89 protein-coding genes and 1 tRNA gene (1 of these 90 only partly in view) are annotated in these 91151 nt (G+C 59.6%); 31 read left to right on the top strand and 59 right to left on the bottom strand.

Going from position 1 to position 91151, the window contains the following annotated elements:
• Positions 1 to 593: 593 nt before the first annotated feature.
• Positions 594 to 782 (top strand): hypothetical protein, encoded by a 189-nt coding sequence (locus tag FHT77_RS23760; protein WP_183757288.1) that lies wholly within the window; start codon positions 594 to 596, stop codon positions 780 to 782.
• Between the two features lie 164 nt (positions 783 to 946).
• Complete coding sequence (locus tag FHT77_RS23755; protein ID WP_183757287.1) at positions 947 to 1375, top strand: DUF4864 domain-containing protein; 429 nt, start codon at positions 947 to 949, stop codon at positions 1373 to 1375.
• 52 nt (positions 1376 to 1427) lie between these two features.
• Here FHT77_RS23755 and tgt read toward each other — a convergent pair whose 3' ends face one another.
• From tgt to coaD, 5 genes are all read right to left on the bottom strand, one after another.
• Positions 1428 to 2558, bottom strand: coding sequence for a tRNA guanosine(34) transglycosylase Tgt (tgt, locus tag FHT77_RS23750; RefSeq protein WP_183757286.1), 1131 nt, complete (start codon positions 2556 to 2558; stop codon positions 1428 to 1430).
• The gene (gene queA, locus FHT77_RS23745; RefSeq protein ID WP_183757285.1) at positions 2559 to 3641 is read right to left on the bottom strand and encodes a tRNA preQ1(34) S-adenosylmethionine ribosyltransferase-isomerase QueA; all 1083 of its coding nucleotides are present in this window, start codon (positions 3639 to 3641) and stop codon (positions 2559 to 2561) included.
• A 72-nt stretch (positions 3642 to 3713) separates the two neighbouring features.
• Positions 3714 to 4223, bottom strand: coding sequence for a peptidylprolyl isomerase (locus FHT77_RS23740; protein ID WP_183757284.1), 510 nt, complete (start codon positions 4221 to 4223; stop codon positions 3714 to 3716).
• Between the two features lie 26 nt (positions 4224 to 4249).
• A complete protein-coding gene (locus FHT77_RS23735) occupies positions 4250 to 4819 on the bottom strand; it encodes a peptidylprolyl isomerase (RefSeq protein ID WP_183757283.1) in 570 nt (189 codons plus the stop codon).
• 28 nt (positions 4820 to 4847) lie between these two features.
• A complete protein-coding gene (coaD, locus tag FHT77_RS23730) occupies positions 4848 to 5342 on the bottom strand; it encodes a pantetheine-phosphate adenylyltransferase (RefSeq protein ID WP_183757282.1) in 495 nt (164 codons plus the stop codon).
• Between the two features lie 178 nt (positions 5343 to 5520).
• Here coaD and FHT77_RS23725 point away from each other — a divergent pair, with 178 nt between their 5' ends.
• The 3 genes from FHT77_RS23725 to FHT77_RS31965 all read left to right on the top strand — a co-directional run bounded on the left by FHT77_RS23725 (position 5521) and on the right by FHT77_RS31965 (position 6155).
• Positions 5521 to 5742, top strand: coding sequence for a hypothetical protein (locus FHT77_RS23725; RefSeq protein ID WP_183757281.1), 222 nt, complete (start codon positions 5521 to 5523; stop codon positions 5740 to 5742).
• A gap of 89 nt (positions 5743 to 5831) precedes the next feature.
• Entirely contained in the window at positions 5832 to 5987 is a 156-nt protein-coding gene (locus tag FHT77_RS23720) for a hypothetical protein (protein WP_183757280.1), read from the top strand.
• 33 nt (positions 5988 to 6020) lie between these two features.
• Complete coding sequence (locus FHT77_RS31965) at positions 6021 to 6155, top strand: hypothetical protein (protein WP_259130528.1); 135 nt, start codon at positions 6021 to 6023, stop codon at positions 6153 to 6155.
• Positions 6156 to 6378: 223 nt separating this feature from the next.
• On the opposite strand, the gene gyrA is transcribed toward FHT77_RS31965, so the two are convergent.
• Positions 6379 to 9165 (bottom strand): DNA gyrase subunit A, encoded by a 2787-nt coding sequence (gene gyrA / locus FHT77_RS23715; protein WP_183757279.1) that lies wholly within the window; start codon positions 9163 to 9165, stop codon positions 6379 to 6381.
• Between the two features lie 225 nt (positions 9166 to 9390).
• Here gyrA and FHT77_RS23710 point away from each other — a divergent pair, with 225 nt between their 5' ends.
• Positions 9391 to 10032, top strand: a complete 642-nt coding sequence (locus FHT77_RS23710) for a MarC family protein (protein WP_183757278.1) — start codon at positions 9391 to 9393, stop codon at positions 10030 to 10032.
• On the opposite strand, the gene FHT77_RS23705 is transcribed toward FHT77_RS23710, so the two are convergent.
• Both FHT77_RS23705 and FHT77_RS23700 read right to left on the bottom strand, forming a co-directional pair.
• A complete protein-coding gene (locus FHT77_RS23705; protein ID WP_183757277.1) occupies positions 10029 to 10424 on the bottom strand; it encodes a hypothetical protein in 396 nt (131 codons plus the stop codon). The genes FHT77_RS23710 and FHT77_RS23705 overlap by 4 nt on opposite strands.
• A gap of 317 nt (positions 10425 to 10741) precedes the next feature.
• Positions 10742 to 11278 (bottom strand): single-stranded DNA-binding protein, encoded by a 537-nt coding sequence (locus FHT77_RS23700; RefSeq protein ID WP_183757276.1) that lies wholly within the window; start codon positions 11276 to 11278, stop codon positions 10742 to 10744.
• A gap of 249 nt (positions 11279 to 11527) precedes the next feature.
• On the opposite strand from FHT77_RS23700, the gene uvrA reads away from it, so the two are divergent.
• Genes uvrA through FHT77_RS23685 form a run of 3 tightly spaced genes read left to right on the top strand, consistent with a single transcriptional unit; the run spans position 11528 to position 15735 of the window.
• Positions 11528 to 14452 carry an excinuclease ABC subunit UvrA gene (uvrA, locus tag FHT77_RS23695; protein ID WP_183757275.1) on the top strand — a complete coding sequence of 975 codons (2925 nt, stop codon included), beginning with the start codon at positions 11528 to 11530 and terminating at the stop codon, positions 14450 to 14452.
• Positions 14449 to 14913 (top strand): GNAT family N-acetyltransferase, encoded by a 465-nt coding sequence (locus FHT77_RS23690; RefSeq protein WP_183757274.1) that lies wholly within the window; start codon positions 14449 to 14451, stop codon positions 14911 to 14913. The genes uvrA and FHT77_RS23690 overlap by 4 nt, the downstream gene beginning before the upstream one ends.
• A gap of 15 nt (positions 14914 to 14928) precedes the next feature.
• Positions 14929 to 15735 (top strand): DUF72 domain-containing protein, encoded by an 807-nt coding sequence (locus tag FHT77_RS23685; RefSeq protein WP_183757273.1) that lies wholly within the window; start codon positions 14929 to 14931, stop codon positions 15733 to 15735.
• 8 nt (positions 15736 to 15743) lie between these two features.
• Here the strand turns inward: FHT77_RS23685 and FHT77_RS23680 are convergent, their stop codons facing one another.
• Positions 15744 to 17216, bottom strand: a complete 1473-nt coding sequence (locus FHT77_RS23680; protein WP_183757272.1) for an NAD(P)H-hydrate dehydratase — start codon at positions 17214 to 17216, stop codon at positions 15744 to 15746.
• 341 nt (positions 17217 to 17557) lie between these two features.
• On the opposite strand from FHT77_RS23680, the gene FHT77_RS23675 reads away from it, so the two are divergent.
• From FHT77_RS23675 to hspQ, 3 genes are all read left to right on the top strand, one after another.
• On the top strand, positions 17558 to 17896 hold the full coding sequence (locus FHT77_RS23675) for a P-II family nitrogen regulator (RefSeq protein ID WP_003539626.1): 339 nt from the start codon (positions 17558 to 17560) through the stop codon (positions 17894 to 17896).
• Positions 17897 to 17954: 58 nt separating this feature from the next.
• The gene (gene glnA, locus FHT77_RS23670) at positions 17955 to 19364 is read left to right on the top strand and encodes a type I glutamate--ammonia ligase (RefSeq protein WP_016553963.1); all 1410 of its coding nucleotides are present in this window, start codon (positions 17955 to 17957) and stop codon (positions 19362 to 19364) included.
• Between the two features lie 154 nt (positions 19365 to 19518).
• Positions 19519 to 19848, top strand: coding sequence for a heat shock protein HspQ (hspQ, locus tag FHT77_RS23665; protein WP_016553964.1), 330 nt, complete (start codon positions 19519 to 19521; stop codon positions 19846 to 19848).
• Positions 19849 to 19961: 113 nt separating this feature from the next.
• On the opposite strand, the gene FHT77_RS23660 is transcribed toward hspQ, so the two are convergent.
• Positions 19962 to 20621 carry an invasion associated locus B family protein gene (locus FHT77_RS23660; protein ID WP_183757271.1) on the bottom strand — a complete coding sequence of 220 codons (660 nt, stop codon included), beginning with the start codon at positions 20619 to 20621 and terminating at the stop codon, positions 19962 to 19964.
• A 266-nt stretch (positions 20622 to 20887) separates the two neighbouring features.
• Here FHT77_RS23660 and FHT77_RS23655 point away from each other — a divergent pair, with 266 nt between their 5' ends.
• Together FHT77_RS23655 and FHT77_RS23650 are read left to right on the top strand one after the other, a co-directional pair.
• Entirely contained in the window at positions 20888 to 22693 is a 1806-nt protein-coding gene (locus FHT77_RS23655) for an extracellular solute-binding protein (RefSeq protein WP_183757270.1), read from the top strand.
• A 91-nt stretch (positions 22694 to 22784) separates the two neighbouring features.
• Entirely contained in the window at positions 22785 to 23456 is a 672-nt protein-coding gene (locus FHT77_RS23650; RefSeq protein ID WP_183757269.1) for a DsbA family oxidoreductase, read from the top strand.
• 4 nt (positions 23457 to 23460) lie between these two features.
• Here the strand turns inward: FHT77_RS23650 and mfd are convergent, their stop codons facing one another.
• Together mfd and FHT77_RS23640 are read right to left on the bottom strand one after the other, a co-directional pair.
• Entirely contained in the window at positions 23461 to 26967 is a 3507-nt protein-coding gene (mfd, locus tag FHT77_RS23645) for a transcription-repair coupling factor (RefSeq protein ID WP_183757268.1), read from the bottom strand.
• Positions 26967 to 27281: a succinate dehydrogenase assembly factor 2 gene (locus tag FHT77_RS23640; RefSeq protein ID WP_183757267.1), complete on the bottom strand. Its 315-nt coding sequence runs from the start codon at positions 27279 to 27281 to the stop codon at positions 26967 to 26969. Before FHT77_RS23640 ends, mfd begins: the two co-directional genes overlap by 1 nt.
• Before the next feature lie 92 nt (positions 27282 to 27373).
• Between FHT77_RS23640 and recG the strand changes: the two genes are divergently transcribed.
• Positions 27374 to 29479 (top strand): ATP-dependent DNA helicase RecG, encoded by a 2106-nt coding sequence (gene recG / locus FHT77_RS23635; RefSeq protein ID WP_183757266.1) that lies wholly within the window; start codon positions 27374 to 27376, stop codon positions 29477 to 29479.
• Between the two features lie 33 nt (positions 29480 to 29512).
• Here recG and FHT77_RS23630 read toward each other — a convergent pair whose 3' ends face one another.
• From FHT77_RS23630 to pcsA, 15 genes are all read right to left on the bottom strand, one after another.
• Positions 29513 to 29998, bottom strand: a complete 486-nt coding sequence (locus FHT77_RS23630; RefSeq protein ID WP_183757265.1) for a GNAT family N-acetyltransferase — start codon at positions 29996 to 29998, stop codon at positions 29513 to 29515.
• 87 nt (positions 29999 to 30085) lie between these two features.
• Entirely contained in the window at positions 30086 to 30790 is a 705-nt protein-coding gene (locus FHT77_RS23625) for a DUF502 domain-containing protein (RefSeq protein ID WP_183757264.1), read from the bottom strand.
• Between the two features lie 122 nt (positions 30791 to 30912).
• A complete protein-coding gene (gene glmS / locus FHT77_RS23620; RefSeq protein WP_183757263.1) occupies positions 30913 to 32739 on the bottom strand; it encodes a glutamine--fructose-6-phosphate transaminase (isomerizing) in 1827 nt (608 codons plus the stop codon).
• Between the two features lie 104 nt (positions 32740 to 32843).
• The gene (glmU, locus tag FHT77_RS23615) at positions 32844 to 34205 is read right to left on the bottom strand and encodes a bifunctional UDP-N-acetylglucosamine diphosphorylase/glucosamine-1-phosphate N-acetyltransferase GlmU (protein ID WP_183757262.1); all 1362 of its coding nucleotides are present in this window, start codon (positions 34203 to 34205) and stop codon (positions 32844 to 32846) included.
• 81 nt (positions 34206 to 34286) lie between these two features.
• A complete protein-coding gene (locus FHT77_RS23610) occupies positions 34287 to 35039 on the bottom strand; it encodes a FadR/GntR family transcriptional regulator (RefSeq protein WP_183757261.1) in 753 nt (250 codons plus the stop codon).
• Positions 35040 to 35054: 15 nt separating this feature from the next.
• Complete coding sequence (gene yjfF / locus FHT77_RS23605; protein ID WP_183757260.1) at positions 35055 to 36023, bottom strand: galactofuranose ABC transporter, permease protein YjfF; 969 nt, start codon at positions 36021 to 36023, stop codon at positions 35055 to 35057.
• Positions 36020 to 37039, bottom strand: coding sequence for an ABC transporter permease (locus tag FHT77_RS23600; protein WP_183757259.1), 1020 nt, complete (start codon positions 37037 to 37039; stop codon positions 36020 to 36022). The genes yjfF and FHT77_RS23600 overlap by 4 nt, the downstream gene beginning before the upstream one ends.
• Complete coding sequence (gene ytfR / locus FHT77_RS23595; protein WP_183757258.1) at positions 37036 to 38559, bottom strand: galactofuranose ABC transporter, ATP-binding protein YtfR; 1524 nt, start codon at positions 38557 to 38559, stop codon at positions 37036 to 37038. Before ytfR ends, FHT77_RS23600 begins: the two co-directional genes overlap by 4 nt.
• A gap of 121 nt (positions 38560 to 38680) precedes the next feature.
• The gene (gene ytfQ / locus FHT77_RS23590) at positions 38681 to 39643 is read right to left on the bottom strand and encodes a galactofuranose ABC transporter, galactofuranose-binding protein YtfQ (protein ID WP_016553979.1); all 963 of its coding nucleotides are present in this window, start codon (positions 39641 to 39643) and stop codon (positions 38681 to 38683) included.
• A gap of 146 nt (positions 39644 to 39789) precedes the next feature.
• Positions 39790 to 40863 carry a BMP family ABC transporter substrate-binding protein gene (locus tag FHT77_RS23585; protein WP_016553980.1) on the bottom strand — a complete coding sequence of 358 codons (1074 nt, stop codon included), beginning with the start codon at positions 40861 to 40863 and terminating at the stop codon, positions 39790 to 39792.
• A 50-nt stretch (positions 40864 to 40913) separates the two neighbouring features.
• The gene (locus tag FHT77_RS23580; protein ID WP_016553981.1) at positions 40914 to 41834 is read right to left on the bottom strand and encodes an ABC transporter permease; all 921 of its coding nucleotides are present in this window, start codon (positions 41832 to 41834) and stop codon (positions 40914 to 40916) included.
• Positions 41831 to 42916: an ABC transporter permease gene (locus tag FHT77_RS23575; RefSeq protein ID WP_183757257.1), complete on the bottom strand. Its 1086-nt coding sequence runs from the start codon at positions 42914 to 42916 to the stop codon at positions 41831 to 41833. Before FHT77_RS23575 ends, FHT77_RS23580 begins: the two co-directional genes overlap by 4 nt.
• Positions 42906 to 44480: an ABC transporter ATP-binding protein gene (locus tag FHT77_RS23570; RefSeq protein WP_183757256.1), complete on the bottom strand. Its 1575-nt coding sequence runs from the start codon at positions 44478 to 44480 to the stop codon at positions 42906 to 42908. Before FHT77_RS23570 ends, FHT77_RS23575 begins: the two co-directional genes overlap by 11 nt.
• A gap of 42 nt (positions 44481 to 44522) precedes the next feature.
• Positions 44523 to 45503, bottom strand: coding sequence for a quinone oxidoreductase family protein (locus FHT77_RS23565; RefSeq protein WP_183757255.1), 981 nt, complete (start codon positions 45501 to 45503; stop codon positions 44523 to 44525).
• A gap of 9 nt (positions 45504 to 45512) precedes the next feature.
• Entirely contained in the window at positions 45513 to 46241 is a 729-nt protein-coding gene (gene pcsA / locus FHT77_RS23560) for a phosphatidylcholine synthase (RefSeq protein ID WP_016553985.1), read from the bottom strand.
• A 246-nt stretch (positions 46242 to 46487) separates the two neighbouring features.
• Between pcsA and FHT77_RS23555 the strand changes: the two genes are divergently transcribed.
• Entirely contained in the window at positions 46488 to 47300 is an 813-nt protein-coding gene (locus tag FHT77_RS23555) for a ferredoxin--NADP reductase (protein ID WP_016553986.1), read from the top strand.
• Between the two features lie 46 nt (positions 47301 to 47346).
• Here FHT77_RS23555 and FHT77_RS23550 read toward each other — a convergent pair whose 3' ends face one another.
• From FHT77_RS23550 to FHT77_RS23525, 6 genes are all read right to left on the bottom strand, one after another.
• Positions 47347 to 47964: a GntR family transcriptional regulator gene (locus FHT77_RS23550; RefSeq protein ID WP_183757254.1), complete on the bottom strand. Its 618-nt coding sequence runs from the start codon at positions 47962 to 47964 to the stop codon at positions 47347 to 47349.
• Between the two features lie 204 nt (positions 47965 to 48168).
• A complete protein-coding gene (locus FHT77_RS23545) occupies positions 48169 to 49377 on the bottom strand; it encodes an ABC transporter permease (protein WP_183757253.1) in 1209 nt (402 codons plus the stop codon).
• Complete coding sequence (locus FHT77_RS23540; RefSeq protein ID WP_183757252.1) at positions 49367 to 50083, bottom strand: ABC transporter ATP-binding protein; 717 nt, start codon at positions 50081 to 50083, stop codon at positions 49367 to 49369. The genes FHT77_RS23545 and FHT77_RS23540 overlap by 11 nt, the downstream gene beginning before the upstream one ends.
• A 12-nt stretch (positions 50084 to 50095) precedes the next feature.
• Positions 50096 to 51394, bottom strand: a complete 1299-nt coding sequence (locus FHT77_RS23535) for an efflux RND transporter periplasmic adaptor subunit (RefSeq protein ID WP_183757251.1) — start codon at positions 51392 to 51394, stop codon at positions 50096 to 50098.
• A gap of 133 nt (positions 51395 to 51527) precedes the next feature.
• Positions 51528 to 51938: a GFA family protein gene (locus FHT77_RS23530; RefSeq protein WP_183757250.1), complete on the bottom strand. Its 411-nt coding sequence runs from the start codon at positions 51936 to 51938 to the stop codon at positions 51528 to 51530.
• The gene (locus FHT77_RS23525) at positions 51938 to 52129 is read right to left on the bottom strand and encodes a hypothetical protein (RefSeq protein ID WP_183757249.1); all 192 of its coding nucleotides are present in this window, start codon (positions 52127 to 52129) and stop codon (positions 51938 to 51940) included. The genes FHT77_RS23530 and FHT77_RS23525 overlap by 1 nt, the downstream gene beginning before the upstream one ends.
• A 447-nt stretch (positions 52130 to 52576) precedes the next feature.
• On the opposite strand from FHT77_RS23525, the gene FHT77_RS23520 reads away from it, so the two are divergent.
• A tRNA-Lys gene (locus FHT77_RS23520) sits at positions 52577 to 52652 on the top strand.
• A 766-nt stretch (positions 52653 to 53418) separates the two neighbouring features.
• Here FHT77_RS23520 and FHT77_RS23515 read toward each other — a convergent pair.
• A complete protein-coding gene (locus FHT77_RS23515; RefSeq protein ID WP_183757248.1) occupies positions 53419 to 53655 on the bottom strand; it encodes a hypothetical protein in 237 nt (78 codons plus the stop codon).
• Positions 53656 to 53660: 5 nt separating this feature from the next.
• The gene (locus tag FHT77_RS23510; RefSeq protein ID WP_183757247.1) at positions 53661 to 54923 is read right to left on the bottom strand and encodes a phage major capsid protein; all 1263 of its coding nucleotides are present in this window, start codon (positions 54921 to 54923) and stop codon (positions 53661 to 53663) included.
• A 502-nt stretch (positions 54924 to 55425) separates the two neighbouring features.
• On the opposite strand from FHT77_RS23510, the gene FHT77_RS23505 reads away from it, so the two are divergent.
• The 3 genes from FHT77_RS23505 (at position 55426) to FHT77_RS23495 (ending at position 57902) form a co-directional block, all read left to right on the top strand.
• Positions 55426 to 55848 (top strand): very short patch repair endonuclease, encoded by a 423-nt coding sequence (locus FHT77_RS23505; RefSeq protein ID WP_312859771.1) that lies wholly within the window; start codon positions 55426 to 55428, stop codon positions 55846 to 55848.
• Between the two features lie 127 nt (positions 55849 to 55975).
• Entirely contained in the window at positions 55976 to 57136 is a 1161-nt protein-coding gene (locus tag FHT77_RS23500; protein ID WP_183757245.1) for a DNA cytosine methyltransferase, read from the top strand.
• A 64-nt stretch (positions 57137 to 57200) separates the two neighbouring features.
• A complete protein-coding gene (locus FHT77_RS23495; protein WP_183757244.1) occupies positions 57201 to 57902 on the top strand; it encodes an Eco29kI family restriction endonuclease in 702 nt (233 codons plus the stop codon).
• Positions 57903 to 57960: 58 nt separating this feature from the next.
• Here the strand turns inward: FHT77_RS23495 and FHT77_RS23490 are convergent, their stop codons facing one another.
• From FHT77_RS23490 to FHT77_RS23445, 10 genes are all read right to left on the bottom strand, one after another.
• Positions 57961 to 58554 (bottom strand): hypothetical protein, encoded by a 594-nt coding sequence (locus FHT77_RS23490; protein WP_183757243.1) that lies wholly within the window; start codon positions 58552 to 58554, stop codon positions 57961 to 57963.
• 10 nt (positions 58555 to 58564) lie between these two features.
• Positions 58565 to 59257 carry a hypothetical protein gene (locus tag FHT77_RS23485; protein ID WP_183757242.1) on the bottom strand — a complete coding sequence of 231 codons (693 nt, stop codon included), beginning with the start codon at positions 59255 to 59257 and terminating at the stop codon, positions 58565 to 58567.
• Positions 59258 to 59307: 50 nt separating this feature from the next.
• Positions 59308 to 60282: an MT-A70 family methyltransferase gene (locus tag FHT77_RS23480; RefSeq protein WP_183757241.1), complete on the bottom strand. Its 975-nt coding sequence runs from the start codon at positions 60280 to 60282 to the stop codon at positions 59308 to 59310.
• Positions 60279 to 60548 carry a hypothetical protein gene (locus FHT77_RS23475; RefSeq protein ID WP_183757240.1) on the bottom strand — a complete coding sequence of 90 codons (270 nt, stop codon included), beginning with the start codon at positions 60546 to 60548 and terminating at the stop codon, positions 60279 to 60281. Before FHT77_RS23475 ends, FHT77_RS23480 begins: the two co-directional genes overlap by 4 nt.
• Positions 60545 to 61774, bottom strand: a complete 1230-nt coding sequence (locus FHT77_RS23470) for a DUF3631 domain-containing protein (protein ID WP_183757239.1) — start codon at positions 61772 to 61774, stop codon at positions 60545 to 60547. Before FHT77_RS23470 ends, FHT77_RS23475 begins: the two co-directional genes overlap by 4 nt.
• A complete protein-coding gene (locus FHT77_RS23465; RefSeq protein WP_183757238.1) occupies positions 61767 to 62189 on the bottom strand; it encodes a hypothetical protein in 423 nt (140 codons plus the stop codon). Before FHT77_RS23465 ends, FHT77_RS23470 begins: the two co-directional genes overlap by 8 nt.
• A 305-nt stretch (positions 62190 to 62494) precedes the next feature.
• Positions 62495 to 62758 carry a hypothetical protein gene (locus FHT77_RS23460; protein WP_183757237.1) on the bottom strand — a complete coding sequence of 88 codons (264 nt, stop codon included), beginning with the start codon at positions 62756 to 62758 and terminating at the stop codon, positions 62495 to 62497.
• A 120-nt stretch (positions 62759 to 62878) separates the two neighbouring features.
• Positions 62879 to 64075 (bottom strand): tyrosine-type recombinase/integrase, encoded by a 1197-nt coding sequence (locus tag FHT77_RS23455; protein WP_183757236.1) that lies wholly within the window; start codon positions 64073 to 64075, stop codon positions 62879 to 62881.
• A gap of 268 nt (positions 64076 to 64343) precedes the next feature.
• Complete coding sequence (locus tag FHT77_RS23450) at positions 64344 to 64535, bottom strand: hypothetical protein (RefSeq protein WP_114712708.1); 192 nt, start codon at positions 64533 to 64535, stop codon at positions 64344 to 64346.
• A 166-nt stretch (positions 64536 to 64701) separates the two neighbouring features.
• A complete protein-coding gene (locus tag FHT77_RS23445; protein WP_016553993.1) occupies positions 64702 to 64908 on the bottom strand; it encodes a hypothetical protein in 207 nt (68 codons plus the stop codon).
• A gap of 781 nt (positions 64909 to 65689) precedes the next feature.
• Here FHT77_RS23445 and FHT77_RS23440 point away from each other — a divergent pair.
• On the top strand, positions 65690 to 65941 hold the full coding sequence (locus FHT77_RS23440) for a GlsB/YeaQ/YmgE family stress response membrane protein (RefSeq protein WP_016553994.1): 252 nt from the start codon (positions 65690 to 65692) through the stop codon (positions 65939 to 65941).
• Between the two features lie 69 nt (positions 65942 to 66010).
• On the opposite strand, the gene FHT77_RS23435 is transcribed toward FHT77_RS23440, so the two are convergent.
• Complete coding sequence (locus tag FHT77_RS23435) at positions 66011 to 66292, bottom strand: hypothetical protein (RefSeq protein WP_016553995.1); 282 nt, start codon at positions 66290 to 66292, stop codon at positions 66011 to 66013.
• Between the two features lie 217 nt (positions 66293 to 66509).
• Here FHT77_RS23435 and FHT77_RS23430 point away from each other — a divergent pair, with 217 nt between their 5' ends.
• From FHT77_RS23430 to FHT77_RS23405, 6 genes are read left to right on the top strand one after another with little or no spacing between them, the layout of a single operon-like run.
• Positions 66510 to 68402: a peptidylprolyl isomerase gene (locus FHT77_RS23430; protein ID WP_183757235.1), complete on the top strand. Its 1893-nt coding sequence runs from the start codon at positions 66510 to 66512 to the stop codon at positions 68400 to 68402.
• A 16-nt stretch (positions 68403 to 68418) separates the two neighbouring features.
• Positions 68419 to 69435, top strand: coding sequence for an anthranilate phosphoribosyltransferase (gene trpD / locus FHT77_RS23425; RefSeq protein ID WP_183757234.1), 1017 nt, complete (start codon positions 68419 to 68421; stop codon positions 69433 to 69435).
• Between the two features lie 9 nt (positions 69436 to 69444).
• On the top strand, positions 69445 to 70257 hold the full coding sequence (gene trpC / locus FHT77_RS23420) for an indole-3-glycerol phosphate synthase TrpC (protein ID WP_183757233.1): 813 nt from the start codon (positions 69445 to 69447) through the stop codon (positions 70255 to 70257).
• A 1-nt stretch (position 70258) separates the two neighbouring features.
• Positions 70259 to 70759 (top strand): cyclic pyranopterin monophosphate synthase MoaC, encoded by a 501-nt coding sequence (gene moaC, locus FHT77_RS23415; RefSeq protein ID WP_183757232.1) that lies wholly within the window; start codon positions 70259 to 70261, stop codon positions 70757 to 70759.
• On the top strand, positions 70756 to 71979 hold the full coding sequence (glp, locus tag FHT77_RS23410; RefSeq protein WP_183757231.1) for a gephyrin-like molybdotransferase Glp: 1224 nt from the start codon (positions 70756 to 70758) through the stop codon (positions 71977 to 71979). The genes moaC and glp overlap by 4 nt, the downstream gene beginning before the upstream one ends.
• A 53-nt stretch (positions 71980 to 72032) precedes the next feature.
• Positions 72033 to 72449, top strand: a complete 417-nt coding sequence (locus FHT77_RS23405) for an ACT domain-containing protein (RefSeq protein WP_183757230.1) — start codon at positions 72033 to 72035, stop codon at positions 72447 to 72449.
• Between the two features lie 16 nt (positions 72450 to 72465).
• Here FHT77_RS23405 and FHT77_RS23400 read toward each other — a convergent pair whose 3' ends face one another.
• The 5 genes from FHT77_RS23400 to FHT77_RS23380 form a co-directional block, all read right to left on the bottom strand.
• Positions 72466 to 73158, bottom strand: coding sequence for a methyltransferase (locus tag FHT77_RS23400; protein ID WP_183757229.1), 693 nt, complete (start codon positions 73156 to 73158; stop codon positions 72466 to 72468).
• A 156-nt stretch (positions 73159 to 73314) separates the two neighbouring features.
• A complete protein-coding gene (locus FHT77_RS23395) occupies positions 73315 to 75228 on the bottom strand; it encodes a DEAD/DEAH box helicase (RefSeq protein ID WP_183757228.1) in 1914 nt (637 codons plus the stop codon).
• Between the two features lie 97 nt (positions 75229 to 75325).
• Positions 75326 to 77185, bottom strand: a complete 1860-nt coding sequence (locus FHT77_RS23390; RefSeq protein ID WP_183757227.1) for a CHASE2 domain-containing protein — start codon at positions 77183 to 77185, stop codon at positions 75326 to 75328.
• Between the two features lie 5 nt (positions 77186 to 77190).
• Complete coding sequence (locus FHT77_RS23385; protein ID WP_405049312.1) at positions 77191 to 77724, bottom strand: FecR domain-containing protein; 534 nt, start codon at positions 77722 to 77724, stop codon at positions 77191 to 77193.
• Positions 77725 to 77829: 105 nt separating this feature from the next.
• On the bottom strand, positions 77830 to 78972 hold the full coding sequence (locus FHT77_RS23380; protein WP_183757226.1) for a citrate synthase: 1143 nt from the start codon (positions 78970 to 78972) through the stop codon (positions 77830 to 77832).
• Between the two features lie 85 nt (positions 78973 to 79057).
• Between FHT77_RS23380 and FHT77_RS23375 the strand changes: the two genes are divergently transcribed.
• Positions 79058 to 80146, top strand: coding sequence for a citrate synthase/methylcitrate synthase (locus tag FHT77_RS23375; protein ID WP_183757225.1), 1089 nt, complete (start codon positions 79058 to 79060; stop codon positions 80144 to 80146).
• A gap of 94 nt (positions 80147 to 80240) precedes the next feature.
• Here the strand turns inward: FHT77_RS23375 and FHT77_RS23370 are convergent, their stop codons facing one another.
• The 4 genes from FHT77_RS23370 to FHT77_RS23355 form a co-directional block, all read right to left on the bottom strand.
• The gene (locus tag FHT77_RS23370; RefSeq protein WP_183757224.1) at positions 80241 to 81869 is read right to left on the bottom strand and encodes a CTP synthase; all 1629 of its coding nucleotides are present in this window, start codon (positions 81867 to 81869) and stop codon (positions 80241 to 80243) included.
• Between the two features lie 140 nt (positions 81870 to 82009).
• The gene (gene secG / locus FHT77_RS23365; protein WP_183757222.1) at positions 82010 to 82531 is read right to left on the bottom strand and encodes a preprotein translocase subunit SecG; all 522 of its coding nucleotides are present in this window, start codon (positions 82529 to 82531) and stop codon (positions 82010 to 82012) included.
• Positions 82532 to 82638: 107 nt separating this feature from the next.
• On the bottom strand, positions 82639 to 83409 hold the full coding sequence (gene tpiA, locus FHT77_RS23360) for a triose-phosphate isomerase (RefSeq protein ID WP_183757221.1): 771 nt from the start codon (positions 83407 to 83409) through the stop codon (positions 82639 to 82641).
• 192 nt (positions 83410 to 83601) lie between these two features.
• Positions 83602 to 84486, bottom strand: coding sequence for an alpha/beta hydrolase (locus FHT77_RS23355; RefSeq protein ID WP_183757292.1), 885 nt, complete (start codon positions 84484 to 84486; stop codon positions 83602 to 83604).
• Between the two features lie 217 nt (positions 84487 to 84703).
• On the opposite strand from FHT77_RS23355, the gene parE reads away from it, so the two are divergent.
• A complete protein-coding gene (gene parE / locus FHT77_RS23350) occupies positions 84704 to 86785 on the top strand; it encodes a DNA topoisomerase IV subunit B (protein ID WP_183757220.1) in 2082 nt (693 codons plus the stop codon).
• A gap of 6 nt (positions 86786 to 86791) precedes the next feature.
• On the opposite strand, the gene FHT77_RS23345 is transcribed toward parE, so the two are convergent.
• Both FHT77_RS23345 and FHT77_RS23340 read right to left on the bottom strand, forming a co-directional pair.
• Positions 86792 to 87247, bottom strand: coding sequence for an OsmC family protein (locus tag FHT77_RS23345; protein WP_183757219.1), 456 nt, complete (start codon positions 87245 to 87247; stop codon positions 86792 to 86794).
• A gap of 2 nt (positions 87248 to 87249) precedes the next feature.
• Positions 87250 to 87867: a GntR family transcriptional regulator gene (locus tag FHT77_RS23340; RefSeq protein WP_183757291.1), complete on the bottom strand. Its 618-nt coding sequence runs from the start codon at positions 87865 to 87867 to the stop codon at positions 87250 to 87252.
• 203 nt (positions 87868 to 88070) lie between these two features.
• Here FHT77_RS23340 and FHT77_RS23335 point away from each other — a divergent pair, with 203 nt between their 5' ends.
• Entirely contained in the window at positions 88071 to 89249 is a 1179-nt protein-coding gene (locus FHT77_RS23335; protein WP_016554015.1) for an AI-2E family transporter, read from the top strand.
• On the opposite strand, the gene FHT77_RS23330 is transcribed toward FHT77_RS23335, so the two are convergent.
• Positions 89250 to 89708: a GNAT family N-acetyltransferase gene (locus FHT77_RS23330; RefSeq protein ID WP_183757218.1), complete on the bottom strand. Its 459-nt coding sequence runs from the start codon at positions 89706 to 89708 to the stop codon at positions 89250 to 89252. It abuts the gene before it with no gap.
• A 116-nt stretch (positions 89709 to 89824) separates the two neighbouring features.
• Here FHT77_RS23330 and FHT77_RS23325 point away from each other — a divergent pair, with 116 nt between their 5' ends.
• Positions 89825 to 90235, top strand: coding sequence for a hypothetical protein (locus FHT77_RS23325; protein ID WP_183757217.1), 411 nt, complete (start codon positions 89825 to 89827; stop codon positions 90233 to 90235).
• Here FHT77_RS23325 and FHT77_RS23320 read toward each other — a convergent pair.
• Positions 90232 to 91151, bottom strand: the 3' portion of a protein-coding gene (locus FHT77_RS23320) for a DUF2336 domain-containing protein (protein WP_183757216.1). 217 nt of this gene lie beyond the right edge of the window; the window shows 920 of its 1137 coding nt (coding positions 218-1137); the start codon falls outside the window, past its right edge; the stop codon is at positions 90232 to 90234. The two genes, FHT77_RS23325 and FHT77_RS23320, sit on opposite strands and share 4 nt — an antisense overlap.

Below are 91151 nucleotides of genomic sequence, written 5' to 3'. Positions count from 1 at the left end.
CCGGCCGAAGTCTTCCGCAAGAAACTGCTCGCGCAGATCAGACATGCCGGCTAGCTTGATGAGCCACAAAAGTCGCGGTTCAGCATGAACTCACACCGAAGCGGTTTGGGTGGATGGAGCTCCCCTAGTTTGTCCTACAGTTGAATATGCGAATGGCGCGAGTTGATCGCGCGGATGCATGAGAAACAATCAGCAGACAGAAGTTGCACCTTTGCTCCGCCGCTACGGCCCAGCGATCAGTCGCGAACTGGTTCGGGATTTTTGCCATGATCGCGACACTCCGATAACGGCGCCGCCGCCGGCGGTATGTATAGTTGTTGAGCGCAACAGCCCGGATGCATCGCCCTTGTGTAAATATTAGCAATGATGTATATGGGGAGCGCCTGAACTTAATCAGGTGGATGACTCGGCTTTCTCCATCGCCAGCTATCCGCTTCTACTCGTTTCTTTGGTTCCCTCAGCCATCCTTGCCCGCGTGAGTGGGCAGTCGATGGAGAATGGCGAGGAACTTCGTTCTCGATCCACTCGATCGGGGGAAGTTCCTTGCTTGGATAGCGGGTTTTCTCTCGATCTTAACAGACAAGAGGAATCCTATGAATCTCCTCAAAGCAACTGCCATTATTCTTACGGCATTCTGCGGCCTTGCCGCCTTCGCGATTGCTACGCTGCCCATTATTTTTCCGACGGTGCACAGCACCGCGATGCTTGACGAACTTTTCAAGGTGATGACCTTCCTGTTTTCAACAGGTGCGGGCGCACTGCTCTTCAAGGCCCTCGGCTAGGCCGTAGACGCAGGCGGGGTCGCGAGGCGTCGCGACCCCGCAACCAAAGCGAAAGCGCCATGCAGTGACACTTCGCCAGGCGACCTGAGCGTGGCCGCGCTTCCTGCCCCTTCCCTTGTCCGTAGACTGCTTTAGAATGCGCTGACACAGCCGGAGCCGTTGCCATGCGCGCCATTCTTGCAATTTTCATTCTGTGTGCTGCGTCTTTCGTTTTTCTTGGTACCACTCGGGCCGAGGATCCGATCGACACGACGCGTACGATGATCGAGGCGCAGATCAAGGCATTCTTGAACGACGATGTTGATACGGCCTATTCCTATGCTGCGCCCGGTATCAAGGCGATCTATCCCGACAAGAATGTTTTCTTCGCGATGGTCAAGAAGAGCTATGAGCCGGTTTATCATCCCGGCAACTATGCCTTCGGCCGCAGCCGATCGATCGACAACGGCGCGATGATCTATCACGAGGTACTGATATCAGGACGCGACGGCAAGGACTGGACCGCGATTTATCAGGTGGCCCGCCAACCCGACGGAAACTACAAGATCAATGGCGTCCAGATCGTGCCGAACACCGAAAGCAAGGGCATCTGAGTGGCGGGCAGGCGGGCTTCCACCGGATGTAGTGGAGGTGCCCTTCCCGCCCTTACACCGGCTCCAGGTCGCCCCTCGCCCATTCTTCCTGGGTCTCTGCCATAAAGTCGGCAAACCGGCCTTCAGCGATCGCCTTGCGAATGCCCTGCATCAGTTCCTGATAGTATGCGAGGTTGTGCCAGGAGAGCAGCATGCCGCCGAGCGCCTCATTGGCACGTACGAGGTGATGCAGGTAGGCGCGCGAGTAGTCGCGCGAAGCCGGGCAATTCGACTGGTCGTCGAGCGGACGCATATCCTCGGCGTGGCGGGCGTTGCGGATGTTGACCTTGCCGCGGCGCGTAAAGGCAAGCCCGTGGCGGCCGGAACGGGTCGGCATGACGCAGTCGAACATATCGATGCCGCGAGCGACGGACTTCAGGATGTCGTCAGGCGTGCCGACGCCCATAAGGTAGCGTGGTTTCTCCGTGGGAAGAACCGGCAGCGTTTCCTCGAGCATCTTCAGCATGACGTCCTGCGGCTCGCCGACAGCGAGACCGCCGACCGCATAGCCCTTGAGATCGAGATCGGTCAGGGCCGCGGCCGAGCGGACGCGAAGTGCCGGCACATCCCCACCCTGCACGATGCCGAACATCGCCTTCCCCGGTTGGTTGCCGAAGGCGATCTTGCATCGTTCGGCCCAGCGTAGAGACAGCTCCATGGCGCGCTCGATTTCGCGCGGTTCCGCAGGAAGTGCCACGCATTCATCGAGCTGCATCTGAATATCAGAATCCAGCAATCCCTGGATCTCGATCGAGCGCTCCGGCGACATGTGATGCAAGCTGCCGTCGACATGCGACTTGAAGGTTACGCCCTGCTCGTCGAGCTTGCGCAGGCCCGAGAGCGACATCACCTGGAACCCGCCGCTGTCGGTCAGGATCGGATGCTCCCAGCGGACCAGCTTGTGCAGGCCGCCGAGGCGTGCCACGCGCTCGGCCGTCGGGCGCAGCATGAGATGGTAGGTATTGCCGAGGATGATATCGGCGCCGGTGTCGCGAACCTGGTCAAGATACATCGCCTTGACGGTGCCGACGGTGCCGACAGGCATGAAGGCCGGCGTGCGGATCGTGCCGCGCGGCATAGAGACCTCGCCCAGGCGGGCACCAGCGTCGGTCTTCTTGAGGGTGAACTGGAAGTTCTCGGTCATTTAGGTTTTCCGAAAAAGGAGGCTGGAATCGCCATAGGAATAGAAGCGGTAGCCCGTCGAAATCGCGTGGCTGTAGGCTGCGTGCATCGTCTCGAAGCCGGCAAAGGCCGAAACGAGCATGAACAGCGTCGAGCGAGGCAAATGAAAGTTTGTCATCAGCATGTCAACCGCCCTGAAGCGGTAGCCGGGCGTGATGAAGATGCCGGTGGCGCCGGCCCAGGCACGGATCTCGCCGTTTTCCTGCGCCGCACTTTCGATCAGTCGCAGCGACGTCGTGCCGACGCAGATGATGCGCCCGCCCCTCGCCTTAACCGCATTGAGGCTAGCAGCCGTCTCGGCGCTGACATAGCCGCTTTCAAGATGCATCTTGTGATCGTCGGTGTCGTCGGCCTTCACAGGCAGGAAAGTGCCGGCGCCAACATGCAGTGTCACGAAATGCCGTTCGACGCCTGCCTTGTCGATGGCTTCGAAAAGATCAGGCGTGAAGTGAAGCCCGGCCGTAGGAGCCGCGACGGCACCCTCCTCGCGGGCATAGATGGTCTGGTAGTCGGCGCGGTCGCGCTCATCCTCGGCGCGTTTCGCGGCGATATAGGGCGGCAGAGGAATATGCCCGACCGAATGGATCGCCTCGTCGAGCATCGGTCCGGAAAGATCGAACGCCAGCGTGACTTCTCCGCCCTCTCCCTTCTCTTCGACGGTGCATTCGAGCTTGCCGAGAAGGCAGCTGCTGCCGTCGTGGCCGAACGAGATACGGTCGCCGATCTTGATGCGCTTGCCGGGCTTGGCGAAGGCTTTCCAGCGGTTGGCGCCGATGCGCATGTGCAGCGTCGCCGAGACCTGCTGACCGCCGGCGCCCTCGCGATGACGGATGCCCTCGAGTTGCGCCGGGATAACCTTGGTGTCGTTGAAGACGAGTGCGTCCCCTGCCCTCAGAAAGCTGGGCAGATCCCTCACCCGATGGTCCGACAGCTGCGTCTCCCTGGCTGGGTCGACGACGAGCAGACGCGCGCTGTCGCGCGGCTCGGCTGGCCGCAGGGCGATCCGTTCATCCGGCAGGTCGAAATCGAAGAGGTCTACACGCATCACTTAAAATCCAGGCAAAGCGAAACCCGCCCCACGCTTTCGCGCAAGGGCGGGTTTCAGCAGAAATCACAATCAGACGTCAGCGGCAACCCGCATCGAGACGATCGAGTCCGGATCGGTGACCGGCTCGCCCTTCTTGATCTTGTCGATGTTGTCCATGCCTTCGATGACCTGACCCCAGACGGAGTACTGCTTGTTCAGCCAGGGAGCATCGGTGAAGCAGATGAAGAACTGCGAGTTGGCCGAGTTCGGGTTCTGCGAGCGAGCCATCGAGCAAGTACCCCTGATGTGGCTGACGGCAGAGAACTCAGCCTTCAGGTCCGGCTTCTCGGAGCCACCCATGCCGGCGCGACCCGGGTTGAAGCTTTCGCTGCCCTTCTTGCCGAACTTAACGTCGCCGGTCTGCGCCATGAAATCGTTGATGACGCGATGGAAGACAACGCCGTCGTAGGCCTTCTCGCGAGCGAGTTCCTTGATGCGGGCGACGTGCCCCGGCGCCACTTCCGGCAGCAACTGGATGACAACCTTGCCCTTGGTGGTTTCCAGGATGATGGTGTTTTCGGGATCTTTGATCTCGGCCATTCTTCTTCTCCTACTTGTCTTGAAACTTACTTCTTGCCGACGGTGACTTTGATCATCCGGTCGGGATTGCTGACTTCGCCGTTCTGGCCTTCGCCGCGCTTGATCTTGTCGACGTTCTCCATGCCGGAAACGACCTTGCCGACGACGGTATACTGGCCGTTGAGGAAGGATCCATCAGCGAACATGATGAAAAACTGCGAGTTGGCCGAGTTCGGATCCTGCGAGCGGGCCATGCCGACCGTGCCGCGAACGAAAGGCGTCTTCGAAAACTCTGCAGGCAGATCGGGCAGGTCGGAGCCGCCGGTGCCGGCAAGGCTTGCATCAAAGCCCTTTTCCATGTTGCCGAACTTCACGTCGCCAGTCTGCGCCATGAAGCCTTCGATGACGCGATGGAAGGCCACGTTGTCATATGCGCCCTTCTTGGCAAGCGCTTCGATCTGCGCGACGTGCTTCGGCGCAACGTCGGGCATAAGCTGGACTACGACCGGGCCGTCCTTCAGCTGGATCGTCAGCGTGTCACTGGACTGCGCGAACGCGTCGCCGGCGAACGAAGCAAGGTAAAGCACGCCTGCAAATGCGAGATAGAAGAGTTTCATGTTGGCTCCGTTGCGGCGAAAATGTCGCCTAGGATTTGCGCTTGGATTGAAGGGCTTTCAATACGGCAGCCGGTACAAAGGCGCTGACATCGCCTCCCATGGCAGCGATTTGCCGGACCAATGTGGCGGTTATGGGCCGCGAGGCCGTCCCAGCCGGCAGAAAGATCGTTTGAATGTCAGGCGCCATCTGGCGGTTCATGCCGGCCATCTGCATTTCGTAGTCGAGATCGGTACCGTCACGCAGGCCGCGGATCAGCAGCGCAGCGCCATGAGCGCGCGCCGCATCGACCACGAGATTGTCGAAGGAAACGACCGAGATATTCCTGGCCTTCTCAGGCAGCGCATCCGCCAGAGACTGGCGAATGAGATCCGCCCGCTCATCGAAGGAAAAGAGCGGCGTCTTGCCGGGATGGATGCCGATCGCGACAATAACCTCGGACGCAACATTCAGCGACTGGATGAGCACATCCAGATGTCCGTTGGTCAGTGGGTCGAACGACCCCGGATAGAAAGCTGTCGTCATTGGCCTAGCCGTTTGTTTCGACGCCTTTTGTCACGGATAAAGGTCGCCCGCAAGTCGTTTGCCCGTCGCTGAACGGTGGATGAATGCGGCATTCAAGGCGGCTTCAGGCGAGATCTCTATAACAGAGAGCGTCAACAGCCGATGTCATTCCGGCATCGGTCCCTCCCCGGAAGCGCTCATGCTGATCATCATTGTTGCACTTGCTGTCATCGTCTCGCTGCTTGCCGAATTTTTCTACGGCTACGTGCAAGATAAGATGGATGCAGGTTGGGTTCGGCCAAGCGTGCGGGAACATTACGCAATCGTGCGTGCGACCGGAAATTTGGCGTTTAAACCGATTAAGAATTCTGAACGCCAGATGAACGACGCATTCAAAGTCGCTTCAGATCGGCCTTGGTAAATGACCGGCCAATACCCCTGGAACCATTTTCGCACGCATGCGTTCACTCAACCGAAGCGTAACGCGATACGCTGCACAAGGAAGAAAATATGCCCAATAAGATTACCATGATTAATGCCGTCTGGATGGTAATGATGACCGGTATGCTTGCAGCGACTATCGCGCTCTACGATCACAAAGTGGATGCGTCCAAGGTATATGGCCCCTATGCGTCGGCACGCGCGGCGATAACGAGCCAGTACTAAGGAACGTGAACGCAAAGCCCAGGAGGATTGCTCATGTTCACGATATTGACTGTGCTTACTGCCCTAATCAGCATCATGTTTGTCGTGTCCGTGGCCTCCACCATCGCCGCTCTTCGCCATGAAAGCGAAGAGTTGAAGAAGGTCGATGGAAAGCAGAGTTGGTTCTAGCGCTGCCGCTGACCTAGGAACGCCCCGATTTCAAGGCCGGATGACTCTGTCATTCGGCCTTTTGCATGCTTGGGACGGCAATGGTGATCTCGCGTGTGGTGTCGACGAGAGACGCTCTTGGTCCGCTCGACGCCGAACCATGATGACGTCATCGATTTCCCTGCCGTCGCGCAAAAGAAAACCGGGCAGCTTGCCCGGTTTTCAAAGTCGCCATTTCAGTGCATCAAGCGTCCGCGTCAGGCGCGCTCTCGGCGGCGGGCCCAATGTCGTCGCCATTCTCGGTAACGTCTTCTGACTCTTCTTCCTCGGGCTCGCTGATGCGCTCGACGGATACCACCTTTTCGTCCTTAGCCGTCGAGAAGATAGTCACGCCCTTCGTCGCGCGGCTGGCGATGCGGATGCCGCCCACGGGGACGCGGATGAGCTGCCCGCCATCGGAAACCAGCATAATCTGGTCGCCCTCGTTAACCGGGAAGGCCGCCACCAACTCGCCGATCTCCGCGGTCTTCGACGTATCGGTAGCCCGAATACCCTTGCCACCGCGGCCAGAAATCCGGAAGTCGTAAGAAGAGGAGCGCTTGCCGAAGCCCTTTTCGGAAACCGTGAGCACGAATTGTTCGCGTGCCTTCAGTTCCTCGTAGCGTTCGTCGCTCAGTTGTCCCTCTTCGGTCACCTCCTCGCCGACGAGCGAGATTTCCTCAGCGTCACCTGTCGTCAGGCGCCGCTCGCTTGCTGCACGCTTGAGATAGGCCGCGCGTTCCCAGGGCTCTGCATCGACATGGCCGACAATCGTCATCGAGATGATCCGATCGCTGTCGCCAAGGTTGATACCGCGGACACCGATGGAGTTGCGGCCGGCGAAGACGCGGACGTCATCGACCGGGAAGCGGATGCACTGGCCAAGCGCCGTGGTCAGAAGCACGTCATCATGCTCGGTGCAGGTCTCGACCGAGAGGATTTCGTCGCCCTCTTCTTCCAGCTTCATCGCGATCTTACCGTTGCGATTGACCTGGACGAAGTCGGAAAGCTTGTTGCGGCGAACCGTGCCGCGCGTCGTCGAGAACATCACGTCGAGCGTGTCCCAGCTCTCCTCGTCCTCCGGCAACGGCAGGATGGTGGTGATGCGTTCGCCGGGCTCTAGTGGCAACATATTGATGAGCGCCTTGCCACGGGATGTCGGCGTGCCGATCGGCAGGCGATAGACCTTCTCCTTGTAGACGATACCGCGCGATGAGAAGAACAGAACCGGCGTATGTGTGTTGAGAACGAATAGCTGGCTAACGAAATCCTCGTCTCGCGTGGTCATGCCGGAGCGACCCTTGCCGCCGCGGCGCTGAGCGCGATAGGTCGTCAGCGGCACGCGCTTGATATAGCCGAGATGCGAGACGGTCACGACCATGTCTTCGCGGGCGATGAGATCCTCATCGTCCATCTCAAGCCCGCCGTCCATGATTTCGGTGCGGCGCGGCGTGCCGAATTCGTCGCGAACCGCAGCAAGCTCTTCCTTGACGATTGTCTGGATCCGGACGCGCGACGAAAGGATCTCAAGATAATCCTTAATTTCTTCGCCTATCTTATTGAGTTCGTCTCCAATTTCGTCGCGGCCAAGAGCTGTCAGGCGCGCCAGGCGCAATTCGAGGATGGCACGCGCCTGCTCTTCTGAGAGGTTGTACGTCATATCCTCGTTGATACGGTGACGCGGATCATCGATCAGTCGGATCAGGCTCTCGACGTCGGATGCCGGCCAACGGCGGGTCATCAGTTCTTCGCGTGCGGTCTGCGGATCCGGCGCCTGCCTGATCGTGCGGATGATTTCATCGATATTGGCGACGGCAATTGCGAGGCCGACCAAGACGTGCGCCCGCTCGCGCGCTTTGCGCAAGAGAAATTTCGTTCTCCGGCTAACGACTTCCTCGCGGAAGAAAACGAAGGCGCGCAGCATGTCGAGCAGCTGCAACTGTTCCGGCTTGCCGCCGTTTAGCGCCACCATGTTGCAGCCGAAGGATGTCTGCAGCGGGGTATAGCGGTAAAGCTGGTTCAGGATCACGTCGGCATTCGCGTCGCGCTTCAGCTCGACGACGACGCGGTAGCCCTGGCGGTCGGACTCGTCGCGAAGGTCGGAGATACCCTCGATGCGCTTGTCGCGCACCAGTTCGGCCATCTTCTCGATCATCGTCGACTTGTTCACCTGATACGGGATCTCGGTGATGATGATCTGCTCGCGATCGCCGCGCATCGGCTCGATCGTTGCAACGCCGCGCATGATCACCGAACCGCGGCCGGTCTCGTAAGCCGAACGAATGCCGGCGCGGCCAAGGATCTTGGCGCCTGTCGGAAAATCCGGGCCAGGAATGATCTGCATGATATCCGGAAGTTCGATGGCCGGATTGTCGATCAGTGCGATACAGCCGTCGATGACTTCGCCAAGATTGTGTGGCGGAATGTTGGTCGCCATGCCAACGGCGATACCACCCGCCCCATTGACCAAGAGGTTCGGGAATTTCGCGGGAACGACGACGGGCTCCGACAGCGTGCCGTCATAGTTGTCGCGGAAATCGACTGTCTCCTTGTCGAGATCGTCGAGCAACGAATGCGCGGCCTTCTCCAGACGGCATTCGGTGTAACGCTCTGCCGCTGGCGGATCGCCGTCGACGGAGCCGAAGTTGCCCTGGCCGTCGATCAACGGCAGGCGAAGAGACCAGTCCTGGGCCATTCGCGCCAGCGCGTCGTAAATCGCCGAGTTGCCATGGGGATGGTATTTACCCATCACATCCCCGGTCACGCGGGCGCACTTGACGTATTTCTTGTTCCAGTCGATGCCGAGCTCGGACATGCCGTAGAGGATGCGGCGGTGCACAGGCTTGAGGCCGTCGCGCACATCAGGCAAGGCGCGGCTGACGATAACGCTCATCGCGTAATCGAGATACGACCGCTGCATTTCCTCCATGATGGAGATGGGCTCGATGCCTGGCGGGAGCTTCCCGCCGCCGGGGGGTGTTTGCTCAGTCAAAACGGATCACGATCTCTTCTAGAATCACTTGAAGATTTATAGCGGAAAGGCTGTTCCTGCGCCAATTTTGGCAAGGGTTTTGAACAGTCTTTTGCGGTCTTATGAGGGCAATTTTGGCCTCAATGGCAACTATTTACGCCATTCGAAGAGCGCCATTTGCCAAATTGATTTCTCCGCATCACAATCGTCCAAAACCGAGCGTTTATATGGGCTCATGGAGGGACAATGGCAAGCGCCGACCAACTGATCAACGCCTTCACGACGCTGCTTGTCACCATCGATCCGCCTGGCCTCGCGCCAATCTTCCTCGGCCTAACCACCGGTATGAGCCGTAGCCAGCGAAAGCAGGTGGCGCTGCGCGGCTCGATCATCGCCCTTGTCATCCTTGCCATCTTCGCGCTGTTCGGCGCGAGTGTACTCGGGGTCCTCGGCATCTCGATCGGCGCCTTTCGCATCGCCGGTGGCCTTCTCTTGTTCTGGATTGCGTTTGAAATGGTTTTCGAGAAGCGGCAGGACCGCAAGGAGAAGACGAGCACGGCCGCAATCACCATCGATCATATCCATAATATTTCGGTTTTTCCGTTGGCGATTCCGCTAATCGCCGGTCCCGGCGCGATTTCCGCGACCATCCTGATTGCCGGGTCAATGCACAGCTCCATCGAGCGCGCGCAATTGATCATCGTCCTTGCATCGAACCTGCTACTGCTCTTTTTCTCCTTGCTTGTCGCTGAAAGAGTCGATCGTTTCCTGGGTGTTACGGGGCGCGCAATTCTGACGCGCCTTCTCGGCGTCATCCTGGCCGCGCTGGCAACGCAATTCGTGGTTGATGGCCTGAAGTCCACCTTGGTCACAATGCCCGCGGGCTAGGCCTGGAGTAGGCGCTTTTGTGCTTCCAGGATCGTTTGCCGAGGCGCATCGGCCCGTTCGAATATTTGATAAAGGAATAACTTTACTGCCTCGGCTTCGCGAAGCACGACCGAGGTCAGTGCCGGATCGGTTTCGGCCCATGCCCTCATCGTGGCGATTGATCTGCCGATGGCGCCAGACCTGCGCATCGCGGCGGAGTTGAACAGTTTGCTCTCAACCACGTACCAGACGAAAATCCGGATTGCGACAGATCTGATGTGCGGCTCCTCTGCGCGGAGAGACTTGAATTCGCCCCACAGCGTCCGCAAGTGGTTTTCGCTCAGGCGGTCGAGATCCAACCCCAATTCAAGAAGGTCGTCCGCGACCATCGTTCTCGCAGCACTGGCCGTCATTGACCGAAATTGGGAGTTCGCTTCTCTCATCCTACGAATATCGCGCGGGTCTGGAGATTTGAGAACCCAGCCGTGCCTATCCTTTCGGAGAGTGAGGCGCCGTCACTTTGACTAGAATGATCGACTGAAATGCATCGCGTCCGCCTATTCGACTGAGGTATCGCGATGGAATGGTGACCGGGCGCTGCCGAGATGGGCCCGGTCCGGCTGAAGTCTTGGGCCTGTGAGAAAGAGCCGGCTGCGCCAAGCCTCGAGCCAAAACGCGTTCGGCGCACCTCTCGGCGCGCCGTCATAGATGCCGTCGATGACGGCTTCGATCAGAACGGGATATCGTCGTCGAGATCGCGCGAGAAGTTTCCGCCGCTACCGCCGCTGCTGCGACCGGACGATTGCGAGGGCGCGCCGTAATCGTCGCCGTAGCCACCGCCGCCACCGAAATCGCCACCGCCGGCATTGCTGCCGCGACCGCCGCCAAAGCCGGAGCTTGCGCCTCCGCCCTCGCCGCGACCGTCGAGCATCGTCAGCGTCGAGCCGAAGCCCTGTAAAACGACTTCCGTAGAATAGCGGTCCTGGCCATTCTGGTCCTGCCACTTGCGGGTCTGCAGCGCACCCTCGATATAGAGCTTGGCGCCTTTCTTTACATACTGCTCGACGACCTTGCAGAGGCCCTCGTTGAAGACCACGACAGTATGCCATTCCGTCTTCTCGCGGCGTTCGCCAGAGTTGCGGTCGCGCCAGGTCTCGGACGTCGCGATGCGAAGATTGGCGATCGGCCGGCCATCCTGGGTCCGCCGGATTTCGGGGTCAGCGCCCACGTTCCCGATCAGAATTACCTTGTTTACGCTGCCAGCCATACTTTCACCTTACCTGCCGCCCTGCCCGGCGGCGCTTGAAACAATCGGTGCACCTTAAACCATAGGGCGCCGGCGATGGGCGCCCATAGCCGGTTCATCCACAGAGAATTTTGTTCTTTATTTGTTCTAGTTTATCCCTATGATCCTGTCAACCGAATCGAAAACCTTGCAGCAGACGGACATTGAGCCTCGACTCGCCAGCCGGCATCACTAAATAAGGGGCTGGTTCCAGCACAGAAGCAGAAGACGATGAGCGAACTGAAGACGATTTCCATCCGCGGCGCGCGCGAGCACAATTTGAAGGGCATCGATCTCGATCTGCCGCGAAACAAACTGATCGTCATGACCGGTCTTTCGGGATCCGGAAAGTCGTCGCTTGCCTTCGATACGATCTATGCGGAAGGCCAGAGGCGCTATGTCGAAAGCCTGTCGGCCTATGCGCGCCAGTTCCTCGAAATGATGCAGAAGCCCGACGTCGATCAAATCGACGGCCTGTCGCCGGCGATTTCGATCGAGCAGAAGACGACCTCGCGCAATCCGCGCTCGACGGTCGGTACGGTAACCGAGATCTACGACTACATGCGTCTGCTCTTTGCGCGCGTCGGCATACCGTATTCGCCTGCAACCGGGCTACCGATCGAGAGCCAGACGGTCAGCCAGATGGTCGACCGCGTGCTGGAGTTCGGGGAAGGCACGCGTCTCTACATCCTCGCGCCGCTCGTGCGCGGGCGTAAGGGCGAGTACAAGAAAGAGCTGGCGGACCTGATGAAGAAGGGCTTCCAGCGCGTGAAGGTCGATGGCCAGTTCTACGAGATCGCGGACGTCCCAGCCCTGGATAAGAAGTACAAGCACGATATCGATATCGTGGTCGACCGCATTGTCGTCCGCCCCGATATGGCATCGCGCCTCGCAGACAGCTTCGAGACCTCGCTAAGGCTTGCCGACGGCTTGGCCGTTGCGGAGTTCGCCGACAAGCCGTTGCCGCTGGAAGAAACCGCCGCCGGCGGGTCTGCCAACAAGTCGCTCAACGAAACGCACGAGCGAGTCCTCTTCTCGGAAAAATTCGCCTGTCCGGTGTCGGGCTTCACCATTCCCGAGATCGAGCCGCGGCTTTTTTCCTTCAACAATCCAGCCGGCGCCTGCCCGACCTGCGACGGTCTTGGCGCACAGCAGAAGATCGACGCCAATCTGATTGTGCCCGAGCCTGAGCGCACGCTACGCGATGGCGCCATTGCGCCGTGGGCGAAGTCGACATCGCCCTATTACAACCAGACGCTGGAGGCCCTCGGTAAACACTACGGCTTCAAGCTCGGTGCGCGGTGGAACGATCTGTCCGATATGGTCAAGGACGTCATCCTGAATGGCACCGACGAGAAGATCGAGTTCCACTATGCCGATGGTGCGCGGTCTTATACCACGCATAAGAATTTCGAGGGCATCATCACCAATCTCGAGCGCCGCTGGAAGGAGACGGATTCCGCCTGGGCGCGCGAGGAAATCGAGCGTTATATGTCGGCCGCCCCCTGCCCGTCTTGCGGCGGCTATCGCCTGAAGCCGGAGGCACTTGCTGTCAAGATCAACGCGCTGCATATCGGCCAGGTGACCGACATGTCGATCCGCGTCGCCCGAGACTGGTTCGAAGTTCTGCCGCAGTCGCTGAGCGCCAAGCAGAATGAGATTGCCGTTCGCATCCTGAAGGAGATCCGCGACCGCCTGCGCTTCCTCAATGACGTCGGCCTGGACTATCTCAGCCTGTCGCGAAACTCCGGAACCTTGTCCGGTGGCGAGAGCCAGCGCATCCGGCTGGCGTCGCAGATCGGTTCCGGCCTGACCGGCGTCTTGTATGTCCTCGACGAGCCGTCGATCGGCCTGCATCAGCGCGACAACGCTCGATTGCTCGATACGCTGAAGCACCTTCGTGATATCGGCAATACCGTGATCGTGGTCGAGCATGACGAGGACGCGATCTTGACCGCCGACGATGTCGTCGACATCGGTCCGGCGGCCGGCATCCATGGTGGCCAGGTGATCGCCCACGGTACGCCGCAAGAGATCATGGCGAACCCGAAGTCGCTGACCGGCAAATATCTGTCCGGTGAACTCGGCGTTCCGGTTCCAGACGAACGGCGCAAGCCCAAGAAGGGCAAGGAGATCAAGGTCGTCGGTGCCCGCGGCAACAATCTGAAGAATGTCACCGCCTCCATCCCTCTCGGCGTCTTTACGGCCGTTACCGGCGTATCGGGGGGCGGCAAGTCCACGTTCCTGATCGAGACGCTGTATAAATCTGCCGCGCGGCGCGTCATGGGCGCGCGTGAAATTCCCGCCGATCATGACCGCATCGACGGTTTCGAGCACATCGACAAGGTCATCGACATCGATCAGTCGCCGATCGGCCGCACGCCGCGCTCCAACCCCGCGACCTATACGGGCGCGTTCACCCCGATCCGCGACTGGTTTGCCGGTCTGCCGGAAGCGAAGGCGCGCGGCTATCAGCCGGGACGCTTCTCGTTCAACGTCAAGGGCGGACGCTGCGAAGCCTGCCAGGGCGACGGCGTCATCAAGATCGAGATGCACTTCCTGCCTGATGTCTACGTCACCTGCGATGTCTGTCATGGCAAGCGCTACAACAGGGAAACGCTCGACGTCACGTTCAAGCACAAGTCGATTGCCGACGTGCTGGATATGACTGTCGAGGAAGGCGTCGACTTCTTCGCGGCTGTTCCAGCCGTGCGTGACAAGCTGCAGGCGTTGAAGGATGTTGGCCTTGGGTACATCAAGGTCGGGCAGCAGGCCAATACGCTGTCCGGCGGCGAGGCGCAGCGTGTCAAGCTGGCCAAGGAGCTGTCGAAGCGGTCGACCGGCCGTACCCTCTATATCTTGGACGAGCCGACGACTGGCCTGCATTTCCACGATGTCGCCAAGCTCCTGGAGATGCTGCAGGAGCTGGTCAATCAGGGTAATTCGGTCGTTGTGATCGAGCACAATCTCGAGGTGATCAAGACCGCGGACTGGATTCTCGATTTCGGTCCGGAAGGCGGCGATGGTGGCGGCGAAATCGTCGCCGTCGGCACGCCTGAAGCGATCGTCAAGGAGAAGCGGTCCTATACCGGGCAATTCCTGAAGGAGTTGCTTGAACGGCGACCTGCTCGAAAAGCCGTAGTGGCAGCTGAGTGATGCTGAGAGCGGCGTCGCTCGATGATCTGCAGGCGGTCGAAGCGCTGACCGCCGAAGCCTATGCTCCATATACGCGTCTTCTTGGGCGCCCGCCGATCCCCGTCACCGAGGACTACGCGCCGCGCATTGAACGCGGTGAGGTCTGGCTGCGGGAGGTACTCGGCGGGCTTGCCGGTCTGGCCGTCATTGAGCGGCACCCGGACCATGTGATGCTCTTCAGCGTCGCCGTCTCGCCGAAATTTCAGGGCGGCGGTCACGGTCTTGCCATTCTGAGATGGGTGGAAGCGATCGCGCGGGAATGGCAGCTTCCGGAAGTGCGTCTCTACACGAATGCGCGCATGGAACGGAATATTGCGCTCTATCGAGCATTTGGCTTTCAGGAAACGGGTCGCCGCGAAAATCCGCATAGGCCAGGATGGGTGATCGTCGACATGGCAAAGCATGTCGACGCACAGATATAATCAGAGGAGGAAGGAATGACGAAATCCGGCAATGTTCGCGTCGGCATCGGCGGCTGGACCTTCGAGGCATGGCGGGACCACTTCTACCCTGGGGATCTGAAGCAGAAGGACGAGCTGCACTACGCAAGCCGCCAGCTGAGGGTCATCGAGATCAACGGCACCTATTACAGCTCGCAGAAGCCGGAAACCTTCGCCAAATGGGCTGCGGATGTGCCTGACGGCTTTATCTTTTCGCTCAAGGCCAGCCGTTTTGTCACCAATCGTCGCGTGCTGGCGGAGGCTGGCGAGTCGATGGAGCGTTTTCTGACGCAAGGTTTAACGGAGCTTGGTCCGCACCTTGGACCAATCCTCTGGCAGTTCGCACCGACGAAGAAGTTCGATCCGGATGATTTCGAAGGCTTTCTCAAGCTGCTGCCGGCAGAGCAGGACGGGCTTCCCCTGAGGCACGTCGTCGAGGTCCGGCACGATTCCTTCAAGGTTCCCGAGTTCGTGGCGCTGCTGGAGAAATATGCCGTCGCACCAGTTATCGCCGAGCATTTCGACTACCCGATGATAGCGGATGTTACGGCCGACTTTGTCTATGCGCGCCTGCAGCAGGGTTCCGATGAGATCAAAACCTGCTACGCGCCGAGTGATTTGAAAGCTTGGGCCACGCGCCTCGAAACCTGGGCGGATGGCAAGGTACCGGGCGATCTGCCTCTGATTGATGGCGAGCGCAAGGTTGCGACCGAGCCGCGGGATGTCTTCGCCTTCATGATCCACGAAGGCAAAGTCAATGCGCCCTTTGGAGCAATGGCATTACAGGAAGCGGTGTCGCGATAGGCCTGTCGTCAGAGCGGACGAACCTGCGTCGCCAGGTCTTCCGCCGTCAGCCCTTTGCCCGCCCGCATGCCGGCCTCTCCATGCATGTAGACGCCCGCAGCGGCGGCCTCGAAAGCGGGAACGCCTTGAGCCATGAGCGCTCCGATGATCCCGGCCAGAACATCACCGGAGCCGGCGGTCGCGAGCCAAACGGGTGCGTTGGTGTTGATGTATGCTCTGCCGTCGGGTGAGGCGATGACGGTGTCAGCGCCTTTGTAGACGATTGCGGCGTTTGCCCGTGTCGCTGCTGCTCGCGCCTTTTCGACTTTTCCCATGGCGGTGTCGGCGGCGATATCGGGAAACAGTCTACCGAACTCGCCCTCGTGTGGCGTAAGCACTAGACGCGGCTTGCCGGAAAACTTTGAAAACAGCTCGTCAGGGGCACTTTTGAACGAGGAGAGCCCGTCGGCATCCAGCACCAGATGCCTCTCGGACAACGCGGCGACGAACCGACGTGCCTTCTCGCCTACGCCGAAACCCGGCCCGAGAACGAAGGTCTGCAGCCGCGCGTCATGCAGCCAATCGCGGAGTGCCGCCTCGTCCTCGATCGGATGCAGCATGATCGCGGTCAGATGTGCTGCATTCTCGTCGATCGCATCGTCCGGCGCGGCGATTGTCACCAGCCCTGCCCCCGCCTTCAGCCCTGCCATAGCAGACATCCGCGCGGCGCCTGTCTTGCTCGCTTCGCCGGAGAAGACGACTAAGTGACCTCGCTTGTATTTGTGTGTCTCCAGTCCGGCAGAAGGCAAAACCTCATGCCAACGTTCGGGTCGATTCTCGGCGATCTGCTGTTTCTTCTCTGCGCGGATGATGCGACCGGGTATGCCGATATCAAAGACTTCGAGTTCACCGCAGAGTTTGCGCCCCGGCATCAGGAGATGCCCGGGCTTTCGCGTCATGAAGGTGACGGTTCTGCTGGCGGCAAATGCAGCGCGCCGGACCGATCCGCTGCGACCATCAACGCCAGATGGCAGATCGACGGCAATGACCGGCACACCTGCTCCACTCACCCGTTCGATTGCGTCTCTAACGTCGGCCGGAACATCACGTGCAAGGCCAGCGCCAAAGATGGCGTCGACCACCACATCGCCGCTCCGCGGCTGATAGGATTCAAGTGGCCAAACCACGGTCGGGACGCTATCCCTTGCCCGAGCGGCATCTCCTTTGAGCCTCGCTGGCTCCCCCAACTGGAAAATCTCAACGGCAACGCCGCTCTCTGCCAGGTGGCGCGCTGCGACATAGCCATCGCCGCCGTTATTGCCAGGCCCGCAAAGGACGACGGCGCGAAGGGCGGTGGGAAAATGACGCAACAAAGTGGCGGCAATTGCTGCTCCTGCGCGCTCCATGAGCGCATAGCTGTCGATCCCGGATCCGGTTGCCGCCGCATCGACTGCCGTCATTTCTTCTGGAGTAAGGAGTAACTCGGAGATTTCATCGATCATCGCCGCATTCAAACAGAAATCGCCTAAATAACAACCGGCTGATTGATTGGCGGTGAGCTCATAAAATAATCAAATGCATAAAATATATACAATTGCCGCGCATTTGTGCGGACCACTAGTGCGGGCGAATGTTACGAAAAACGGCCCGAAATTGCGTCTGGTGGATCGATTCTGGAAAATTCTTGGCCGAAAATCGATGAAAATCCCCGAGATTGCGGACTTTTACGAGCAACGAGGCTCGTTTTTCGAAAAATCAGCTTCCCAACTGGCACGATAACTGCATCATCACGGCAGCAGGTCTGAGCCTGCCATTAACGGGAGAAGCGGAGAGTCATTTTCTCATGAAAAAGATCGAAGCGATCATCAAGCCCTTCAAGCTCGACGAAGTGAAGGAAGCCCTTCAGGAAGTTGGCCTGCAGGGCATCACAGTCACGGAAGCGAAGGGCTTCGGTCGCCAGAAAGGCCATACGGAACTCTACCGTGGTGCAGAATATGTCGTCGACTTTCTGCCGAAGGTGAAGGTGGAAGTCGTTCTCGCGGACGAGAATGCGGAAGCCGTCATTGACGCCATCCGCAAGGCCGCACAAACCGGACGCATCGGCGACGGCAAGATTTTCGTGTCAAATGTGGAAGAAGTCATCCGCATTCGCACCGGCGAGACCGGTATCGACGCAATCTAATCTTTATCGCCTTTCCGGCGAGCCAAAGTATCGTCATCTCAAATAAAGGAACTATTTAATGGCGACCGCAAGCGAAATTCTTAAGCAAATCAAGGAAAACGACGTCAAGTTCGTCGATCTGCGCTTCACCGATCCCAAGGGCAAGCTGCAGCACGTCACGATGGACGTCGTCTGTGTCGACGAAGACATGTTTGCCGATGGCGTCATGTTCGACGGTTCCTCGATCGCTGGCTGGAAGGCCATTAACGAATCCGACATGGTGCTGATGCCCGACCCGGAAACGGTCCACATGGACCCGTTCTTCGCGCAGTCCACCATGGTCATCCTCTGCGATATCCTCGATCCCGTCTCCGGCGAGGCCTATAACCGCGATCCGCGCGGCACCGCCAAGAAGGCTGAAGCTTACCTGAAGGCATCGGGTATCGGCGACACGGTCTTCGTCGGCCCGGAAGCTGAATTCTTCGTCTTCGACGACGTTCGCTACAAGGCCGACCCTTACAATACTGGCTTCAAGCTGGACTCCACGGAACTGCCGTCCAACGACGACACCGAATACGAGACCGGCAACCTCGGTCACCGTCCACGCGTCAAGGGCGGCTACTTCCCGGTTCCGCCGATCGACAGCTGCCAGGACATGCGTTCCGAAATGCTGACGGTTCTGTCGGAAATGGGCGTTGTCGTCGAGAAGCACCACCACGAAGTGGCTGCTGCTCAGCACGAGCTCGGCATCAAGTTCGACACGCTCGTTCGCAACGCCGACAAGATGCAGATCTACAAGTACGTCGTGCACCAAGTCGCCAATGCGTACGGCAAGACGGCAACCTTCATGCCGAAGCCGATCTTCGGCGACAACGGTTCGGGCATGCACGTACACCTTTCGATCTGGAAGGGCGGCAAGCCAGGCTTCGCCGGCGACGAGTATGCAGGTCTTTCCGAATCCTGCCTCTACTTCATCGGCGGCATCATCAAGCATGCCAAGGCGCTGAATGCCTTCACCAACCCGTCGACGAACTCCTACAAGCGTCTCGTCCCGGGCTATGAAGCACCGGTTCTGCTCGCCTATTCGGCGCGCAACCGATCGGCTTCATGCCGCATTCCGTTCGGCAGCAACCCGAAGGCAAAGCGCGTCGAAGTCCGGTTCCCGGATCCGATGGCGAACCCGTACCTCGCCTTTGCAGCGATGCTGATGGCTGGCCTCGATGGCATCAAGAACAAGATCCATCCTGGCAAGGCCATGGACAAGGATCTCTACGATCTGCCGCCGAAGGAACTGAAGAAGATCCCGACTGTCTGCGGCTCGCTGCGCGAAGCGCTGGAAAGCCTAGACAAGGACCGCAAGTTCCTGACCGCTGGCGGCGTCTTCGACGACGACCAGATCGACAGCTTCATCGAGCTGAAGATGACGGAAGTCATGCGCTACGACATGACCCCGCACCCAGTCGAATACGACATGTACTATTCGGCTTGATCTGAAAACCGAGGCCCCGGCTCCCGCCGGGGCTTCACCGACCGATGTCATGGTCGTCAAATGGCGTATGTGACACTCATGTGACGAGATCCCGCACAAATCTTGATTTGAGTGGGGCCAATCACCAAATCAGGTGATGAAAGGAAGTCGTACCATGAAAGAAAGAGTAGCTAAGTTCAGTATCGGCGAAGTGGTTCGGCACAAGGTATTTCCGTTTCGCGGCGTCATCTTCGATGTCGATCCGGAATTCGCGAACACGGAAGAATGGTGGAACTCCATTCCCGCCGAAGTGCGCCCCAGCAAGGATCAACCCTTCTATCACCTGCTGGCAGAGAATGATGAAAACGAATACGTTGCCTACGTATCCGAGCAGAACCTGGTGAACGACGAGAGCGGCGTCCCGCTCCGCAACGAACAGGTCTATCAGATTTTCGATATGGCACCGACGGGGCAGTTCAAACCCAAGATGAGCTTCGCCCACTAACGTTCACTGCCATAATTCAAAACCCCGCTCGCCGCGGGGTTTTTCTTTGTCTGGATTGGGCAACAAAAACCCGGCGCGAGGCCGGGTTCTTCGACAATTCCGATGGGCCCAGATTACTGAGCCTTGGCAGCCTTCTGGGCTTCTTCGAGCTTCTTGCGCGCTTCGTCAGCCTTCTTCTGCATGCTGTCCTGCAGGCTCTTCTGGCTTTCGGCGAGCTTGGAGGCGGAAACCGCTTCGCCATCGAATGCGCCGGTGAAGCCTTCGAGCGAGATCTTGATCGGGTTCGGCGCACGACGGAAGTTGATCGAGGTCAGAACCAGATCGGTGCCCTTCTTCAGGCTGGCGACCATGGCGTCGGTCAGCGGGATCTGGGCGACGCAACGGTCGGGCATGCACATCAGGTAGTCGATCTTCTGTGCCTTGCCGCCGTCGATCTGCATCGCCACACCTGGCGGGATCAGACGTGCCGGGGGAACCGAAACCTGAAGGCTCTTGTTGTTGATCTTGCCGGAGACGCTGATGAGGCCGACGCCCGTAACGAGCTGGCCGCCGCCTGCGAGAACGACGTTCTGGACGACGCAGACATCATTGTCTTCCTGCTTGCTGCAGGTTTTGTACCAGCCGAGACGCGGAGCGCCGGCAGCCGTGGCAGGCGCATCGGCGGGTGCTGCTGCTTCCTGCGCGTAGGACGATACCGGAGCCGCTGCAGCACCAAGCATCACTGCCAGAACGGACAGGGCTGCCCGCGTTTTGTTTTCAGCCTTGAACATCATAACGAATTCCGTCTCCTGAAATCCCTTAGGGACGACAACGTGCCATCCTCACCAACAGGGTTGTTCGCACTCCACCTCTTAAAACAATGAGGCAAATGCATGACCCCCGACTTCGGGTTCCCCTGTTACATCGCGTCGGGCTAGATATCCAGTATTTCTTTGGCCTTTTCGGAGTGATCCGAAAGAATTCGGCGCGCATGGTGAATTGCCGCGGCCGCGTGATAGTCTTGCGCCGAATCGTGCCGTTCCCGGAAAGGACCTCAACGATGCTCCGGATCGTTCTCCCCGTCATTTTCACCTTGGTTGGCAGCGCAGCTCTCGCAGAGCCCGTGCATGGCATCGCGATGCATGGCGAGCCGGCCCTACCCGCCGATTTCAAGAATCTTCCTTGCGTTAATCCCGATGTGAAGAAGGGCGGGAAGATCAGTTATGGCGTCGTCGGCACCTTCGATAGCCTCAATCCGTTCATCCTGAAAAGCATGCGCACGACGGCGCGCGGCATCTGGGATCCGGAATACGGAAACCTTGTCTTCGAAACGCTGATGCTGCGCTCGCGCGATGAGCCCTTCACGCTCTACGGGCTGCTGGCGGAATCCGTTGAATGGGATGAAGACCGGACCTTCATCCAGTTCAATCTCAACCCGGCCGCCAAATGGTCTGACGGTCAGCCGGTGACACCCGATGATGTGATTTTCACGCTCAATCTGCTCAAGGACAAGGGCCGCGTCCCCTTCAGCACGCGGTTGAATGCCGTCGAGAAGATGGAGAAGGTCGGCGATCACAGTGTTCGCTTCACCTTTAATGATAAGGCCGATCGCGAATTCCCGCTGATCCTGGCCGGGTCAACGCCGATCCTGCCGAAGCATGCCATCGATCCAGAGACATTTGATCGTTCGTCGCTCACGCCGCCTATCGGGTCCGGCCCCTACAGGATCAAGGCGCTGAAGCCCGGCGAAAGCATCACCTTCGAGCGCGATCCCAATTATTGGGGCAAGGATATTCCGGCTAAGGTCGGCCTCGACAATTACGATCAGATTTCGGTCCAGTATTTCCTGCAGGACACGACGCTCTTTGAGTCCTTCAAGAAGGGTGACGTCGACATCTATCCCGACGGCAGTCCCGGCCATTGGGCAAGCGCGTATAATTTCCCCGCGGTCACCTCGGGCAACGTCGTCAAGGACACGTTCGAACCGAAGCTGCCGAGCGGCATGTTCGGCTTCGTCTTCAATACGCGGCGGCCGGTGTTTGCCAACGCGAAGCTTCGCGAGGGGCTGTCGCTGATCTTCGATTTCGAATGGGCGAACAAGAACCTCTTCTCGAACGCCTATATCCGCACCCAGAGCTTCTGGCAGAACTCCGAGTTGTCGAGCTTCGGCGTGCCGGCTGATGAACGCGAACTGAAGCTTCTCGGCCCGATCAAGGATCGAATCGATCCAGCGATTCTTGACGGCACCTATAAGCTTCCGGTTACGGATGGTTCGGGGCGCGATCGCAATGTCCTGAAGCAGGCAGCCGCGCTCCTCAAGGAAGCAGGTTACACGATCAAGAATGGCAAGATGAGTGATGCCGACGGACGTCCGCTTGCCTTCGAGATCATGACGCAGAACACCGACCAAGAGAAGCTCGCGGTTTCCTATCAGCGTTCGCTGCAACTGCTCGGTATTGCTGCGACGATCCGCACGGTGGACGATTCGCAGTATCAGAGCCGCACCAGCAGTTTCGACTACGACGTGATCGTGAAGTCGTACACCTCATCCCTGTCTCCCGGCATCGAACAGCTGGGACGTTGGTCTTCCGCTGCCAAGGAACGGGATGGCACTGACAACTTTGCTGGCGTTGCCGACCCTGACGTTGATACGCTGATCCAGCATATCCTCACCGCCCGTTCGGCGGAGGACTTTACAGCTGCAGTGCGCTCGCACGATCGAATGCTGTTGTCGGGGCACTATGTCCTGCCGCTCTATCATGTTGATAAGCAATGGGTTGCGCGTAGCAAACGGATCGGCCACCCCGATACCGTGCCGCTCTATGGCTATCAGTTGCCGGCGTGGTGGGATCAGAGCGTCCAATAGCAGGTTCCTTTTTCCTGCCTGGTTGAAGTCGCCCGTCACAGGGCCTAGATGGCGGGAAGGTTTCGATTTCAGGAAGGAAAAGGAAAAGCCCATGGAACGCATTACCATCGACGTTGTCTCCGACGTCGTCTGCCCGTGGTGCTATCTCGGCAAGGCGCGGCTCGAGCTTGCCATCGCCGAAGTTCAGGACGAGATCGGCGTGGACATCAACTGGCGCCCCTACCGCCTAAACCCCGACTATCCCAAGGAAGGCGTCGACCAGAAGAAGGCATTGGAGCAGAAGCTTGGTGGCGCCAAGCGTGTCGCTGAGGGGCACAAGATGCTTAGCGAACTTGGTCGCGACGTCGGCATCAACTTCGATTTCGAGGCGATCAAGATCGGCCCGAATACGCTGGATGCCCATCGCCTGATCCATTGGGCAATGGTTGAGGACCGCGACAAGGCGGACAAGGTCGTCAACGGCCTGTTCAAGGCGAACTTCGAGGAAGGCCGCAATGTCGGCGATCATGCCGTGCTGCTCGACGTTGCCGAGAAGGCGGGCCTCGACCGCACGGTCACTGCGTCGCTGCTCGCCTCCGATGCCGATACGGTCCTGGTGGTCGAAGAGATCGAGGCGGCGCAGAAGATGGGCGTGAACGGTGTGCCGTTCTTTATCTTCGACCAGCAATATGCCGTCAGCGGGGCTCAGACGCCGGACGTTCTGGCAGGCGCGCTCCGCGACATCGCCAAGGCGAAGGCGGAAGCGCGCGCCGGCATGAACTGAGCCCTTACCCCTTCGCCATTTCCGCAAGCTGCGTCATGATAACGGCTGCGCCCTGCAGCCGCTTTTCCGGCGTCGGCAGGTCGCGCGTAAGGAAGACGCTCTGGTCCGGCCGAATCTTTGCCATGGTCCCCTGCTTGGCGATGTAGCCAACCAGGTTCGCTGGATTCGGAAACTCCTTATTGCGGAACTGGATGACCACCCCCTTGGGACCTGCATCCAGCTTCTCCACGTTGGCGACCCGGCAGAGCGATTTCACATACACGATCTTTAGAAGGTGCTGGACCTCGATTGGCATGGGGCCGAAGCGATCGATCATTTCTGCGCCGAAGGCATCGATTTCCTTCAGTTCCGTGATCTCGCCGAGGCGGCGATAGAGTGCCATGCGCAGATGCAGATCTGGCACGTAACCGTCGGGGATCATGACTGAGGTACCGACCGAGATCTGCGGCGACCAGCCGGTGTCCTGGATCTCATCGACGCCCTTTACTTCCGCGACGGCCTCTTCCAGCATCTGCTGGTAGAGTTCGAAACCGACTTCCTTGATATGGCCGGACTGCTCTTCGCCGAGCAGGTTTCCTGCGCCGCGAATGTCGAGATCGTGGCTGGCAAGCTGGAAGCCGGCGCCGAGCGTGTCGAGCGACTGCAGCACCTTGAGGCGCCGTTCCGCCGTCGCCGTCAGCACCTTGTTGACCGGCAGCGTGAAGAGCGCAAAAGCGCGCACCTTCGAACGTCCGACGCGACCACGCAGCTGGTAGAGCTGCGCCAGGCCGAACATGTCGGCGCGGTGCACGATCAGCGTATTGGCCGTTGGCACGTCGAGACCCGATTCCACGATCGTCGTCGACAACAGCACGTCATAGCGGCCCTCGTAGAAGGCGTTCATGATGTCCTCAAGCTCGCCCGCCGGCATCTGGCCGTGCGCAACGGCGACCTTCAATTCCGGCACATCCGAGCGCAGGAAGGCATGTACGTCCTCCAAATCTGCGAGACGCGGGCAGACATAGAAGCTCTGGCCGCCACGATAATGCTCGCGCATCAACGTTTCGCGGATGACAAGCGAATCGAAGGGCGAAATGAAGGTGCGAACCGCCATGCGGTCGACCGGCGGCGTCGTGATCAGCGACAGCTCGCGCACCCCGGTCATCGCGAGCTGCAGCGTGCGCGGGATCGGTGTCGCCGAGAGCGTCAGCACATGGACATCGCTTTTCAGTTCCTTCAAGCGTTCCTTGTGCTTGACGCCGAAATGCTGCTCTTCGTCGATGATCAGCAGCCCGAGATTGGCAAACTTGATCCCGGCACCAAGAAGCGCATGGGTGCCGACGACGATATCCGTCTTGCCCTCTGCTACTTCCTTCTTCGTCAACGCCAGCTCCTTCGAGCCGACGAGGCGCGAGGCTTGCTGGATGCGAACCGGCAGGCCTCGGAACCGCTCGGCGAAGGTCTTGAAGTGCTGGCGCGCTAGCAATGTGGTCGGCACGACGACGGCAACCTGTATGCCGTTCATCGCCGCAACGAAGGCAGCACGAAGCGCCACCTCAGTCTTGCCGAAACCGACGTCGCCGCAAACGAGGCGATCCATCGGCCGACCGGCTCCAAGGTCGGAGCGCACAGCCTCGATGGCATTATCCTGATCCTCCGTCTCGTCGTAAGGGAAGCGAGCGGCAAACTCGTCGTAAAGCCCTTCCGGCGTCGTTAGCACGGGCGCATGGCGGGTCAGGCGCTCGGCAGCAATGCGGATGAGTGCATCCGCCATATCAAGCAGCCGCTTCTTGAGTTTGGCCTTGCGCATCTGCCATGCGCCGCCGCCGAGCTTGTCGAGCTGGGCTTCCGTCCCCTCGCCCCCATAGCGCGACAGGAGATCGATGTTCTCGACCGGCAGGAACAGCTTCGCCTCGTCTGCATATTGTAGCTCGAGGCAGGCGTGCGGAGCTCCCGCAGCTTCGATGGTTCGCAGGCCGACAAATCGGCCGATACCATGCTGCGCGTGGACGACGACCGAGCCCTCGTCAAGACCGGCAACCTCGGAGATGAAATCGGCGGCACGCTTGCGTCGCTTCGAGCGTCGCACCATGCGGTCGCCGAGAATGTCCTGTTCGCCGATGACGACCAGATTGCCGACTTCAAATCCGGATTCGAGACTGAGCACGCCAGCCGCCGCCTCGCCCTTGGCAAGGCCGTCGATCTCCTTCAGCGCGCCGACCGGCTTCACGCGCTCGAGCCCGTGTTCGTTCAGAACCTGCAGCAGACGTTCCAGCGAGCCTTCCGTCCAGGCGGTGATCAGCACCTTCGCACCGGAGGAGCGCTTGTCGGCAATGTGCTTCACAACCGCGTCGAACACATTGATGCGCTCAGCATTCCCCCCACCCTCGGCGTTCGAACGCGCCCAGCGCTCGCCTTGGCGAGCGTCGAGATTGATCACGCGACGCGCCTCTCCCTCATGCTCGTTAAAGGGTGAAATGCGCATCGCGTTGTACGCGTCGAGCGTGTTGGCGAAAGTCTTTCCGTCTAAATAGAGCTGGCCGGGCGTCACCGGCTTATAGGGCGTTCCTTGCGCCATCTGCCCCTTGGCGGGCTGTCCGGAATTCAGGCGCGCGTCATAGTAGTCGAAGACGAGTTTGGAGCGTTCTTCAGCGGCTTGGCGCACAGTATGATCGGTGACCATCCGGAAGCCTCTGAGATAGTCGAACACCGTCTCCAGCTTCTCGTAGAAAAGCGGCAGCCAATGCTCCATGCCGGGGTAGCGTCTCCCCTCCGATATGGCGAGATACAGCGCATCGTCGCGCGTCGCCGCGCCGAACGAAGAAAGGTAGTTTTTCCGGAAACGGCTGATCGTATCGGGCGTCAGCGTGACTTCGCTCATCGGGTTGAGGTCGAGCGAGCGGATCTGCCCAGTTGTGCGCTGGCTTGCCGGATCGAAGCTGCGGATGCTTTCGAGCGTATCGCCGAAGAAATCGAGGCGAACAGGTTCCTCGGAACCCGGCACGAAGACGTCAAGAATGCCGCCGCGCACCGCATATTCGCCGACCTCGCGAACGGTTGCGACGCGATCGAAGCCGTTGCGTTCTAGGCGCCCGGCAATATCGTCCATCCGCACGGTGTTTCCGGGACGGGCCGAGAAGGCAAGGCTTTCGATAATCTCTTGAGGAGCAACTTTCTGCAGCATCGCATTGACGGTCACCAGCACGATCGCCGCATGCGGTTTCCTGTGATGGGCGATCAAACCGCCCAGCGCCGCGAGACGGCGTGCAGATGTGTCGGCGCTCGGTGAAACGCGGTCATAGGGAAGACAGTCCCAGGCCGGCAGAGTTAGCACCGGGATCTCGGGGGCAACGAAGCCGAGCATCTGCTCAAGGTCTATCATCCGCTGGCCGTCGGAGAGCACGTAGGCGACCGGTTCGCCGGCGCGTGCCAGATCGGCCAGCAACAGAGCTTCCATACCTGTCGGCACATTGCCGATTGTCAGCGGCTCGGCGATCGCTGACAGCTTCCTTGCGTCAAAACCTGAGGTCATTAGGCATTCCTGGCGAAGGCGTCGGCTGGATATTCGAAATCGGGCTTGTAGGCGGCAAGGCGCGCAAACATCGGCGTCTGGAAACGCTCAGGCACTGGCCAGGTTCCCATAATCCAGCGCACGAGATCGTTGTCCTCTTCGGCCATGATGGTTTCGAACTCGTCGAGCTCGGCTTCCGACAGGGTGGAGATCTCCTTCTCGGCGAACTGCCCGAACACCAGATCCATTTCGCGGATGCCGCGATGCCAGCAGCGAAAGAGGATTCGGCGGCGACGCGGATCAAGATCGGCGCTCGAGAGTGACACACCCGTCATGGCTTTACCTTCCTGTTGATGCGCCTCTATAGACCCTCGAAAGCGGCTTGTCAGCCTTGCCAAGGCCGCATTGTTCATCGCATTTTGCCGCCATGCGCCCAGCCATTCTCGATCCGCTGTTTTCGCCTGTTTCCGCCTTGCCCGGCGTCGGCCCCAAGATCGCCGAGTTGCTGGTCAAGCTGCTTGGGCGCGAGACGCCTGATGAGACACGCGTCGTCGATCTGCTGTTTCATGCGCCGCACTCCCTGATCGACCGTAGAAACCAGCCAGGGATCGCCCGCGCACCGCAAGGCGCGATCGTCACCGTCACGGCGCGCGTCGATCGTCATCAGGCACCGCCGCGCGGCAAGAGCAACGTTCCCTATCGCGTCGTCCTGCACGACGAGACGGGTGAGCTCACGCTTGTCTTCTTTCGCGGGCAGGCCGCATGGCTTGAAAAGCAATTGCCGCTCGACGAGGAGGTGATCGTCAGCGGCAAGATCGACTGGTTCAATGGGCGCGCCTCCATGGTTCACCCGGATTATGTCGTGAAAGCCAGCGAAGCCGAAAACCTGCCCCTGGTCGAGCCGATCTATCCCCTCACGGCGGGTCTTTCGCCAAAGACGCTGCGCAAGATCATTGAAGCTGCGCTACCACGCACACCGGAGCTGCCGGAATGGATCGATTTGGCTCTCGCCCAGAAGCAGGGTCTGCCGTCGATAGCAGATGCCTTTCACGGGCTGCATGAACCGCGCGATCCCTCGGATATGGACCCGCAGGCACCTGCCCGCCGTCGCCTAGCCTACGACGAGTTCCTGGCCGGTCAGTTGTCCCTGAGCCTGGTGCGCCAGCGGCTGCGCAAGGTGGCTGGCCAGCCTGTTCATCCGACAGGCCATATCGGCGCCCAGATCCTGCAGGCTCTCCCGTTCTCGCCGACATCAAGCCAGAACGCCGCGATTGCCGACATCCTGAAGGACATGGTCGGCGAGGATCGCATGTTGCGCCTGCTCCAAGGCGACGTCGGTTCCGGCAAGACGCTGGTCGCTCTCATGTCGATGGCCGCAGTGATCGAAAGCGGCGGCCAAGCCGTCCTCATGGCGCCGACAGAAATTCTCGCCCGCCAACACCACGCGACAATCTCGAAGTTTGCCGCTTCCGCAGGCCTCGGGATAGAGGTTCTCACCGGCCGCACCAAGGGTCGCGAACGGGAAGACATCCTGGAGAGGATCGCATCGGGCGAGGCGCAGATCATCATCGGCACCCACGCCCTCTTTCAGGACAGCGTCAACTACCGCAACCTCATGCTGGCGGTGGTTGACGAGCAGCACCGCTTTGGCGTCCACCAGCGCCTCAGACTGACAGCGAAGGGGATCACGCCGCACATGCTCGTCATGACGGCCACCCCTATTCCGCGTACGCTAGTACTCGCTGCCTTCGGCGACATGGACGTCTCCAAGCTGACAGAGAAGCCCGCCGGTCGGAAACCGATACAGACGATCACAATCCCGACCGAGCGCACTGGCGAGATCGTCGGACGTCTGAAAAGCGCCCTGGCGGAAGGCAAGAAGGCGTACTGGATTTGCCCGCTCGTGGAGGAGTCCGAGGAGAGCGATCTCATGTCGGTCGAGGAGCGTCACGCAACGCTCGTCTCGTCGCTCGGTCCGGGTATCGGCCTGATCCATGGCCGCATGAGCGGCCCGGAAAAGGATAACGCGATGATGGCGTTCAAGAACGGCGAAATCCGCCTCTTGGTCGCAACAACCGTCGTGGAAGTCGGCGTCGATGTCCCCGATGCGACCATCATGGTGATCGAGCATGCGGAGCGCTTCGGCTTGGCGCAACTGCATCAGCTGCGCGGTCGTGTGGGTCGCGGCGACGAGGCTTCGACCTGTATTCTGCTCTATAAGGGCCCGCTTGGCGAGACAGGTCATGCGCGCTTGTCCATCATGCGTGAAACCGAAGACGGCTTCCGCATCGCGGAGGAAGACCTGAAGCTGCGCGGGGAAGGCGAGTTGCTCGGTACGCGCCAGTCGGGAACCCCGGGCTTTCGCGTCGCGAGCCTTGAGGCACATGCCGACCTGCTGGAAATCGCCCGTCGGGATGCCGCCTACTTGATCGAGCGCGATCCGGAACTTACCAGCAAGCGCGGCAAGGCCGTACGTACCCTGCTCTACCTATTCCGTCGCGACGAGGCGATCCGCTTCCTGCATGCAGGATGAGGCCGAGCCACCGCCCCCAGCGCTCAAGCCGCCCTACAGCGTCCGGAACATTACCAGAGCGTCAACGTAGCCTTTTGTCGGGTGCTCGAAGGCGCCGGGCAAGCGGCCGACCGTCTCAAAGCCCAGCGATTGCCAGAGGCGAACGGCGCGTTCGTTGGCGCTGACGACAAAATTGAACTGCATCGCTCGGAAACCACGCTCGCGGGCTCGGACGAGTGAGTGCTCGTGCATCTGCCGCGCCACGCCCTTGCCGGTCGCAGCCGCGGCGGTCATGTAGCCGCAATTGCAGACATGTGCACCACCGCCCGCCTGGTTGGCGCGGAGATAATAGGTGCCGAGAATGTCGCCCGTTTCGTCTTCGGCGACGAAGGTCTCTTTGTCCGGCCCCAGCCAATAGGCAAGCGCATCGGTCTCGCTCATGCCGCGGTCGAGTGTGTAGGTCTGCCCAGCGCGAATTGTCGGTTCGATGACAGTCCAAATGGAGGAGCGGTCTTCGGTGGTGGCGGGTCTGATCAGCATTGCGTATGTCATCCTTCAACCGCCATGCACGGCGATACGGCGAACGAACTGACGTGATCCCGGATGCCGGCCGGCCAGGTGCAGAAGTTACATCTCGATCGGCGCCGGCAGTGGCTTGCGCGTTCGCTCTTGTTTCGCCATGCGCGCGGCAAGTTCTTCCGGCGTGACGAGGCCACCAGAGATCAAGAGCTTTGCAGCGTCCTCTGGCGACATGTCGAGTGGAACGATCTTCTCTCGTGGGATGAAGATCAGAAATCCTGCCGTGGGAACCGGAGTCGGCGGAAGAAAGACGCAAACCATGTCCTGACCCATGGCTTTGAATTTTGAGGCAATTTCGCCTTTGGCATCTGTCGCGACGAATACGAGCGCCCACAGGCCGGGGCTCGGATATTCGATGAGGCCGACCTTTTTGAACGAGTTCGTCTTGTCCTTCAGCACCGTCTCAAAAATTTGCTTCACGCTCTGATAGATGCTGCGTACCAGTGGCACGCGCACCACCAGCGATTCGCTGAACTGAACGATACTTTGGCCGATCAGGTTTTTGCCGAGGAAGCCAATCAGGGTTATAGCGACGAGCGCGATCAACAGCCCGGAGCCGGGAACGGCGAAGTTCAGGTAGTTATCCGGATCATAGCGCGCAGGCAGATAGGGCTTCACCCAACTGTCGGCCCATCGTACGATCGACCACGTCAGCCACAGCGTGATTGCGATTGGCGCACAAATGATGAGCCCCGCCAGGAAGTTGTTCCTGATACGGGTAGCTATTGGCAATCGGGGCAGTTTTTCCGTCATCGCGTGCTGATGAACTCCGTTGAGCAGACCGGCTATCGGAAATCAGCTCCCCCATGCTTTCCTAGTTGAAAAGCTGCCAGAAATTGGGGTGCCACACAAGTATCAGAAGATCCGGCGACCGGTCACTCCACCGTTACCGACTTTGCCAGATTGCGCGGCTGATCGACGTCCGTGCCCATGAAGACGGCGGTGTGGTAGGCGAGCAGCTGGATCGGCAGCGAGAAGATCATCGGCGCGATGATTTCGTCGACATTGGGCAGTACGATCGTTGCCATCGTCGGTAGCTTCGACGCAGCAGCACCGGCCTCGTCGGTGATGAAGATGATGCGACCGCCCCGCGCAGCCACCTCCTGCATGTTCGATACGGTTTTGTCGAAGAAACGGTCGAACGGCGCGATCACGATCACCGGCATATTTTCATCAATCAGTGCAATAGGCCCATGCTTGAGTTCGCCCGCAGCGTAGCCCTCGGCATGGATATAGGAAATTTCCTTGAGCTTGAGCGCGCCTTCCATGGCAAGCGGGAAGCTCGTGCCGCGACCGAGATAAAGGACATCCCGGCATTTCGAGAGCTCGCGTGCGAGGCTTTCCATCTGCGGCTGGATGAGGTTTAGGACGCGGCTCATGATGCGGGGCATTTCCGCGAGATGACGGACCAATTCCGTTTCCTGTTCCGCGCTGATCGTTCGCCTCGCCTTGCCGGCGCCGAGCGCCAGCGATGCCAGGACTGCCAACTGGCAGGTGAATGCCTTGGTGGAGGCGACCCCTATCTCCGGACCGGCCATGATCGGGAACACGGCGTCCGACTCACGGGCAATGGTTGATTCTTTGACGTTGACGACAGCGCCGATCTTCAGACCGTGGTCCTTGCAATAGCGCAGCGACGCCAGTGTGTCCGCGGTCTCGCCCGACTGCGATATGAAAAGCGCGGCCTGCGATGGCGACAGCGGCATTTCGCGATAACGGAATTCGGAGGCGACATCGATCTCGACGGGCAGGCGCGCATAGCGCTCGAACCAGTATTTGCCGACGAGGCCGGCGAGATAGGCGGTTCCGCACGCGGAGATTGCCAGACCGGAGGCGGTCTTGAAATCGATCGCATTGACGTTGTCGCTGATCTTGTTGCTGGCGAAGTCGACGTAATGGCTGAGGGCATGCGAGATGACCTCGGGCTGCTCGTAAATCTCCTTCTCCATGAAATGGCGGTGATTGCCCTTATCCACCACATAGGCCGTCGTCTGCGAAATCTGCCGCGGGCGACGCACCTCATTGCCTGAAAAGTCGAGGATCGTCGCGCCATCCCGCGTCAGCATCGCCCAATCGCCGTCGACCAGATAGGTGATCTCATTGGTGAAGGGGGAAAGGGCAATCGCATCCGAGCCGAGGAACATTTCGCCGGAGCCGTAACCGACGGCAAGCGGCGGGCCGGAGCGTGCTGCCATGATCGTGCCGGGGTCGCTCCGCAGCATGATTGCCAGCGCATAAGCACCGGTTACCCGGTTCAGCATCTTGAGCATCGCCGAGCGTGGCTCGAGGCCATCACGCAGATACTTCGCCATGAGGTGCGCGACGACTTCCGTATCCGTCTGCGTGTCGAAGACGGCACCTTCTGCGATCAACTCGTCACGCAGTTCGGAGAAATTCTCGATGATGCCATTGTGAACGACAGCAACACCCTCGACGAAATGGGGATGCGCGTTGGTTTCGTTGGGCACGCCATGAGTCGCCCAGCGCGTGTGCGCGATGCCGATCGTTCCCGGCAGCGGGTCGCTGTCCAAGCGCTTTTCGAGATTGAAGAGCTTTCCTTCGGCACGACGACGCGCCATCTCGCCGTCATGTATGGTGGCAACACCCGCGGAGTCATAGCCGCGGTACTCAAGCCGCTTCAGCGCATCAACGAGACGCCCCGCAACCGGGCTGTTTCCAACGATTCCAACAATACCGCACATAATGGTCCCCAAGGCCTTCCGTTCGGAGGCCACTCGTAACGATTCTGTCTTTTTTTTCAATGGCCTTGGCGGTCACTTTCGATTTCCGCACGTTACGCGCAAACTTACGGCTTGGCCTTTTTTGCCGCCTTGATTGCCAATGCCCGTTCGCGCAGCACGGTAGCCCTGCCCGGTTTCAGTTCCTGACGCGCCCGGCCTAAAGCGAGCGCATCGGCCGGAACATCCGTGGTGATCACGCTGCCGGAGGCAACGTAGGCGTTGTCGCCGATACTGACCGGTGCCACGAGAGAGGAATTCGATCCGATGAACGTATTTGCCCCGATCAGCGTCTCGTATTTGTTGACGCCGTCATAGTTGCAGGTGATCGTACCGGCACCGATGTTCGCCCCGGCTCCGATCTTCGCATCACCGATATAGGTCAGGTGATTGACCTTGGCCCCCTCGCCGATCTTCCCGTTCTTCACCTCGCAGAAATTGCCGACCTTCGAGCCAGTGGCAAGATCGGCTCCCGGCCGAAGTCTAGCAAACGGGCCGACGGTTGCACCGGCGCTGACATGCGCGCCTTCTATGTGCGAGAAAGCATGAATGACCGCACCACCGTCGATTGTCGCGCCGGGGCCGAACACGACGTTCGGCTCGATCAGTGCGTCCTGCCCGATCGCGGTGTCGTAGGAAAGGAACACGGTTTCGGGTGCGATCATCGTCACGCCCGAAATCATCATCTCGTGGCGCCGGCGCTCTTGCCAGAATCGTTCGATCACCGCGAGTTCAGCGCGATTGTTGCAGCCCATCATTTCGACTTCAGGCGCGTCGACAGCGGTGACGCGACCGCCAATGGAGCGGACGATCTCGACCAGGTCGGTCAAGTAGTATTCGCCCTTGGCATTGCCGTTGCCGATACGGGACAGGAGATCGAGCGCCTTGCGACCGTTGATCGCCATCAAGCCGCTGTTGCACCATTTCACAGCACGCTCCGCGTCTGTGGCATCCCGTTCCTCGCGGATGGCGATCAGTTCGCCATCCTTGACGAGTAGGCGGCCATAGCCAGTCGGCTTGTCGGTGTGAAAGCCGATCACGACCACATCGCTACCTTCGGCCAAGAGGTGGCGTGCGGCTTTGAGCGGTCCTTCTGTCTGCAATGGCACGTCGCCGTAGGTCACGATGATGTCGTCGTATCCGCGCGCGATCGCCTCGCGCGCTGCCAGCACCGCATGGCCCGTGCCGAGCCGCTCCCTCTGCAGGAACGCCTCAATCTTAACGCTTCCGACCTGGGCGGCCCTCGCCACTTCGTCGGCATCGCGCCCCACGACGAGCGCGACCGATGAAATATCACTCTTGGCTACGGCATCCGCGACGTGAGCGATCATCGGGCGGTTTGCGATCGGATGCAGCACCTTCGATTTCGACGACTTCATTCGCGTGCTGTCACCCGCAGCGAGAATGACGGCGAGGCAAGTGCGTTCCATGATCTGCTCCGAGAATCCGGTGTTTGCGGTCTTTGTTGCCTCTTAGCAGCAAGACATCGGCGGGACAAAGATCAAAATCGATCAGGCCGTTACCTTGCCCATGGCCGCATAGGCCTCACGCACGTGATCGCGGCCGTCGATGATGACGACCTCCATGGCCCGTCGGGCCGCATCGACATTGCCGGCAACAATTGCATCGACGATCCGCATGTGCGTGTCGGCAATATCCGAGAAACCGTTCTGTGACGGCGGCGTACTGATGCGGAACATCCCCACCAATGCGGCTTCGATGAGACTTCCCAGCGTTCGCATGAAGGGATTATGAGAGGCTTCGGCTATCGCCAGGTGAAAGTGAAGGTCCGCCAGCGCCAGACTTTCGCTGGTATGACCCAAGGCCGCCATCTCGGTTGCCAGCGTCCGCAGGTTTTCGACATCTTGCTTGCTTGCCCTTTCGGCGACGAGACCGGCGGCAAACGGCTCGAAAGCTAGCCGGATATCGTAAAGCTGGAGCAGGAACTCCTCCGTCACGCCGCTGTCGAAATGCCAGGCTATGATCTCGCTATCGAACATGTTCCAGAGGTTTTTCTCTGTCACGCGCGTTCCGACACGGGCCTTGGCGACGATCATCCCTTTTGCGGCGAGCGTCTTCATCGTTTCTCGAAGAACTGTGCGTGAGACCTTGAAGCGCTGAGCAAGTTCGGCATCTCCCGGCAGAATACTTCCAACGGGAAAGTTTCCCGCAACAATCGCCCTGCCGAGCTCATCCACGACTTGGGCATGGCTCGTCCGTGATTTCCGTGCTGTCTTTCCGGTCTCAAGCAATCTGCTACGCAACGAATACCTCCCCGCTCAGGCATACCTCTTATTCATACTGGAAAGGAAGAGAATAACCTTCTGCATTAGAATGAATGCAAAAAGCAACAGGCCGATCAAGATCTTCGTCCACCAACTCGAGAGCGTCCCGTCGAAGGTGATGTAGGTCTGAATGAGGCCCTGGATCAGGATGCCGATGAAGGTACCTGCCACGAATCCCGCCCCCCCGGTCAACAGCGTCCCCCCAATGACCACTGCTGCGATCGCATCGAGCTCGACGCCGACTGCTGCCAGAGAATAACCGGCCGACGTATAGAGCGAAAAAACGATTCCCGATAGACCGGCAAGAAAGCCGGATAATGCATAGATCTGGATTGTCGTGCGGCCCACCGGAACGCCCATCAATTGCGCCGTCTGAGCGCCGCCGCCTAGGGCGTACACATTGGTCCCAAACCGCGTACGGTGGGCGAGGAATATGCCGGAGACAAAAACCAGAAGCATGATGCCGCCGATTAGCGTCAGTCGACCGCCGCCCGGCAGCTTGTAATAGATGCTGGTCAAGGTGCCGTAATAATCGTGATTGATCGGAATGCTGTCGATCGAAAGTACAAAAGCCATGCCACGCGCAAGGAACATGCCCGCGAGCGTCACGATGAAAGCCGGCATTTCCAGGTAGTGGATGATAGCGCCCATTGCCGCGCCGAAGATCGTCGTGATGATCAGCACCAGCGCAAACGCGAGGAGCGGATGGATTGGCGTGTTCTGCAGAACGACAGCCAAGAACACGCCAGTGAAAGCGATGACAGAGCCGATCGACAGGTCGATGCCGCCCGAGATGATGACAAACGTCATGCCGACCGCCGCGATGCCAAGAAAGGCATTATCCGTCAAAAGGTTGCCGATGACGCGGGTGGACAAGATGTTCGGATACTGCAGTGCGCAGACAGCATAGGACAGGACGAAAATTACGACGGTCGCAAGCAACGGCAGATATTTCGAGTTCATTGAATCTGGCCTTCCCTGACGCCGCTCGATCGCCGGCTTAAGATGATCGCGGCCGATTGGACCGCCGGCGACTGAATGACGAGGATCACGATGACGATCACCGCCTTGATGATCAGGTTGAACTCCGGCGGAAACCCTGAGAGCAAAATACCGGTGTTTACAGCCTGAATGATCATCGCCCCGATCAACGACCCCACAATACTGAAGCGCCCACCAAGCAGCGAGTTGCCACCAACGACAACGGCCAGGATCGCGTCGAGCTCCAGCCAAAGACCGGCATTGTTGGCATCCGCGCCCTTGATGTCAGCGGCGACGATGATCCCGGCGATCGACGCGCAAAGGCTGCTCAACATATAGACGGCCATTAGCAGTACAGGTGTCCGCACGCCGGAAAGCGTGCTTGCACGTCGATTGATGCCGGTGGCTTCGATCAGCATTCCAAGCGCCGTGCGCCTTACCAGCAGGATCACCAGGGCGCTCATGATCAGCCATATGATGACAGGCATCGGAAGGAAGGCGAACGAACCGCTGCCAAGAGCGATCAGCCCTTCATCGTTGAAGGTCATGATGACCCCCTCGGTGATGAGCTGCGCGATCCCCCGCCCAGCCACCATCAGCACGAGTGTCGCGATGATCGGTTGAATATTGAGCACGGCAACCAGAAATCCGTTCCAGACGCCGCAAAGCAGCCCGACCCCGACCGTCACCAGCAGTGTCATTGCAAGCGATTGACCGGCTACGATGGATGACGCAGCAACCGCGCCGCAGATCGCGATCACCGCGCCGACCGAAAGGTCGATCCCCTTGGTCGCGATTACAAGCGTCATGCCGATTGCCAGCAACGCAACCGGTGCTCCACGGTTCAGCACATCTATCAAGCTGCCGTATAGGCGGCCATTCTGAACTACCACATTAAAGAACTGCGGAAACATTATGAAATTTAAAAGAAGAATGAGCGCGAGCGCAATAAGCTGCGGCGCCAAGCGAATCAGCAATGCATTGAGCGACGACTTCATGCGTACTCCGTCTTCTTTTGGGCGGCGGCGATGGCGTCGACGATGCGCGCGGTGCTGATATCGTCGCCCGCCAGCTCTGCGACATGCTCGCGATCGCGAAGTACCAAAATACGTGAGCTATAGGCGATAAGCTCTTCTAATTCCGAGGAAATAACGATCAGAGACATGCCTTTTGCGCAAAGGTCCTCAATCAGGCGGATGATCTCGGCATGGGCGCCGACGTCGATGCCGCGGGTTGGCTCGTCGAGGATCAGAAAGTCAGGATTGGTGGCCAGCCAGCGGGCAAGGATTGCCTTCTGTTGGTTGCCGCCGGACAGGAGACGGATCGGCTTCTCCCTGTCCGTCGTGCGGATGTCGAGCGCCTTGATATAGCGATCGGCCAGTGCATTTTGATCGGCGCGCGAAATCGGTCGCGCCCAGCCCCTGCGGGCCTGTAGCGCCAAGGCGATATTCTCGCGAATGGAAAGGTCACCGATAATCCCATCCGTCTTGCGATCTTCCGGACAGAAGCCGAAGCCATGGCGGATCGCCGCCCGTGGATTCGAGAGCGTCACTTCCTTGCCGTCGACTTTTGCCGTTCCGTTGTCTGCCTGCTCGATCCCGAAGAGTAGCTCGGCAGTCTCTGTACGGCCTGAACCGAGCAGCCCCGCAACGCCCACCACCTCGCCAACACGAACCTCGAGATTGAACGGTTTGATTTTGCCGCGTTTGCCGTAGCCTTGGAACCTGTATTTGACCGGGCCAGCCGCGACGGTATGTGCGCGCGCAGTTGCCTCGGCATTTGCCAGTTCGTGACCGAGCATCATGGAGATGAGGCTCTGGCGAGACAGTTCGGACGTTTCGCGCGTGCCAACTAGCCTGCCATTGCGAAGCACCGTGATACGATCACTGACTTCGTAGACCTGCTCCAGAAAATGGGTAATAAAGACAATGCCAAGGCCGCGCTCTTTCAAGTTTCTCATGATGCGAAAGAGCATCGCGACTTCTTGTGTATCGAGGCTTGCCGTGGGCTCGTCGAGGATGAGAACTTTGCCGGACAAATCAACAGCCCGGGCGATTGCGACCACCTGCTGGACAGCGACCGAAAACCGATCGAGCTGCGCGGTGACGTCAACTTCTATACCGTATTGGTCAAGCAGCGCCCGTGCCTGCTGGTTCATTGCCCTTACGTCGATCATGCCAAACCGTTTTGGTTGGCGGCCGAGATAGAGGTTTTCGGCGACACTCAGGTTGGGCAGAAGGTTGACCTCTTGGTACACCGTGCCAATACCAAGCCTTTGCGCGGCCAACGTATCGGACGGATTAATTTCCGTGCCGTCGAGAGCAAGGCGCCCTTGGTCGCGGTGATAGGCTCCAGTGATGCATTTGATCAGCGTCGATTTTCCAGCGCCGTTTTCGCCCAAAAGCGCATGCACTTCGCCCTTGCGCAGCGAGAAATCGACCTTGTCGAGCGCAACGGCGCCGGGGAAGAACTTCGATATCCCGGTGGCGGTCAGAACGTTCTCGAAATCGTGAATCATGAAGGCAGCTTTTCCTGATATGGACCGACATGCCTCGCTATCAACGGACATGACGTCCTGATCGGCATCTGGCAGGTCCGCACCGGCCCATGATGGGCCGGTGCGGTTCTGGCCTCAAGGATTAGTAGCCAAGGTTCTTCTTGGACTCATAGACCTTCATCGGATCGTCGGATGGCGTATAGAGCTTCGATTCCGTCTGAATCCATTTTGCCGGTGCCTTCTTGTCCTTCAGGTAGGCATCGAGCACGTCGAATGCGGGACCTGCCATGTTCGGCGTCAGTTCCACAGTGGCGTTTGCTTCGCCGGCTGCCATGGCCTTGAAGATATCAGGCACGGCGTCGATCGAGACGACGAGAATATCCTTGCCCGGCTTCAGGCCTGCTTCCTTGATCGCCTGGATGCCGCCAACGGCCATGTCGTCGTTGTGGGCGTAGAGGGCGCAGATATCCTTGCCGCCGTTCTCAGCCTTCAGGAAGCTTTCCATGACTTCCTTGCCCTTGGTGCGGGTGAAGTCGCCGGTCTGGCTGCGCACGATCTTGAAGTTGGCCTTGCCAGCGATCGCCTCCTCGAAGCCCTTCTTGCGGGCGATGGCCGGTGAGGAACCCGTCGTACCCTGAAGCTCGACGATGTTGCAGGGCTTGTCGCCAACGGTCTTTGCCAGCCAGTCGCCGGCAACCTTGCCTTCGTGAACCTGGTCCGAGGTAACGGCGGTCAGGTACAGGTCCTCCGGCGCCTTGATCGTACGATCAAGCAGGATGACCGGGATTTCCGACTCCTTTGCTTCCTTTAGGACGGCGTCCCAACCGGTTTCGACAACCGGAGCGAGGAAGATGGCGTTGACGCCCTGAGCGATGAACGAGCGGATCGCCTTGATCTGGTTTTCCTGCTTCTGTTGCGCGTCAGCAAACTTCAGGTCCACGCCGCGCTTCTTGGCTTCTTCCTTGGTGACCGTCGTCTCGGCGGCACGCCAACCGGATTCAGAGCCGATCTGCGAAAAGCCCACGACCAGCTCTGCGGCTGATGCCGAGCCGAACATGCAGGCAGCCAGAATCGTGGCACTCAAGAGTGCAGTCTTCAATTTCATGATTTCCTCCCAAAGCCGCCTCCACGCGGCACAGCTGGAAAAAATCATATAGTATTACTTTTGTAAATGCACTTTCTGGTTTGCAGTGCAAAAAAAAGGCGCTCGAAGTGAGCGCCCTTTCGCAAGTGCTAATTGTTAGCCGAAAATCACTTCGGCAACTTGTCGTCCACGCCTTCGACGTAGAAGTTCATGCCCAGCAGAGTGCCGTCATCAGCTTTCTCGCCAGCCTTCAGCCAGGGCGTGCCGTCCTGCTTGTTGATCGGACCGGTGAAGGGATGCAGTTCGCCGGACTTGATCTTGGCTTCGGTTTCCTGGGCCATCTTCTTCACGTCATCGGGCATGTTGGTGTAGTCGGCCATCTTGAGGATGCCGTCCTTCAGGCCGTCCCAGCTTTGCTCGGACTTCCAGGTGCCATCGAGAAGAGCGTGAACGCGCTTGGAGTAGTAGTTACCCCAGGTGTCGACAATTGCCGTCAACTGAGCCTTCGGCCCTGCTGCGATCATGTCGGAGGCCTGGCCGAATGCATGGATGCCGCGTTCCTCGGCAACCTGCATCGGAGCGGTCGTGTCCGTGTGCTGCGTCAGGACGTCAACACCCTGGTCGACCATAGCCTTTGCAGCATCGGCTTCCTTGCCCGGATCGAACCAGGTGTTCACCCAGATGACCTTCAGCTTGAAGTCGGGATCGATGGAGCGGGCGCCCTGCTCGAAGGCGTTGATACCCATGACGACTTCCGGGATCGGGAAAGAAGCGATGTAGGCAGCGCCATGGTTCTTCGAGGTCTTCGCCGCGATCTGGCCGAGGATGTAGCGGCCTTCATAGAAGCGGGAGTTGTAGGTCGCAAGATTTGGACCGGACTTGTAGCCCGTGCCGTGTTCGAACTTCACGTTCGGGAATTTCGCAGCAACCTTCACGGTGGCATCCATGAAGCCGAAGGACGTCGTGAAGATGAGCTTGCAGCCCGAACGCGCCAAGCGCTCGATAGCACGCTCGGCATCGGGGCCTTCCGGCACGTTTTCGAGGTATGGCGTATCGATCTTGTCGCCGAACTCCTTCTGGATCTGCTGGCGGCCAAGATCGTGCGCCTGCGAGTAGCCGCCGTCAGTGTGCGATCCGACGTAGACGAAGCAGACCTTCGTTTTGTCGGCAGCCTGCGCGGTAGAGCCGACGCTCAGGACCGCGGCAGCCGATGCGGCAAATGCAAGTGCTAGTTTTTTCATGATAACCCCTGTTGGTTTGGAATTTCCGGAAGCGCTTTTCATTCTTTTGTTTAGCGCTCCGGGACGAATGCTTTTCCCAGCGACGCGGGCGTGTTGATCAACGTCGTGCGCCGATTATGAGAAATGATGACAAGAACCACAATAGTCGCAGCATAGGGGAGCATCGACAGAAACTGGGCCGGAATTCCAACGCCGAAAGCCTGTGCGTGAAGCTGCAGGATCGTGACTGCACCGAACAAATAGCCGCCGGCAAAAACCCGCCACGGCCGCCAAGACGCGAAGACGACAAGCGCGAGCGTGATCCAGCCGCGGCCGGACGACATGTTCTCCACCCATTGCGGCGTATAGACGAGGGAAAGCTGTGCTCCCGCAAGGCCCGCGCAGGCACCGCCGAACATGACGGCGAGATAGCGTGTCCGGATGACGCCGATGCCGAGGGCGTGCGCCGAGCCGTGGCTGTCACCGATCGCGCGCAGTTTCAAGCCGGCGCGGCTGCGGAACAGGAACCAGCTCACGCCGAACAGCAGAGCGAGCGACAGGTAAAAAGTCAGGTCCTGACGGAAGAGCACGGAGCCGATCAGCGGGATGTCGGAAAGATAAGGGACGACGATGGGCGCGAGGCGAACGCCGGGCACGCTGACATAGCCCTCCCCAAGCATGCCCGAGACCCCAAGCCCGAGGATCGTCAACGCCAGGCCGGTCGCTACCTGGTTGGCGACCAGCGTCAGGGTGAGAAAGCCGAAAAGCAGCGAAAACAGAGCGCCGGCGACAATCCCGCCCAACAGTCCGATATAGGGAGAGCCTGACATTTGCGCTGTTGCGAAGGCCGCAACAGCGCCCATGATCATCATGCCTTCGACACCGAGGTTCAAAACACCGGATCGTTCGGTAACGAGTTCGCCCAAGGCGGCAATGACCAGAGGCGTAGACGCAGTGATGACTGTCAGCAAAATTGCTTCGAAGATGCTCATGCTACACCTCCCCGGACCCGCGACCAGAGGATACGGATCTTGTAGTAGATGAGGGTGTCACACGAGAGAACGAAGAACAGTATCAGGCCCTGGAAGACGCGGGTCACCTTGTCGGATACGCCGAGCGACAGCTGTGCAGCCTCACCGCCGAGATAGGTCAAAGCCAGCACGAGGCCTGATGCGATGATACCGAGCGGGTTCAGGCGTCCGAGAAACGCGACGATGATCGCCGTGAAGCCGTAGCCGGGAGAAATAGCAGGCTGCAGATGCCCGATCGATCCCGATACTTCCGAGATGCCGGCGAGCCCGGCAAGCGCGCCCGAAAACAGGAAGCTGAACCAGATCATCTTCTTCGACGAAAAGCCGGCGAACCGCCCTGCCCGCTCAGACTGGCCGAGCACGACGATCTCGAAGCCCCTCAGCGTATACTTTAGCATGAACCAGACAAGAAACGCCGCGACAATCGCGAACACGAAGGCCCAATGCGCCCGGCCGGACTCCTCCCATATCGCCGGCAGCGTCGCTTCCGGCGGAAACGGCACGCTTTCCGGAAAGTTGAAGCCCTGCGGATTGCGCCACGCACCGCGGATCAGCCAGTCGAGGAAAAGCTGCGCGATATAGACGAGCATCAGGCTCGTCAGGATTTCGTTGGTATTGAAATGCGCCTTCAGCAGTGCAGGAATGGCGGCGAACAAAGCGCCGCCGATGGCGCCCATGATAAGCATTAGGGGCAGTACGAGAGGCGAATGCAACTCCGTGAACAGGATAGGTAGAATGGAGCCAGTGATCGCGCCGATCGTAAACTGCCCTTCGGCGCCGATATTCCAGTTGTTGGAGCGATAGCAGACGGCGAGTCCTACGCCGATCATGATCAGCGGTGCCGCCTTCACGGCAAGTTCATGCAGCGACCACACCTCAAGCAAGGGCTCGAGGAAAAAGGCGTCGAGCGCTTCGACCGGGTCCTTGCCAAGAATGGCAAACATGATCGCGCCGGCGATCAATGTCAGCAGCAACGCCAACACCGGTGACACAAGGCCGTAAAGCTTCGACGCTTGCGGTCGCTTTTCCAGCTCAATGCGCATCTTGCGCCTCCGAGGCGGTCTTGCTCTCGTGCAGGCCGCCCATCAAAAGGCCAATCTTTTCCCGAGACAGTTCTCCCGCCGGGAAGGGTTGCGAAAGTCGCCCTTCAGAAATCACGGCAATCTCCGTTGCGACTTCGAATATTTCGTCAAGGTCCTGGCTGATGACGACGACGGCGGAGCCGTTCCGCGCCAGATCCACGAGCGCCTGGCGAATGCGGCTGGCCGCCCCTGCATCGACGCCCCAGGTCGGCTGATTGACGACGAGAACGGCGGGTTGGCGATCCAATTCGCGTCCAACGATAAACTTCTGCAGATTGCCGCCGGAGAGCGAACCCGCCGCCGGATCCTCACCGCTTTTGCGGACGTCCATTGCCTCGGCGATCCGCCGGGTCGCTGTCTTTACGGCGCTCCGGCGGATGACCTTGAGAAAGCCGCCACCGAGGAAGGCCCGACGGTCGGATTGACTGCGCGCCAGCACCAGATTGTCGGAGAGTTTCATGGCCGAGACGGCAGCATGGCCATGGCGCTCTTCGGGAACAAAACCGGCGCCGAGCAAACGACGCGCAGTGATACCCTGGGTGCCCACGGCCTTCTTTCGGATCGTTATCGCCTCCGCCGAACCGACGGGATACTCACCGGAGAGCGCATCGAAGAGTTCTCCCTGGCCGTTGCCCGCAACGCCCGCGATCGCCAGGATCTCGCCGGAGCGAACCGTCAAGGACACATCTTTAAGGGGCATGGCGAAGGGCGTGCGCGCGGCAACCGAAAGACTGGCGACTGCAAGCTGCACCTCTCCTTTGTTGCCGCGATCCGGATGCGTGACCGTCGCAACGTCGCTGCCGACCATCATCCGGGCGAGAGAAGCCGGCGTCTCCTTACGCGGATCGCAGGCGCCTGTGACCCTGCCGCTGCGCAGCACCGTCGCGCGGTCGCAGATGCGCTGCACTTCTTCAAGCCGATGGCTGATGTAGAGCACCGATTTGCCCTCCGCCTTCAGCTTGAAGAGTGTTTCGAAAAGCTTGTCGGCCTCCTGCGGCGTCAGCACGGACGTCGGCTCATCAAGGATAATCAGCTTGGGATTTTGCAGCAGCGCGCGCACGATTTCGATGCGCTGGCGTTCACCGACGGAGAGGTCGGCCACGTGGGCGTGCGGGTCGAGCGGCAGCCCGTAGGCCTGCGAAAGCGCCCTAGCCTCTTCGGCAATCCTGCCGATCGGAATGCTGTCGTCGAGCGAAAGCGCGATATTCTCAGCGACGGTCAGCGCCTCGAAAAGCGAAAAGTGCTGAAATACCATGCCGATGCCGAGCCCGCGGGCATCGCCGGGAGAACCGATCGAAACCGGCCGGCCCTCCCACAGGATGCGGCCTTCGCTTGGTTCCAGCACCCCGAACAGCATCTTGACCAGCGTCGATTTGCCGGCGCCGTTTTCGCCAAGGAGAGCATGGATTTCGCCGGGCGCGATATCTAGATCGATATGGTTGCAGGCGGCAAAGCTGCCGAAGAATTTCGTCAGTTGCTGGACCGACAGTAACGCACCGGAGCCCGGCACATCAGATAATGACACGTTCCCCTCATTTCCCTCTGCCGATCCTGCCCGTTCGGGTCATTATGGGATCAGTAGCGTAGTTCCGGTAGTTCTTCTGGATTCCAGATCCATGTGGGCCCGCCCGACCTCACGCAATGGATAGGTTTGGTTGATATTGATACGCACTTTGTTGCTCAAAACAACATCAAATAACGCGTTTGCACAATTGGTTAGCTCTTCGCGCGTCGCGATGTAAGTGAAAAGGGTCGGCCTCGTTGCAAAGAGCGATCCTTTCTGGGCGAGCATGGCGAGTGTGAAGTTCTCGATCGGCCCAGAAGACTGGCCAAAAGAGACAAACATGCCGAGCCGTCTCAGACAGTCGAGCGACTGGGGAAATGTGTCGCGGCCGATCGAGTCATAGACCACGTGCACCCCCGCGCCACCGGTGATCTCGCGTACACGCTCGGCAAAATTCTCGGTATTGTAATTGATGACGTGATCGTATCCGTGCTCGAGAGCCAACTGCACCTTGCTGTTCGACCCGGCGGTGCCGATCACCGTTGCGCCGAGCGCCTTTGCCCATTGTCCGGCTATTAGGCCAACACCGCCGGCCGCCGCATGAAACAGGATCGTGGTACCGGGGCGGACCCTGTAGGTTCGGTTGAGGAGATACTCGGCGGTCATTCCCTTCAGCATCATCGAAGCGGCAGTCTCGAGCGGAATTCCATCCGGAACCTTGACGAGATGCTTCGTTTCGATGTTTCGCTCGACGCTGTAGGCGCCGTCAGAGCCGGCATAGGCGACGCGATCGCCGGCCTTGAACTCCTCCACACCAGGGCCCACGGCTGTAACGGTGCCAGCCGCTTCCTTGCCGGTCACGAACGGCATATGCGGCGCTTTATAAAGCCCGGTCCGGAAGTAGACATCGATGAAGTTCAAGCCAATGGCCGCGTGCTTGATCTGGATTTCCCCTGCGCCGGGAGGCGGCAGGTCGATGTCGATATATTCGAGAACTTCAGGTCCGCCGGTCTTGCTGAAAGAAACCGCCTGCGTTCTTGCCATTGCCTTCTCCTAATCGCGCCTTCCAAGCGCCGGGAAGAACTGCAACACGGCGCCAATGCAGTAGAGGTAGATACCGCTGAGAATAAAGAGGACAAGCGCCCATTGTGGGATCACGAAATGCATCAGCAGCGCATACATCCCGAGCCCCGACCACAAGAAGAAGACGCCGAGGTTGAGCGGCCTGAGTCGCTGGACGCGGACGGGGTGGAGGAAATTGATCGGCAGGAAGGTGAGGATGACGGAGACGAGGACGACCGTTAGCGCCGTGATCGCACTGGCATCGATGACGAACAATGTGAAGACGATCATGTTCCAGACCACCGGAAAGCCCGAGAAGAAGTACTCGTCGGTCTTCATGCCAGTATCGGCGTAGTAGATTGCGCTGGATACCACGATCATGCCTGCAGCCACGAAGGACCATGGCTCGCCGATCATGCCGCTCTGGTAAAGCGCAAACGCAGGCAGCAGGACGTAGGTCACATAGTCGATGATATTGTCGAGCGTATCGCCTGACCAGTTTGGCAGGACTTCCTTGACACTGACCTTGCGCGCGATCGGTCCATCGATGCCATCAACAAGGAGTGCCAGCCCCAGCCACCAGAACATGTCGATAAAACGGTGCTCGGCAGCGGCGACGACGCCGAGAAAGGCAAGAAAGGACCCGGACGCCGTCAGAATATGGACGGAGAATGCGCGCATTTCCGCGTAAGGTACGCGCTTGTAATTGAAAATCTTCATGTTTCCCCGAGCAGCCTATGGCGTCCGCGCCCGGCAGACGCGGTTTTTGCCTAATATGCATCCTTTGTCCCGCTTCGCCAGCGCAAAAGCAATGAAGCCTCGTAAGGCCCTGGAATCATGACAGCGACACGCATATTTCGTGCAAGTCGCTCGAGAAAGAATGGAATACCTTTAATCGAGACACTATTTGTAATATCTCGCTGGCATCGAAAACATTGTGCGACCAATACGGGATCCGATACCGAAATGAACGCCCCTGCAAAGACCGAAGACTTCGCCTCACCGATTCCGGCTGGAGTCTATGCCGAAACCGTGCTCAGCGTGACCCATTACACGGATCGCCTGTTCCGGTTTACGATGACGCGTCCGCAGGGCTTCCGCTTCCGGTCGGGAGAATTCGCAATGATCGGATTGATGGTCGACGGCAAGCCGATCTTCCGTGCCTATTCGATCGCAAGCCCCGCCTGGGCAGAAGAGCTTGAATTCTTCTCGATCAAGGTCCCGGACGGCCCTCTGACCTCACACCTCCAGGCGATCAAGCCGGGCGACCAGGTTCTGATGCGCAAGAAGCCGACAGGCACGCTGGTGCTTGACGCGCTGACGCCCGGCCGTCGCCTCTATATGTTTTCGACCGGGACTGGCATTGCGCCTTTCGCCAGCCTGATCCGTGATCCGGAAACCTACGAGAAGTACGAGGAAGTCATCCTTACCCACACGACCCGCGACGTGGCGGAGCTGAAATATGGCTTCGACCTGGTCGACGAGATCAAGAATGACGAACTCCTTCAGGAAGTCGTCGGCGACAAGCTGCGCCATTATGCGACCGTCACCCGTGAAGACTTCGAGTACCGCGGCCGTATCACCGACCTGATTTCCTCAGGCAAGCTCTTTACCGACCTCGGCGTCCCGCCGCTCGATCCTGTAATCGATCGCGGCATGATCTGCGGCTCCTCCGCGATGCTGAAGGATACGAAGGAATTGCTGGAAGGTGCCGGCCTCAACGAGGGCGCAAACAGCAAGCCGGCGGAGTTTGTGATCGAACGCGCATTCGTCGGGTAAATTTGCAGTGACGGACTTATTTACGGCCCCTGCAACGGGGCCGTTTTCAATTGTGGTTGCTGAGATATTCGATCAGTGCGCTCATCGCGTGGCCGGCGTCCTTCGACCTGCCCTGCTCGATGGCTCGCATGACTGCAACATGCAGCGCGATAGATTGATCCATCCGGGTGGGACTCGTGGACGCGGACCAGAGCCGACGCGAATGGGTTTGAACCGGTCCAAGCGCCGACGTGATAAAAGCGTTGGGGCAAGCCTCTTCCAGAATTTCGTCAAACGCCTTGTCCGCGGCGAAAAATGCTGCCACATCGCCGGTTGTGGCGCACATTTGCATTGCCTGCGCGCATTCGATCAGTTCTCGACGCTGCTCTGATGTGGCGGATTCGGCAGTCAGCGCCGCTGCGATCGGCTCAAGCTCGCGGCGAACCTGCATGACATTGTCATGGTCGGTCGGCTTGATCTCCGCCACCTGCAGCCCGACACGCGGCTTCACCACGATCAACCCTTGCCAAGCAAGCTTCTGAATCGCCTCGCGCACCGGCGTACGCCCGTGGCCGGCCAAGTCGATCAGGTGTTTCTCAGTGACCAACGCGCCCGGCCGCAAAGCCAAGGTTACGATCGCATGCTCCAGGCTAAGGTAGGCAAGGTGGCTGAGTGAATTCTGCATTCGCGTATCCATAGCTTCTAAAAATGCGCGTCGCGAGGGCGACCTAAAACCGATGATATATCAGCGTGCTGTCGAGCGGCAAGTTGGCGCCGCACCTGGATGGCGGTGCGGAAGTAGTGCGACGCTTCCTCAACCCTGCCCTACGGTTGCTCGTGGAATAGATGTCGGAAACTCTCTCCGCCAGCATCAGCGCCGCCTGGCTGGCTATTCGTGTCGCAGAGCCTCGATTGGATTGAGTTGTGCCGCTCGCCGTGCCGGGAAGTATCCGAACACCATTCCGATTGCGGCGGAGAACGCGAAAGCAACCCCAATCATCGTGGGGCTGACAACGAAGGGCACCTTCAGGGCTGCTACGGCCCCGTAGCCGAGGCCAATCCCCAGCAGGATCCCGGCGACGCCGCCAAAGACCGACAATGCCACCGCTTCGACCAGGAACTGCAGCAGCACCTGCTTTTCCAGCGCACCAATCGCCAGGCGTATGCCGATTTCCCGAGTACGCTCGGTCACCGACACCAGCATGATGTTCATGATTCCGATTCCGCCAACGAGCAGGCTGATCGCAGCGACCGCACCGAGCAAGCTGGTCAGCAGCGTCGTGGTGCCGGTCATCGCGTCGGCAATCTGCGTCATGTCATTGACACTGAAGTCGTCCTCGCGGCCAGGGATAATCTTTCGCCGCTCGCGAAGCAGGTTCTCGGTTTCATCCTGAATTTTCGATGTCGAGACACCGTCACGCGCGGAAATTACGATCATCTGGACATTGGCATTTGCCTTGCCGCCGACCCGGCGCTGATAGACTTTGACAGGCATTATAACAACGTCGTCCTGGTCGTTGCCCATGCCGGATTGGCCGCGCTTGGCAAGGACGCCGATAACACTGCAGGACACCTTGCCGACGCGAATCTGCTGCCCGTTGGGATTGGCAGCGCCAAAGAGCTGTGAGCGTACGGTCTCACCGAGAATGCAGCGCGGGCGCCCACGCTCCTCTGCGGCGTCGAAGGTGCGGCCAATCGCCATGTCCCAATCCTGGGCGATGAAATAGTCGTTGGTCGTGCCCATGACCGTCGTCGAATGGCTCTGCCCGCCGTAAATGACTGTCGCGGTCGTCTGATTGAGCGGCGCCGCGGCACGAAGACCATTGACCTGGTCACGGATGGCGTCGACATCCTTCACGGTAAAGCGACGTGCCTCCGAACTTGCGCGGCCAGGGCCGAACTGACCCGGACGCGCAAACAGCATGTTGGTGCCCAGCCGCGAAAGCTCGGTCGAGACCTGAGCGGTGGTGCCGTTGCCGATCGTCACCAACGCGATGACTGCCGCCACGCCGATGACGACACCGAGCACGGTGAGAAACGAACGGAGCATATTGCGACTGATTGCGCGGAGCGCGAGTTTCAGCGTTTCAAAGAACATGATCCGCCCTCCCACGATGCTCGGCCTCAGTCTCCAGCTTGCCGTCGACGAAGCGCAGCAGCCGCCGGGCATAAGCGGCGATGTCGGGTTCGTGTGTGACCATGACGATCGTGATGCCCTGCTCCCGGTTCAACCGCGTCATCAAGTCCATGATCTCAACGCTGGTCTTGGTGTCGAGATTGCCGGTCGGCTCGTCCGCAAGAAGCAGCGAGGGTTCTGTTACAATCGCCCGGGCGATGGCCACACGTTGCTGCTGGCCGCCGGAAAGTTCCTGCGTTTTGTGATGCTCGCGCCCGGAGAGCCCCACAAGCCCGAGCGCCTCCTTGGCCTTGCTGTGGCGCTCACTCGCCTGCATGCCGCGATAGATGAGCGGCAGTTCGACATTCTCCAAAGCTGAAGTCCGCGGCAGCAGGTTGAACCCCTGGAACACGAAGCCAAGCATATGACGGCGCAACAACGTCAGTTGGCTACGGTCGAAGCCCTGTGTCGATACGCCCTGGAAAATGTAGTCGCCGGCGCTCGGCACATCGAGGCAGCCAAGGATGTTCATGGCCGTCGATTTGCCCGAGCCCGAGGGGCCCATGATGGCGACGAACTCGTGTTCGCGGATCGACAGATCCACCCGGTCAAGGGCGCGAATGGCCGCCTCGCCGTGACCGTAGATCTTCGAGACCTGCTTGAATTCGATGAGCGGCGGGCTCGTCATGCTGAGCCTCACCTATTTCGCTTGCGCGGTGGCGTCGGTGATCACGGCGTCGTTTTCTTTGATGTCCCCGGATACAATCTGGGTGAATTGTCCGTCGGAGGAACCCACCTGGATGACCGCTGCTGCCGGCTTGCCCGATTTCAGCACCCAAACGCGCCGCTTTGCTCCAGTCAGCGCTTCTCCGCCCTGGTTGCCGGTCCGCGGTCCCATGCGCGGCGGTCTGAGCAAGCTGAAGATACCTCGGCCACGGGGTGAGTCTGCCGCCGGGGGCGCATAGCGAAGCGCCGAGTTGGGAATCATAAGAGTATCCTTGACTGCCTCAACGGTGACGTCGGCCGTGGCTGTCATGCCCGGCCGCAGCAACAGATCGGCATTATCGACCGACAGAATCGCCTTGTAGGTCACGACATTGTTTGTCGTCTCGGACGCAAATCGGATCTGTTTGATCTCCGCGGGAAAAGTCCGGTTGGGATAAGCGTCGACCGTGAACGTCGCCTTCTGGCCAACGGCAATCTGACCGACATCGGCCTCGTCGACATCGACCTGCAACTCCATCTTCCTCAGATCGCCGGCGATCACGAAAAGCACGGGCGCCGACAGCGATGCGGCGACTGTCGCGCCCGGGTCGACGGAGCGTGTCAGAACCACACCATTGATGGGCGAGATGATCTTCGCTTTGGCTAGGTTGACCTCGGCCAGGCGCAAATCCGCCTCCGCGGAGGCTACCGCGGCGACATTGATGTCCTTGGCAGCGACCGCAGAATCGAACTTGTAGCGTGCATCCTCGAGGCTTTGTTGTGTGGAAACATTGCTTTGAACGAGGTTGCGAAAGCGCTGGAATGAGCTTTGGGCCGACTCCAGATCAGCCGTAGCCTTCACAACGTTGGCTTTAGCAGAATCGAGTTTTGCCCGCGAACTCTTCACATCGGCCTCAAGCTTGTTCGTATCGAGCGCGGCTAGAACCTCGCCGGCCTTGACCTCGCTGTTGTAGTCGACGTTTACGTCGCGAACCGTCCCGGAGAGCTCACTCGATATGTCTACCTGCTCGGTCGGCTGCACGGAACCTGTTGCTGTCACCAGCACGGTCAGGTCACCACGGTTAATGGGCTGAGTTGTGTAGTTGTATTGGTTGGCCTCCTGCCGCGAATAGAAATAGCCCACGCCGCCGACGGCCAGAATCAGCAGAAGCAATAGCGATAGTCGACCACGCCAACGGCCCTTCGACTGTTTGCGTGAGGCCGCAAGAACGGTCGCCAGCTCGGCGCTCGCCTTTTTCGGCTTGGTTTCATGCATATCCTTGACGTCGTTCATTCCGGCCTCGATCAACATGCTGCCAATGCAGCTGTCAGCAAGATAACTATGTCGAAGCTGAACGGCAGATTAGCATCGGCCCGGATTGGCACGAAACGGCGTTGGAATGAAATGAAATCTTGGTAATGAGAGTTCAGTTTTCCGTAGGGTCCTTGGCATCGAAGGCGTCCGCTTCGTATTGCCCAGCGGCCGGCAATGGATGCAGCCAGGTTTCTCGTCGCTTAATCCAAAGCTCCTGAACCGGCCGGAGGCCATTCGGAGCATCGTCCAGCGATCCAATCCGGATTTCTGCAAACCTATCAGTCAAGCAGAAGAGACGTCCACCACATCGCGGACAGAAGCTGCGACCGGCGTAAGTGGACACCTCACCCGATTGATTGAATGAGGATCTCGGCCACATCGCAAAGGCTACGAAGACCGATCCACTCGACTTGCGGCAATCGGCGCAGTGACACAGTCCCACGCGGATGGGCTGGCCTCTGACCGTGTAGCGCACTGCACCGCAGAGGCAGCCTCCCTTCCGGGTACCGGCCGACGAAGCCATCAGTGAGCCGGCAATCGGCGCTTGGCGGCCATCAGTAGGTCGAGTTCTGTCGCAGAGGGGCCGAACTTTTCAAAGAGCCGCTTTGCTTCGGTTTCCTCCAGGCGATATTTCCTTGTGAACTCACCAAGACTATAGGGTCGGCCACGCAACACTTTTCGGGTTGTCGGTGCTGGTGTAGTCATGCTCGTCATGCACATTCTCCTTGGTTGCACAAGGGGCTAGCTAGAGCATCGCGTGATTTTGTGAAGGTGTTGATCAGTCCTCGGAAGGGTTTGATTCGATTAAATTTTTTTTGGGAACCTTCTGACCATTTGTGCATTTATAAGGCGAGATTGTGAGCCGCGCCAAGCGGACACGGCGATGCGAAAGAATGCCCGGATTTTTCCGCTTTCCCCGGGTGGCCAACGAAACGGCACTCGAGCTTTCGCCCGCCCGGCTCATGGTCTCGTTTCCCCCAACTTTTATAAAGCGCCCTCGGGCGCTTTTCTTTTTTTGGACCGGCTGCCCGGTCGGCCTTTCAGGCCAGGGCGCAAGAAATGTGCCTAATGCACAGGGAACGATGATTTTTTGGTTGACCACAATGGGGCACCTGCATATGTTCCGCGCACTTCCAGCCGGGCGAACCGCCGGGCACCTGGGAGAGCGTAGCTCAGCCGGTAGAGCAACTGACTTTTAATCAGTAGGTCATGGGTTCGAACCCCATCGCTCTCACCAAAAAAGCCAAACAAATCCAATATTTTACAGGCTTTGCTAATAAGGCTGAGATCGCCATTTTGGAAATTACGGCGCATTTTACGGCGCAAGCCAAATCAACGGCGCGGGCTTTCCATATTTTAGCGTATGCATATGTAAGGCGTGCCTATAGGCTGGCCGAGTCAAGCTTGGCCGTCTGGGTTCTGGCGGATCGATTGGCGGCTAGGCTTGGGTTACGGGAAAGGCGGCTTTCGGGTCGCCTTTTCCATGTGCGCCCTCTGGCCTAATATACGATATGGCCCGGAGTTCGCGTGTTTCCGCATCAGAACGATTTCAAAGCATGGCCTGCGGCTTGGCGGGCACCGGCTTGAGCTTGCGGCAAATCGCCTCCCAATCGCAGCTGTCGGCGGCTACCATCTTCCGCGCCTTCCATGGCGATACCCGCAAGCCCTCGGCGGAAAGCTTCGAACGCCTCGAATCCCTCTGGCGGGCCAAGGGATGCCCGGTATCGGGGAAATGAAACGGGAGGCGGCTCAAGGTAGGCCAAGCAAGGTGATAATATCACTTGGAACGCGGCAGGCCAAATAATGAAGATAAAGATTATAATATAAGCTTATCGCATGGCACCGGAGCCGAATACACGATCCGCCGCCTCATGCGAACGAGCGGCGGCCCGGTTCAAGGCCACCGCCCGCATGCCGCCGGTTGCCTGACTTGGCTTGGCGGGCATCAGGGCCGTTGCGGATCAGGTATTGAGGCCCATCCGTTGCGCCCTGAACTGGCGAAATCACATCAGCGGTAGTCGGCGCGAGTATGCGCGGAATTTCAGGCTGACGCCCTCGCTGGTCATGTCCATTTCGAGGCTTACGTCTGCTACATCCCGCATCGACGCGGCCAGCCGCTGCAATTCGAACGACAGCGCCGGGAGAACCACCGAGGCTGGTGCCTTTTCGAAATCCAGCCGGTCGGCCAGCGCTATCGGCGCGGGCTTTTCGGCTACGGCAATCTCGTTGCGCTTTCCCATGCCGCTCACCATTTCACATTTGCGACCGACGCTACCCGGCCAGCCCGGCGCATTGCCCAACTGATGTCCTCGGCAATCTTGACGGCGAGAAGATCCAATTGCCACAGCGAGACATGCGGGCTGCCGCTTACCGCATCCGTGCCGCTCGCGCCCGTCGATACCGGCAAGGGATCGTCGCGCGAAATCACCGTCGCGTCGTTTTCGACCCGGACCTCGCCGTCATCTACCGAACTGACGAAATCGGCGGCATCGACGGCGACGACCGTCTTTTGCGGGACGCTATCGGAGGCAATGATATCCAGCACCGCCGCGCCGGGCACTAGCAAGGCAAGGCTGGCCGCCTGCGCGGAATTCATCAGGAATGTAAGGCTTGATGCCGCCGGGCTGATGGCCGCCGCCAGCGCGCTTATATCAGCCGCCGCCGCCTGCGCCGGATCGGTCGCCGCCGAGGCCGTCAGAGGCGTCACGCCGAACAACAGGCCGGGGGGCTGCGTAGCCGTCCCCGCCGCGTTGCCGAGCAAAGCGGTATCGATGGAAATCGAGATATCCTCGGCCAGCGCCTGCCCGATGATAGCCTCGGCGGATGGCGTCGATGCCTTGGCAAGCTCGCCGGTAAAGAGGCTGATGCTGGCGGCCTTGTGCCCGACCAGAACTGCGCCCTGCAAGAATGACAATTGCCGAACCGGGATCGGCTGGCCTTCGCCAATGAAGCAATTCGGCACGCTGCCTGGCACCGCCCTGGCGGAAAATCTCAAGGAGCCGACGCCTGCTAAGGTCACGCTGATGCCGCGCGCCTTCAGGGCGCTGTAGACCGACAGCGGCGCAAGCTCGGCCATCAGCCCGCCATAGACTCCCGGATTGGATAGCGTCCCGGCCCAATCTGGCACGCTGGTCATTGCCGGATTGGTGACGGCCTTCCTGAGCCAGCCGACCGGATCGCGGGTGGCCTCTACAATCTTGCCTGCGCCGTAAAGCTGCTCGGCCAACTGATCCGGCTCGCCGTTCTTTAGCGCCAAGGCCATCAGCCGGGCGGTCAGGCTTTTGGTGAGGATGCTTCGCGGCGACGAGCGCCTTTTCGCGCCGCTATCCAGCGTCCGCCGCGATGAAATCGCCAGCCGCTTGGTTTCCTCCAGTCGCTGGCCAAGCGATTTGAACATCAGGGATGTCCTTTGCCCGGAGTCCCGGAGGCGGTCGTCTATGTAGTTTTTGGCATCGCCCACCGTCAGTTCGACGGCCTTCAAGATGGATTCGGCATCTGGTTCACGCATGGAATGGCCCTCAAGCGGAAAGGAAACGCGCGAGGGCCGACGACCTAAGCTCGATACCGGGCGTGACCACCGGCGCTAATCCCAAACAAGCCAATCATACACCAATCGTTTCGCTACCGAAATGATAAGTCACTGGGCGGGGACTGAGCGCGGCTCAAGCGCGGGCCGAGGTGGCCGGGCCGTCTGATCGGCATTCTAGTTCCAGAAACCTAAATAAGGCTACCGCCGAAAGTGAATCGCGGTGAATTCCGATGAGGCGGCGGTCAAGGCCGATGAGAGAAAGGCTAAACCGCCCATTTGAGGCAACATGAGCCATTTTGCCCATTTCCCGGAATGAAGAAAGAAAGCCCCCGCGTCGGTCCCCGCGCCATGGGTATCGATCTTAGGATGGCCCCCCGGCCAGACGGGCTTCCTCGAGATTTCCAATTCACAGCCGAACTGCCAATTGATAACCATTGGCCGCCGCGACGTTGGGAGACTTCAAGCTGCAACGGGAAATAAAGTGACTGAGACCCCGGAACATCGTAGTTGGACTATGTCGCGCGTTCGCGGCAAAGATACCGCGCCGGAAATGCGGGTTCGACGCCTTCTCCATTCGCTGGGCTACCGCTATCGGCTTCACGCGAAGGATCTTCCAGGTAAGCCAGACATTGTGTTCAGGGGCCGGAAGAAAGCCGTCTTCATTCACGGCTGTTTCTGGCATCGCCACGACGATCCGACCTGCAAACTGGCGCGTCTTCCGAAGTCGAATTTGGATTTCTGGGTCCCTAAGCTGGAGCGAAACGTGGAACGCGATCGCATCGCTTACGAAACGCTGCAGGGAATCGGCTGGCACGTATTCGTTGTCTGGGAGTGCCAGCTAAAGAACCCGGCGGCGCTGCAAAAAGAGCTGATTACATTCCTAGATAGGGCAAGAGACGAATAGTGGTTACAAATCATAAAGATATCTGTTTTTAAACTAAAGCTCAGAATGTTTCTCGCTTCACGGATGGCGAGGAATCGGTGTACTGTCCAATGAAACAAAAAGAGAACAGATTTTGCGGGGCTAGGTGATGCAAGCTGTGGAATTGTTCGCGGGCGCGGGCGGACTAGGTATCGGCATTTCACGGGCGGGATTCAAGCCACAGCGCATCGTGGAGTGGGACCGACATTGTCAGGCCACATTGAAGACCAACGCGCTTGACCCGCTCTCCGATACTAGGCACTGGCCTCGAGAGATTGATGGCGATGTCCGCAGTGTGGATTTCACCATCTTCGAAGGGAAGCTTGACCTGGTGTCTGGGGGGCCGCCGTGCCAGCCGTTCTCCATGGGGGGGCGCCACAAAGCGTACGCCGATAAGCGGGACATGTTCCCAGAGGCAGTCCGCGCGATCAGAGAGGCCAAGCCGCGCGCGTTTATTTTCGAGAACGTCCGAGGTCTCACTCGACTGACGTTCCGCAACTACTTCGAATATATTCGATTGCAGATGCAATACCCCGAGCTGGTGGCGAAACTAGACGAGGACTGGTCAGAGCACCTATCGCGCTTGGAAAAGCATCACAGCAGTAAGCGGGGCGCGCGCGGGCTGGAGTACACCTTGCTCACTGAGGTGCTCAACGCGGCAAACTACGGCGTGCCCCAGAAGCGGGAACGGGTGTTCTTCGTAGGTTTTAGGAGTGACATCAAAGCGGGTTGGAGCTTTCCCAACCCTACGCACTCTCAAGATGCGCTGCTTTATGATCAAGTAAATGGCGACTATTTTGAGCGCCACAAGGTCGCGAAGCGCGACCGTCTGGTCTCAGATCGCTTGAAAGCGCGAGCCGATCGTATCGATTTCGTCCTCGACGGGGCGCAACCCTGGTTGACTGTCCGCGATGCGATCAGCGATCTCCCAGACCCAGAGCGACATCCCGTCCTCGCGTCAAAATACACGGCTCATCGTTTGCAGCCTGGCGCGAGGGCATATCCCGGACACACGGGAAGTCCTCTCGATGAACCTGCTAAGACCCTTAAGGCGGGTGTCCATGGCGTTCCGGGAGGAGAGAACATGCTGGCGCGGCCCGACGGCTCAGTAAGATATTTCACCGTTCGGGAGAGCGCACGACTTCAGACCTTCGCGGATACATATAAGTTTGAAGGCGCTTGGTCGGAAGCCATGAGACAACTGGGCAATGCTGTTCCGGTCACTCTAGCCGAAACCGTTGCGAAGAGCGTTTCAAAGGTCCTTGCTTAAACTTTGGTTAAATCTTTAGTTGCACTGTCCAGGCACACGCCATTGCAATTAAGGTATATTTTCAATGACCAAAGGTCGGGAAACCCCGTACAATCCCTTGGATAAACGCAATCTCGGCAACAGTATCCGTGACGAAATACTCTCACGTGATCCCATTGCGTTCGCTGATATTGCCAGCATCAAGGGCGCTGGCGTCTACGTGATTTATTACACTGGAGATTTCGCGCCGTATCAACGGATTGCAGATAAAAATCGCGATGGGGCTTTTGAACAGCCGATTTACATTGGCAAAGCAATTCCGAAGGGAGGCCGTAAAGGCGGCATATCGGCGGATTCGTCACTCGGCAGATCGCTTGCTGATCGATTAGGACAGCATGCCTCCTCGATAGAGGAGGCTTCGAACCTAAAGGCCTCTGACTTTGTCGTCAGACACTTGGTCGTTGACGATGTTTGGATCCCGCTAGGGGAAAATGTTCTCATCGAGGGCTTTCAGCCACTATGGAACCGAGCGATTGACGGCTTCGGGAACAAAGACCCAGGACGGCGACGCTCCAAGCAATACAAGTCACCGTGGGACGTCTTGCACCCGGGAAGGAGCTTCGCCAAGAAACTGGGCGACTGGGATTTGACATCAACGTTCCTTGAGGAGCGCGTGGACGATTATCTGTCCGGCCGAAAGATGAAGCCCCTTCCAAAGAAAATTGCCGAGCAGCTAGAAGATGAAGAGGCAGATGCTCAAGATGCTGCCGATGAAGCAACGCTATAGTTTGGGGATCGGTCGATAGGTTGATCCATCTAACCCAGGTCGGGGTATTGTCGTTCGATCATTTCCGCGAACAAATTAGGCTTGCGATTATGCTCCGGGCGCGGCTCAGGATAGATCGATGGCGGCTGCGTCCCGGGCAATGGCGCTGGAACTTGGTCTCGCTTTCCGACGAGGAAAAATTCCGGTTGAGGCCAAGCCGCGCCAAGAGCCGCCGCGTCCTCGTCGCATCGCCGCTGGCCATTTTCAGCGCGCCATTGTCGGCCAATAGCGCGAACGTCAGCCAGCGCTTCTCGACCATCACCTCGACGGCCACGGCGCCATCCGGCGTAGGCCGGGGGACGAGGCTTTCGACCTGTTCGTCGAAGGCCCGAATGGTCGCATCCAGCAACACCGCGAATTCGGCAAGCTCCCGGAGGGAAAGGCCCGCCAACTGGTAGCGCTGGACCGGCGAGGCATTTAAGGCCAGCCCGGCATTGATGAGCTTGTTGATGGCCTGTTCTGGCGGCATGTCCTGCAAGCGCTCGTCCGAGGCCCACGTCAGGCTTACGGTCAAAATCCCGCCGTCAGGCTGGCGGACCTCCATCGATCTAAGGCGCGGCGTTGATCGGCGGCGCTCGGCAAGATCGGCAATGATGTCGCTGGTCGGTGACATGGGCCTAATCCTACTCGGCTTTATCGGGGGGAGCAAAAAGCGCGGATGGTCCGGTTTGCTCGCTAACCTCCGGTAACGTTACATCGGCATTACGTAACGCCTGCTGGCGTTCCCGGAAGCGGCGTTGACGCAAGGCGTTTGGTGTTAGGATCTGCTCGACAAGCGGCGGATCGGATCGCCCGGCGACAGCCTCATAGGACAATTGCGGCATAAGGCTTTCCACCGAGGGCATGCGGGCGATGAAAGCGCGCGCCGCCTCAGACGATAACCCGGCGATTGCGATCTCGGTTTGCGCCTCAACCGACGCCTGTTCGATTTGCATAATCGCCTTTTGCTCAAGCGCGGCGATTTGCGCCTTCGCCGTAATACGGAGTTCGTCGCGCTGTTCCTTGATACCGTTCGCATAGCCGCGATGGTGCCAGACTAGGTGAAAGTTCGGCGCGAATTGCTTAGGAATGCCCATTTGCTGGCAACGCTCAGCGACGCGCTGCTGTGCCCTTTGCACTTCCGCCTCGGCCATCTTTCCGGCTGCGGCCCATACCTCGTCATCATCGAAGCGGTATTGCGCCGCCATTTGGTTTTCAAAATCGGCCAGCAACTCCATGCTGCGCGACTTGGCCGCGCTTTTCTGAACCTTTTCGCGCTGGCGGACGAGCCGCTGCAAATCCTCGCGCTCGCCCTTAGTCATTCTTTCATCGCTCATTTTCCTTCCTCCATTTGCCGGATCATCGGCTCCGGGCTCGTCGTCTAGGATCACTCTGCCGCCTCGGCCTGATTGCCCCACGCGCTCCAGCCAGGCCGGGCCGGGCCGCGCCGGAAAAGCTCAATCTTGGGCAAGATCGGGTAAAGCGTCTCGATCATTTCCGGGACGCAATCCGGCTTGCGGCTATGGTCCCGCTTAGGCTCGCGAAAGATCGACGCCGGTTGCGTTCCCGGTAGCGGGGCGGGAATCTCGCCGCGTTTACCCAGCAGAAGAAACTCATGTCGATTGCGGAAATGATAGCCCGGACCAATGCTGACTTTGTCCCACACCGCCGAGCAGCGATAGCGAAAGCCCCACGCATTGAGGACTTGCAGGCATTCCTCAAGCATCGGGCTTGTCGCCCACATAAAGCAGATCGCATCGTCAGCGGCGATCTCGCTGACAGGCAGCGCGCAGATTTCGTCCAGCCCCATCGTCGGATAATGGCGCTCGGGGCGGCGGTTTTCTGAGCCTATCGGTGGATACTCGTATTTCCACGGCGGATCGCAATACAGCACGCTGTACCGCTGATTGCTTTGCAGAGGACGGTTGCCCTGGCTGATCGACTCCAGCTTCGCCAGCCGTTCGATCCGCAGGATCTCGTTTTTGGCGTCATTGCGCTCCATGTCCGCATTGATCGTGCCGTCTGCCAGCAATGCGTCGAACCGATCCAGCGGCAGGCGCGTCAAATTGTAGAGCGTCATGGTATCGGCGGGGAGCCGTCCCACATGTGGGACGAGCCGCGTATCCGCCGCAATTGTCATTAGCCGATGGGCTTGCGAGCGCCCGAACGGCAGCAAGCCTTGGCCCTCCCATTTGTCGCGCCCAACAAGCCTCGACCATTTCCCCGGCTCATCCCTGAATCGCTCCCGAATCTCGATCAGCCGCCGCCCGGTTTCAAAGATCGCCCAAACGCCTTTGCGCCACGGCTCTGCCACGTACTCAGCGGCGGCGGCAACGTCCGCCTCGATGACAAGATCGCTCATTTCCTCCTCCTTTTCGGAAATACTGGCCGCCCTGGAGCGGCATGGCGCGCGCAGCGGCGGTTCGGCTGAAAGATCGCTCCCTCGGCGACAAAGGCCGAAAACAACCGCCCGCAGTTAGGGCATTGGCTGACCCAGCAGCCCACCCGCGTCTTGCCACCGTCCTTGCGGACGTATCTGATCCAGCCCGCCAGTTGATAAACTTGGCCGGTGTCGGTCATCTGGATGACTCCGCCCGGCTCGACAGTGGTCTCCTCAAGCTCGCTCATTGGACGCCTCCATTCAGCAAATCCCGCACCGCGCCGCTGACAGCCATGCTGCCCGGCGTTCCACTCGTTTCTGACGTTTCGTTCTCTATGGGAGACAGACACAAGGGTGGCAGATTGCGCTCCCAAGCATCATGGAAGTCGTCCCTCTGATATCCCTTCAGGGTGGTGTCCTTGGAAACCCTTACTTGCTTGGATTGAACGTTGTGCTTTCGAAGAAGGCGGGAGAGCCGTAGCGGAGTGATAGGCTTTCCCTTCATTTCCCCCCAAGGTGCCTCTGAAATATCGACAAGCTTCTCGATAAGATGGGCGGTCGAGATATTGAAATGGTACTCGCTGCCTAACGCCTCTCTTTCTATGAAAATGTCCCTGATATCCGAGAGGAGACGTAGCGGCAGGCTAATCTTGTGTTTGTCTCCCATAGCGGCCGAAACAAGCGTAACGCATGAAACGCGGGCAAGCTCAGGCCAGCGCCCGCCAGCGACATCGGCAATGGCGATCAGCGCCTCCCAGACATCGGCGTTTCTATCCGTTACCCCTTCTGGCATTTCCGGCACGTACCTGGCGAGCGCGGGCGCGCTTGCCTTGCCCCAATCTTCCAGCCGCTTGCGCAACGCCTCGCCTTCAGGTGCTTGCGCCCGCCGCCGATAAGGCTCTATCGGCTCGTCCCGCCGCCGCCTCAGCATATTGACGACGACCGATCTCGTCAGAATCGTATCCGGCAGATCGCCAAGGCCAGCGACAGCGACGGCGGCATAGGCTGGCAGTTCCTCGATTTCGACGCGCTTTCCTTTGACGACGCAGCGCCCGGCGACAGCGCCGCGCCTGTGCCCGGCATTGATAAGCGCGCGCACCTCCTCATGCTCGCGGGCTTTCGGCCCGAAAAGCGTGTCGACCTCGTCAAAAAGGATCGTCGGCAGGCCAGCCTTGTCGGCTACTTTGCGAAAGAGGTAGGCGCTACTGCAATTGATCGCCGTTACCGGGCGCGGCACCAATAGTTCGGTGACTTCAAGGCACCTTGTCTTTCCGCTGCCTGGCTCCGGGCTAAGAAACGCGATCCGTGGCGTGCTTTCCCAACAATCCATCAGGTGGCAATGGGCGCACCATAACGCATGCGCCACGCGGGCTGCGTCGTTTGGATAAGCGATAAAGCGGCCAAGGAAGGCCTCGATATCGTCCAGCAGCGCCGCGCCGATCAAAGGGCGGCTCGCGCCGTTCGGCTTAGTCATTGCCGCCTCCCTTGCGTTCGCCGGGATAACCGACTTGCCGCCGATAGTGCTTGTAATCGTCGTAGAGCCTTTGCCACGAGGCATCGATCGCAGCGGAAAGCTCATCCAGTGGGCCTTGCGGTGCTTGGCCGCGCTCCCGCGCAAGCGCCGCCTGTGTGCCGCCTAGCTCCCGGCGGAGATCAGTCACCTCGGCTTTGGCGCGGTAAAGCTCGGTGCGGAAAAAGGCGGCCTCCTCGGCGTCGGAAAGCGGCTCGTCAGGATTGAGCCGGGCCTCCATCGCGGCATGGATTCCGGCCAGCAGGCGGGTTCGGCTGGAGATCTCCCGCTCGAAGTCGCGGCGGCTCTCCACAATTCGGTCCAGTAGCGCTTGCGCCTTGGCCGGATCGTAAGAGTGTCGTTCGTCGTCGTCGCTCATGGCGGCGCTCCCTCACAGGGCGAGCGGCCCATCCATGCGGCTCGGCGGTGGATATTGCCAAAAAGGCAATGAAACTGCTTTGGGCGGGCTTTTCCGGCGGCTCCTCGGAGGAGCATGGTGGCGGGATATGAGCGCCCGCCGCGCATGATTACGCCATGCCTTTCATTGCGGTTTCGCCTTTCGAAGGCGTTACCGGCGGGCTATCGGATCGGCGCGGAAGGAGTTATTATGTCGGCACCCAATGTCACTCTTGTTTCCTTCCGCGCCCGGTAGCCTCAAGCCTGCCGGGCGTTACCCTGTAATGATTATGCGGACTGCCGAATAAGCGCCGCGCGGCGGCGGACCCATTCCTGAATCCAACTTACAGGCCAATGCGCGGAGGCTCGCTGGTCGCTGCCAGTCTTGATTGGCCTTGGAAAATCGGCGCGCTCCTGAAGGGCTTTCAAATGTGGGCGCGACTTGACGATCTTGCGCCGTTCGAGGTCCGGGTAGGACCAAAAGCCGAGATCGATATCAATTTCGCCATCCTCGATGGGAGGAAGGTCTTGCAGCTTACGGCTGGCAGACATGAAAACACGCTCCCTATTGGAACTTATCCCAACAAGAGAGCGCATGGCCGTATGTTTTACAAATTCATTAATTACCGGCTTTCAGCGCAAAAGCCCGCAATTAATTGATAGATGGGGGTGCTACTGTTCTTTGATCGCCGCTATAGGATTGCTACCCACGACCTTCTGGAGCTTGATGGCCCACTCAGCCAATGCCTCGCCTTTCATCTGCTCCAATTGCGCCCGGAGGTAAATCGCGCCGACGCCCGGCATGGCATGGTTCAGAACGGCCTCGATGCCATGCGGTGCGATGCCAAGCTCCTGCATTTCGGAGGCGGCGGTTCGGCGCAAATCGTGAAGCCGCCAATCGGTGGCGCCGGATAGCGTGTCCAGCCGCGACTTGAGCTTGCTGATACCTTGAAGCTTGCCCTTCGAGCGGCCCGGAAAGACCAGATCGCCAGCCGCGCCCTCCCCTACGATGTCCATGGCCATTTGCGGCAGCGGGACGATATGCATGCGGTCGGACTTGTTCTGAGTCATCTTCCAGCGCTTGTCGAGGATGTCCCCGAACTTTAATGAAAGGCCTTCGTCCTTGCGCTGCGCGGTCAGGAGGAGGAACCGGACCAGACGGCCAAAGCTGGTCGAGCCGACGCCGCCCTCCTTCTCAAGTTGGAAGCTGGCGGTCCAGATGGCCTTTAGCTCGCCATGGGTAAGGGTCCGCTCGCGCTTGGCTGGCGCTACTACCTTCAGAACCTCGCGGCTGAAATCGTGCTCGATGTGGTCCTCGGCGCTCGCCCACCGCAGGATCGGGCCGACATTGCGGAGGAGCAAGGAACTTTGATGGACCGCGCCGCGCTTGGCGATCTTGTCGCGGGCGGCGCGGAGGTCGGCCTTTGAGAATTGCTTGGCGGGAAGCGACAGGTAGGCTTTCAGGCCATTGCGAACGGTTCGCAAGCCGTCATCCAGCCGCTTGATCCTCCCCCCTTGCCTGCGCTTCATGGTCTCGTATGCGTCGATCAGGTCGCCAAGACTCTTGCTGTTTTTCGGATGGACCGGCGCAACCCTTTCCTCTGCCGGGACGCCGGACTCGATACGGCCAAGGAGCTCCCTCGCCTTATCGCGGGCGGCGGCGATGCCCATGCTATCCGATTCCTTCGGTGCGTTCGGGATATGGTAGCCGATGACCGGCTTGAACTGTTTCCCACCTTGCCGGTAGCGGACGGACCATGAGCGGCGGCGGGCACCGACCGTAAGCTGGAGGCCAGGCACGATCTGATCGGGATACTCTCCAGGCGGCAGCGTAGAGATATTGAGGCTGTTTAGTTTTATACGGTCCATGGCGGTTTACCCTTGAGTTTTACGGCGCAATTACGGCGCACCCATGGGTTAACATACCCTAACATACGTATGTTGCAATAAATAAATATACATATAATATCAATTAGTTATATTGACTTAAGTGCTTGGTAAAATTGGCAGGCCCAAAGACTTTTAATCAGTAGGTCTCGGGTTCGAACCCCGACGCTCTCACCATGAAAATCAAAGACTTGGTAGAGAAACGTGCCGCGCTGGTGAGTTGGGTCATTTCCCTTGCCGTCTCGCGCAGCTAATAGCTGCACGGACGATTGTCGCTCGGTCTAAATCCGCCTGCACAGGCTGGGTTCAGCGAGTAATCGCGTTGATAGGACGTGGAAGATCCGATTGACGAGGTGTAGTCGGGGTTGGTGGTGCAAGCCGAAACGATCGTGGAAAGACTGATCAGCGTTCCGGTCGCTACGAATGCGAGAAATCGGCTCATCTGAACTTCTCCCTAGGTGAGTGCTCACCCCGCGCAATCTCAGCGCCATTCGCTGAGAAAAAAGCGGCTTCAGGTCCGGTAGTCTTCTCTGCGGGCAGAGACCAGTTTCCCGGTGGCCACCTGTCCGCAGATCATTTCGTGTCCTCTGCCCCCAGTATGACACGTATCAATGTGACGTCGTCTTCCGGCTTGCCAACAGCAGAATGTAGTCGTCTGCCGCATCCGCTATTGCCATCGCTACCTCCGCGGGCGCCCATCCCTTTTGCTGCGCGTCGCGGATGATCTGATGGAGGGCGGGTTCAACATCAGCGCGGCAATCGAGCAGACGTTGATCATGCGTAGTGTCATTGCGAACCGACTGAAGATTGATCATAGCGGAACCCCTCTCATACGAAGGAAGCTACCATGACATAGATTGCAGGTTGAGCAAGCAAATGCTTAAGGAAAGAAGCGATTTCGTTGAGAATGCGCTTTTTTGATTACACAAGCGGCGTCGGCAAAACGTTTCACGGCATAATCAGCCATTAAATCCATCACCAGAGTGCGGCCAATTTCCGCCGGCCCTACGCTACAACAGGTTCAAAACGTCGCTGCAGGGAACAAAACCAATAGATATTGGTATTATTTGTACCACGCTGATATGGCAAAAGGTATAAGAATTGGTATGCATCGCGGTACCGTGGATTGTGCGCAACTGGAGTCGGACAATGCATGTCGTGCAGAATGGCCATTTAGGACAGTCTCGGTGTGGTCTTACGGAACCCTAAGCACTTCTCCAAACGTACTCGACATAGCGTCGAGTATTTTTAATAAAACGTCCAGTGGTTGTGCTTTGTAATGACCGGATGGACTGTGCTCGGTCGAGTACTGCCGGTGGGGGCGAAGTGTAAAATAGACTTCCTCCAGACCACGTGAGCCTCTTTGCGCCGCGCCTATTTTCGGGCGAATAGATTTGCGTTGCGCAACCAAGCGGATGGCTTATCTTTTTTGTTGTGGGGAATTGAGTCTCGGTGGCGTGTTTTGACGCTTTACGCTGCCATTTGCGTTGCGAAACAGTCTCGCGTTGCTAGTCACATATTTCCGCCTCTACTATAGGGGACGCCTCAATTTCCACCTTGGGCGCTGACTTCGTTGTTTCTCTGAAAGGAAATCATATGGAAGACGCAGGTGTGGGTTGGGTCGCGGCCATCATCATCGGTGGCATTGCCGGATGGCTCGCGGAAAAGTTCATGAACAGCAACATGGGGCTGTTGATGAACATCATTTTGGGCATTGTCGGCGCAATCGTCGCAAATGCCATCCTCGCAGGACTGGGCATCACGCTCGCCGGCTGGCTAGGCTATCTGATTGCGGGATTCGTCGGTGCCTGCCTGCTGATTGCCGTGGGGCGGGTTATTCGTCGTTAGATACCCGCACAAAATGAAAGCCGGGCGTCAGCACGCCCGGCCCTCGCCTTGTCAACTGCCAATCGACTTCTATCGACGGCTCATCAATCCGAAAAGATAGGCGACGCCGGCTGTCACGGCGAGCGCGAAGATAGGCTCCTCCCTTACCTTGTCGCGCAACCGTTCCGTCATGACCGAGGCTTCGTCGGCTACGGCGGTCTTGGCGCCCTGACCGAGTGCAACAACGCTCTCGGATAGGCGTGCAAGGTCTTCGCGCAATGCTGTGACCTGTGCGGAAAGATCGTCTGCCGCGATCTCCGCCTTCACACGCGCGGTTGCGGACTGGGCGGAGGCGGTTTTCATATCGGCCATGGTCTGCTCCTCTTTTTCCGGATGCTCTTCAACGAATTAGCCCTTAGAAAGGTTCCGATATCGGGCGTCTTTTGCTGCGCCAAGCGCTTCGACATGGTTGCAGATATAGCGCAGATGTTTTCGTGCGATAACCCTTCATTTCCTGCCGGCTTTGTTCTAAGGAACGTCCAATGCTTTGCCCGCGAACGGGCGAATATAATGCGAGGTTTGCGTTTCGATGTTCGATCTTCTGAGAAGAGCTGCTCACACCTGGGTTGCCAAGCTCCTCATGCTGCTGCTGGTTGCCTCTTTTGGTATCTGGGGCGTGTCGCGCTCGTTAATATCGGGCGGCAGCAGCACGACGGTTGTCAGCGTCGGAGACCAGCACGTCGACGTCAACGAATTTCGCTTGGCCTACCAGCGACAGGTCGCAAATCTCAGCCAGCAGTTCGGCATGCGCTTGACGCCCGACCAGGCCCGCGCTTTTGGCGTTGAACAGCAGGTGCTGGCGCAGCTCGTCGCCGGCGCATCACTCGACCAGTTGGCGGACGAGATGAACCTTGGCCTCTCCCAGGATCGGCTTGCGCAGTTGATCGGCGATGACCCAGCCTTCAAGGCGGTCAACGGCCAGTTCGACCGCACCCTCTTTACATCGCGGCTGCGCAATGCCGGCATCCGCGAGGATGACTATATCAAGGAACGCAGCAAGGTTGCCGTCCGCAGCCAGATCGTGGACGCTGTCTCCAACGGCTTCACAGCGCCGAAGACTCTGGTCGACGCCCTCAAGCTTCATGGCCAGGAAAGCCGCGGTATCGATTACCTGTTGCTGACCAATGCCAACATCGAGCCGATCAAGGCGCCTGCCGAGGATGTGCTTGCCAAGTGGTTCGAGGGCACCAAGACACGCTACCGCGCTCCGGAATACCGCAAGGTGGCTTTCCTCAAGCTTCAGCCGGAGGACATCGCCGACGCCGCCTCCGTTACCGATGACCAGATCCGCGAGGATTTCGACAAGCGCAAGGATAGTTTCCGCACGCCTGAAACCCGCACGATCGAGCAATTGACGTTCCAGAACAGGGATCTCGCCAATGCCGCCGAAGCCGCGCTGAAGACCGGCACGACATTCGATCAGCTGGTAACCGATCAGGGCAAGACCGCTACCGACGTGTTCCTCGGCGAATTCTCCAAGGACAAGGTTCCGGATCAGGCCATTGCAGAGGCTGCCTTCGCAGTCTCGAAGGACGGCGGAACGACGCCGGTCGTCGATGGCACGTTTGGTCCGGTCGTCCTCCGCGTGAGCAACATCAAGCCCGAAAGCGTCAAGAGCCTTGATGAGGTCAAGGACGAGATCCGCAAGCAGCTCGCCGTCTCCAACGCCTCGCAGGAACTCATCAACGTACACGATCAGATCGAGGACCTGCGCGGCTCCGGCTCGACCCTGGAGCAGATTGCAGAACAGCTCAAGCTGAAGGCCGTCGTCGTCGACGCCGTCGACGCTACGGGTCTCGACAAGGACGGCAATGAGATCAAGGACATTCCGGCCAAGCAGCAGGTTCTCGGCGCGGCCTTTAAGACCGACGCCGGTGCTGATGCTCCTTCCCTTTCGATCGGCACTGACGGCTATCTTTGGTTCGAAGTCCGCGATGTCATGCCGGAACGCGACCGCCCATTGAGCGAAGTGCATGATAAGGCGGTCGCCGATTGGACTGCGGAACAGCAGAAGCTTGAACTGGCCAAAAAGGCCGAAGACCTGAAGCAGCAGGCCAAGAAGGGAACATCGCTGGCAGACATTGCGGCGCCGCTTGGCATTACCGTCGAAAGCAAGAGCGGCATTACTCGCGGGACCGACGACCCCGTCCTCGGTCGCGCCGGCGCCAATGCTGCCTTCTCCGGGCCGATGGATACAGTCGCCATTGCCGTCGGCGGCGACGCGACGACGCAGATCCTTCTCAAGGTCACGGAAGTGAACACGGAACCCACGGGTGACGTGCTCAATAATCAGGACCAGCAGATCACGGCAATGGCAAATGCTGCCGGCGACGACATTCTCGATCAGATGGTCAACCTGCTGCAGACACAGTATGGCGCATCGATCAATCAGCCTCTCGCCGATCAGGCGGCAGTCCGCTAAGGGGGAATACACGCGCATGACCGATCTGAAGCCGCTTCTGGCGAAGGCTGCGAGCCGTGAGCCGCTGACACGCGACGAGGCCCGCGAGGCCTTCGACATTCTGATGTCCGGTCAGGCGACCCCTTCGCAGATCGGCGGCTTCCTCATGGCATTGCGCGTCCGTGGCGAGACGGTCGACGAGATTGTCGGCGCCGTGACGACGATGCGCTCCAAGATGCTGACCGTCGATGCACCGGCCGATGCGATCGACATCGTGGGAACCGGCGGCGACGCAAGCGGGACCTATAATATCTCGACACTCGCTGCTCTTATCGTGGCTGGTGCTGGTGTACCTGTTGCAAAGCATGGCAACAGGGCACTGAGCTCGAAATCAGGTGCGGCCGACAGCCTTGCCGCGCTCGGGGTCAAGCTAGATGTGACCCCCGAAGTGATCTCGCGGTGCATTCGCGAGGCTGGTGTCGGCTTCATGTTCGCCCAGCAGCACCATTCGGCGATGCGCCACGTCGGCCCGACGCGCGTCGAACTCGGCACGCGGACGATCTTCAATTTGCTGGGCCCCCTCTCCAATCCGGCCGGCGTCCGCCGTCAGCTGCTTGGTGTCTACGCGCCGCAGTGGGTCGTTCCGATTGCCGAGGTCATGCGTGATCTTGGCTCCGAAAGCGTATGGGTCGTCCACGGCAGCGGCCTTGACGAGATAACGACAACGGGAAAAACGAACGTCGCTGCCCTCGAACACGGGAAGATTCGGACGTTCGAGCTGTCGCCCGCAGATTTCGGTGTCGAGCCTTGCCGGCTAGAGGCGATCAAGGGCGGTGATGGCGTGGTCAACGCCGCAGCGTTGCGCGACGTTTTGAGCGGCGCAAAGAACGCCTACCGTGACATCGCGCTCGCCAATGCCGCCGCCTCGCTGGTGATATCCGGCAAAGCTGAGCTACTCGAGGACGGAATGCGGCTTGCGACGCAGTCTCTGGACAGCGGAGCGACGGCCGCGGCCCTCGACAAACTCGTCGCCGTGTCGAACGACATCGACTAGGATAGAGCCATGACCGACATCCTGAAGAAGATCGAACTGTACAAGCGGGAAGAGATAGCCGCCGCAAAAGCGACGGTATCGCTGGCTGATCTGAAGGCGATGCAGGCGGACCAATCGCCGCCGCGCGGCTTTCATCGTGCGCTGGTTGCAAAACGTGAGGCCGGCCAATACGGCCTGATCGCCGAGATCAAGAAAGCCAGTCCCTCCAAGGGCTTGATCAGGCCAGATTTCGATCCGCCGTCGCTGGCCAAGGCCTATGAAGTCGGTGGCGCTGCCTGCCTTTCGGTGTTGACCGACACGCCAAGCTTTCAGGGCGCCCCGGAATTTCTGATAGCGGCGCGTGCCGCGTGTTCGCTGCCAGCGCTGCGCAAGGATTTCATGTTCGAGACCTACCAGGCGCAGGAGGCGCGTGCCTGGGGCGCCGATTGTATCCTGCTGATCATGGCCTCGCTTTCGGACGACGATGCGAAGCGCCTTGAGGATGAGGCTTTCGGGCTAGGCATGGATGTGCTGGTGGAAGTCCACGATGCCGAGGAGATGGAGCGTGCGCTGAAACTGTCCTCTCCGCTGGTTGGCATCAACAATCGCAATCTACGGACATTCGAGGTCAGCCTCGAGGTCAGCGAAAAGCTCGCGCCGATGGTTCCTGGGGATCGTCTTCTGGTGGGCGAAAGCGGTATTTTCACCAACGCGGATTGCAAGCGCCTGCAGGCAGTCGGCATCAGCACCTTCCTGGTCGGCGAGAGCCTGATGCGCAAGGAAGACGTTACGGCGGCAACGCGCGCACTACTCTTCGCCGAAGCCGCTCAGGCGGCCGAATGATATGAGCGGCGGCCCGTCCGGTCTCACCCACATTGATGCCTCCGGCGAGGCGCACATGGTCGATGTCGGCAATAAGGTCGAGACCACTCGGGTTGCGACCGCCGAAGGCCACGTGAAGATGGCGGCCGCGACGCTCGATCTCATTCGTGCGGGCAATGCGAAGAAGGGCGACGTGATCGGCACGGCGCGCCTTGCTGGCATCATGGCCGCCAAGCAGACGAGCAACCTCATCCCTCTCTGCCACCCCCTGATGCTCACGAAGGTTGCGGTCGATATTACGGAGGACGCCGATCTTCCCGGCTTGCGCGTTACCGCGACCGTGAAGCTGACAGGCAAGACGGGTGTCGAAATGGAGGCCCTGACAGCCGTTTCCGTGGCCTGCCTGACGATATACGACATGGCGAAGGCCGCCGATAAGGCCATGGTAATCGGGAGCATACGGCTGCTCGAAAAATCGGGTGGCAAGTCTGGAGACTTTCGCCATCCGGAGTATGGCAAATGAGCATGTTGCCCGTTGCGGAAGCGCAGGATCGTTTGCTGTCACGGGCAAAACCAATCCAGGTGAGCGAAACTGTTTCCTTGCCGGAGGCCGACGGTCGCGTGCTGGCAGCTGATGTGCCGGCCAGGCTGACCCAGCCGCCTTTCGATGCGTCGGCGATGGATGGATATGCCTTGCGCGGTGACGACGCGCCGGAACCGGGCGCCGAGCTGCGGCTCATCGGGACGTCCTCTGCCGGCCACGGGTTCGACGGTGTTGTTGGTAAAGGCGAGACTGTTCGCATCTTTACTGGCGCGCCGGTTCCGTCTGGCGCCGATAGCGTGTTGCTGCAGGAGGATGCGGACAAAATCGAGGGCGGCGTCCGCACGACCTTTCCTGTTCGTCTTGGCCAGCACGTCCGGCCCCGCGGCCAAGATTTTGTTGAAGGCGAAACAGTGCTCAAGGCAGGCACCGTGCTGGACTTTTCTCGCCTGACTGTGGCGGCTGGAATGAACCACGCGACCCTTGAGGTCTTCCGCAAGCCCATGGTGGCGCTGCTCGCAACCGGTGACGAGTTGTTGCCGCCAGGAAGCTCACCGGCTCCCGCGCAGATCATTGCGTCCAGCACCTTCGGCATTGCTGCCCTGGTTCGTAAGGCTGGCGCCGAGGTCCTGGATCTCGGGATCGTTCCCGATGACAAAGCCGCGATTTCCGCGGCTGTCGAGCGCGCCCGGCGTGCCGAGGTCGATGTCATCGTGACGCTCGGTGGGGCATCGGTGGGCGACCATGATTTGGTGCAGGCTACGCTCGTCACATTGGGCATGAAGCTGGATTTCTGGCGGATCGCCATGCGTCCGGGCAAGCCGTTGATGGTGGGCAGCCTCGACGAAACGCATGTCATTGGCCTACCCGGCAATCCGGTTTCGAGCTTGGTCTGCGGACTGCTGTTTTTGGAACCGCTGGTTCGCAAGCTGGCGTCACTGCCGCCAGTCAGACGTGAGGCAATGGCGGGAGCGGCTGTAACGCTTCGTGCCAATGACCAGCGACAGGACTACGTGAGAGCGAGGCTGTTGCGATCACCGTCGGGCGGTTGGTCGGCAGAGCCGTTCGGCAAACAGGACTCGTCTATGATGAAGATATTCGCCGAAGCTGACTGCTTGATCGTTCGACCGCCACATGCGCCGGAGTTGCAGGCGGGAGACCCCTGCCCGGTGATGCTGCTGCGGCCTGATCTGCTCGGCTGACGTTTCTTTTTCATTCGCAGAAAGTGTCACAGACAAACCCTGGCCGGCTTGAGATGACCAAGCAGATCATACGAGAAACCGCCGCGATGCTGTCCGGAATGACGCCCGTGCTTACGGAGGACGAATTCGTCTTTTGTACAACCACGGACGAGAACATCATTCGGCGCGCGGCAATCGATGCGCTGGCGTCGTTTCGCGAGCACGAGGGAGTTTCCTTCATCCTTTCGAAAAGCAGGGCCTCGGAATTGGGCTTCAACTGCGATACGCCGATGCGGCGGATCGTTCTCGAAGTTTTTTCATCGCTGGAAGGTGTCGGACTGACAGCTGCTGTTGCCGCTACTCTCGCCGCACACTCAATCCCCTGCAACATGGTCGCAGCCTACCATCACGATCATGTCTTCGTTCCGACCGCCGTTGCGGAGGTGGCGCTGGAGATTTTGCAGAAACTACAGGAAGAGTCCTCCCGCTGAGAGGGCGCGTTTTGGGTCATGCTTCCAGGGCGAACACTCCACCAATGGCTGCATCACCTCCTGAGCCAAGGCCGAAATCGGGGACGGCATACTCGGCGACGAGACGCAGAGCTGTCAGCGGCAGTGACGATCTGCGCGGATCGCCTATAAGGACATCGACGCCGGCCTGGCGACGAGAGGTCAGGAACGGCAGAACTCTGCTGGCAAGTTCGGCATTGTAGAAAACATCACCGGCAAGAATGACGTCCACATCGGGAGCTGGGGCGCCGGAAAGTATATCTGCGTTCAACGCTTCGATCGCCACATCATTCGCCTCTGCATTGAGGCTGAGTGCCGCGATCGCATTGGCGTCGATCTCTGCCGCGATTACGGCGGATGCTCCGCATTTTCGAGCCGCGATCCCGACAATCCCGGAGCCGGCACCAAGATCCAGGACACGGCGGCCACGAACGATACTGGGATGATTTAGAACGTGCTTGGCAAGCAGGATCCCGCCCGCCCAATTGTAAGCCCAGTACGGTGGCGAATCGTCACGGCCACTAGCTCCAAGGCGACCCAGCCCACTGCCCGGATGGGCCGCATAGAGACGTATCTCAGGCAAACCCGGCACCGGCTCGAGTCGGAGGTTTTCGATAATGAAGGCGCGGATATCCGCTGGAGAAAGGGTGCTGGCCGCAGGGCCATTCTTACGGCGGTGCTGGCCACGCAATTGCTTTATATCCTCAAGCGATCAGTAGTTCTTCATCACCAGCATCCCGCCATCCATGAAGAGCGCGCGCTAGAGCGTGAAGGTCTCATTGCAAAGAGTGCTGAAAACATGAACCGTCAAAACGATTGTGCCTGCCATTGTCCACTCCGAGAATCTTTATCGGCGCCGCAAAGGCTGCAGCGCCGACGGGATGGTTTCAGCCTTCTTTTTCGAGAACTTGGGCTTCGGCCCACCGCCACCCTTGCCCTCAAACTTCGGCTTCCCAGGCTTTTTGCTCCAAGGCTTCGTGTCACGTCGCTCGTCGCGCTCGCCATCAGCGCGGGCTTCCTTCCGAAACTTGTCTTTTGGCCGCTCGTCGCTGAACTCGCGGCGCTCGCCAAAGGCCTTCTTGCCGGCATAAGGCTTGGAGGTTGCTGGCTTGCTGAAATCGGGCGTGCCATTCAGGGCTGTGACGCGGATGCCGCGTTCCATCGTTTTGTTCGGACCGATGGACTGCAGGAAGCTGTCGGCGCTTGCCGTTGAAATCTCGACGTAGGTTTCGTCGGGCTGCATCTTGATGGCACCGATGTCACGCTTAGTCAGATTGCCGTTGCGGCAGAGCATCGGGATCAGCCAGCGGGGCTCTGCATTCTGCTTGCGGCCGACCGAAAGCGAAAACCACACGCTCGCGCCGAAGTCGTCGCGCGGACCTTTCTGATAAGGTTCGCGTGGTCCCTCGGCGTGCTCGCGGCGCTTGCGGCCGCGATCGTCCTGGACCGCGACCTCGATCAGGTCCTCCGGCGCTGACTGGTTGGACCGATAGAGATTGACGAACGCCGCGGCGAGCTTTTCTGCGCCGTGGGCATCGAGAAGCCGTTTGACCAGGTCCCGAGCCTCTTCGCTCGGGGGTTCCTCGAAGATGGGATCGGCAAGCAGACGCGCTTCGTCACGTGCCGTCACCTCTTCTGCCGACGGCGGACGAGCCCAGGCAGCCGAGATACCGGCATTGTCAAGGAGGCGCTCCGCCTTGCGCCGCACGTTCAGCGGCACGATCAGTGCGCTGACGCCCTTGCGGCCCGCGCGACCGGTGCGGCCGCTTCTATGAAGCAAAGTTTCCGGATTGGTCGGCAGGTCGGCATGAATGACAAGGTCGAGGCCGGGAAGGTCGATGCCGCGGGCGGCGACATCCGTTGCAATGCAGACGCGGGCGCGTCCATCGCGCATCGCCTGCAGCGCATGGCTCCGCTCGTTCTGCGTCAGTTCACCCGACAAGGCGACGACGTTGAAGTTGCGATTGTGAAAGCGGGCAGTCAGATGGTTGACCGCGGCGCGCGTCGAACAGAACACGATGGCATTCGTCGCCTCATAGTAGCGCAGGACATTGATGATGGCGTTTTCACGGTCGCTGGGCGACACGACAAGCGCCCGATACTCGATGTCGCCGTGCTGCTTTTCCTCGGTAGCCGTCGCGATCCGCACCGCGTTCTTCTGATAGCTCTTCGCGAGCTTTGCAATGGCAGCGGGAACAGTCGCCGAGAACATCAGCGTCCGACGGTCATCTGGCGAGGAATCAAGAATGAACTCGAGATCCTCGCGGAATCCGAGATCGAGCATTTCATCCGCTTCATCAAGTACGACTGCCTTGAGCGCAGAAATGTCGAGCGCATTGCGCCTGATATGATCGCAGAGACGCCCCGGCGTGCCGACAACGATATGCGCGCCACGCTCCAATGCGCGACGCTCGCTGCGGATGTCCATGCCACCGACGCAGCTCACGATTAGCGCGCCCGTCGCTTCGTAGAGCCATTCGAGTTCGCGCTTGACTTGAAGCGCGAGCTCTCTTGTCGGTGCGATCACCAGCGCCAGCGGCTCCGCCGCAGGCCCGAAACGGTCATCGTTTTCGAGCAATGTCGGTGCCAGCGCCAGGCCGAAGGCGACGGTTTTCCCGGACCCTGTCTGGGCCGAAACGAGAGCGTCCGACGCGGCAAGCGTCGGGTCGAGCATGGACTTTTGCACCGGCGTCAGCTCGGTATAACCGCGCTTCACCAACGCCTTGGCGATCGCCGGAACGACGCCGTTAAAATCTGTCATGTTGTTTATCTTTCGGAAGTCTCACGCGCATGCTGCGCCCTGGCCGGCAGTTGCCGGTAGAGAAGTTGGCCGTTCCTACTTTGTCAGACGGCAAATGTCAAAGCAGATGTCCATGCCATAACCACACATCGATTCCTTCGCTCCGACCGCGAATGCGCGCTTGTACGGGACCTTCGAGCCGGCCGGAACGGAGCGGAGCGCTATTTGCCGCCGCGGCTTTCATCAATGCAGTGCTCAGGGCCAGTTCGACACCACGCGATGCCGCCACCTCCATCAGCCGGCTGGCGACATTCACGGTGTCGCCGGTTGCCGTGATCTGTTGGCGATTGCCGCTCCCGAGTCGCGATGCGACGACAGGCCCGCAGTGCGCACCGACCTTGAAGCCGGCCTTCCGGCCGCTCAGCGCGGGATGGGCCGCAAGCCATGGCCGCATTCGATCACACAGGCTGACGGCGCAGGCAGCCGCCCGAGTGGCATCGTCGGAGGCTGGTTGTGGCAAGCCGAACAGAATCATCGCGCCATCGCCCATGAAGCTGGTGACCGCGCCGCCATGCGAACGCGCCTCTCCGTCGACCATCTCGAAGAAATCGCTGAGGACTTCACGGACATTCGTCACGCCGATCGCTTCGCTCAGTCCCGTGAAGCCGGAGAGATCGATAAAGACGACCGCTGCGTCCTGCCGTACCGGTTCGGCCAGGAAATCGGGATCGCGCGCGAGCCATTCGCCCAGCCCCGGCGCTTCGATGCGCTGTAGGAGATCGCTTTGCGCCGCGAAGTGCGCAGCCTGGCGACGATCGATCCAGATTTCGGCGGCACCGAAGAGCAGCACAGGCGGCAACGCCGCGGCGATCGGCAATGCTGCGCTAAACCAGTAGCCATGTGCGAAGGCGGTAATGTTCAGGGCTGCCCACGCGAAGGCCACGCAGGCAATGATAGCGTAACCGATGGCGCTGCGCCGCCACGCAAGCAAGCTGATAAGAAGCAGTGGCAGCGAAACGGCTATGAGCGAATCGAGCAAACGCACATTGCGGTCCCTGATGATACCGTCGCCGGCAATCAGATGTGTTGCTGCCGTCGCCATGACCTCGACGCCCGGCAAGACCGGGTCGAATGGCGTCGGGAATACGTCGCCGCCGCCAGTCACCGTGGCGCCGATCACCACGATCCTGTCCTCGATCGCTTTGGCGGGGAGCTTGCCGGCCAGTGCATCAGCGGCGCTGAAGGTTGGAAGAGTCCCGCGCGGGCCATAGAAGGTAATGGGAAGCCGCTGCCCGTTGTCGGTCGGCAAATGCCGGTCACCGAGTGCCAAACCACCTGGCGCGAATGCCGGATTGATACCCAGCGCCAGCGACGCCACTCGCAGCGGAAACGAGGCATCGACCCGCTCGCCGCCTCGAGAAATCAGGGGAATGAACCGGGGTGTCCCCGATTCATCAGTCGCGACATTGACGACGCCGATGGCAGCGACGTCGGAAAAGCGGGCAAGTGGCAACAGCATCTGGTTGGCCGTCGGGATCGCCGCCAGCGGATCGTTGGCGTCGTGACCAACCACCTGCGTGTCTTTGGGGAAAACGCCGGCTGCAGCGATCACACTGGGCGTCTGCTGAAGCGCCAAGGCAAGTGCCGCGTCGCCTTCCTCTGGGCCGGGGTCAACGAGTAGGAGATCGAGCGCTATGACCTTCGGTTTTAGGGCGCTGACGGCGGATACCACGCGGGCGAGTGTCGCTCGACTAAGCGGATAGCCATTGTCGGCAGCAGTAAGATCGTCGATCGCCACAATGCTGGTGATCGGCGGGGCTTCCCGCGCGCCGATGAGGGTACTACGCAGATCAGTGAGAGACGCTTCGAGACGGTCGAGAAAGCTCATGCTGCCTGAGAGATGCATGTAGCCGAGCAGTCCGCCCCAAAGGGCGGATAGTAGCAGCGCGATCGTGATCAGGAGCCGTCTGGCCTGCATCGGCGCTATTGGCCTAGACGGGCAAGCAGGGCTGCAGCGCGGGCGGGCGGCCAGCGGCGGACAGTCAATGGTTCGCTGCCTCGCGTAACGTCGACACCCTCGCCGACATCCAAGACGACGCGCGGTCCAGCAGTCGAACGACCGACCGCGACGCGGCCGCGTACGACGAAGACCGACGTCGTGCCGCTTTTGACATCGACTGCCCACCGCGTGCCGCGGACGGCTGCAATCGCCTGCGGCGTGATCACCTCGAATCCTCCAGGGCGACGGGCGCGGTCGACATCCACGAGTACCGCCTTGTTGCGCAGGGAGACGGCATCCGGTCGTCCGTCGCGGTTGCGGTCAATGACATTGAAACGAGCGCCGCCTTCGGCAGTGATTGTGACGCCATCGGCGCAGTGCATGACTTGCCGCGAGCTTCCCGCCACACGCTCCATGGTGCATCCGCCGGCTTGTGCAAGGGCCACGCCCGAGGTGAAAAGGCAGGTACCGCTAGCCCACACGACCAGCGCTAAAAGCATCCTGGAGTTTACAAGCATATCCGTCCCCTAATGAATGCGCGACCGGACGCCCTGCGTGCGGCATCCGTCCTATGTGATTGCTGCAGCACGCATGCCGAAACGTCAACGACTATCCGACTTGGTCTATGCTTTGGCGGCTGTGATTGCCGGTCCCGTATAACGCGCCCTCGGACGAATGAGATGACCGCTCTCGACCTGCTCGATGGCATGGGCGAGCCATCCGACGGATCGCGCGAGCGCGAAGATCACAAGCGGAGCATTCTCGGGAAGATCAAAAACGGCCGACATGGCGGTGAGCGCAAAATCGACGTTGACGCTTTCTCCGATAAGCTGCTGGCCTACCATCGCGAGATCCGCGTACTCCTGTGGGAGAGAAAACTGGGACAATAGCGCTTTTGCCCGGATGTCTCCGACCGGATAGAGAGGGTGACCGAACGCGTTGAGCGACCTCCCCTCGGTCAACGCCTGTCGGACAGCCGCGTTCGCCCCGAGTGCGTTGACGTCGTCGATCAATGAGGCGACGCCCTGCCATGCGCCACCGTGAAGTGGTCCCGTCAAGGTCGAGAGCCCGGAAAGTACGGCGGCCGACAACGTTGCGCCCGAAGAGGCCGCCACCCGTGTGGCGAAGGTCGATGCGTTAAGCTCGTGATCTGCGAGGAGTACAAGCGCGCGCCTGATGCAGTTGGCCGCTTCAGGCCTGCCCCAGCTCGCCGCGAGGCGGAGATGCAACGGCAGGTCACTCGCATCTGGTGCCAGGGCCATCCCGATGGTCGACAGGATGGTCTGAGCTTCAGCCTTCAGTGCCGTCGATGACCGACCTAGGCTCGGCAGGTCGCGGGTGACGCGCTGCGCAAGCAGGACGAACGCCCGTTCCAGCGAGGGCGTCGTTGCTGCCGTGTGGCCGGGCATCGTCGCGACGGGTCCAGACTCCCATAGAAGTGCAGCAGTCTCCTCCAGCGTCGCATGCTCGGCCCATGCGGCCGCTTCGCGCCCGCGATAGTAGAGCCGGCCCTCTGCGACAGTCGAAATGGCGGACGGCAATACGGGGTCGCCCCATTGGATGGCATCTGCCGCTACGGTCTCGGTCTTTCGCCGGCCCGCATGCCGCTTGGCCAGCCGCATGACATCGGCTGCATTGTAGAGACTACGCCGTGGGTCGGTCGTATCGGCCTTAGCCCGGATCCGTCCGCGACTCACATTGGCGTAAAGCGTCTGCGGTTTGGTGCCGAGTCTCTCGAGCGCTTGCTCTGCGGTCAGCCAGGACATGAGGTCCTCTTATATTGATCTATTACATCAAGATTGACGTCAATTAATCTAGGTTCGATCCTGCTGCTCGTAAAGGAGAAACACCATGAAGAACGGTTTGGAAGATGTCATTGCTGCTGAGACACAGCTGTCCGATGTGGACGGTGAAGCCGGTCGCCTGATCATCCGGGGCGTGTCGCTCGATCAGCTGGTGTCGACGGCAACCTACGAAAGCATAGCCGCATTGCTGCTCGACGGACTGACGGAACGACATTTCAGCCTCGCAGAATTTGGCCCGCGGCTGGGCGAAATGCGAGAAGACCTGTTCGTCCATCTCGCAGCCCTCGATTCCGCGGCGCTGGGCCTGCCGCCTGTGGATGCGATGCGTGCTCTTATCGCCCGTCTGCCGGATGGCGAGGACTTCGAGGCCGCTCTTCGATTGCTCGCAGCGCCCGCAGTCTTCTTGCCGGCGATAATCCGTCTGCAGGCCGGCAAGGAACCGTTCGCGCCGGATCGCTCCCTGCCGCAGGCCGCCGACATCCTGCGTATGCTTACCGGCCAGTCCCCGAGTAGAGAGCAGACCGCGGCACTCGATGCCTACCTTGTGACGATCTCGGATCACGGTCTTAACGCCTCGACCTTCGCCGCGCGCGTTGTCGCCTCGACGCACGCCGGCCTCACCTCGTCGGTGCTCGCGGCCATCAGCGCCCTCAAGGGACCGCTGCATGGCGGCGCACCAGGCCCGGTGCTCGATATGTTCGACGCGATCGGAGCGAGCGCGAATGCACATGACTGGCTTAGCCATGCACTGGATCGCGGCGAGAGGCTGATGGGCTTCGGTCATCGGATCTACCGAGTACGTGATCCGCGCGCCGACGCCTTGAAGCAAGCCCTTCGGCCGCTAGTCTCCGCCGCACAAGTTGATCGCGAGCGGATCGTCCTGGCGGAAGCCGTTGAACATGCGGCGCTCGCAATCCTCAAGGAACGCAAGCCGGGTCGACCACTTGATGTCAACGTAGAGTTCTACACGGCTCTGCTGCTCGAAGCGTTGGGCTTTCCGCGCGAGTCATTTACTGGCGTGTTCGCAATCGGCCGGACCGTTGGGTGGATCGCCCACGCGCGTGAGCAGGCACTCGAAGGTCGATTGATCCGGCCGCGTTCGGTCTATATCGGGCCGCTGCCGCAAGCCGCCTGACCGGCCCAATACGCGGGCGGCTCCGGCCGCCGAGCTAACGGCGCGCTTACTGAAAAGGCCGCCTGGCTGACGTTGCCAGGCGGCCCCTTGTGAATCAGACCAGGCGGCTCTGCTCGGTTGCCGCCTCGATGAAGCTCGCGAACAGCGGATGCGGGTCGAGCGGCCGGCTCTTCAATTCGGGATGGTACTGAACACCGATGAACCACGGATGATCCGGATATTCGATCGTCTCCGGCAATACACCGTCCGGTGACATCCCGGAGAACACCAGGCCGCAGTTTTCCAAACGATCCTTGTAGTCGACGTTGACTTCGTAGCGATGCCGGTGACGCTCTGAGATATCCGTCGACCCGTATATGTCGGAAATCTTCGTGCCCTTCTTCAGGGCCGCCTTGTAGGCACCGAGGCGCATGGTGCCGCCGAGATCGCCGGCAGCTGTACGCTTCTGCAGCTCATTGCCCTTTACCCACTCGGTCATCAGGCCAACAACCGGTTCTTTCGTGGGGCCGAATTCGGTGGACGATGCGTTTTCTACACCGGCGAGATTGCGTGCCGCTTCAATGACCGCCATCTGCATGCCAAAGCAGATACCGAAATACGGCACTTTGCGCTCGCGTGCGAAGCGGGCTGCATGGATCTTGCCTTCTGAACCACGTTCACCAAAGCCGCCGGGAACGAGGATCCCGTGGACCTTTTCGAGGTACGGTGCCGGATCTTCCTTTTCGAAGACCTCGGATTCGATCCATTCCAGCTTGACCTTGACGCGGTTGGCAATACCGCCGTGATGAAGCGCTTCGATCAGCGACTTATAGGCATCCTTCAGGCCGGTGTACTTGCCAACGATCGCGATCGTGACCTCGCCCTCAGGCGTACGGATACGGTTGCAAACCTCTTCCCACGGGTTGAGGCGTGGCTTCGGGGCCGGTTCGATGCCGAAAGCTGCGAGCACTTCGTTGTCGAGGCCTTCCTTATGGTAGGCGATCGGCACATCATAGATGTTGGCGACATCGAGCGCCTGGATGACCGCGGAGGGGCGGACGTTGCAGAACAGCGAGAGCTTGCGGCGTTCCGCTTCCGGAATTTCACGGTCCGCGCGAACGAGCAGGATGTCGGGATGAATACCGAGTGCCTGCAGTTCCTTGACGGAGTGCTGAGTCGGCTTGGTCTTCAGTTCGCCTGCCGCCGGAATGTAGGGCATCAGCGTCAGGTGAACATAGATCGCAGTGCCGCGCGGCAGATCGTTGCCGAGCTGGCGGATCGCTTCCATGAACGGCATCGCCTCGATATCGCCTACCGTGCCGCCGATCTCGCAGATGACGAAGTCGTAGTCGTCATTGCCTTCGGTGACGAAATCCTTGATCTCGTTGGTGACGTGCGGAATGACCTGAACGGTCGCGCCGAGATAGTCGCCACGGCGTTCCTTGTCGATGATGTTCTTGTAGATGCGTCCGGTGGTGATGTTGTCGGTCTTGGTCGCCGAACGTCCGGTGAAGCGCTCGTAGTGGCCAAGATCAAGGTCGGTTTCCGCGCCGTCGTCGGTGACGAAAACCTCGCCGTGCTGGGTCGGGCTCATAGTGCCCGGGTCCACGTTCAGATAGGGGTCGAGTTTGCGAAGCCGCACCCGATAACCACGGGCCTGCAGCAACGCTCCGAGAGCCGCGGCCGCAATTCCTTTACCGAGAGAGGAAACCACGCCGCCAGTGATGAATACGTATCGCGCCATGGGAGTCACCGGATACCTTTTCAAAAACGATTCCACCAGCCCAAAAATTCATTTCCAGAATTTTTGGCGCCAGCGCGGAATCTAAACAAAAGAAAACCGGCAGACCCGAGGGCCTGCCGGCGGTTTATGCTGTATGCCGCTTACTGCCCGCTTGGGACGGTGGCGGGTGCCGGAGCAGCAGGTGTGGTGGCCTGCGGTGCCGCCGGAGCAGTCTGAGTAGATGCGGGTGCCGATGTCGTCGGCGCTGCCGGTGCCGCCGGAGCGGTTGCGGCGGGCGCTGCAGGAGCCGGAGCGGATTCGCCGCCGGTCGGAACGCCGTTGTTGCTTTGCGGGGCTGGTGCTGCCGGAGCGGCGTTACCGTTCTGGCCGCCGAGCGAGTCGAGAATACCCTTGCCCTGCCCGCTCGTCGCCGGAATGCGGTTCAGAATATCCGTCGGACGGCTCTCATAGCGATTAAGCACGCCGAGACCGAGCGAGGTGATAAAGAACAGCGCCGCGAGGATCGCGGTGGTGCGCGTCAGCGCATTGGCCGTGCCACGGGCGGACATAAAGCCGGAACCACCGCCGATGCCGAGGCCGCCGCCTTCCGAGCGCTGGATGAGCACGACGCCGACAAGCGCCAGCACGATCATGAGATGGATGACAATCAAAACGGTCTGCATGGGTCCAGTCCTGCCCACACGCGCGGCGGGCATAAAGTAAAATTCTGGCGCTCTTTACATGAGGTCATCAGCTATTCCAAGCCCTTCGGCTCGGAATATACACGGCTCTAGTCAAGCAGCGCTTCGTATGCGCCGTAGATGGCAAGGAAGTCGGCCGCTTTCAAGCTCGCGCCGCCAATCAGAGCGCCATCGACATTCGCGACGCCCATCAATTCCTTGGCGTTGCTAGGCTTGACCGAGCCGCCGTAGAGAATCCGAACTTTTTTGCCGGTGTCGCCGAAGCGGGCGACGAGCTCGGAACGCATGAAGGCGTGTGCCTTCTCGACGTCTTCCACCGTCGGCGTCACGCCGGTACCGATCGCCCATACGGGCTCGTAGGCAATGACCGTATTCTCTGCCGTTGCGCTCTCCGGCACAGAGGCGGAAAGCTGGCGCTTGATGATGTCGAGGGTCTGGCCCGCCTTGCGCTCGTCAGCCGTTTCGCCAATGCACACGATCGCCGTCAATTCTGCTGCAAAGGCAGCCTCGGCCTTGGCGCGAACAAGATGGTCTGTCTCGGCATGGTCTGTGCGACGTTCAGAATGGCCGACAATGACATAGGTGCCGAAGCAGTCGGCAATCATCTCGGCCGAGATATCACCTGTGTGGGCGCCCGAAGGTTTCTGGTGGCAATCCTGCGCGCCGATCGCAAGTGGGCTGTCGGTTGAGAGCGCCGTAGCGACATAAAGCAAGGTTGCCGGTGGGCAGATCAGCGCCTCCACCTTGGCGGAAAGTGGTCCCTGAACGCCTTCCGCGATCGCCTTAATCTGGTCCAGGGAGGCACGCGTGCCGTTCATCTTCCAGTTTCCCGCCACGAGCGGACGCACGTCAGGTGTCATGCCAGCCTTCCAATCTTCCACGTATGCCGGGGGGCTTAGCAAAAGCACCGGTCAATGAAAAGGTTTTGCGCCTTTCCTAAGGGAAATAAGCGGGGCTTTGTTCGCAAACACTTAAAATTTCCGGCGGATGTTGCTGAAAATCATAGGCCAGAGCGACCGATAGGCACGCCTTTCTCGTGAGCCGAGCAAGGTTCAGGAACCCAAAATCCAGTTCAGCGTCCGACGCCAATCGATCATCCGGATCGGCGTTCCGTGGTTGCCGGTCTCGTAGAGTGCGAAATGCGTTGGGTACCCAGCTTTCAGGAGCTTTTCGAAGAGCGCCTGCTGGGCGGTTGCCGCATAGACCGGATCGCGGCTGCCATGCGCGAACCAAAGCGGCAGCTTGGCCTTGGCGAAGGAACTCTTGGCAAAATCCGGATCGGCAACGCCGCTCAGGATCACCATCCCTTTGAGGTGGTTTACGCTATCGGCGTCGCGGCTGAGACCCCAACAGATCTGGCTCCCCATCGACGCACACGCCAGGATAACCGGCTTGCCGGGTGACTGTGCGGCGGCGTAGCGGATCAGTTCCTCGATTGTTGCCACGCCGTCGCTGTCGAAACTCTTGACCGACGGTGAGTAGTAAACGCCGCCATTGCCAGCCACGAGATTTTTGAGGCGATTGAAATTGCCGCCGAAACTATAGTCGTTTGCGCCAAGACGCCGGTCGCCGTTTCGCCCGTGAATGAAGATCACGGTGAATGCAGCTCCGGCGGCTTGTCCTACCCTGGTGACATCGAGCTTTTGGGCACCCAATTGCAACGTCTCGTCCGATTGGAGCTTTCGGACGCCGAGGGACACGTATTTCTGTTGGGCTCGTTTCTCTGGTACTTGGTCACGGCCGTTGATGTCGCGCATCTCGTCGTATTCGATCAGGTCGAATGCGCCGTCCTTGCTCGACTGCAGCACATTTTGTGTGGAAAAGAGATCGTCCTTGTAAGGGGGGAGACGCTCTGCAGTCTGGCTACTTGCTCCCGTCGCCAGAAAAAAGGCCGCAATTGCGACGATAATGCTGTAATGACTTGTGGACATTCGCATGCGCATGGTTCCCTGAGCCTTCTGGCCGCTTGCCATTCCACGCCCGCCAACGCAAACCATTTCCTGAGAAAGTCCGCCGGATCGGGCGGCGTCGCGTAAGAAGGCGGTTTCTGGCAGAATTTGCCTGATTCGCAAACGTGACATCAAATGCGGTGATTTTGGGTCAGGCATGGCATATGCCGCCTGCCCCGAACAGGATGAAGATCTGAACGGCCCCATGGACGATAGCAACGACCTCTTTTCCGGAATGCCACTGACACAGAAGCAGGAGGAGACTCCAAAGTCTGCTGAGTTGCCGAAGGCGGCTGCTGCCGCCCCCGCGGAGGCGCCTGCCGCGACGTCGCGTCCAGCACCCGTGACGTCGACATCGGATGACTATGGCGCATCCTCGATCCGTGTTCTTGAGGGGCTTGAGCCGGTTCGCATGCGCCCGGGCATGTACATCGGCGGCACCGACGAGAAGGCACTGCACCATCTGTTCGCCGAAGTCATTGATAACTCAATGGACGAAGCCGTAGCCGGCCACGCCGATTTTATCGAAGTTTACCTCGATCTCCAAGGCTATCTGACGGTCACCGACAACGGTCGCGGCATCCCGGTCGAAAACCATCCGCAGGTTCCCGGCAAGTCGACCCTTGAGGTCATCATGACCAAGCTGCATGCGGGCGGCAAATTCGATGGTAAGGCGTATGAGACGTCAGGCGGTCTACATGGCGTCGGTGTATCGGTCGTCAACGCCCTCTCCGATGTCATGGAAGTGGAGGTCGCGCGCAACCGCAAGCTCTATCGCCAGCGTTTCTCGCGCGGCCTGCCGCAGGGCGGCTTGGAAGAGCTTGGCGATGTCCACAATCGCCGCGGAACGCGCGTCCGGTTCCATCCCGACGCCCAGATTTTCGGTGAGCATGCCAAGTTCGATCCCGGCCGCGTTTTCCGCATGGCCCGTTCCAAGGCCTACCTGTTTGGCGGCGTGGAAATCCGATGGAGCTGCGAAGAAGGTGTTCTGCCGCAGGGCTCCGAGGTGCCGGACAAGGCTGTTTTTCATTTCCCTGGCGGCCTGAAGGATTATCTCCAGGCGACGATGGGCAAGGAGTTCACGGTCACCCGCGAAATCTTTGCCGGCAAGACGGAAAAAACAAGCGGTCACGGCTCGCTGGAATGGGCGATCACCTGGTATGGCGGCGACCCGCAGGTGCATTCCTATTGCAATACCATTCCAACGCCCGAAGGTGGCACGCATGAAGCCGGCCTGCGCATAGCGCTCACCAAGGGCCTGAAGAACTACGCCGAACTGACTCAGAATAAGCGTGCAGCCCAGATCACCACAGACGACGTGATGATTTCGGCCGTCGGCATGCTTTCGGTCTTCATCCGCGAGCCGGAGTTCGTGGGGCAGACGAAAGACAAGCTCGCGACCGTCGAGGCTCAACGCATCGTCGAGAACGCGCTTCGCGACCCCTTCGACCACTACCTTGCCGACAATCCCAACGAAGCGGCCAAGCTGCTGGACTGGGTAATAGAACGCGCGGAAGAACGACTGCGTCGCCGTAAGGAAAAGGAAGTCAACCGCAAGACGGCCGTGCGCAAGCTGCGGCTGCCCGGAAAGCTCGCCGACTGCGCTCAGAACACCGCGGAGGGCGCCGAGCTTTTCATCGTCGAAGGTGACTCGGCAGGCGGCTCCGCCAAACAGGCGCGCAACCGCGCCAACCAAGCCATTCTTCCGCTGCGCGGCAAGATTCTAAACGTGGCCAGCGCCGGTCGCGAAAAGCTTGGAGCAAACCAGCAGCTAGCGGATCTAAGCCAGGCGCTCGGCTGCGGAACACGTTCGAAGTACCGCGAGGAAGACCTTCGCTACGAGCGCATTATCGTCATGACCGATGCCGACGTCGATGGTGCTCACATCGCCTCGCTGCTTATCACGTTCTTCTATCAGGAGATGCCGGAACTGGTCCGTGGCGGTCACCTGTTCCTCGCTGTGCCGCCGCTCTACAAGATCACTCAGGGCGCTAAATCCGCCTATGCCCGCGATGACGCACACCGGGCCGAGTTGATGGAGACAGAGTTCAAGGGCAAGGCGAAGGTCGAAATCAGCCGCTTCAAAGGCCTCGGCGAAATGCTGCCGGCACAGCTCAAGGAAACCACCATGGATCCCAGCAAGCGCACGCTGTTGCGGGTGGTGATTGACGAGGTGGATTTCGAGGGAACGCGCACCGCAGTAGACGACCTGATGGGAACGAAGCCGGAGGCCCGCTTCCGTTTCATTCAGGATCGTGCCGCCTTTGCGGAAAACCTCGATATCTAACGCCGCTTAGTCGAGACGTACGGCAATTTCCGTCTTCACCGAGTTGGCGAGGAAGCATAGCTCGTGAGCCTCGTGGTGAAGCTTCTCTTCGATCTCGCGGCTCGGACTGTCGCTGGCATAGGTGACCCGCGGGCGAAGCTCGACGCGGCTCACAATTGTCTTGCCTTGCACGACTTCCATGATGCCCGTCGCGGCGTCGGCATAGCTGTCGACCATGATGCGTTTCTTTGATGCGAGCCACAGGTAGAACAGCATGTGGCAGCTTGACAGCGCCGCAACATAGGCCTCTTCCGGATCCACGTTTTCGGCCACGGCATAAGGCAGCGGTACATTATGCGGCGAGGCGGAAGCAGCGACGACAGCACCACCATCGAAGGACCATTTATGGCCGCGGCTGTAGCGTCCGTCGATGAAGCTTGCCTCACCCCGCTCCCAGGCGACTTCTGCGGAAAACCTCGTCATTGTCATTCTCCCTCGCGCGTCAGGCGCGCTGTTGTCATCTGCAAATGATCCGATAAGGCTTGCAAGGCGGCGGTTTCGTCGCGACGTTCACAGGCCTTGACGATGGCACTATGCTCGGCGTGGAGGACGACGCGCTCGTCGGAGCCCTTCGGCTGCCTCGAGTAGGCTCGGCGCGACTCCCGCCGCAGGTTGTCGATCATGGAAACAAGGCGTTCATTTCTGCAGCGCCCATAGAGCGTCCGATGAAATGCCACGTCCAACTCCTCGAGGACAGCAGGGTCCTCCTCTTCCACCAGGTCCTCGTTGAGGCGCCGCGCTTTGCGTAGGTCGGCGTCGCTGAGCACTGGCAATGACGCGCGTAGCGCCATGCTCTCCAACGCAGTACGGATCTCAGCAAGCTCACGCGCCTGTTCTTCGGTGAAACCGGCTACAGCAAGGCTTCTGTCCAGTCGACGATTGAGCAGGCCGGATGCCAGCAGCCGATCAAGTGCCCGGCGGACCGGCTGGCGACTCACGCCGAATCGTTCGGCCAGAAACTCTTGCTTCAAGACCGTTCCGGGAGTGAGGCTGCCACTCTCAATTTCCCGACGGAGCGCTGTCGCAATTATATCTGGATCCATGGATCCAAAGTAACGTATCAAACGAATTTTGACAACATCGCTACGGGATTCTGTCATACTGATTGCGGACAACGGGCTTAAGGAGCGTAGTGGAGATCGCCGGGATTTCTGACGCGGTGTCGACGGCATAAATCGGTCATTGCGCTTGCGCCCGAGGGATGCATGGCCCATATCCATAGTCAAAATAGGGGGAAAAGAACGACGTGAGCCTTCCGAACAACAATATCCAGCGAGAGTCGCGATGGCTCGGCCCTTCAGGCCCTGCCCGCACGCCTCTAATTCCCTCGATCTCTGCAGCGCGCTGGCTGCTGGTTCTCGTTGTCGCGGCTGGCGTCTACTTCTTCTACGGCTTTGCTGTTCCAGTGCTGGCCGCGCTTGTCATTGGTTTTGCAAGCTGGCCGCTTTATCGCCGGTTGCTCGAGCGTGTCAGCGGAAACACGACAATCGCCGCCACTATCGCGATTGTCCTGATCGTCACATTCCTCGTCTTGCCGATCGTTTTCGCCGTGACCTACACCACAGGAGAGGTGCGTGAATGGGTCGCCTGGGCTGTGCATGCAAACAGATCGGGCGCTCCAACGCCACAGTGGATTATCGCCCTGCCCTTCGCCGGTCCTTACCTCGATGAGCTATGGACCAAATATATTGGCAGCCCCGGTTCGATGGGTGAGGTCATCCAGGCCGTCAGCGGAGCCAATATCGGTAACATTTATCGGGCGATTCTGGCGGCAGGCGGCGGCGCCTTCCATCTACTGCTGACTCTGCTTTTCATGCTGATCGCGTTGTTCTTCGTCTATCGTGACGGTTCCGCGTTCTCACGTCAGATCGACATGCTGGGCGAGCGCATCCTCCCGAACCGGTGGGAGCGGATTTCCCGCGTCGTCCCGGCAACTATCAGTTCGACGGTCATGGGCATGACGCTGATTGCGATCGGCGAAGGCATCGTGCTTGGCGTCGCGTACTGGATCGCAGGTGTCCCCTCGCCCGTGACGCTGGGTGTCCTGACCGGCATCATGGCCTTGATACCGGGCGGCGCGCCGCTCTCGTTTACCCTGGTGTCGGTCTATCTGCTGGCCAGCGGCTCGCACATTGCCGGTGTCGGTCTCTTCGTTTGGGGAACGGTCGAACTCTTCATTGTCGACAAGACGCTGCGTCCGAAGCTCGTCGGCGGTCCGATCAAGCTGCCATTCCTGCCGACGTTCTTCGGCCTCGTCGGTGGTGTGAAGACCATGGGTTTTCTCGGCCTTTTCATCGGGCCGGTGCTGATGGCGCTCATCGTCGCGATCTGGCGTGAGTGGATGCACGAGGTGCGCAACGCCGAAAGCGGTCCACAAGTCATGATCGACGAACAGGCGCCTCCCACATCCCGCGCGGCTGAATGATCAGGCCAGTTGTTTTTCCATGAACAGGCTAAGCGGATCTGGAAGATAGCTGCCGAATGGCTCGATTTGGACATAGCCGTATTTGCGGTAAAGAGCGATTGCTTCCGGCTGGTAGATGCCGGTTTCGAGCCTGACGGCCCGGAGGCTCTTTTCTACCGCTATCGCCTCGAGCGCGTTCATGAGTTTGCTCGCCACCTTTAGGCCGCGCGCCTTGGGGTCGACGAACATGCGTTTGATTTCTGCGGTCCCGTCACCCGCCTCCACCAGCGCGGAACAGCCAACGATCGCGCCGTCGTGGCGGGCGACGAAGAAGCTGACCGTCGGCTTCTCCAAAGACGAGACATCGACGAGGTGATTGCTTTCCGGCGGATAAAGCGACTGCGCATAGGCGTCGGACATGTCGAGCAGGCGGAGCACGCCTTCCTGACGAGGTGGTTCCAGAGCAATCGAAAGGGACACGGGATTTTCCTATTTTCGGCGCGCCCTGCATGACGAAAAGTTAATGCGGTGCGCCTTCATTCTGTTGGAATTTCAGCATCTAACGGGCGGAGTTTCAATATTCAAAAGGCAATACTATGCAAGCGATACTGGTTGCAATGACGATCTTGGGCTGCAATGACTCAGTCACGCAATGCAACTACATCGCGACTGTCGGGGAGCAATGGCAGACGGTGGCCATGTGCGACGCCGACTCCGAGAGGCAGCTCAAGCACTATACGAATGTCAGCTACCCGACCGTCATTGCCGTCTGCGAGCCATCGAAGCCCTCCACACCACCGGAAGTGCCGAAGACCGTGGTGGAGAACGCCCCAACACCGTCCACTCCGGTCGAAACGCAAGGTAGGCTGTCGGTCTTCGCTGATCGGGTCGCAGATCAGGTGCGTGCGCATCTGCCGTCGGGCGGTGATATGAAGGCAGCGCTGGCTTCGCCTGTCCATTTCGTTTCGGGAAGCTATTCGTGGGTCGCGAAGCGTCTTAGCTACTAAGCTGCGGCGAGAGCGGTCACCTGCGCGTAAGCGCGCGCACGCTGCCGCTGCTCCGCAATATGCAGCCTCTCTACCATCTCGAGCAGCTCTTGGACGGCACCGTGCGCTGTATGCCCGCGGAACTTCCGGAGCAGGCTGCCGCAGACGTCGCCGAGCATGGTCGCGGAGAGGTTTTTCGATGCTTCCCGCCACAGCAGCGTTGCTTCGACGAAGATCACGCTGATCTCGCGGGCAAGCCCGGCCGATTCGTATAGGGCGCGCACTGCATGCATGCGTCCGGTGGCAAGGATGGAACGCACGCGACGTTCTTCACATCCCGTAAGATTGACGATCGCGCAGGCGAAGAACTCCACTTTCCCGGAGCAGAGCGCATGCATTAGGAACGATGCCGTCAGGTGGCCGCTCGCTCGCAAGTGTTCGACCAGGTCCGAAATTTCGTGCGACGTAATCTCGCCTGCGATCGACACAATGGCGGCTTCATTGGCTTCCCTGCTGATTCGGTGCAGCCGGCTCGCTTCGATCGTCGCCTGCGCCAGTGGCAGATTGACGAGAGCGATGCTGACATGCTGGGCAAGCAACTGGCGTGCGTCTGCCGGCAGATCTCCGCGATCCAGGAGCAGGTTGCGGACTTCGCAGTGGTGGCCGAGGCGATCAGCAACCCTTTTCAGGGAGCAAGGTGCGATCACTGCTCCTTCGTTTTCCAAAAGGCACAGGACGGCTTCTTCTTCGCCGATCTCGCAAAGCGCAGCGGCAACCGGCCGTGAGATCATGCCGCGGGCCGCGATCAGCATACGCGTGATCTCGCTGCCGCCGGCTGCGAGATCAACAAGATCCGCATCCGACAACAAGGGAGAGCATGTGACGGCGTGCGAGGCAATCTCCGGCTGGTCTGCTGCCAGCGAAAGAATAACGGCAC

Source organism: Rhizobium sp. BK181 (genome assembly GCF_014193305.1).
Lineage (GTDB): Bacteria > Pseudomonadota > Alphaproteobacteria > Rhizobiales > Rhizobiaceae > Rhizobium.
Note: the sequence above shows the minus strand (reverse complement) of the source record. Positions and strands in the feature narration are given on the sequence as shown.

Coding starts and splice junctions, on each gene's coding strand:
- FHT77_RS23760 (WP_183757288.1), top strand. CDS start 594: ATGAATCTCCTCAAAGCAACTGCCATTATTCTTACGGCATTCTGCGGC.
- FHT77_RS23755 (WP_183757287.1), top strand. CDS start 947: ATGCGCGCCATTCTTGCAATTTTCATTCTGTGTGCTGCGTCTTTCGTT.
- tgt (WP_183757286.1), bottom strand. CDS start 2,558: ATGACCGAGAACTTCCAGTTCACCCTCAAGAAGACCGACGCTGGTGCC.
- queA (WP_183757285.1), bottom strand. CDS start 3,641: ATGCGTGTAGACCTCTTCGATTTCGACCTGCCGGATGAACGGATCGCC.
- FHT77_RS23740 (WP_183757284.1), bottom strand. CDS start 4,223: ATGGCCGAGATCAAAGATCCCGAAAACACCATCATCCTGGAAACCACC.
- FHT77_RS23735 (WP_183757283.1), bottom strand. CDS start 4,819: ATGAAACTCTTCTATCTCGCATTTGCAGGCGTGCTTTACCTTGCTTCG.
- coaD (WP_183757282.1), bottom strand. CDS start 5,342: ATGACGACAGCTTTCTATCCGGGGTCGTTCGACCCACTGACCAACGGA.
- FHT77_RS23725 (WP_183757281.1), top strand. CDS start 5,521: ATGCTGATCATCATTGTTGCACTTGCTGTCATCGTCTCGCTGCTTGCC.
- FHT77_RS23720 (WP_183757280.1), top strand. CDS start 5,832: ATGCCCAATAAGATTACCATGATTAATGCCGTCTGGATGGTAATGATG.
- FHT77_RS31965 (WP_259130528.1), top strand. CDS start 6,021: ATGTTCACGATATTGACTGTGCTTACTGCCCTAATCAGCATCATGTTT.
- FHT77_RS23710 (WP_183757278.1), top strand. CDS start 9,391: ATGGCAAGCGCCGACCAACTGATCAACGCCTTCACGACGCTGCTTGTC.
- FHT77_RS23705 (WP_183757277.1), bottom strand. CDS start 10,424: ATGACGGCCAGTGCTGCGAGAACGATGGTCGCGGACGACCTTCTTGAA.
- FHT77_RS23700 (WP_183757276.1), bottom strand. CDS start 11,278: ATGGCTGGCAGCGTAAACAAGGTAATTCTGATCGGGAACGTGGGCGCT.
- uvrA (WP_183757275.1), top strand. CDS start 11,528: ATGAGCGAACTGAAGACGATTTCCATCCGCGGCGCGCGCGAGCACAAT.
- FHT77_RS23685 (WP_183757273.1), top strand. CDS start 14,929: ATGACGAAATCCGGCAATGTTCGCGTCGGCATCGGCGGCTGGACCTTC.
- FHT77_RS23680 (WP_183757272.1), bottom strand. CDS start 17,216: ATGATCGATGAAATCTCCGAGTTACTCCTTACTCCAGAAGAAATGACG.
- FHT77_RS23675 (WP_003539626.1), top strand. CDS start 17,558: ATGAAAAAGATCGAAGCGATCATCAAGCCCTTCAAGCTCGACGAAGTG.
- glnA (WP_016553963.1), top strand. CDS start 17,955: ATGGCGACCGCAAGCGAAATTCTTAAGCAAATCAAGGAAAACGACGTC.
- hspQ (WP_016553964.1), top strand. CDS start 19,519: ATGAAAGAAAGAGTAGCTAAGTTCAGTATCGGCGAAGTGGTTCGGCAC.
- FHT77_RS23660 (WP_183757271.1), bottom strand. CDS start 20,621: ATGATGTTCAAGGCTGAAAACAAAACGCGGGCAGCCCTGTCCGTTCTG.
- FHT77_RS23655 (WP_183757270.1), top strand. CDS start 20,888: ATGCTCCGGATCGTTCTCCCCGTCATTTTCACCTTGGTTGGCAGCGCA.
- FHT77_RS23650 (WP_183757269.1), top strand. CDS start 22,785: ATGGAACGCATTACCATCGACGTTGTCTCCGACGTCGTCTGCCCGTGG.
- mfd (WP_183757268.1), bottom strand. CDS start 26,967: ATGACCTCAGGTTTTGACGCAAGGAAGCTGTCAGCGATCGCCGAGCCG.
- FHT77_RS23640 (WP_183757267.1), bottom strand. CDS start 27,281: ATGACGGGTGTGTCACTCTCGAGCGCCGATCTTGATCCGCGTCGCCGC.
- recG (WP_183757266.1), top strand. CDS start 27,374: ATGCGCCCAGCCATTCTCGATCCGCTGTTTTCGCCTGTTTCCGCCTTG.
- FHT77_RS23630 (WP_183757265.1), bottom strand. CDS start 29,998: ATGCTGATCAGACCCGCCACCACCGAAGACCGCTCCTCCATTTGGACT.
- FHT77_RS23625 (WP_183757264.1), bottom strand. CDS start 30,790: ATGACGGAAAAACTGCCCCGATTGCCAATAGCTACCCGTATCAGGAAC.
- glmS (WP_183757263.1), bottom strand. CDS start 32,739: ATGTGCGGTATTGTTGGAATCGTTGGAAACAGCCCGGTTGCGGGGCGT.
- glmU (WP_183757262.1), bottom strand. CDS start 34,205: ATGGAACGCACTTGCCTCGCCGTCATTCTCGCTGCGGGTGACAGCACG.
- yjfF (WP_183757260.1), bottom strand. CDS start 36,023: ATGAACTCGAAATATCTGCCGTTGCTTGCGACCGTCGTAATTTTCGTC.
- FHT77_RS23600 (WP_183757259.1), bottom strand. CDS start 37,039: ATGAAGTCGTCGCTCAATGCATTGCTGATTCGCTTGGCGCCGCAGCTT.
- ytfR (WP_183757258.1), bottom strand. CDS start 38,559: ATGATTCACGATTTCGAGAACGTTCTGACCGCCACCGGGATATCGAAG.
- ytfQ (WP_016553979.1), bottom strand. CDS start 39,643: ATGAAATTGAAGACTGCACTCTTGAGTGCCACGATTCTGGCTGCCTGC.
- FHT77_RS23585 (WP_016553980.1), bottom strand. CDS start 40,863: ATGAAAAAACTAGCACTTGCATTTGCCGCATCGGCTGCCGCGGTCCTG.
- FHT77_RS23580 (WP_016553981.1), bottom strand. CDS start 41,834: ATGAGCATCTTCGAAGCAATTTTGCTGACAGTCATCACTGCGTCTACG.
- FHT77_RS23575 (WP_183757257.1), bottom strand. CDS start 42,916: ATGCGCATTGAGCTGGAAAAGCGACCGCAAGCGTCGAAGCTTTACGGC.
- FHT77_RS23565 (WP_183757255.1), bottom strand. CDS start 45,503: ATGGCAAGAACGCAGGCGGTTTCTTTCAGCAAGACCGGCGGACCTGAA.
- pcsA (WP_016553985.1), bottom strand. CDS start 46,241: ATGAAGATTTTCAATTACAAGCGCGTACCTTACGCGGAAATGCGCGCA.
- FHT77_RS23555 (WP_016553986.1), top strand. CDS start 46,488: ATGAACGCCCCTGCAAAGACCGAAGACTTCGCCTCACCGATTCCGGCT.
- FHT77_RS23550 (WP_183757254.1), bottom strand. CDS start 47,964: ATGCAGAATTCACTCAGCCACCTTGCCTACCTTAGCCTGGAGCATGCG.
- FHT77_RS23545 (WP_183757253.1), bottom strand. CDS start 49,377: ATGTTCTTTGAAACGCTGAAACTCGCGCTCCGCGCAATCAGTCGCAAT.
- FHT77_RS23540 (WP_183757252.1), bottom strand. CDS start 50,083: ATGACGAGCCCGCCGCTCATCGAATTCAAGCAGGTCTCGAAGATCTAC.
- FHT77_RS23535 (WP_183757251.1), bottom strand. CDS start 51,394: ATGAACGACGTCAAGGATATGCATGAAACCAAGCCGAAAAAGGCGAGC.
- FHT77_RS23530 (WP_183757250.1), bottom strand. CDS start 51,938: ATGGCTTCGTCGGCCGGTACCCGGAAGGGAGGCTGCCTCTGCGGTGCA.
- FHT77_RS23525 (WP_183757249.1), bottom strand. CDS start 52,129: ATGACGAGCATGACTACACCAGCACCGACAACCCGAAAAGTGTTGCGT.
- FHT77_RS23515 (WP_183757248.1), bottom strand. CDS start 53,655: ATGGGAAAGCGCAACGAGATTGCCGTAGCCGAAAAGCCCGCGCCGATA.
- FHT77_RS23510 (WP_183757247.1), bottom strand. CDS start 54,923: ATGCGTGAACCAGATGCCGAATCCATCTTGAAGGCCGTCGAACTGACG.
- FHT77_RS23500 (WP_183757245.1), top strand. CDS start 55,976: ATGCAAGCTGTGGAATTGTTCGCGGGCGCGGGCGGACTAGGTATCGGC.
- FHT77_RS23495 (WP_183757244.1), top strand. CDS start 57,201: ATGACCAAAGGTCGGGAAACCCCGTACAATCCCTTGGATAAACGCAAT.
- FHT77_RS23490 (WP_183757243.1), bottom strand. CDS start 58,554: ATGTCACCGACCAGCGACATCATTGCCGATCTTGCCGAGCGCCGCCGA.
- FHT77_RS23485 (WP_183757242.1), bottom strand. CDS start 59,257: ATGAGCGATGAAAGAATGACTAAGGGCGAGCGCGAGGATTTGCAGCGG.
- FHT77_RS23480 (WP_183757241.1), bottom strand. CDS start 60,282: ATGAGCGATCTTGTCATCGAGGCGGACGTTGCCGCCGCCGCTGAGTAC.
- FHT77_RS23475 (WP_183757240.1), bottom strand. CDS start 60,548: ATGAGCGAGCTTGAGGAGACCACTGTCGAGCCGGGCGGAGTCATCCAG.
- FHT77_RS23470 (WP_183757239.1), bottom strand. CDS start 61,774: ATGACTAAGCCGAACGGCGCGAGCCGCCCTTTGATCGGCGCGGCGCTG.
- FHT77_RS23465 (WP_183757238.1), bottom strand. CDS start 62,189: ATGAGCGACGACGACGAACGACACTCTTACGATCCGGCCAAGGCGCAA.
- FHT77_RS23460 (WP_183757237.1), bottom strand. CDS start 62,758: ATGTCTGCCAGCCGTAAGCTGCAAGACCTTCCTCCCATCGAGGATGGC.
- FHT77_RS23455 (WP_183757236.1), bottom strand. CDS start 64,075: ATGGACCGTATAAAACTAAACAGCCTCAATATCTCTACGCTGCCGCCT.
- FHT77_RS23450 (WP_114712708.1), bottom strand. CDS start 64,535: ATGAGCCGATTTCTCGCATTCGTAGCGACCGGAACGCTGATCAGTCTT.
- FHT77_RS23445 (WP_016553993.1), bottom strand. CDS start 64,908: ATGATCAATCTTCAGTCGGTTCGCAATGACACTACGCATGATCAACGT.
- FHT77_RS23440 (WP_016553994.1), top strand. CDS start 65,690: ATGGAAGACGCAGGTGTGGGTTGGGTCGCGGCCATCATCATCGGTGGC.
- FHT77_RS23435 (WP_016553995.1), bottom strand. CDS start 66,292: ATGGCCGATATGAAAACCGCCTCCGCCCAGTCCGCAACCGCGCGTGTG.
- FHT77_RS23430 (WP_183757235.1), top strand. CDS start 66,510: ATGTTCGATCTTCTGAGAAGAGCTGCTCACACCTGGGTTGCCAAGCTC.
- trpD (WP_183757234.1), top strand. CDS start 68,419: ATGACCGATCTGAAGCCGCTTCTGGCGAAGGCTGCGAGCCGTGAGCCG.
- trpC (WP_183757233.1), top strand. CDS start 69,445: ATGACCGACATCCTGAAGAAGATCGAACTGTACAAGCGGGAAGAGATA.
- moaC (WP_183757232.1), top strand. CDS start 70,259: ATGAGCGGCGGCCCGTCCGGTCTCACCCACATTGATGCCTCCGGCGAG.
- glp (WP_183757231.1), top strand. CDS start 70,756: ATGAGCATGTTGCCCGTTGCGGAAGCGCAGGATCGTTTGCTGTCACGG.
- FHT77_RS23405 (WP_183757230.1), top strand. CDS start 72,033: ATGACCAAGCAGATCATACGAGAAACCGCCGCGATGCTGTCCGGAATG.
- FHT77_RS23395 (WP_183757228.1), bottom strand. CDS start 75,228: ATGACAGATTTTAACGGCGTCGTTCCGGCGATCGCCAAGGCGTTGGTG.
- FHT77_RS23390 (WP_183757227.1), bottom strand. CDS start 77,185: ATGCAGGCCAGACGGCTCCTGATCACGATCGCGCTGCTACTATCCGCC.
- FHT77_RS23385 (WP_405049312.1), bottom strand. CDS start 77,724: ATGCTTGTAAACTCCAGGATGCTTTTAGCGCTGGTCGTGTGGGCTAGC.
- FHT77_RS23380 (WP_183757226.1), bottom strand. CDS start 78,972: ATGTCCTGGCTGACCGCAGAGCAAGCGCTCGAGAGACTCGGCACCAAA.
- FHT77_RS23375 (WP_183757225.1), top strand. CDS start 79,058: ATGAAGAACGGTTTGGAAGATGTCATTGCTGCTGAGACACAGCTGTCC.
- FHT77_RS23370 (WP_183757224.1), bottom strand. CDS start 81,869: ATGGCGCGATACGTATTCATCACTGGCGGCGTGGTTTCCTCTCTCGGT.
- secG (WP_183757222.1), bottom strand. CDS start 82,531: ATGCAGACCGTTTTGATTGTCATCCATCTCATGATCGTGCTGGCGCTT.
- tpiA (WP_183757221.1), bottom strand. CDS start 83,409: ATGACACCTGACGTGCGTCCGCTCGTGGCGGGAAACTGGAAGATGAAC.
- FHT77_RS23355 (WP_183757292.1), bottom strand. CDS start 84,486: ATGCGAATGTCCACAAGTCATTACAGCATTATCGTCGCAATTGCGGCC.
- parE (WP_183757220.1), top strand. CDS start 84,704: ATGGACGATAGCAACGACCTCTTTTCCGGAATGCCACTGACACAGAAG.
- FHT77_RS23345 (WP_183757219.1), bottom strand. CDS start 87,247: ATGACGAGGTTTTCCGCAGAAGTCGCCTGGGAGCGGGGTGAGGCAAGC.
- FHT77_RS23340 (WP_183757291.1), bottom strand. CDS start 87,867: ATGGATCCAGATATAATTGCGACAGCGCTCCGTCGGGAAATTGAGAGT.
- FHT77_RS23325 (WP_183757217.1), top strand. CDS start 89,825: ATGCAAGCGATACTGGTTGCAATGACGATCTTGGGCTGCAATGACTCA.